Annotated in this window: 103 protein-coding genes, 30 tRNA genes, 3 rRNA genes, 3 pseudogenes and 1 riboswitch (1 of these 140 only partly in view); of the genes and pseudogenes, 118 read left to right on the forward strand and 21 right to left on the reverse strand. The window is 37.1% G+C overall.

Going from position 1 to position 115,343, the window contains the following annotated elements; translation table 11 throughout:
• Positions 1 to 39 precede the first annotated feature (39 nt).
• The 5 genes from OZX59_RS07920 (at position 40) to OZX59_RS07940 (ending at position 6,500) form a co-directional block, all read left to right on the forward strand.
• Entirely contained in the window at positions 40 to 834 is a 795-nt protein-coding gene (locus OZX59_RS07920) for a hypothetical protein (RefSeq protein WP_277125829.1), read from the forward strand.
• A gap of 153 nt (positions 835 to 987) precedes the next feature.
• A complete protein-coding gene (locus tag OZX59_RS07925; RefSeq protein WP_277125830.1) occupies positions 988 to 2,466 on the forward strand; it encodes a nicotinate phosphoribosyltransferase in 1,479 nt (492 codons plus the stop codon).
• Between the two features lie 243 nt (positions 2,467 to 2,709).
• Positions 2,710 to 4,479, forward strand: coding sequence for an oligopeptide ABC transporter substrate-binding protein (locus OZX59_RS07930; protein WP_277125831.1), 1,770 nt, complete (start codon positions 2,710 to 2,712; stop codon positions 4,477 to 4,479).
• 17 nt (positions 4,480 to 4,496) lie between these two features.
• Positions 4,497 to 5,411 carry a proline-specific peptidase family protein gene (locus tag OZX59_RS07935; RefSeq protein ID WP_277125832.1) on the forward strand — a complete coding sequence of 305 codons (915 nt, stop codon included), beginning with the start codon at positions 4,497 to 4,499 and terminating at the stop codon, positions 5,409 to 5,411.
• Between the two features lie 87 nt (positions 5,412 to 5,498).
• The gene (locus OZX59_RS07940) at positions 5,499 to 6,500 is read left to right on the forward strand and encodes an NAD(P)-dependent oxidoreductase (protein WP_277125833.1); all 1,002 of its coding nucleotides are present in this window, start codon (positions 5,499 to 5,501) and stop codon (positions 6,498 to 6,500) included.
• A 136-nt stretch (positions 6,501 to 6,636) separates the two neighbouring features.
• Here OZX59_RS07940 and OZX59_RS07945 read toward each other — a convergent pair whose 3' ends face one another.
• Complete coding sequence (locus OZX59_RS07945; protein WP_277125834.1) at positions 6,637 to 7,716, reverse strand: PTS sugar transporter subunit IIC; 1,080 nt, start codon at positions 7,714 to 7,716, stop codon at positions 6,637 to 6,639.
• A 106-nt stretch (positions 7,717 to 7,822) separates the two neighbouring features.
• A complete protein-coding gene (locus OZX59_RS07950) occupies positions 7,823 to 9,592 on the reverse strand; it encodes an oligopeptide ABC transporter substrate-binding protein (protein ID WP_277125835.1) in 1,770 nt (589 codons plus the stop codon).
• 222 nt (positions 9,593 to 9,814) lie between these two features.
• Between OZX59_RS07950 and OZX59_RS07955 the strand changes: the two genes are divergently transcribed.
• The 13 genes from OZX59_RS07955 (at position 9,815) to OZX59_RS08015 (ending at position 21,793) form a co-directional block, all read left to right on the forward strand.
• Positions 9,815 to 12,589 carry a TIM-barrel domain-containing protein gene (locus OZX59_RS07955; RefSeq protein WP_277125836.1) on the forward strand — a complete coding sequence of 925 codons (2,775 nt, stop codon included), beginning with the start codon at positions 9,815 to 9,817 and terminating at the stop codon, positions 12,587 to 12,589.
• Positions 12,590 to 12,764: 175 nt separating this feature from the next.
• Positions 12,765 to 13,520 (forward strand): DeoR/GlpR family DNA-binding transcription regulator, encoded by a 756-nt coding sequence (locus OZX59_RS07960; protein ID WP_277125837.1) that lies wholly within the window; start codon positions 12,765 to 12,767, stop codon positions 13,518 to 13,520.
• Positions 13,521 to 13,543: 23 nt separating this feature from the next.
• Positions 13,544 to 13,972: a galactose-6-phosphate isomerase subunit LacA gene (gene lacA / locus OZX59_RS07965; RefSeq protein ID WP_277125838.1), complete on the forward strand. Its 429-nt coding sequence runs from the start codon at positions 13,544 to 13,546 to the stop codon at positions 13,970 to 13,972.
• A gap of 11 nt (positions 13,973 to 13,983) precedes the next feature.
• The gene (gene lacB, locus OZX59_RS07970; protein ID WP_277125840.1) at positions 13,984 to 14,559 is read left to right on the forward strand and encodes a galactose-6-phosphate isomerase subunit LacB; all 576 of its coding nucleotides are present in this window, start codon (positions 13,984 to 13,986) and stop codon (positions 14,557 to 14,559) included.
• Positions 14,560 to 14,835: 276 nt separating this feature from the next.
• Positions 14,836 to 15,321, forward strand: coding sequence for a PTS sugar transporter subunit IIA (locus tag OZX59_RS07975; protein WP_277125841.1), 486 nt, complete (start codon positions 14,836 to 14,838; stop codon positions 15,319 to 15,321).
• Between the two features lie 12 nt (positions 15,322 to 15,333).
• Complete coding sequence (locus tag OZX59_RS07980) at positions 15,334 to 15,645, forward strand: PTS fructose transporter subunit IIB (protein ID WP_277125842.1); 312 nt, start codon at positions 15,334 to 15,336, stop codon at positions 15,643 to 15,645.
• Positions 15,646 to 15,669: 24 nt separating this feature from the next.
• On the forward strand, positions 15,670 to 17,088 hold the full coding sequence (locus tag OZX59_RS07985) for a PTS transporter subunit IIC (protein WP_277125843.1): 1,419 nt from the start codon (positions 15,670 to 15,672) through the stop codon (positions 17,086 to 17,088).
• A 26-nt stretch (positions 17,089 to 17,114) separates the two neighbouring features.
• Entirely contained in the window at positions 17,115 to 17,360 is a 246-nt protein-coding gene (locus tag OZX59_RS07990; protein ID WP_277125844.1) for a hypothetical protein, read from the forward strand.
• Positions 17,361 to 17,511: 151 nt separating this feature from the next.
• Positions 17,512 to 18,228 carry a GntR family transcriptional regulator gene (locus tag OZX59_RS07995; protein ID WP_277125845.1) on the forward strand — a complete coding sequence of 239 codons (717 nt, stop codon included), beginning with the start codon at positions 17,512 to 17,514 and terminating at the stop codon, positions 18,226 to 18,228.
• A 25-nt stretch (positions 18,229 to 18,253) separates the two neighbouring features.
• Positions 18,254 to 19,420 (forward strand): SIS domain-containing protein, encoded by a 1,167-nt coding sequence (locus OZX59_RS08000; RefSeq protein ID WP_277125846.1) that lies wholly within the window; start codon positions 18,254 to 18,256, stop codon positions 19,418 to 19,420.
• 149 nt (positions 19,421 to 19,569) lie between these two features.
• On the forward strand, positions 19,570 to 20,058 hold the full coding sequence (locus OZX59_RS08005) for a PTS sugar transporter subunit IIB (RefSeq protein ID WP_277125847.1): 489 nt from the start codon (positions 19,570 to 19,572) through the stop codon (positions 20,056 to 20,058).
• Positions 20,059 to 20,070: 12 nt separating this feature from the next.
• Positions 20,071 to 20,988: a PTS sugar transporter subunit IIC gene (locus OZX59_RS08010; RefSeq protein ID WP_277125848.1), complete on the forward strand. Its 918-nt coding sequence runs from the start codon at positions 20,071 to 20,073 to the stop codon at positions 20,986 to 20,988.
• On the forward strand, positions 20,975 to 21,793 hold the full coding sequence (locus tag OZX59_RS08015) for a PTS system mannose/fructose/sorbose family transporter subunit IID (protein WP_277125849.1): 819 nt from the start codon (positions 20,975 to 20,977) through the stop codon (positions 21,791 to 21,793). The genes OZX59_RS08010 and OZX59_RS08015 overlap by 14 nt, the downstream gene beginning before the upstream one ends.
• A gap of 142 nt (positions 21,794 to 21,935) precedes the next feature.
• On the opposite strand, the gene OZX59_RS08020 is transcribed toward OZX59_RS08015, so the two are convergent.
• On the reverse strand, positions 21,936 to 23,951 hold the full coding sequence (locus OZX59_RS08020; RefSeq protein ID WP_277125850.1) for a hypothetical protein: 2,016 nt from the start codon (positions 23,949 to 23,951) through the stop codon (positions 21,936 to 21,938).
• A gap of 222 nt (positions 23,952 to 24,173) precedes the next feature.
• On the opposite strand from OZX59_RS08020, the gene OZX59_RS08025 reads away from it, so the two are divergent.
• A complete protein-coding gene (locus OZX59_RS08025) occupies positions 24,174 to 25,169 on the forward strand; it encodes a tagatose 1,6-diphosphate aldolase (RefSeq protein ID WP_277125851.1) in 996 nt (331 codons plus the stop codon).
• A gap of 78 nt (positions 25,170 to 25,247) precedes the next feature.
• Here OZX59_RS08025 and OZX59_RS08030 read toward each other — a convergent pair whose 3' ends face one another.
• Positions 25,248 to 26,009: a MurR/RpiR family transcriptional regulator gene (locus tag OZX59_RS08030; RefSeq protein ID WP_277125852.1), complete on the reverse strand. Its 762-nt coding sequence runs from the start codon at positions 26,007 to 26,009 to the stop codon at positions 25,248 to 25,250.
• A 121-nt stretch (positions 26,010 to 26,130) separates the two neighbouring features.
• Here OZX59_RS08030 and pfkB point away from each other — a divergent pair, with 121 nt between their 5' ends.
• Both pfkB and OZX59_RS08040 read left to right on the forward strand, forming a co-directional pair.
• Positions 26,131 to 27,060: a 1-phosphofructokinase gene (gene pfkB, locus OZX59_RS08035; RefSeq protein WP_277125853.1), complete on the forward strand. Its 930-nt coding sequence runs from the start codon at positions 26,131 to 26,133 to the stop codon at positions 27,058 to 27,060.
• A gap of 1 nt (position 27,061) precedes the next feature.
• Positions 27,062 to 28,969: a fructose-specific PTS transporter subunit EIIC gene (locus tag OZX59_RS08040; protein WP_277125855.1), complete on the forward strand. Its 1,908-nt coding sequence runs from the start codon at positions 27,062 to 27,064 to the stop codon at positions 28,967 to 28,969.
• 42 nt (positions 28,970 to 29,011) lie between these two features.
• Here the strand turns inward: OZX59_RS08040 and OZX59_RS08045 are convergent, their stop codons facing one another.
• Positions 29,012 to 29,725 carry a GntR family transcriptional regulator gene (locus OZX59_RS08045; protein WP_277125856.1) on the reverse strand — a complete coding sequence of 238 codons (714 nt, stop codon included), beginning with the start codon at positions 29,723 to 29,725 and terminating at the stop codon, positions 29,012 to 29,014.
• Between the two features lie 340 nt (positions 29,726 to 30,065).
• Between OZX59_RS08045 and OZX59_RS08050 the strand changes: the two genes are divergently transcribed.
• The 6 genes from OZX59_RS08050 to OZX59_RS08075 all read left to right on the forward strand — a co-directional run bounded on the left by OZX59_RS08050 (position 30,066) and on the right by OZX59_RS08075 (position 34,304).
• Positions 30,066 to 30,473, forward strand: a complete 408-nt coding sequence (locus OZX59_RS08050; protein ID WP_277125857.1) for a PTS N-acetylglucosamine transporter subunit IIBC — start codon at positions 30,066 to 30,068, stop codon at positions 30,471 to 30,473.
• On the forward strand, positions 30,466 to 30,954 hold the full coding sequence (locus OZX59_RS08055; protein ID WP_277125858.1) for a PTS sugar transporter subunit IIB: 489 nt from the start codon (positions 30,466 to 30,468) through the stop codon (positions 30,952 to 30,954). Before OZX59_RS08050 ends, OZX59_RS08055 begins: the two co-directional genes overlap by 8 nt.
• A gap of 23 nt (positions 30,955 to 30,977) precedes the next feature.
• Complete coding sequence (locus OZX59_RS08060) at positions 30,978 to 31,727, forward strand: PTS sugar transporter subunit IIC (protein ID WP_277125859.1); 750 nt, start codon at positions 30,978 to 30,980, stop codon at positions 31,725 to 31,727.
• Positions 31,727 to 32,560 carry a PTS system mannose/fructose/sorbose family transporter subunit IID gene (locus tag OZX59_RS08065; RefSeq protein ID WP_277125860.1) on the forward strand — a complete coding sequence of 278 codons (834 nt, stop codon included), beginning with the start codon at positions 31,727 to 31,729 and terminating at the stop codon, positions 32,558 to 32,560. The genes OZX59_RS08060 and OZX59_RS08065 overlap by 1 nt, the downstream gene beginning before the upstream one ends.
• Before the next feature lie 192 nt (positions 32,561 to 32,752).
• Entirely contained in the window at positions 32,753 to 33,205 is a 453-nt protein-coding gene (locus OZX59_RS08070; RefSeq protein ID WP_277125861.1) for a hypothetical protein, read from the forward strand.
• Between the two features lies 1 nt (position 33,206).
• Entirely contained in the window at positions 33,207 to 34,304 is a 1,098-nt protein-coding gene (locus OZX59_RS08075; RefSeq protein WP_277125862.1) for an SIS domain-containing protein, read from the forward strand.
• 189 nt (positions 34,305 to 34,493) lie between these two features.
• Here the strand turns inward: OZX59_RS08075 and OZX59_RS08080 are convergent, their stop codons facing one another.
• Entirely contained in the window at positions 34,494 to 35,078 is a 585-nt protein-coding gene (locus OZX59_RS08080) for an NAD(P)H-dependent oxidoreductase (protein ID WP_277125863.1), read from the reverse strand.
• A gap of 634 nt (positions 35,079 to 35,712) precedes the next feature.
• Between OZX59_RS08080 and OZX59_RS08085 the strand changes: the two genes are divergently transcribed.
• A complete protein-coding gene (locus tag OZX59_RS08085; RefSeq protein ID WP_277125864.1) occupies positions 35,713 to 36,369 on the forward strand; it encodes an SLAP domain-containing protein in 657 nt (218 codons plus the stop codon).
• Between the two features lie 178 nt (positions 36,370 to 36,547).
• The gene (locus OZX59_RS08090; protein WP_277125865.1) at positions 36,548 to 37,603 is read left to right on the forward strand and encodes an SEC10/PgrA surface exclusion domain-containing protein; all 1,056 of its coding nucleotides are present in this window, start codon (positions 36,548 to 36,550) and stop codon (positions 37,601 to 37,603) included.
• Positions 37,604 to 37,652: 49 nt separating this feature from the next.
• On the opposite strand, the gene OZX59_RS08095 is transcribed toward OZX59_RS08090, so the two are convergent.
• Positions 37,653 to 38,462, reverse strand: coding sequence for a Cof-type HAD-IIB family hydrolase (locus OZX59_RS08095; protein WP_277125867.1), 810 nt, complete (start codon positions 38,460 to 38,462; stop codon positions 37,653 to 37,655).
• A 66-nt stretch (positions 38,463 to 38,528) separates the two neighbouring features.
• On the opposite strand from OZX59_RS08095, the gene OZX59_RS08100 reads away from it, so the two are divergent.
• The 13 genes from OZX59_RS08100 (at position 38,529) to OZX59_RS08160 (ending at position 52,105) form a co-directional block, all read left to right on the forward strand.
• Positions 38,529 to 39,044: a GNAT family N-acetyltransferase gene (locus OZX59_RS08100; protein WP_277125868.1), complete on the forward strand. Its 516-nt coding sequence runs from the start codon at positions 38,529 to 38,531 to the stop codon at positions 39,042 to 39,044.
• Positions 39,045 to 39,131: 87 nt separating this feature from the next.
• A tRNA-Gln gene (locus OZX59_RS08105) sits at positions 39,132 to 39,203 on the forward strand.
• A gap of 1,486 nt (positions 39,204 to 40,689) precedes the next feature.
• The gene (locus OZX59_RS08110) at positions 40,690 to 42,459 is read left to right on the forward strand and encodes an SLAP domain-containing protein (RefSeq protein ID WP_277125869.1); all 1,770 of its coding nucleotides are present in this window, start codon (positions 40,690 to 40,692) and stop codon (positions 42,457 to 42,459) included.
• Positions 42,460 to 42,800: 341 nt separating this feature from the next.
• Positions 42,801 to 44,453 carry a peptide ABC transporter substrate-binding protein gene (locus OZX59_RS08115; RefSeq protein WP_277125870.1) on the forward strand — a complete coding sequence of 551 codons (1,653 nt, stop codon included), beginning with the start codon at positions 42,801 to 42,803 and terminating at the stop codon, positions 44,451 to 44,453.
• 84 nt (positions 44,454 to 44,537) lie between these two features.
• The gene (gene opp3b / locus OZX59_RS08120; protein ID WP_277125871.1) at positions 44,538 to 45,470 is read left to right on the forward strand and encodes an oligopeptide ABC transporter permease; all 933 of its coding nucleotides are present in this window, start codon (positions 44,538 to 44,540) and stop codon (positions 45,468 to 45,470) included.
• A complete protein-coding gene (locus tag OZX59_RS08125; RefSeq protein ID WP_277125872.1) occupies positions 45,471 to 46,490 on the forward strand; it encodes an ABC transporter permease in 1,020 nt (339 codons plus the stop codon).
• Between the two features lie 15 nt (positions 46,491 to 46,505).
• Complete coding sequence (locus tag OZX59_RS08130; RefSeq protein WP_277125874.1) at positions 46,506 to 47,567, forward strand: ABC transporter ATP-binding protein; 1,062 nt, start codon at positions 46,506 to 46,508, stop codon at positions 47,565 to 47,567.
• Positions 47,564 to 48,505: an ATP-binding cassette domain-containing protein gene (locus OZX59_RS08135; RefSeq protein ID WP_277125875.1), complete on the forward strand. Its 942-nt coding sequence runs from the start codon at positions 47,564 to 47,566 to the stop codon at positions 48,503 to 48,505. Before OZX59_RS08130 ends, OZX59_RS08135 begins: the two co-directional genes overlap by 4 nt.
• A gap of 169 nt (positions 48,506 to 48,674) precedes the next feature.
• Positions 48,675 to 49,856, forward strand: coding sequence for an aminotransferase class I/II-fold pyridoxal phosphate-dependent enzyme (locus tag OZX59_RS08140; RefSeq protein ID WP_277125876.1), 1,182 nt, complete (start codon positions 48,675 to 48,677; stop codon positions 49,854 to 49,856).
• 60 nt (positions 49,857 to 49,916) lie between these two features.
• Positions 49,917 to 49,998: transfer RNA gene (locus tag OZX59_RS08145), tRNA-Tyr, on the forward strand.
• Positions 49,999 to 50,005: 7 nt separating this feature from the next.
• Positions 50,006 to 50,077, forward strand: a tRNA-Gln gene (locus OZX59_RS08150).
• A gap of 131 nt (positions 50,078 to 50,208) precedes the next feature.
• Positions 50,209 to 51,324, forward strand: a complete 1,116-nt coding sequence (locus OZX59_RS08155) for a hypothetical protein (protein WP_277125877.1) — start codon at positions 50,209 to 50,211, stop codon at positions 51,322 to 51,324.
• A gap of 82 nt (positions 51,325 to 51,406) precedes the next feature.
• Positions 51,407 to 52,105 carry a GntR family transcriptional regulator gene (locus OZX59_RS08160; protein WP_277125878.1) on the forward strand — a complete coding sequence of 233 codons (699 nt, stop codon included), beginning with the start codon at positions 51,407 to 51,409 and terminating at the stop codon, positions 52,103 to 52,105.
• A 41-nt stretch (positions 52,106 to 52,146) separates the two neighbouring features.
• Here OZX59_RS08160 and tagD read toward each other — a convergent pair whose 3' ends face one another.
• On the reverse strand, positions 52,147 to 52,533 hold the full coding sequence (gene tagD, locus OZX59_RS08165) for a glycerol-3-phosphate cytidylyltransferase (RefSeq protein ID WP_277125880.1): 387 nt from the start codon (positions 52,531 to 52,533) through the stop codon (positions 52,147 to 52,149).
• A 124-nt stretch (positions 52,534 to 52,657) separates the two neighbouring features.
• Between tagD and OZX59_RS08170 the strand changes: the two genes are divergently transcribed.
• The 10 genes from OZX59_RS08170 (at position 52,658) to trxA (ending at position 62,710) form a co-directional block, all read left to right on the forward strand.
• Positions 52,658 to 53,395, forward strand: a complete 738-nt coding sequence (locus OZX59_RS08170; RefSeq protein ID WP_277125881.1) for a WecB/TagA/CpsF family glycosyltransferase — start codon at positions 52,658 to 52,660, stop codon at positions 53,393 to 53,395.
• Positions 53,392 to 54,495: a glycosyltransferase gene (locus OZX59_RS08175; RefSeq protein ID WP_277125882.1), complete on the forward strand. Its 1,104-nt coding sequence runs from the start codon at positions 53,392 to 53,394 to the stop codon at positions 54,493 to 54,495. The genes OZX59_RS08170 and OZX59_RS08175 overlap by 4 nt, the downstream gene beginning before the upstream one ends.
• Positions 54,495 to 55,322: an ammonia-dependent NAD(+) synthetase gene (gene nadE / locus OZX59_RS08180; RefSeq protein WP_277125883.1), complete on the forward strand. Its 828-nt coding sequence runs from the start codon at positions 54,495 to 54,497 to the stop codon at positions 55,320 to 55,322. The genes OZX59_RS08175 and nadE overlap by 1 nt, the downstream gene beginning before the upstream one ends.
• Before the next feature lie 34 nt (positions 55,323 to 55,356).
• A complete protein-coding gene (locus OZX59_RS08185; protein ID WP_277125884.1) occupies positions 55,357 to 55,953 on the forward strand; it encodes a histidine phosphatase family protein in 597 nt (198 codons plus the stop codon).
• 275 nt (positions 55,954 to 56,228) lie between these two features.
• Positions 56,229 to 58,868 carry an alanine--tRNA ligase gene (gene alaS / locus OZX59_RS08190; protein WP_277125886.1) on the forward strand — a complete coding sequence of 880 codons (2,640 nt, stop codon included), beginning with the start codon at positions 56,229 to 56,231 and terminating at the stop codon, positions 58,866 to 58,868.
• A gap of 52 nt (positions 58,869 to 58,920) precedes the next feature.
• The gene (locus OZX59_RS08195; RefSeq protein WP_277125887.1) at positions 58,921 to 59,178 is read left to right on the forward strand and encodes an IreB family regulatory phosphoprotein; all 258 of its coding nucleotides are present in this window, start codon (positions 58,921 to 58,923) and stop codon (positions 59,176 to 59,178) included.
• Complete coding sequence (ruvX, locus tag OZX59_RS08200) at positions 59,178 to 59,606, forward strand: Holliday junction resolvase RuvX (RefSeq protein WP_277125888.1); 429 nt, start codon at positions 59,178 to 59,180, stop codon at positions 59,604 to 59,606. The genes OZX59_RS08195 and ruvX overlap by 1 nt, the downstream gene beginning before the upstream one ends.
• Position 59,607: 1 nt before the next feature.
• The gene (locus OZX59_RS08205) at positions 59,608 to 59,913 is read left to right on the forward strand and encodes a DUF1292 domain-containing protein (RefSeq protein ID WP_277125890.1); all 306 of its coding nucleotides are present in this window, start codon (positions 59,608 to 59,610) and stop codon (positions 59,911 to 59,913) included.
• A gap of 55 nt (positions 59,914 to 59,968) precedes the next feature.
• Entirely contained in the window at positions 59,969 to 62,320 is a 2,352-nt protein-coding gene (locus OZX59_RS08210) for an endonuclease MutS2 (RefSeq protein WP_277125891.1), read from the forward strand.
• A 78-nt stretch (positions 62,321 to 62,398) separates the two neighbouring features.
• Entirely contained in the window at positions 62,399 to 62,710 is a 312-nt protein-coding gene (trxA, locus tag OZX59_RS08215) for a thioredoxin (protein WP_277125892.1), read from the forward strand.
• 27 nt (positions 62,711 to 62,737) lie between these two features.
• On the opposite strand, the gene mscL is transcribed toward trxA, so the two are convergent.
• Together mscL and OZX59_RS08225 are read right to left on the reverse strand one after the other, a co-directional pair.
• Positions 62,738 to 63,118 carry a large-conductance mechanosensitive channel protein MscL gene (gene mscL, locus OZX59_RS08220; RefSeq protein WP_277125893.1) on the reverse strand — a complete coding sequence of 127 codons (381 nt, stop codon included), beginning with the start codon at positions 63,116 to 63,118 and terminating at the stop codon, positions 62,738 to 62,740.
• Between the two features lie 73 nt (positions 63,119 to 63,191).
• Positions 63,192 to 63,599, reverse strand: coding sequence for a YslB family protein (locus OZX59_RS08225; protein ID WP_277125894.1), 408 nt, complete (start codon positions 63,597 to 63,599; stop codon positions 63,192 to 63,194).
• Between the two features lie 78 nt (positions 63,600 to 63,677).
• On the opposite strand from OZX59_RS08225, the gene murI reads away from it, so the two are divergent.
• From murI to OZX59_RS08240, 3 genes are all read left to right on the forward strand, one after another.
• Positions 63,678 to 64,481, forward strand: a complete 804-nt coding sequence (gene murI / locus OZX59_RS08230) for a glutamate racemase (protein WP_277125895.1) — start codon at positions 63,678 to 63,680, stop codon at positions 64,479 to 64,481.
• A complete protein-coding gene (locus OZX59_RS08235; RefSeq protein ID WP_277125896.1) occupies positions 64,481 to 65,101 on the forward strand; it encodes an XTP/dITP diphosphatase in 621 nt (206 codons plus the stop codon). The genes murI and OZX59_RS08235 overlap by 1 nt, the downstream gene beginning before the upstream one ends.
• 104 nt (positions 65,102 to 65,205) lie before the next feature.
• Positions 65,206 to 67,011, forward strand: a complete 1,806-nt coding sequence (locus OZX59_RS08240; protein WP_277125897.1) for an FAD-binding protein — start codon at positions 65,206 to 65,208, stop codon at positions 67,009 to 67,011.
• Between the two features lie 225 nt (positions 67,012 to 67,236).
• On the opposite strand, the gene OZX59_RS08245 is transcribed toward OZX59_RS08240, so the two are convergent.
• Positions 67,237 to 68,052: a mechanosensitive ion channel family protein gene (locus OZX59_RS08245; RefSeq protein ID WP_277125899.1), complete on the reverse strand. Its 816-nt coding sequence runs from the start codon at positions 68,050 to 68,052 to the stop codon at positions 67,237 to 67,239.
• Positions 68,053 to 68,164: 112 nt separating this feature from the next.
• Between OZX59_RS08245 and OZX59_RS08250 the strand changes: the two genes are divergently transcribed.
• Both OZX59_RS08250 and OZX59_RS08255 read left to right on the forward strand, forming a co-directional pair.
• On the forward strand, positions 68,165 to 68,590 hold the full coding sequence (locus tag OZX59_RS08250) for a DUF948 domain-containing protein (protein WP_277125901.1): 426 nt from the start codon (positions 68,165 to 68,167) through the stop codon (positions 68,588 to 68,590).
• Positions 68,591 to 68,607: 17 nt separating this feature from the next.
• A complete protein-coding gene (locus OZX59_RS08255; protein WP_277125903.1) occupies positions 68,608 to 68,994 on the forward strand; it encodes a DUF1269 domain-containing family protein in 387 nt (128 codons plus the stop codon).
• A gap of 70 nt (positions 68,995 to 69,064) precedes the next feature.
• Here OZX59_RS08255 and OZX59_RS08260 read toward each other — a convergent pair whose 3' ends face one another.
• Entirely contained in the window at positions 69,065 to 70,171 is a 1,107-nt protein-coding gene (locus OZX59_RS08260; protein ID WP_277125904.1) for a Xaa-Pro peptidase family protein, read from the reverse strand.
• Positions 70,172 to 70,321: 150 nt separating this feature from the next.
• Here OZX59_RS08260 and OZX59_RS08265 point away from each other — a divergent pair, with 150 nt between their 5' ends.
• The gene (locus OZX59_RS08265; RefSeq protein WP_277125905.1) at positions 70,322 to 71,323 is read left to right on the forward strand and encodes a substrate-binding domain-containing protein; all 1,002 of its coding nucleotides are present in this window, start codon (positions 70,322 to 70,324) and stop codon (positions 71,321 to 71,323) included.
• A gap of 33 nt (positions 71,324 to 71,356) precedes the next feature.
• Here OZX59_RS08265 and OZX59_RS08270 read toward each other — a convergent pair whose 3' ends face one another.
• Entirely contained in the window at positions 71,357 to 72,727 is a 1,371-nt protein-coding gene (locus tag OZX59_RS08270) for a glycerophosphodiester phosphodiesterase (protein ID WP_277125906.1), read from the reverse strand.
• Positions 72,728 to 72,817: 90 nt separating this feature from the next.
• On the opposite strand from OZX59_RS08270, the gene OZX59_RS08275 reads away from it, so the two are divergent.
• Genes OZX59_RS08275 through OZX59_RS08295 form a run of 5 tightly spaced genes read left to right on the forward strand, consistent with a single transcriptional unit; the run spans position 72,818 to position 76,503 of the window.
• Positions 72,818 to 73,153, forward strand: a complete 336-nt coding sequence (locus tag OZX59_RS08275; RefSeq protein WP_277125907.1) for a hypothetical protein — start codon at positions 72,818 to 72,820, stop codon at positions 73,151 to 73,153.
• Positions 73,154 to 73,160: 7 nt separating this feature from the next.
• Positions 73,161 to 74,537 carry a bifunctional UDP-sugar hydrolase/5'-nucleotidase gene (locus tag OZX59_RS08280; protein ID WP_277125908.1) on the forward strand — a complete coding sequence of 459 codons (1,377 nt, stop codon included), beginning with the start codon at positions 73,161 to 73,163 and terminating at the stop codon, positions 74,535 to 74,537.
• Complete coding sequence (locus OZX59_RS08285) at positions 74,534 to 75,124, forward strand: YutD family protein (protein WP_277125909.1); 591 nt, start codon at positions 74,534 to 74,536, stop codon at positions 75,122 to 75,124. Before OZX59_RS08280 ends, OZX59_RS08285 begins: the two co-directional genes overlap by 4 nt.
• Positions 75,125 to 75,895 carry a TIGR01457 family HAD-type hydrolase gene (locus tag OZX59_RS08290; protein ID WP_277125910.1) on the forward strand — a complete coding sequence of 257 codons (771 nt, stop codon included), beginning with the start codon at positions 75,125 to 75,127 and terminating at the stop codon, positions 75,893 to 75,895.
• Positions 75,892 to 76,503 carry a TIGR01906 family membrane protein gene (locus OZX59_RS08295; protein ID WP_277125912.1) on the forward strand — a complete coding sequence of 204 codons (612 nt, stop codon included), beginning with the start codon at positions 75,892 to 75,894 and terminating at the stop codon, positions 76,501 to 76,503. The genes OZX59_RS08290 and OZX59_RS08295 overlap by 4 nt, the downstream gene beginning before the upstream one ends.
• Positions 76,504 to 76,549: 46 nt before the next feature.
• Here OZX59_RS08295 and OZX59_RS08300 read toward each other — a convergent pair whose 3' ends face one another.
• On the reverse strand, positions 76,550 to 77,185 hold the full coding sequence (locus OZX59_RS08300) for a VTT domain-containing protein (RefSeq protein ID WP_277125913.1): 636 nt from the start codon (positions 77,183 to 77,185) through the stop codon (positions 76,550 to 76,552).
• A 15-nt stretch (positions 77,186 to 77,200) separates the two neighbouring features.
• Positions 77,201 to 78,187, reverse strand: coding sequence for an NAD(P)/FAD-dependent oxidoreductase (locus OZX59_RS08305; RefSeq protein ID WP_277127012.1), 987 nt, complete (start codon positions 78,185 to 78,187; stop codon positions 77,201 to 77,203).
• Positions 78,188 to 78,541: 354 nt separating this feature from the next.
• Here OZX59_RS08305 and OZX59_RS08310 point away from each other — a divergent pair.
• The 19 genes from OZX59_RS08310 to OZX59_RS08400 all read left to right on the forward strand — a co-directional run bounded on the left by OZX59_RS08310 (position 78,542) and on the right by OZX59_RS08400 (position 84,844).
• Positions 78,542 to 80,109: ribosomal RNA gene (locus tag OZX59_RS08310) — 16S ribosomal RNA — on the forward strand.
• Between the two features lie 208 nt (positions 80,110 to 80,317).
• Positions 80,318 to 83,234, forward strand: a 23S ribosomal RNA gene (locus tag OZX59_RS08315).
• An 89-nt stretch (positions 83,235 to 83,323) separates the two neighbouring features.
• Positions 83,324 to 83,440: ribosomal RNA gene (rrf, locus tag OZX59_RS08320) — 5S ribosomal RNA — on the forward strand.
• Together the 16S, 23S and 5S rRNA genes with 16 tRNA genes alongside form the textbook arrangement of a ribosomal RNA operon.
• A 7-nt stretch (positions 83,441 to 83,447) precedes the next feature.
• Positions 83,448 to 83,520, forward strand: a tRNA-Val gene (locus OZX59_RS08325).
• Between the two features lie 6 nt (positions 83,521 to 83,526).
• A tRNA-Lys gene (locus OZX59_RS08330) sits at positions 83,527 to 83,599 on the forward strand.
• A gap of 11 nt (positions 83,600 to 83,610) precedes the next feature.
• Positions 83,611 to 83,692: transfer RNA gene (locus OZX59_RS08335), tRNA-Leu, on the forward strand.
• 31 nt (positions 83,693 to 83,723) lie between these two features.
• Positions 83,724 to 83,796, forward strand: a tRNA-Thr gene (locus tag OZX59_RS08340).
• A gap of 11 nt (positions 83,797 to 83,807) precedes the next feature.
• Positions 83,808 to 83,879 (forward strand) — tRNA-Gly (locus tag OZX59_RS08345).
• 10 nt (positions 83,880 to 83,889) lie between these two features.
• Positions 83,890 to 83,975: transfer RNA gene (locus OZX59_RS08350), tRNA-Leu, on the forward strand.
• 9 nt (positions 83,976 to 83,984) lie between these two features.
• Positions 83,985 to 84,058, forward strand: a tRNA-Arg gene (locus OZX59_RS08355).
• A gap of 7 nt (positions 84,059 to 84,065) precedes the next feature.
• Positions 84,066 to 84,139, forward strand: a tRNA-Pro gene (locus OZX59_RS08360).
• A 27-nt stretch (positions 84,140 to 84,166) separates the two neighbouring features.
• Positions 84,167 to 84,240 (forward strand) — tRNA-Met (locus tag OZX59_RS08365).
• A 12-nt stretch (positions 84,241 to 84,252) separates the two neighbouring features.
• Positions 84,253 to 84,326, forward strand: a tRNA-Ile gene (locus OZX59_RS08370).
• 32 nt (positions 84,327 to 84,358) lie between these two features.
• Positions 84,359 to 84,432 (forward strand) — tRNA-Met (locus OZX59_RS08375).
• Between the two features lie 3 nt (positions 84,433 to 84,435).
• Positions 84,436 to 84,509, forward strand: a tRNA-Asp gene (locus tag OZX59_RS08380).
• Between the two features lie 6 nt (positions 84,510 to 84,515).
• Positions 84,516 to 84,588: transfer RNA gene (locus OZX59_RS08385), tRNA-Phe, on the forward strand.
• A 14-nt stretch (positions 84,589 to 84,602) separates the two neighbouring features.
• Positions 84,603 to 84,673, forward strand: a tRNA-Gly gene (locus OZX59_RS08390).
• A 4-nt stretch (positions 84,674 to 84,677) separates the two neighbouring features.
• A tRNA-Ile gene (locus OZX59_RS08395) sits at positions 84,678 to 84,751 on the forward strand.
• Positions 84,752 to 84,754: 3 nt separating this feature from the next.
• Positions 84,755 to 84,844, forward strand: a tRNA-Ser gene (locus OZX59_RS08400).
• A 201-nt stretch (positions 84,845 to 85,045) separates the two neighbouring features.
• Here OZX59_RS08400 and OZX59_RS08405 read toward each other — a convergent pair.
• Both OZX59_RS08405 and OZX59_RS08410 read right to left on the reverse strand, forming a co-directional pair.
• A pseudogene (locus OZX59_RS08405) lies at positions 85,046 to 85,210 on the reverse strand (IS30 family transposase); the annotation flags it as partial.
• 132 nt (positions 85,211 to 85,342) lie between these two features.
• Positions 85,343 to 85,495: pseudogene (locus OZX59_RS08410) on the reverse strand (helix-turn-helix domain-containing protein); the annotation flags it as partial.
• Positions 85,496 to 86,048: 553 nt separating this feature from the next.
• Here OZX59_RS08410 and OZX59_RS08415 point away from each other — a divergent pair.
• The 21 genes from OZX59_RS08415 to OZX59_RS08515 all read left to right on the forward strand — a co-directional run bounded on the left by OZX59_RS08415 (position 86,049) and on the right by OZX59_RS08515 (position 98,973).
• Complete coding sequence (locus OZX59_RS08415) at positions 86,049 to 86,624, forward strand: sigma-70 family RNA polymerase sigma factor (protein ID WP_277125914.1); 576 nt, start codon at positions 86,049 to 86,051, stop codon at positions 86,622 to 86,624.
• A 204-nt stretch (positions 86,625 to 86,828) separates the two neighbouring features.
• Positions 86,829 to 86,900: transfer RNA gene (locus OZX59_RS08420), tRNA-Glu, on the forward strand.
• 32 nt (positions 86,901 to 86,932) lie between these two features.
• Positions 86,933 to 87,019: transfer RNA gene (locus OZX59_RS08425), tRNA-Ser, on the forward strand.
• A 10-nt stretch (positions 87,020 to 87,029) separates the two neighbouring features.
• Positions 87,030 to 87,103: transfer RNA gene (locus OZX59_RS08430), tRNA-Met, on the forward strand.
• Positions 87,104 to 87,106: 3 nt separating this feature from the next.
• Positions 87,107 to 87,180: transfer RNA gene (locus tag OZX59_RS08435), tRNA-Asp, on the forward strand.
• 6 nt (positions 87,181 to 87,186) lie between these two features.
• A tRNA-Phe gene (locus tag OZX59_RS08440) sits at positions 87,187 to 87,259 on the forward strand.
• A 7-nt stretch (positions 87,260 to 87,266) separates the two neighbouring features.
• Positions 87,267 to 87,348: transfer RNA gene (locus tag OZX59_RS08445), tRNA-Tyr, on the forward strand.
• A 4-nt stretch (positions 87,349 to 87,352) separates the two neighbouring features.
• Positions 87,353 to 87,423 (forward strand) — tRNA-Trp (locus OZX59_RS08450).
• Positions 87,424 to 87,436: 13 nt separating this feature from the next.
• Positions 87,437 to 87,509 (forward strand) — tRNA-His (locus tag OZX59_RS08455).
• Between the two features lie 7 nt (positions 87,510 to 87,516).
• Positions 87,517 to 87,588 (forward strand) — tRNA-Gln (locus OZX59_RS08460).
• Positions 87,589 to 87,609: 21 nt separating this feature from the next.
• Positions 87,610 to 87,680 (forward strand) — tRNA-Cys (locus OZX59_RS08465).
• 38 nt (positions 87,681 to 87,718) lie between these two features.
• A tRNA-Leu gene (locus OZX59_RS08470) sits at positions 87,719 to 87,803 on the forward strand.
• 114 nt (positions 87,804 to 87,917) lie between these two features.
• Positions 87,918 to 89,090: a glycosyltransferase family 4 protein gene (locus tag OZX59_RS08475; protein ID WP_277125915.1), complete on the forward strand. Its 1,173-nt coding sequence runs from the start codon at positions 87,918 to 87,920 to the stop codon at positions 89,088 to 89,090.
• Complete coding sequence (locus OZX59_RS08480; RefSeq protein ID WP_277125916.1) at positions 89,083 to 90,126, forward strand: glycosyltransferase family 4 protein; 1,044 nt, start codon at positions 89,083 to 89,085, stop codon at positions 90,124 to 90,126. The genes OZX59_RS08475 and OZX59_RS08480 overlap by 8 nt, the downstream gene beginning before the upstream one ends.
• Positions 90,126 to 91,151 (forward strand): lysylphosphatidylglycerol synthase transmembrane domain-containing protein, encoded by a 1,026-nt coding sequence (locus OZX59_RS08485; RefSeq protein WP_277125918.1) that lies wholly within the window; start codon positions 90,126 to 90,128, stop codon positions 91,149 to 91,151. The genes OZX59_RS08480 and OZX59_RS08485 overlap by 1 nt, the downstream gene beginning before the upstream one ends.
• A 69-nt stretch (positions 91,152 to 91,220) precedes the next feature.
• Positions 91,221 to 93,293 (forward strand): LTA synthase family protein, encoded by a 2,073-nt coding sequence (locus OZX59_RS08490; protein WP_277125919.1) that lies wholly within the window; start codon positions 91,221 to 91,223, stop codon positions 93,291 to 93,293.
• Between the two features lie 56 nt (positions 93,294 to 93,349).
• Positions 93,350 to 93,583: a preprotein translocase subunit SecG gene (secG, locus tag OZX59_RS08495; RefSeq protein ID WP_277125920.1), complete on the forward strand. Its 234-nt coding sequence runs from the start codon at positions 93,350 to 93,352 to the stop codon at positions 93,581 to 93,583.
• Positions 93,584 to 93,653: 70 nt separating this feature from the next.
• Positions 93,654 to 95,981: a ribonuclease R gene (rnr, locus tag OZX59_RS08500; protein WP_277125922.1), complete on the forward strand. Its 2,328-nt coding sequence runs from the start codon at positions 93,654 to 93,656 to the stop codon at positions 95,979 to 95,981.
• 12 nt (positions 95,982 to 95,993) lie between these two features.
• A complete protein-coding gene (gene smpB / locus OZX59_RS08505) occupies positions 95,994 to 96,449 on the forward strand; it encodes an SsrA-binding protein SmpB (RefSeq protein ID WP_277125923.1) in 456 nt (151 codons plus the stop codon).
• Positions 96,450 to 96,898: 449 nt separating this feature from the next.
• Positions 96,899 to 97,555 (forward strand): nitroreductase, encoded by a 657-nt coding sequence (locus tag OZX59_RS08510; RefSeq protein ID WP_277125924.1) that lies wholly within the window; start codon positions 96,899 to 96,901, stop codon positions 97,553 to 97,555.
• A 74-nt stretch (positions 97,556 to 97,629) separates the two neighbouring features.
• Complete coding sequence (locus tag OZX59_RS08515) at positions 97,630 to 98,973, forward strand: hemolysin family protein (RefSeq protein ID WP_277125926.1); 1,344 nt, start codon at positions 97,630 to 97,632, stop codon at positions 98,971 to 98,973.
• Positions 98,974 to 99,037: 64 nt separating this feature from the next.
• On the opposite strand, the gene hpt is transcribed toward OZX59_RS08515, so the two are convergent.
• On the reverse strand, positions 99,038 to 99,604 hold the full coding sequence (gene hpt / locus OZX59_RS08520; RefSeq protein ID WP_277125927.1) for a hypoxanthine phosphoribosyltransferase: 567 nt from the start codon (positions 99,602 to 99,604) through the stop codon (positions 99,038 to 99,040).
• Positions 99,605 to 99,810: 206 nt separating this feature from the next.
• Between hpt and OZX59_RS08525 the strand changes: the two genes are divergently transcribed.
• From OZX59_RS08525 to OZX59_RS08555, 7 genes are all read left to right on the forward strand, one after another.
• Positions 99,811 to 100,893 carry a M42 family peptidase gene (locus tag OZX59_RS08525; protein ID WP_277125929.1) on the forward strand — a complete coding sequence of 361 codons (1,083 nt, stop codon included), beginning with the start codon at positions 99,811 to 99,813 and terminating at the stop codon, positions 100,891 to 100,893.
• 92 nt (positions 100,894 to 100,985) lie between these two features.
• The gene (locus OZX59_RS08530; protein ID WP_277125930.1) at positions 100,986 to 102,218 is read left to right on the forward strand and encodes an MFS transporter; all 1,233 of its coding nucleotides are present in this window, start codon (positions 100,986 to 100,988) and stop codon (positions 102,216 to 102,218) included.
• 203 nt (positions 102,219 to 102,421) lie between these two features.
• A complete protein-coding gene (locus OZX59_RS08535) occupies positions 102,422 to 102,751 on the forward strand; it encodes a PTS lactose/cellobiose transporter subunit IIA (RefSeq protein ID WP_277125932.1) in 330 nt (109 codons plus the stop codon).
• Between the two features lie 28 nt (positions 102,752 to 102,779).
• Positions 102,780 to 104,069, forward strand: coding sequence for a PTS transporter subunit EIIC (locus OZX59_RS08540; RefSeq protein WP_277125933.1), 1,290 nt, complete (start codon positions 102,780 to 102,782; stop codon positions 104,067 to 104,069).
• A gap of 23 nt (positions 104,070 to 104,092) precedes the next feature.
• Positions 104,093 to 104,404, forward strand: coding sequence for a PTS fructose transporter subunit IIA (locus tag OZX59_RS08545; RefSeq protein WP_277125934.1), 312 nt, complete (start codon positions 104,093 to 104,095; stop codon positions 104,402 to 104,404).
• An 87-nt stretch (positions 104,405 to 104,491) separates the two neighbouring features.
• Positions 104,492 to 105,577 carry a MupG family TIM beta-alpha barrel fold protein gene (locus OZX59_RS08550; RefSeq protein ID WP_277125935.1) on the forward strand — a complete coding sequence of 362 codons (1,086 nt, stop codon included), beginning with the start codon at positions 104,492 to 104,494 and terminating at the stop codon, positions 105,575 to 105,577.
• A 16-nt stretch (positions 105,578 to 105,593) separates the two neighbouring features.
• Positions 105,594 to 105,890: a hypothetical protein gene (locus OZX59_RS08555; RefSeq protein WP_277125936.1), complete on the forward strand. Its 297-nt coding sequence runs from the start codon at positions 105,594 to 105,596 to the stop codon at positions 105,888 to 105,890.
• A 76-nt stretch (positions 105,891 to 105,966) separates the two neighbouring features.
• Here OZX59_RS08555 and OZX59_RS08560 read toward each other — a convergent pair.
• Together OZX59_RS08560 and OZX59_RS08565 are read right to left on the reverse strand one after the other, a co-directional pair.
• A pseudogene (locus OZX59_RS08560) lies at positions 105,967 to 107,316 on the reverse strand (transposase).
• Positions 107,317 to 107,525: 209 nt separating this feature from the next.
• Complete coding sequence (locus OZX59_RS08565; RefSeq protein ID WP_277125937.1) at positions 107,526 to 108,770, reverse strand: alpha-L-fucosidase; 1,245 nt, start codon at positions 108,768 to 108,770, stop codon at positions 107,526 to 107,528.
• Positions 108,771 to 108,825: 55 nt separating this feature from the next.
• Positions 108,826 to 108,915, forward strand: a riboswitch (TPP riboswitch).
• Positions 108,916 to 108,965: 50 nt separating this feature from the next.
• On the opposite strand from OZX59_RS08565, the gene OZX59_RS08570 reads away from it, so the two are divergent.
• A complete protein-coding gene (locus tag OZX59_RS08570) occupies positions 108,966 to 109,544 on the forward strand; it encodes an ECF transporter S component (protein WP_277125938.1) in 579 nt (192 codons plus the stop codon).
• A 53-nt stretch (positions 109,545 to 109,597) separates the two neighbouring features.
• Here OZX59_RS08570 and udk read toward each other — a convergent pair whose 3' ends face one another.
• Positions 109,598 to 110,233: a uridine kinase gene (udk, locus tag OZX59_RS08575; protein ID WP_277125940.1), complete on the reverse strand. Its 636-nt coding sequence runs from the start codon at positions 110,231 to 110,233 to the stop codon at positions 109,598 to 109,600.
• A 320-nt stretch (positions 110,234 to 110,553) separates the two neighbouring features.
• On the opposite strand from udk, the gene OZX59_RS08580 reads away from it, so the two are divergent.
• The 7 genes in view from OZX59_RS08580 to OZX59_RS08610 are tightly spaced (at most 50 nt apart) and all read left to right on the forward strand, a layout consistent with a single transcriptional unit that may run on beyond the window.
• Positions 110,554 to 111,249, forward strand: coding sequence for a GntR family transcriptional regulator (locus OZX59_RS08580; RefSeq protein WP_277127014.1), 696 nt, complete (start codon positions 110,554 to 110,556; stop codon positions 111,247 to 111,249).
• Between the two features lies 1 nt (position 111,250).
• The gene (locus OZX59_RS08585; protein WP_277125941.1) at positions 111,251 to 111,940 is read left to right on the forward strand and encodes a GntR family transcriptional regulator; all 690 of its coding nucleotides are present in this window, start codon (positions 111,251 to 111,253) and stop codon (positions 111,938 to 111,940) included.
• Positions 111,941 to 111,955: 15 nt separating this feature from the next.
• The gene (locus OZX59_RS08590) at positions 111,956 to 112,423 is read left to right on the forward strand and encodes a PTS sugar transporter subunit IIB (RefSeq protein WP_277125942.1); all 468 of its coding nucleotides are present in this window, start codon (positions 111,956 to 111,958) and stop codon (positions 112,421 to 112,423) included.
• Between the two features lie 15 nt (positions 112,424 to 112,438).
• A complete protein-coding gene (locus tag OZX59_RS08595) occupies positions 112,439 to 113,278 on the forward strand; it encodes a PTS sugar transporter subunit IIC (RefSeq protein ID WP_277125943.1) in 840 nt (279 codons plus the stop codon).
• Positions 113,265 to 114,083, forward strand: a complete 819-nt coding sequence (locus OZX59_RS08600) for a PTS system mannose/fructose/sorbose family transporter subunit IID (protein ID WP_277127015.1) — start codon at positions 113,265 to 113,267, stop codon at positions 114,081 to 114,083. The genes OZX59_RS08595 and OZX59_RS08600 overlap by 14 nt, the downstream gene beginning before the upstream one ends.
• Before the next feature lie 18 nt (positions 114,084 to 114,101).
• The gene (locus tag OZX59_RS08605; protein WP_277125945.1) at positions 114,102 to 115,172 is read left to right on the forward strand and encodes an SIS domain-containing protein; all 1,071 of its coding nucleotides are present in this window, start codon (positions 114,102 to 114,104) and stop codon (positions 115,170 to 115,172) included.
• A 50-nt stretch (positions 115,173 to 115,222) separates the two neighbouring features.
• Positions 115,223 to 115,343: the 5' end (the start) of an SIS domain-containing protein gene (locus OZX59_RS08610; protein ID WP_277125946.1), read on the forward strand. Its footprint extends 875 nt past the window's final position; 121 of the gene's 996 nt are visible here — the first part of the coding sequence; its start codon is at positions 115,223 to 115,225; its stop codon lies off the right edge, out of view.

Raw genomic sequence — 115,343 nt, forward strand, 5'->3', positions numbered from 1 at the left:
GTTAGCAAGTATAATGAAAGCAATTTAGGAGGTATTAAAATGAGTAATTTTAAAATCCAAACTTTTATTAATGATGAAGAGGTTAAGCCAGCAGTTTTAGAGCGGTTAAAATATGAGCGTTCACTGCATGTATTGCACGAATTAATGGACTTAGGAGTCAAAATTAAAGATAATTCTGGTAACGATCTAGATAAAGTTTCTGTTAATTGGCTGGAACCAGAAGTAGCAATTGCTACTGCGGTTAAGGCACATAGTGAATTGGGGTCACAAGGAACACTTGATCTGTATCATGATATTCTGTTAGATTCTGATAAACATTGGCATGAATATAATGAGGTACCAATTGAAGAGCAAGGTTGTCAAACGGCTACAACTCACTTGGTAGTTAGTGGGGTTGATATCCAAAGTTTTGGTCAAGGAATTAATAACGTTACTGGTGGTGATCTAGCTTTTAAAATTAATCCTGAGCATTATTATGTTAATGGTGAGTTATCCACTGGCAAGCAAGAGATTATGGAAACTTTTGGGATGTTTGGTGAGCCAACTTTGACATATGGTAAGCCTGCCAAAGAAATTCCAGATTATTATCCAGTTAAGCGTCTGGAAGATCACCCAATGTGTATGGCAGGTGAGACTTACCTAGTACACGATGATTTTAATTTGCACGTGGGTGCGGTGCATCAAATTAAGCCGCTACCAGATGGTATTGACATTGTTTCAACATTTGTTTGTCCAAATAATGCACCAAAAGCAATTGCACAGGGACACACAGTGCATTTTGCTTTGGAACTTGGCGGAATGTTAACTTTATTGCATGATTCCCAAGCTAAATAATTATTTTTTCTACAGAAAGTTTATGCTTAATCAAGTGTAAACTTTTTTGTTTTGCTTAAAAACCGAATAATTAACTATTTTAGGTTCTTAATTGAGCTATATGAGCTGTAATAGTATAATTAAGGACTAAAATGTTTGTAATAGGAGAAAATAATGTTTTATCAAGAATTGGATCAAGACGATTCGTTAGCCTTACATACTGATTTGTATGAAATAAATATGATGTACACATACTTTAAGAAGGGAATTGCTGATCGGCATGCAGTTTTTGAAGCATATTACCGCGAAGAGCCATTTGGCAACGGCTTCTCTATTTTTGCTGGTTTAGAGCACATAATTTTATATCTTAAGCAGCTACATTTTAGTGAAAGTGATTTGCGTTATCTTGAAGAAGAGGTCGGCTATGATGCTGATTTTATCGATTATTTGCGTAATTTCAAGTTGCAACTAACGGTGCGGTCAATGCGTGAGGGTGAGATTGTCTTTGCTAATGAACCGTTAGTACAAGTCGAAGGTCCACTAGCCCAATGCCAATTAGTTGAAACAGCAATTTTGAATATAATTAATTATCAAACCCTAGTGGCAACGAAAGCGGCGCGAGTCAAATTAGCCGTGCAAGGTGATGGTGTCATGGAATTTGGCAGTCGCCGTGCACAAGAAACGGACGCAGCCCTTTGGGGTACACGAGCAGCTTATATTAGTGGCTTTGATTCAACCAGTAATGTGCGTGCTGGCAAATTATTTGGGATTCCAGTATCTGGAACGCACGCTCATTCTTTGGTTGAAGCATTTGGTAGTGAATATGAAGCTTTCAAGGCTTATGCTCAAACCCATCATGATTGCGTCTTTTTGGTTGATACTTACGATACAGTTCGCAGCGGTGTGCCGAATGCTATTAAAGTAGCACGTGAAATGGGTGACCAGATTAATTTTCAAGGAGTCAGAATTGACTCTGGAGATATGGCCTATATTTCTAAACAAGTACGTAAACAACTTGATGCAGCGGGATTTACTGGTGCTAAGATCTATGCTTCCAATGACTTAGATGAAACTACGATTACCAGCTTGAAAATGCAAGGAGCTAAAATTGATGTTTGGGGCATCGGTACCAAGTTGATTACAGCTTATGATCAGCCAGCTCTTGGAGCGGTCTATAAATTAGTAGCGATTGCTGATGAGCACGGTCAACTGCAAGATACCTTAAAAATTTCTTCTAATGCTAGCAAGGTTTCGACGCCAGGCAAAAAGCAGGTATGGCGGATTAATGCTAATACTGCCAAGAAGAATGAGGGGGATTGGATCGCTCGCTTTGATGAAGATCCAAGACAAATGAAAGCATTATTTATGTTTCATCCTCAATACACTTATATTAATAAGACTGTAACGGATTTCACTGCAGAACCATTGTTGAAAGATATTTTTCAAGCAGGTAAGCTAGTATATAAGCAACCCAAATTGCAAGCAATCAGGCAGTTTTGTGCAGATAATTTGGATGGTCTCTGGGATGAATATAAACGCAGTTTAAATCCAGAAGCATACCCAGTTGATCTGTCGCAAAAACTATATGATAGCAAAGTTGCATTAATTAAAAAGCTTCGTCAGCAAATAGCGGATAATAACCGAAAAAATTAGGATACTAGATAAAATGAAAAGAGCCTTGGGGCTCTTTTTTGTAACTAGTCATAATTATTAAAATTAATTGAATTTTCATAACTTTTCGCTGTAATTTAATCTGATTGTACTTTGTAATGGCTATAATTGAGAAACTTTTTTAATTTCTATCTAAAATATTAAAAATATATATTTTTAATAGTGAAAACATGAAATAAATATGATATATTTAGATAATATTTAATTTAGAAATGGAGAAAATTAATGAAAAAGATGAGAAGGAGTATTTCTCTAGGGATATTGGGTTTGTCCGCAATCGTGCTAACTGCTTGTGGCAAAAGCGATAACGCTAACAAGGATGAAACGAAAACTGCTGCTAAATTTCCAACTCAAACGCCAAAAAAGGCGGCTAAACAAGGTGGAACCGTCAAAATTGGTCTAGGTACGGATACTCCATTTGCTGGGATTTTTTCACAAGAATTGTCATCTGATGACATTGACTCTCAGGTAGCTGCACCAGGAATGGAATCTTTATTTGATACAGATGATCAATATCAAATAAATGATAAAGGTCCTGCGACCATGAAGCTGGACTCTAAACGTAAAACAATTACGATTACAGTTAAAAAGGGAGTTAAATGGTCTGATGGCCAGCAGGTGAACGCTAAGGATGTGGAATTCGCTTATGAGATTTTAGCTAACAAGGCAACTAATTGTCCTAGATATGGTAGTCAGTTTGAAATTATTAACGGTCTTAAAGATTACCATGAAGGTAAAGCTAAAACAATTTCTGGAATTGAAATGCCTGATGGTGAACGTGGTCGTAAGGTAGTAATTCACTGCAAGGAACTTAATCCTAGCATGACTAACAATGGTAACCGGTATTTTTGGAATATGGCAGAACCATATCACTATTTAAAAGACGTGCCATTTAAAGAACTAAAGTCTTCAGATAAGATTAGGAAAAAGCCGCTATTTTATGGTGCTTTTAAAGTCTCTAAAGTTGTACGTGGTCAATCAGTAACCTGGGTACCGAATGAGTATTATTGGCGTGGTAAACCAAAATTAGACAAAATTGTAATTTCAGTAGTTTCGCCAAATTCAACCTCACAGGCAATTAAGAGTCACAAATTTGATGTTATGAAGGTTGTAAATACGCAATGGAATCAAGTTAAGGATACTAAGAAGGTTAACTTTGTCGCACAAATTCCTCTAAATTATCATTACTTGGCCTTTAAGGTCGGCAAGTGGGATAAAAAGCAAGGTAAGAATGTCGAAAATCCGCAAGCCAAGATGAATAATAAGTCTTTAAGGCAAGCGATTGGTTATGGCATGAATGTTGATGCAGTTAATAAGCGTTACACTAAAGGGTTGACCTTTAGAGTACCAACATTAATACCAGAACAGTTTGGTGATTACTTTGATAAAAAGGCTAAAGGCTACAACCATAATCTTAAAAAAGCTAATCAGTTATTGGATAAAGCTGGTTATAAGAAGAAGGGCAAATGGCGGGTTCAGCCTAATGGTAAGTCGTTAACAATTAATTTGGCCGCAATGAGTGGAGATTCGACTCAAGAGCCAATTATTGAAAATTATTTGCAACAATGGCACAAGTTGGGTTTAAACGTCAAGTTGACTGATGGTCGGCTAATCGAACATAATTCGTTTTATGATAAAGTTCAAAACGATGATCCGGCAGTAGATATGTTTATCGGTGGGTGGTCGATGCCGTCTGAGCCATCACCACAGACTTACTATGGCGAAGAAGCGCCGTTTAACATGTCACGCTTTGTTAGTGATAAGAATAATCAATTATTAGATGAAATAAATTCGCAAAAAGCATTTGATCATAAATATCGGGTTAAAAAATTCCATGAATGGCAAGAATATATGAATGACCAGGCCTATGTAATACCGATTGATAATTCTTATCAGATTATGGCTTTGAATGATAAATTAACAGGTTATTCTGTTAAGCCATCAAAGTCTAATAATTACCAGCCGTTATGGTATCAAGTTGGTTATGCAAAATAATTTATAAGGAGTTAAAGATGAAAACAGGTTCAAAAATTATTACTTTAGATAACGGCTATCACTTGTGGACAAGTACGCAAGGACAGGGCAATATTCACTTGCTAGCACTGCACGGTGGTCCTGGTGGCAATCATGAATATTGGGAGGATGCAGCTGATCAACTAGCTAAACAGGGACTAAATGTACAAGTAACCATGTATGATCAATTAGGGTCGCTATATTCCGATCAACCAGATTATTCCGATCCAAAGATTGCTGAAAAGTATTTGACTTATGAATATTTTCTTGATGAAGTTGATGAGGTGCGGGAAAAATTAGGACTGGAAAACTTTTATTTAATTGGTCAAAGTTGGGGCGGACTATTAGTCCAAGAATATGCGGTTAAATATGGTAAACACCTTAAGGGAGCAATTATTTCTTCAATGGTCGATGAAATTGATGATTATATTGATGCAATTAATCGACGTCGTCAAGAGGTTTTGCCACAAACAGAGATTGATTTTATGCGCGAATGTGAAGCAAACGACGATTATGAAAATGAGCGCTATCAAGAAGATGTCCAGATTTTGAATATTAATTTTTTAGATCGTAGACAGCCATGTAAGCTATATCATATTAAGCGCATAGGTGGGTTACCAGTCTATCATGCTTTTCAAGGTGATAATGAATTTGTAGTTACTGGTAAATTAAAAGACTGGCACTTTAGAAAATATCTCAAGCAGATTACTATGCCGACCTTACTAACTTTTGGTGAGAATGAAACCATGCCGCTTGATACGGCGAAAATTATGCAGCGAGAAATTCCTAATTCTCGCTTAGTTACCACGCCTAATGGTGGTCATCACCATATGGTTGATAATCCAGAAGTATATTATAAGCATTTGGCTGACTTTATTAGAGAAGTTGAAGCTAACAAGTTTCAGGGAGAATAAAAGATAAAGTGGGATTTTCGCAAAAGTTGACCAGAGTACCAAAACTGCTGATGAATAACATTGGGATTGATTAACTAGGAGTATATCATGTTTAAGATAGCGGTTTATGGCGTTAGGGAAAATGAAGTACCATATTTTAAAAAGCTGAATAAATATCATTATGATTTACAACTAGAGCCTGAGTTATTAACTCATGATAATATCAGCACAGCTAAAGGCAATGATGCAGTGTTATTGCGCGCAAATTGCCAAGCTGATGCAGTCAATTTAGCAAAAATGCATGATTGGGGTATCAAGTACGTTTTTACCAGAACTGTTGGTTATAATCACATCGATTTACAAGCAGCCGCAAAGTATCAGCAAAAGGTGGCTCGGGTTCCGGCTTACTCACCATATGCAGTAGCTGAGTTAGCTTTAACTTTAGGATTAATGCTCTACCGAAATGTGGTTACAGCAGTTGATAATACTCGTCAAGGCGATTTTAGAGTTTTGTCAGAATTATTTGCTAATGAGTTTCATACTTGTACAGTTGGCATTATTGGAACGGGTAAGATAGGTGCAACAGAAGCTAAGTTATACCATGGTATGGGGGTAAAAGTGCTAGGTTACGACCCATATCCCAGTAGTTCTGCGGCTAAATATGTTAATTTTGTGAGTCAAGATGAATTGCTCGCTAATTCCGACATTGTTTCAGTTCATGTGCCTTATTTTCCTGGTCAAAATGATCACTTGGTTGATCAAGCTTTAATTAGTAAAATGAAACAGGGAGCAGTTCTGATTAATACTGCCAGGGCGGAACTAGTTGACTATTCGGCAGTAATTGCAGCGATAAAGTCTGATAAATTAAGTGGTTTTGGGTCTGACGTTCTACCAAACGAATCTAGAATTATTGGACATAAATTTAATGGCAAACTTTCCGATAGCATTGTTCAAGAATTGCGTGAATTATATCCGAAAGTCTTACTTACACCACATATTGGTTCATACACTAGTCCTGCATTGTCCGATATGATTAGTGTTAGTTATGAGAATTTTCATCAAGCACTAACTACTGGTCATACGGATAATGATGTTAAGTTAGATAAATAGATAAGTAAAATCAGGTCTCAACTTAGATTGAGGCCTGATTTTTGGTTAGCAAATCTCTGAATAATTGATTAAATCGGTATATAAAAGCCGCATACTAACGATTAGCATGCAGCTTTTTTGATATTCTAATAAATAATCAATCACCTAAGTAGGCAAAAGCGACTTTTTCATCGTAAACATGTAGCCACTTATCAAATACGAAGCGGCAGGCTAAGGCAACTACTGCAGGGATGACGAACCAACTAAGTAGAGCTAGTAGAAGATTAATACTATTAGGACCACTCATTGATGCCAGAGGCCCAACAATTCCTACTAAGCCAAAACCGGCTGAAGCAGGAGTACCGCAAATGTTCCATAAAGCAACAGGTAAAGCCGAAGCGGCTGAAGTGATTAGAATTGGTAAGACGATAATCGGATAACGGAATAGGTTTGGAATCATCATTTTCATAGCACCTAATGCAACAGCGATTGTGACACCAGACTTATTAACTTTCCAAGAGTGGACTACTAAAACAATCGTAGTTGCCGCTACTCCCATTGCTGCAGCACCGGCGGCAATCCCATTTAGTTGAATAGCCATTCCGATGGCTACTGTTGAAACAGGTGTGACAATTAATAAGGCAAACATCCAGGCGATTAATACGCACATTAGAACAGGTTGTAACTTAGTAAATGAATTAATAATTGTGCCTAGTCCAGTTGTGATTTTGCTAATTAGCGGTAATAGCAGATAGCCAATATAAGAAGCTCCGCCACCGACTACGATAGGGTTAAGCACAATCTTAACTGATCCAAACAAGTTACCGATTACCAATGTCAAAAAGACGGCAATGGCAGCAGTAATCATCGTGTTAATTAAATCGCCAGTTCCAGATGAAATGAAGATCCCAGCTTGTTTGTTAGCTGGATTAACTGCTTGAGCATTAAACTGGGTAACGCCTGAACCCACATATGCACTAGCCGCTACTACAGCAATGTCCAATGGCGCAAACTCGAATTGGTAGGCAATCAAGGCACCAATTAATAATGGGGTTGCGATTTGGAAGACTAGCAACACGTGATTCATGCCAATTGTAATGGCGTTGTTGCCAAATAACTTCAAAACTGAACTCAAAACAGCATTAGGAATCAAGCCAACGATAATTCCTGTTGCGGTACCTGATAATACTTTATTAAAAAATTCTTTTGCGGAGATTGCATTTTTGGTTTGTTTCATTGAACATTGCTCCTTTAAACTAACTAAAATATTATTAGCAGTAATAATAGCAGCATAAAATTAGAAATGCAATATTTTTTTAATTTAATTTTAGTATTATTCGAATTTATTTGGCAAAACCAATATCATACCAAATTGGATGCTTATTAGCACATTTTTCAGGATCAAGTGAATAATTAGCTAATTTGGTATTTACTGCAGTAACTGTGTATTGGTTATCAAGTGGAACAACGTAAGCTTGCTCATTCATGTATTTTTGCCACTTGTGGAAAACCTTGACCCGATGGCCGTGATTAAATGATTCTGGTGCGTCCATTTCTTTAATTAGTTGGGTATTTTCCTTAGTAGCAAAGCGAGCATAATTTGAAGCAGAGTTTTCGCCATATGCATTAGCTTGTGAAGGCTCGGTTGACATCCCTATACCACCAATAAATGCATCAACTTTAGGATCATCTTTTGCCAGCTTGTCATAAAATGAGTTAGCTTCAATCAATCTACCGTTGTACAATTTGACGTTTAAACCAACTTTGTGCCATTGCTGCAAATAGTTTTGAATGATTGGCTCTTGAGTAGTATTACCGCTCATCGCCATAAAGTTAATCTTAAGTGGTTTGCCATTAGGCTGAGTGCGCCATTTACCTTTTTTCTTGTATCCTGCCTGATCTAAAATTTGATTAGCCTTTTTCAGATTGTAAGTGTAGCCTTTAGCATTTTTATCAAAATAATCACCAAACTGTTCAGGAATTAGAGTTGGGACTTTAAATTTGAGACCATGAGTATAACGTTTATCAACTTGCTCGACATTCATGGCATATGCCATGGCTTGTCTGAGCGGCTTGCTATTCATCTTGGAATTTTTACTCATGACATTTTTTTCTTGCTTTTTATCCCATTTGCCTACTTTAAAGCCTAAATAATAATATTGCATTGGCACTGACGCAACAAAATTATAATTTTTCGTGTTTTTAACTTGTTCCCATTGGGTATTTACCACGTCAATGACATCAAACTTATGACTCTTAATTGCTTGTGAAGCGCTACTAGTAGAAATTACTGAAATTGAGATTTTGTCTAGCTTTGGTTTACCACGCCAATAGTACTTATTTGGTACCCAAGTAACGGATTGTCCGCGTACAATTTTTTGAACCTTATAGGGACCAATGAACATAGGGTTCTTTCTAACTTGATCGCTAGCTTGCAACTTGGAAAATGGCACATCTTTTAGATAATGATAAGGTGCAGCAGTTTCGCTATAGCAATTACTGCCAGCATTGTACATTCCTGGAAACATTTGTTTAAAACGAATTTTAATTGAACGTCCATTTTCACTGTTAGGATAGGTAATCCCAGAAATCGTTTGTGCTTTTCCATCATGATATTCTCTTAAACCAACAATATTGGCCATTTGATCAGTATAGCGTTCACAATTGGTTGCTTTATTGGCAATAATTTCATAAGAGTACTCAAGATCTTTAGCCGTGACTTGTTTGCCATCAGACCATTTAACACCATTCTTTACTGTGACTACGATATTTTTGTTTTTTTGATCAACTTTAAGTGTAGCGGGTCCTTTTTTATTTATTCTATAGTTATTGTCATAATAAAAAAGGGTCTCGTCACCAAATTGAGAGGCTAGATAGTCAACTGAATTTTCTGAGATTTCGTCTAAAAAGATGCCTTGGAAAGGTGTATCTGTTTCTAAAGCAACCCTTAATGTGCCACCTTGTTTAACAGTTTTAGTTGGCACGGATGTTTTGAATTTGGGGGTACTGTCAACCGCATTGCTGGTTTTATCTTGGTTTTTACTGCAGGCTGTCAATGACAAAAAGACGGCTGCTAAGATAGCAATATAACTAATGATTTTTGACTTTTTCATTCTATCCCATCCTTATATATGTAAATTTATATAAAAAATATATTATTTTAAATAATAACAGTAACAATATGATAATTCAATATATTTTTAATTTATTTTTTATAATAAGTCGTAATAAGTAGTGCTATTGATTGGAATAATATGGTTAATTTTATCAAAATATGAAAAATCAACTAATAAACTGATATAATATTTAAATATTTAGGAGAAAAGGTGAATTAATTGAAAATAGCTGTTTACAAAAATATGATTATTAATGTCCAAGCTAAAGGTGGCTTTTATCAAATCGATTATGCTAATGGTCTGAAGGCCAGATTGTATTGGTTAGATTCTAGTATCTTTCGATATTACATTGATCCGGTAGAAAAGTATCAACAACCAGCACAGTCGCAGCCAGACTTACATGCTCAAATTTTGGCAGCTGATGTTCAAGAATATGGTGATGGTGATCAGTCTATCCAAGTGGAGCTTGAGCGGACTGAAACTGGTTGGTCTATTGCGACTAACTCGATTACCATTAATTTTGTCAAGAATGCAGGTACCATGAGTGTTACCAAGCAAGGTCAGACAGTCTTACAAGAAGTACAACCGATCTATCTTAATGATGAATACTGTGAACAAGTTTTAGCTAATGAGGCTGGAAATAACTACTTTGGGGCAGGTACGCAAAACGGTCGTTTTAATTTAACTAATCAGCAGATAGTTGTGGCTAATACGAATAATTGGGTGGACCAAGGGGTGGCTTCTCCAGCACCGTTTTATTGGTCAACTAGTGGTTATGGTGTTTTGCGTAATACTTTTACTTGTGGTAAATATGATTTTGCTAGTAGACAGGCTGATGCAATTGTTACTAGACATTATGAAAAGCGATTTGATGCAATTTATTTCTTTGCCAAAACGCCATATGAACTATTGCATATGTATCACCAATTAACTGGCTTGCCACAATTGATGCCATTGTATGGTTTTTATGAAGCACATCTAAATGCTTATAATCGTGATTTTTGGATTAAGGCTGATGCTCAAGATAAACAAGCGATTAAATATCCCGATGGTAATTATTATCGAGAATATCATCCTAAAGAACTTCCAGCAGATTTAGAAAGTAAAGCAATTCGTGAGACGCTGAACGGCGAAGCCGGAGGAGCTGCTTATTTATTAAGTGCGCGTGGCATGCTTGACCAATATCTCAATCAGGATATGCCTTTAGGCTGGTTTTTACCTAATGACGGTTATGGTGCTGGATATGGTCAAACGAATACCTTGGAAGGTAATTTACAAAATTTGGCTAAGTTTGTTACTTATGCTAATTCTAAAGGAATTGAAGTCGGCTTATGGACGCAACAAAATTTGTCTCCTAAGGATCCGCAACATCCCAAGCCAACAGATCGTGATTTTGAAAAAGAGTTAGAAGTTGGGGTAACTGCTCTAAAAACAGACATGGCTTGGGTAGGTGATGGATATTCCTTTGGTTTGAATGGTACGCAAACTGCGGCAAAAATGATTGAAAAGATTAAAGGTAAAGAATTGCGACCGTTTATTATTACCATGGACGGTTGGGCTGGAACACATAGCAGTGCAGCTGTTTGGACGGGTGACCAGAAAGGTGGACAATGGGAATATATTCGTTTTCAAATTCCGACTTATATTGGTGAAGGCTTATCAGGTCAACCCAATGTTGGTTCGGATATGGATGGTATTTATGCCGGCAGTAATGCAATTGTTAACACGCGTGACTACCAGTGGAAAGCTTTTACGCCAATTCAATTAAATATGGATGGTTGGGGAACTAATCCCAAGACTCCATTTGCGTTTTCAGATGCAATTACTGCAATTAATCGGGCTTATCTAAAGCAAAAGACACAGTTGCTACCTTATATCTACAGTATTGCTCATCAGGCCGTTGAAGATGCCAAACCAATGGTTCGCGCTATGTTTTTAGAATATCCAGACTTACCTGAGTGCTATACAGACATGGTCAAGTACCAATATTTGTGGGGCGATAGCTTTTTGGTTGCGCCAATCTATCAAAATACGGCAGCTGATGATCAAGGCAATGATCTTCGTAATGGTATTTATTTGCCAGATGGAAAGCAGATTTGGCTTGATTATTATACTGGAAAAGCTTATCAAGGCGGACAAGTACTGAATAATTTTGCTGCGCCTGTATGGAAACTGCCCCTATTTGTTAAAGCTGGTGCAATAATCCCTAAAGCACCTGCTACTAATACTCCCAAGGAATATCAGCTAGCTAAAAATGAGCGTCAATTTGAAATTTATCCTTTTACCGATCAACAATTTACTGTTTATGAGGATGATGGTATCAGTGCTAAATATCAAATGGGGGAATTTGCTCAAACGGATATTTCGACTGAATTAAGAAATGAAAATTTAATAGTTGATATTAAACCAACAACTGGAAATTATTCTGAAATGGAAAAAATACGTACGACAGAATTGGCTATAAAAGTGACCGAAATGCCAACAAATTGTGCGGTGTTGATTGCTGGTCAAAAATTAGCTTTACGATTAGTTCGAGACTTGACTGATTATGATCAGTCCGATAATGTTTGTTATCTTGATCATGAGTATTATAGTAATTCGTATTTGCAAGGAATCGGAACTGACATGAAGCAGACATTCTTCCGTATTAAGCTTGCTCCTGTAAATGTCAGCACAAGTGAGATTGTGGTTAAGCTTAGCGAGGTTCAACCTTTAGCTCTGTTAGCTAAATCTAAAGATAAGAAATTGAGTATTACAGATCCACTCAATTTTTCGCAGAGTCAGATAACTACTGTCACGCTATCGTGGCAACCAGCTGATGAAAAATATGGACGTGCAAAATATAACGTTAAAGTAGACGATTTGCTTTATACAGAAATTACCGAAACCAAATTAGTTATAGAAGGAATAGAACCTAACAAACAGCACAGTTTTCAAGTGCAAACCATAACGGAACAGGGAACTATTGATTGGAGTCCAGTAAAGTATTTTTGAGATTTGCTAAAGATCGTGAATGTTTTAAAATGGAAAGGATAATTAAAAAAATAGGTATTAAATAAGCAACTGTTCAATTTATTAAACATTAACAAACATTGACAAACAATAAAGAACATTTATAATATAGATGAACTAAGTTAGTTGCTTAATCTAGCTAAAAAGTAGGTAACCAATGCTAAAAAGTGAAAGATTAAAAACCATTTTGCAAGTAGTAAGTGCTCAAAAGTTTGTTACAGTAGATGAACTTGCTAAGGCGCTACAAGTTTCTGATATGACGATTAGACGAGATTTAAATGAATTGCATAAATCAGGTAAAATTCTGCGAATTCACGGTGGTGCTCAGCTTGTTTCTGATCAAAGTAAAACAGAAAAAAGTTATCGTCAAAAACGTGAAATTAACAGCAAAGAAAAGTTAGAAATCGCTAAACGTGCCTGTAATTTGGTTCATGAAAACGAATCTATTTATGTTGGACCTGGAACTACTCTGGAATTGATGGTTGCTAATCTTAAAGTTAAACATCTTAGGATTGTTACTAACTCTTTGCCTGTCTTTGAAGCTGCCAGAACGAATATGAATGACTATGATTTAATTATGATTGGTGGATCTTATCGGAGGATAAGTGGCGCGTTTTTAGGTGCTTTAGCCAATAATGAATTAGCAACCATGTCATTTTCTGTTGGTTTTGTTGGTGTCAATGGGATTAAGGATTATGCTATGACAACTGCTAGCTTAGAGGAAGGGCAAACAGAGGGGATAGGGTTAGATCACTCGCAGCTTAAGTTTGTAGTTGCTGATTATTCAAAACTGAATCATAGTGATTTTCATCAGTTTTATGACTTACGTGACGTTGATGGTTTAATTACTAACCATGAAATTGCCCCAAATGTTGAGCAAAATTACAGTCAATTTACAACTGTGTATAAGTAGTTTTGCTGGAAGGAGTTTTAACTATGAAAGTTGTTATTGGTAGTGACAAAGATGGCTTTGACTTGAAAGAAAAAGTCAAAGCTTATCTTAAAAGTCATGATTATGATGTTTTGGATGTTACGCCTGAGCCCGCAGCAGATTTTGTTGAGTCAAGTTTGCAAGTTACCCATGAAGTAATGGAAAATGGCTTCAAAAAGGCCATTATGTTTGACGAATACGGAGTTGGGTCAGCAATGGCTTCTAATAAGGTCAAAGGGATGGTTACGGCCAACGTGAATGAAGAAAGAACTGCTCATATGACTGCGATGCATAATGGTGCTAAGGCCATTGCTTTAGGTAGCGGCATTGTAGGTGAAAAATTAGCATATTCGATTATTCAACGCTATCTTGATACGGAATACGCTGGTGGTCGTCACCAAATTCGGTTAAATATGCTAGAAGAAATGATCTAAGGAGGATTGCAATGTTTGCTAATGATAGACCGCAACCGGAGTTTGTTGAACCAGAAATTGATAAACATCAGGTGATTGCGCTCGGAAATGATCATATTGTGACTCCAGTCAAAATGGCAATCTCTGATCATTTAAAAGAAGAAGGCTATCAAGTTATTGATGAAGGCACTCATGATAATAGTCGTACTCATTATCCAATGTATGGTAAGCGCGTAGCAGAAGATGTAGCGAGCGGCCGTGCAGATTTAGGTATCGTTCTTTGTGGTACAGGTATTGGTATTTCAACTGCCGCAGACAAGAACGAAGGAGTTCGTGCTGCTATGGTAGGGGATGCTACTCAAGCAGTTTATGCACGCCAAGAGCTAAATGCTAATGTACTTGGTTTTGGTGGAATTGTACTCGGGCGTGACTTTATTTTTGATATTGTTGACGCTTATCTTGATGCTCATTATGAACCTAATGAAAAGAATCAAGCATTAATTAATAAAATAGATAGTATAGCTGAGCCAAATCCAGCTCAAAAGAATAATGTCCATTTCTTTGATGAAGAAAATAAGAAATGGGCTGAAGGTGTATATCACGACTAGTAAGTTGAAATAAAATTAGAATTTAATCGCACAAAGAAAAACCATGATCAAGCTGATTATGGTTTTTCTTTGTGTTTGTTGTAAGGGTAGTTTAAGCCTTTGGTATGAATCTAAGTGCTAAGTAACTGAGATTATTTTTGATATTTTTGAAAGAATTTCTAAAAAGCGTTTGCATTTTTGAATAGGGTTACATATAATATCAATTAGGCAAGTGAACAAAAACTAACATAAACGAACTAAAACGAAAACTTGTCGAATCAGAAAGGAGACTGTGCAGTGAGTCAAAATAGTTTATTTTTGCCAGATGCGGTATTTGTTAGCAATGCTAAAGATTCAAAAGAGCTTTTTGAGGAAATATCAGCTAAGCTTTTAGCCAAAAAATATGTTAAAGAAGATTTTTTCGTGCAAATTACGAAACGTGAGAAGAATTATCCAACAGGGATTGATACTTCTCCAATTGCTAAGGAGTTACCTAATGTTGCAATGCCGCATACAGAAAGTGAGTATGTTAATGCGAGGCTAATAGTACCGATTGCACTTAGTGAGCCAGTTGTATTTTATAACATGATTGTCCCAGATGAACAGTTGCAAGTTAAGTTTTTATTTATGATTTTAAATAATGATCCAGAAGGACAAGCTAACATACTCGCACAAATAATGGACTTTCTTAGACTAACGCCAGTTTCAGAATTACAAAGGTTGTTTAATTTCACTAATCCTGAGCAAATTTATCAGTTTATGAGTGAGAATTTTAAAAAATAATAGGAGGTTATTATGAGTAGAGAAGTTAAGTTTATTGCAGCGTGTGGTGCAGGAGTAAATTCTTCACATCAAATTAAAGATGCAGTAGAAGAAGAAATGAGAAAGCGCGGTTATAACGTTAAAGTTGATGCGTATATGGTTAAAGATGTCAATGAAGACCTACTTTCGAAATATGATGGCTATTTGACAATTGCCAAAACTGATCTTTCTTTTAAACCTAAGATTCCATTGATTGATGCAGGGGCAATTTTATACCGGATTCCGACAATGGCTAAGCCAGTTTATGACAATGTGGAAAAAGTTGTTAAGGAAATTAATGCATAGCGTTCTTTTTGAAAGGAAATAAAAATGAATGGGATAATTGATTTTGCCAACTCACTTTTTAAACCACTAATTGATATGGGTGCTGCTACAATCATGTTAATAGTTTTAACTTTGATTGCCTTAATCTTTCGGGTTAAGTTTTCTAAGGCACTTGAGGGTGGATTGAAGTTAGCTATTGCAATTACTGCAATTGGCAACATTATGAATATGTTAACCAATGCTTTTCAAAAGCCGATGATGCAGTTCGTCAAGCATACGGGTATTCACATGGATATGCAGGATATGGGCTGGGCACCGTTAGCTACGATTACTTGGGGTTCGCCATATACCTTGTTTTACTTGCTAGTTTTAATTATTTTAAATGTGGTTTTATTAGTATTGAATAAGACAAATACTCTAGATGTTGATATCTTTGATGTTTGGCATTTAGCCTTTGTCGGCTTGTTCTGTGTTTCTGTTGGAGCACCATTATGGCTTTCAACATTATTGGTATTGTTCATTGGAACGATGAAGATTATTAATTCAGATTTGATGAAACCAACTTTTAATGATTTGCTGGATGCACCTGAAGGCAACCCAATGACAACAACTCATATGAATTACATGATGAATCCAATAATTATGTTGTTTGATAAGTTCTTCGATAAGTTTTTACCTTGGCTTGACAAGTTCGACTTTGACTCAACTAAATTAAATGAAAAAATTGGTTTTTGGGGCAGTCGCTTTGCAATCGGAGTGTATTTAGGAATCTTTGTATCGCTGTTAGCAGGTAATAATTTCGCTACTGAGCAGGGTTGGAAAGATATGTTTACACTAGCCTTTGTTGGTGGCTCATGTATTGAATTATTTTCAGTTATCGGTTCTTGGTTTATTGCTTCAGTTGAACCATTGTCTCAAGGGATTGCTGATTTTGCTACTAAGAAATTTTCTGGTCGGACATTTAATATCGGACTTGACTGGCCATTCTTAGCCGGACGCTCAGAAATTTGGGCAGCGGCTAACGTTTTAGCGCCAATTATGATGATTGAAGCGATGGTTTTACCAGGTAATAGATTAATGCCTTTGGGTGGCATTATTGCGATGGGTGTTACACCTGCTTTATTGGTTGTTACTCGCGGAAAAGTTATTCGGATGATTATCATTGGTACAATTGAATTACCAATTTTTCTCTGGGCAGGTACGATGGTTGGACCTTTTGTTACTAAAATGGCCCACTCGGTTGGAGCTGCAATCCCAGCACATACTTTAGTTTCTGATACTACGATGGAAGGTCCAGTTGAAAAATTTATTGCCTACTTAGTTGGTAATGCCTGGAAGCAACATGGTATGTTTATTGTTTATGCTGTACTTGCTTTAGCAGCGTACTTATTATTGTTTATATGGTATGCAAAGCAAATGAAGAAGCGCAATGCGGAGTATGCAGCTGCTAATGAAAAAGCTTAACTAATTATAGGAAATTTTGATAAGGGATGATTAGGTTGAAGAAAACAAGAATTTCAAAAGCAGAAAAAAAGAGAAGAGATCGAGTTTTATTTTGGGCAGTGTTTGTAATAATAATCAATTTGCTACAGTTACTCTTTAAAAATTGGCTGACTAATTTAATCGCGATGGTTGGAACTATTTATGCTTTGTATAAACTTGTTGTTTACGACAATCCTAAAAATCGTTTTAGTCAAAGATTCTATGATTGGAAGGGTAAGCGAATTAGTAAGTAAAAAAATTGGAATAGAGAATTTGAAACTGAGCCTTGTGGCTCAGTTTTTTTGCTCATAAGTGGATAGCTTTTTTATATAGTTAATTGCATTGAACCGCTTTCTTTGATAAACTCAATAGTGGTATCAACCAGTTGAAAAAGAGGTGAAGTCAATGGAGAAACCATTATATCGGCAAGTAATTTCGGATTTAGAAAAACGGATCAATCATTTAAAGCCTAACGATCGCTTGCCCAGTGAGCGCCAATTGTTAATTCAGTATAATGTTAGTCGTAATACAATTCGATTAGCGCTGCAAGATTTAGAAGAGAGAGGACTTATTTACCGACTTCATGGTAAAGGCACGTTTGTTTCTAGTCGGTATCTTGATCAGCCTAATATTGGAGAGATGTATTCCTTTTCTGAAGAGGTGAGACGCTCAGGTCAAAAACCCACAACATTGAACCAGTCTTTAAAGCTAGTTGAACCGAATCAAAAGATTGCTGAGCAATTGAACTTGCAGAATGCAGAAAAAGCTTATGAGCTAGTTCGTTTACGGCTGGCTAATGATCAACCATATATTTATAGTAAAACTTATTTACCAGAGAAGCTTTTTCCTAGTCTAACATTGGATGAATTACAAGGTGTTCCATTATATGATGTACTTAAAGATAAATATAAACAGTTAGGTGTAATGGCTTTTGAAGATGTTCAAGCAGTTAATTTAGATAAGCAAGAAAGTGAATACTTACAAGAAGAGGTGGGTTCAGCTAGTTTGAAAATTTACCGTAAAACTATTAATGAAAAAAATGTTCCGATTGAATTTACAATTTCGGTAGCACGTGGCGATAAGTTTATTTATCGTTCGAAGCAATACAATCACTTACTTTAACTTTTACAGAAAGATAGGTATAAAAATGTTTTCTGAAACAGATGCAGAGTTGGAAAAAATAGGTGCTAAAATCACTACGCGTGAAATTCAGCAACAACCAAAGTTATGGCAAGAAACTTGGAAAATTTATCAAACCCAAAAAACAAAAATTGATCATTTTTTAGCTAATATTGAGCAAAAATATCATAAAATCAGAGTTATTTTTGCAGGTGCAGGTACAAGTGCATATGTAGGGAATATGATTACTCCAAACTTGCAAAAACAAGGTGATCGCAATAGTTATAACTTTGAGGCAATAGATACGACTAAATTGGTTTCAACACCGGAAAATTATTTTGAAGCAGACACACCAACAATTTTAGTTTCTTTTGCGCGAAGTGGGAATTCACCAGAATCGGTAGCAGCTGTTGAATTAGCTAAGAAATTTGTTAATCATTTATATCAAATTGCGATTACTTGTGCGCCTAATGGACAATTAGCAAAAGATTTAGCTAATGACAAAACGGGACTAGTTTTGTTGATGCCAGAAAAATCGCTAGATCAAGGATTTGCGATGACAGGATCTTTTTCTTGTATGAGTTTAGCGGCTTTATTAATCTTTGATACAATCGATGATCAGAGAAAGTCAGTAATTATTGATCAAATTGTGCAAATGGGTAGTAGTGTAATCGATCGTGAACCAGAAATTCAGTCTTTAGTTGAAACTGATTTTGATCGGATTACCTATATTGGTAGTGGTAGCCTTAGCGGACTAGCTGAAGAAACTCGTTTAAAGATTCTGGAGTTAACAGCTGGAGAAGTTGCGGCTTTATTTGATACTTCAATGGGATTACGTCATGGCCCTAAGTCATTTTTGAATAATAGAACTATTGTCTTTGATTATGTTTCTAATGATTCATACACGAGAAAATATGATTTAGATATTTTGAATGAAATTAAAGATGATCAGATAGTTCCACTTGTTATGGCGGTCGGTCAAGCAAAAGCTGGTCAAGATTTCGATGGAAAATCGTTTATGTTTAGTGCGGATCAGCTACTTCCAGATGCATATTTAGCATTGCCAGATGTTATGTTTGGTCAAACTTTAGCACTATTGACATCTGTTAAATGTCATAATAAACCTGACACTCCTTCACCTACTGGAACCGTTAACCGTGTGGTAAAGGGAGTTACAATTCATCAGTTTAATTAATAAAGTCTCTAAATAGTTTTTAAGAAGAACAGTTCATGTTCTTCTTTTTTATTGTTCTCATGGTTGACAAAAATTGGTTGGTACCTTATCATATATATTATGAAAGCGCTTAAAAATATAACGATAATATTTAATAGGAGGGAAGTTATATGAACATTGTAGGAGCAAGGGTCGATGAACGTTTAGTTCATGGTCAGGTTGCTAATCTTTGGACACCTAAGTTGCAGGTTGAACGTATCATTGTACTTGATGATGTGGCTGCAAAAGATGATGTTCAAAAAAGTGGCTTGAGAATGGCAACACCAATGACGACTAGATTAAGTGTTTTGTCAATTGATGTGGCTGCTGATCATTTAAAAAAAGGGCGATATGGAAAGCAAAGATTATTTTTAGTTGCTAAAAAACCGCAAACGTTCCTAGATTTAATTAATTTGGGCATACCAATAGATACAATCAATGTAGGCAATATGTCTAAACAGGATGATACTATTGAATTAACTAAGCAAGTTAATATTACGAAGCAAGATGCTGATATTTTTAAGAAGATATCAGATAAGAATACTGATTTAATTGTGCAAGTAAATCCTAGTGTCGATGCACGCAATTTACTTAAACTAATTGATGATAATGTGAAGTAGGGGGAAAATATAATGACTTGGTGGCAAATAGTACTGCTTACTTTGTATGCTGGCTTAGAAATACTCGATGAACTACAAATTTATTCTGCATTGAATACCCCCGTAGGTGCTGGCTTAATAGCTGGTCTAATTATGGGAGATATGCAGACTGGTTTGATTATTGGGGCATCAATGCAGTTAATGGTACTTGGAGTCGGTACTTTTGGTGGAGCATCTAAAATTGATGCTACGACAGGTACAGTTTTGGCAACTGCCTTTTCAACTAGTGTTAAAGGCATGAGTCCTCAGACTGCTATTTCTTCAATTGCAGTTCCTGTTGCAGCGATTATGGTTGAGCTAGATGTTTTAGCAAGATTTACTAATACTTATTTTGCGCATCGAATTGATCACCTGATTGATCAAGAAAAGGTTAACTATAAAGCAGTTGAACGAAATGTTTTATACGGTGCAATTCCCTGGGCATTATCCCGCGCAGTTCCCGTGTTTATTGCTTTGGCATTTGGACGAGGGTTAGTACAAACGATTGCTAATGCTTTAAATGGTGATTTACAGTGGTTAGGAACCGGACTAACAGTTGCTGGGGCAACGCTACCAGCGGTTGGCTTTGCAATTTTGCTTCGGTATCTACCTGTTAAAAAACATGCGGCATATTTAATTCTTGGATTTACTATTACGACGTTATTCTCAGTATTATTTACTAATATTCAAACTTTGGGTGCCGGAATTGCCACAGTGAATAAAGAATTTAGTGCAATCTTTAATGGATTACCAATGCTAGCGATTGCTTTAATTGGTTTGGCTTTTGCTATTTTGCACTATAAGAGTATTCCAACTAACTCTGCAGCAACGTCAAGTCCAGCGCCTGAGAATAAAGCAGCTATTACTGATACTACAAATGATGAGGGAGAAATTACTGATGACGAACTCTAAGCCAAAATATAAGTTAACTAATAAAGACTTTAACCAAATTAATCGTAGATCGTTATTTGGTTTTCAACTAGGTTGGAATTATGAAAGAATGCAGAATAGTGGCTATTTGTATACGATTCTGCCACAGCTAAGAAAGATCTATGGTGATGATACCCCTGAATTAAAGGAAATGATGAAAACACATATGCAGTTTTTCAATAGTTCTAATTTCTTTAATACAATTATCACTGGGATTGACTTGGCGGTTGAAGAAAATGAAGGAATTGCAGGCAAAGACACTGTAACTAGTATGAAAGTTGGGTTGATGGGGCCATTTGCTGCAATTGGTGATTCAATCTTTGCTTCATTAGTACCAACAATTTTTGGCGCGTTGGCAGCTTCTATGGCAGCTCAAGGTAATCCAATTGGCGTTTTGATTTGGATTGTAGCAAGTTTATTAATTTGTGTCTTTCGTTGGAAACAACTAAACTTTGCCTATGATAAAGGTGTTTCGTTAGTGACAGATATGCGTGATCGCTTAAATGCTTTGACTGATTCAGCTACTGTACTGGGTGTATTTATGGTTGGTGCTTTAGTGGCCACGATGGTTAATATTAAATTTGCTTGGGTACCTAAAATTGGTAAAGTTTCAATGAATATTCAAAATAACCTAGATATGATTATTCCTAAATTATTGCCTGCTGCTGTGGTTGGCTTTGTTTATTGGCTACTGGGTAAAAAAGGTATGACTTCAACAAAAGCAATTTTAATCGTATTAGTTTTATGCATTATCTTAGGTGGTACAGGAATTATTGCTAAGGTGTAGCTGTCTAATTGTTTGTACTTTGAATAAATATAAATTTAGTAAGCGACTAGCATTAACTGGTTGCTTACTTTTTTGTTGTCAAAAAAGCTCTTAGTAATTTTTATGATTACTAAGAGTTTTTAACTAACAATTATTTTTATTTTTAGAAAATCAGCTGGATCGTTTCTAATGGCTTAAGTTCTGTATTAATTGTGGCAATGTCAGCTTTAATATATATTTTAACTTCTTTTTTAGTAACCATAGTACCATTTTGTCTAATAATCAGTGCCCTTGTCTTCGGTAATCTTGCTCCCAGATGCCAGTTAATTTGGTGGTAACCATCTGAGGAAAAGTTGGCTAACCATACCGTTTTTCCATTATCTGCAATATTTAATTTAACATTGGGCATATTAACTAAATAATCAGTTGGTTGAATACTGTCAAGCATTTGTTGAAGTAATCCTTGTTTGTAACTAGTGAATTGTGATTTCCAGTCACCATTGGGGTCTTGCTCTAATGGTAAGACAATAATATGGTGGTCAATGACTGTCATCACGTTTCCTAGCTCATCGTCAGTTGAGCTGTATGCCTTTGACCAAACCTTGACGTCAGCATTCTCTTCATAAGTTAATTTTAAATAATTTTCTTTTTGTAGCATAGTGATTCGCGGATTTTTAACTTCATTGACAGTGTGATTATCTGCTTGTTCAAAAGCCTGATAACCAGTACGCGATTGGTGCCAACTAGCTTTTTTGATATGCAGTAAGTGACTTAAATTGCGATCAAGTAAGACTTGAATGCTTTGTGCATCTAGCAAAACTACACTATTTTTAAGCAAGTCAGAGATTTCGTCATTGGGATAGTTACGCAGTAGTTGACCAGAAATAGCCAGTATTTGATTTTTAATTTTAGGATTTTGTTTTACTGGTAAAATGGTAGTCGCAAACCCAAACGAACTTAGAAGGCTAGCCCAACTAGTTTCTTGTGGTAGTAGTTCTTTAGTTTCCTTACCCGTTGCAGTTTGCAAGGTATAACTAGAATCTTGATTGACCAAAATTTTAATTCCATTCAAATGGTCCATTTGTAAGCGATGGTCTAACAGCTGGTTAACGAAAGGCTTGATTTCGGCTAACACTTCAGCATAGCTCCAGGTACTGTTAATTCCATTGCCCATCATGTCGAATAAATTTAGCATGATACCTTTGCTACCAATCAGAGCAGCAGTGATAATCTGAAACTTGGTAAAATTTAGTGATTTAACAAAGGGTGAATACATATAACTTTCAAGTTCCGGATAAAATTCGGTATCGCTACCCAAATAGGCTGCCGTAACTCGAGTATATTCTTCAAAAGTGCGACTATATTGTAAAGGTGCGACTTCATTATAAGCTGGTAGGTGAGGGCGAGCCACTTTTGGATGATTTAATCCCGCTTGTGCTGCAAATAAGTTATTCCAATCACGCCCTTCTAGAGCATGCCAATTGGGAGCAGAAGTCATTTGGGCTAGATCTGTTTCTGGGCTAACTTTATGAACGGCTTGCTCGATTAAATGTTCAGTTTCAATCATTTCTTTGCGAGCTTGATCAAGATAGATTTTACGCTCAGCAGTGGGTTTTCCCGGTTTAAGCATTTGCTTGACAAACTCGGAGCGTGATTCATTTTTTCCTAACTTTTCTTGATAAATTTGCATGTGATAATCACAAAAACACATTAGTTTCAATGGCGAATGGTTAAAATGTCGAAAGTCATCTTCAAGCCATAAGCGTCTGGGATGCAGACTAGCATATTGGGCATAGATGGTAGAAATATACTTACGCCAGCCTGGGTCGGCAGGACATGCCATGTCCTGAGATTTATGTCCGTCAAGATCGACAAAAGTATTAATGCCAAGTTCAGGATTGACCTCATAACCGCGATCAGAATGCATAATAGTGGTCCACGGATTTAAACTGGTTGTAACGCCGATTTTACTTAGTTTTTTTTGTAGAGGCTTAATTGCATCTAGCCAAAGCTGAGTTTCTTGTTCTGTTAAATGACTATGGTTTAGTTCTTCACCATTTATAAAAAAAGCAACGTCATCAATTTTTCCTTTTTTGACAAAGTCAAGCAATTTTTCGTCTTTTTCTGGTGTGTTAGTTCTGGGATCGAGCATATATCTAAGTGCGTATGTATAAGGCATAATAATCTCCTAAATCTGTGAATGGCAATAATTATTTGATTCCTATTTTATCATAAAAGCGCTTTTTTAATAATTCAATATCTATTAGATTGAGTAAAGTTTTACCATTTTTCAGGATAAAAGTGAAAAGCTTTACATAAAGCGTTGCAACGCTTCAAAAGGGAATTATAAGAGTATATAATAATGGTGTGCGATTAAAATGAACGTTAAAGGAGATAAATAATGAGAAAGATTTCTTCAGAAGTTGCTCAGCATATGGAAAATTTGTCAACTAATGATGGTATTATTACGGCTTTGGCTATTGATCAGCGTGGCTCACTTAAAACAATGTTAGCAGAAGCTGCTAATAAACCGGCAGATGAAACCACAATTGTTGATTTTAAAAAAGCGATTTCAAGTGAGTTAACTCCCTATGCTTCAGCGATTTTAACTGACCCAGAATATGGTTTGCCAGCTACTAAGCTAAGAGATAAGAACTGTGGGTTGCTGCTTTCTTATGAAAAGACTGGCTATGATACAACTGAACCAGGTAGAATGCCAGACTTAATTGCTGACCAATCAGGACTGAGAATTAAGAATGAAGATGGTGATGCGATTAAGTTCTTGCTTTACTATGATCCGGACGAAGGTGAAGCAATTAATGATAAGAAGAAGGCCTTTGTAGAACGGGTTGGTGCTGAAGCTAAGGCGAATGAATTGCCATTATTTTTGGAACTTTTGACTTATGATGCTAAGATTTCGGATGCTAAAGGTGAAGACTTTGCCAAGGTAAAAGCTGACAAAGTGATAAAGACCATGAAAGAATTCTCGGCTGAAAAATATGGTGTAACAGTTTTAAAGGTTGAAATTCCGTTTAATATTAAGTACGTTGCTGGCTTTAATGGTGATAATAATGTTGTTTATACACAAGAGCAAGCTAAGGACCTGTTAAAGAAGCAGTCTGAAGCAACTGATTTACCATATATTTTCTTATCAGCTGGTGTAACTTCAGAAGAGTTTATCGCTGAAATTAAAATGGCTGAAGAAGCTGGAGCAGATTTTAATGGAGTTCTTTGCGGACGAGCTACTTGGAAGCCATCAATTAAGCCATTTGCTGCTGAAGGAGAAGAAGTTGGTCGTGAGTGGTTAGCAACTAAGGGTAAAGCTAATATTGAAAATCTTAATGAGTTGCTAAAGGGAGCCAAATCTTGGCGTGATAAACTCACAGTTGAAAAATAAAGATTATTTGTTAGCTAAAAAGCTTTCTATCAGAAAAAGATAGAAGGCTTTTTGTTTGGAATTAAAAATTTTGAGTTGTTAATTACTTTTATAAAAATTAGCGCGAACAGAGTATGCATCACAAAAAATTCGCGTCATTATCTGTAGAGGCAAACGGGACCTAACTTCATATTCAGGAAAATAATTAGTTTTAGATTTATAACCGATAAAAGAAAGAGTCGAAAATGCAAGGATTTTTCCAGCTTTATTAGTTGTAAATGTTAAAACAGGAATATCGTTTTTACTCAATTTTTGAGCAGCAGCTACTAGTTCATCGGTTTCTCCATTAAGAGTAATGAAGATTGCTAGTGCATCTTTTTTAATTTTGCTAGCGATCGTTCTAATGATATTAGGATCAGAATGAAATTCGCAGTATTTACCCGTTAATTGCAACTTGACCATAATTTCTTCAGCAATTGATTCTGATAGACCGCGAGCAAAAATATATACTATTTTAGCTTGTTTAGTCATTGAAATGCTGTCTTCAATAGTGCTGTAACTGAGGTTGTGTAAAGTATTATTCATTTCAATTTCGTTTTTGGTAATGACGCTGCGAATTTTATCGTCAGCTTCATTTAATACATTGAAAGTTGAGTTGGAATTATTCCTAATTTTTAACGATTCACGATATGATGTATAGCCGCCGTAGCCCATTTTTTGCATTGTCCGAACAATGGTCGCGGTTGAAACATGAGCATACTGGCTTAATTTTACAATTGACATTTTAGCAATTTTTTCTGGATTATTTTCAACAATATTCCAAAGGTGTAATTCAGTTGGGCTGAGTTCTTTAGTTGGCATATGACGACCTCTTTTGTAACAAATTTTCAGTTTATTTTAGTAAACGCTATCAAATAAGAAAAACGTTACACCTAATTATCTTTATAATAATCTAAAAGGCAAGGAAAAGGAGAAAAAAGCGATGATTTATACCGTAACTTTAAATCCCGCAATCGATTTGGTAATTGTAACCCAAACACTAGAACCCAAAGTTGTTAATCGAACGGAAAAGTTTGAATTACAGCCTAATGGTAAGGGAGTTAATGTTTCATTTATTTTAAAAAAGTTGGGGATAGATAATATTGCAACAGGTATTGGTGGTGGTTTTACCTTAGATTACGTTACTGCAGGCTTAAAAGAACAAGGAATTAAGACAAATTTCTTAAAAGTTGCAGAACCAACTAGGGTAAATGTTTTTACAGATGTCTTAGATCAGCATACTGAATATAAAGAAGTTAACCCAGGTCCGTATATCGAACAGAAAGTTCAAGATGATTTTTTAGCCTACTTTGATGCTAACCTCGAATCTGGTGACACAGTTGTAGTTTCAGGTAGCTTTTCTGAAGGAATTGAACCAAACTTTTTAGTAAAAATGGCACAAGTCGTGCAAACTAAACAGGCAAAATTAGTGATAGATAGCAGTTATGCTGAAGTTATGGATACACTTAAGTTTCACCCGTTTTTGTTTAAACCTAATGATGAAGAATTAGCTGCTCTGTTCGACTTTAAGGGAATAATGACTGAGCAAATGACAATTGAATTTGCTGAAAAGTTAGTACAAGCCGGATGTCGCAATATTTTGGTTTCTTTAGGAGCCAATGGTGCGGCTTTAATTAATCAAGACCAGATTTTATTTGCAAATGCTCCCAAGATTGAAGTAGTTAACTCTGCTTGTGCTGGGGATACGATGCTAGGAACTTTCATTGCCTTATTAGAAAAAGGAAAGTCGAATGCAGAAGCTCTTAAAGTAGCAGTAGCTGCGGGAAGTGATACTGCTAGTAAGACTGGGTTAACCGACTTTGAATTAGCAAAGTTATTACCACAGATTGATGTTAAAGAAAGGAAAAATTAAAATGGCTAAATATGATTTGGTTGGTGCGACTGGCTGTGCAACAGGAGTTGCCCACACCTTTATGGCTGAAGAAGCCTTAGAAAAAGCTGCCCAAAAGTTAGGCTATACCATTAAAATTGAGACTCACGGTCAAACGGGAGTTGAAAATAATTTATCTGATGAGGAAATTGCAGCGGCTAAGGCAGTAGTTATCGCATCTGATATTGATGTTGGAACAGATCGTTTTGCGGGTAAGAAGTTATTGGTCGTACCGGTAGCACGCGGAGTTAAAGAACCTGAAAACTTAATTAAACAGGCTTTAGAAGCACCGATTTATAAAGATGGACAGACGGCTACAAGCTCAGGTGACAGTAGCGCTGCTAGTGCAAAATTAGGTAATAAAATTTATACCTCTTTAATGAATGGTGTTTCTCATATGTTGCCATTTGTAGTTGCTGGTGGGGTTTTAATGGCTATTTCCTTTTTCTGGGGAATTAATTCAGCCGATCCCAAAAGTAGCGAATATAATCAATTTGCTGCGATGCTAAACACTGTCGGTAGTACGACAATGAACCTAATGGCACCAGTATTAGGCGCCTATATTGCTGAAGCATTGGCACAAAGAACTGGATTTGTAGTTGGCTTAGCTGCTGGTTTCATTACTTTTAATGGCGGAGGCGGATTTTTAGGCGCAATTGTTGGTGGGTACTTAGCAGCAATTGTTGTTTTAGGATTACAAAAATTACTTAAACCTTTGCCTGATGACAAGTTTAGGGGACTAAAATCAATTTTCCTATTACCAGTATTAGGAGTATTTATTGCCGGTGCAATTATGTTCTGGTTGAATACACCAATTAAGGCTCTTAATGTTGGCTTAATGGCGTGGTTAAAGGGCTTTGAAAATACTAATCCAGCACTTTTAGGAATTATTGTTGGCTTTATGTGTGCAGCCGACTTTGGTGGCCCGATTAATAAGGCAGCCTATGTTACGGGTACTGTATTACTGGCACAAGGAAACTACTACTTCATGGCGGGTGTTTCAGCTGCTTGTATTGCACCACCACTAGCAACTGGTTTTGCGGTTTTGTTCAATCCTAAAGCATATTCTAATAGTGAAAGAGCAGCCGGTTATGTTAACTTTTTATTAGGGTCAACTCATATTACTGAAGGTGCGATTCCTTTTGCTACTAAGCACCCATTGTGGAATATTCCAGCTTTTATGGTTGGTTCAGCTGTAGCATCAGTTTTGACTTACATTACTAAAATTACGGTTCCTGCACCGCATGGTGGTTTTATTGTTTTACCATTAGTAAACAAGCCACTTCTATGGGTATTGTGGATTTTAATTGGTGCCGTGATTTCTGGAATTTTGTTAGCATTAATTGCTGGTAGATTTGCTAAAAAAGAAGCAGCATTATCTGAAAATTTAACTGTTGTTAACGATACCACTACTCAAGTTTTAAATGAAAATGAAGAGTCACATGATCCTAATAGTATTCTGAATGTTAAGAATATTAAAGTTGGTGTTGATGTTAATAGTCGTGACGAAGCATTAAAATATTTAGCAAATATGGCCGTGGAAAACAACCTGGCTACCGATAGCGAAAAAGTTTTTGACAGTTACATCACTAGAGAAAAAGAGGGTTCAACAGGGATGACTGACGGCTTTGCTATTCCTCACGCTCAATCTGCTGTAATTAATAAGTCAGCTATGCTTGTGTTGAAATTAGAGCATCCAATTGATTGGCGGTCTTTAGATGGCAAGCAAACTGAAATAGTAATTTCTTTTCTAATTCCTCAAGTTGATAGTAATGAACATCTAAAATATTTGTCTAACACTGCCAAGTTATTAACGCATGAAGACTTTATTGCAGAATTAAAATCAGCTAAAACACCAGAAGAAATAAAAGCATTATTTGCAACAGAATAGTTCAAGCAAAAAGGAGCACTTCATTTCGAAGCTTGCTCCTTTTTAAATGTTAAAACGATAAGTATACAAGTTAGGATTGTAATAAGATGTAAACACGCCTAATGCTACCCTTTCACCATTAGTCAGAATTGTATCAGTGTTTTCTAGAGTCTTTAGTAAAAAATCTTCTTTCAAATTAAGCAGCTCTTGCTGCTTTTTTGTTGCTTTAATGGCTTTTATTTCTACAAAATTTTGAATCACCGGTAATTTTAACTTTTTTAAATAAGCATATAAAGAGTTATTTAAAAGGTCAAATTCCACATGCTTAACAATTTCAGCATTTAGATAATCATCAGTAATTGCGATTGGTTTTTGATTTCCGGTTCGCAACCGTTTGAAATGATGTAATTTACTGTAATTTTGCTCAGAGTCAAAATCGTTACTATCTAGATAATTTGAAGTATCCTCAACAAGTTCATAGGATAACAAAGTTGATCCTGGAGTCATTTCTTGTCGTTTTATGAACTCGGTAAAACTGACATCGTCATTGATTACGCGTAAAACATTCTTTGACTTTACAAATGTGCCTCTACCAGCTATGCGGGTGACATAGCCCTCTTTTTCAAGATTCTTGAGTGCTTTGTTCACAGTCATCCTACTATAGCCGTATTTTTCGCCAATTTCGACTTCGGGCGGTAATTGATCGCCAATATTTAATTTTCCTTTATTAATCTGATCGATATAAAAACGTTCAACTTGTTTGTATTTTGGTTCCATTGCATTCTCTTATTTTATATACTTTGTCATTTTCTATTAGAAATCACCATTTTAGATAATTATACCTTAAGTCAAAAATAAATTCTGAGGGAATATAAATATTACTGATAAATGTATATACCACAAATATAAAAGGCAAAAGACACATTGCTTCATATCAATTGTCACCGATATATAAATAAAAATAGCAGATATTTTTATAAAAATCGTTGCAAAATGTATATACATAGAGTAAAATTTATTTAAATTTAATGTTCACGCTAACATTTTAAGGACGTGTAGAACAGAATAATTTTTAAATAACACGGAATTTTGACATTGATTTAAAGGAAGTGAGCAAATGAGCGAATACATTATAGCTACTCATAGTTATTTAGCGGAAGGTTATCATAAGTCAATCAGTTTTTTTAATGATGCACTCACCAATGTGCACTATATAAATGCTTATGTAGACGGACAAAAAACGTTTACCGACCAGCTAAAAGAAAAAATAATTGATTTAAAGGGTAACCAGATAATTATTTTGACTGATTTACCTGGAGGTAGCGTTAATAAAGAAGCACTAGCTTTAATTAAAAAGTTTGATTGTAAAGTTATTAGTGGTATTAATCTTTCTCTGGTTTTAGAACTAGTAATGTCGGGTAAGGAAAGCCTAACTGATAAAGAAATTAATGCTGCAGTTAAACAATCAAGACAGCAAATTGTCTATATTAACGATTTATTGAAAGAAGATGACTTAGATGATTAGTTTAGTAAGAGCAGATGATCGATTGGTTCATGGTTTGGTGGCTGTGTCTTGGACCAATCAGCTGCATCCTGACATTTTATTAGTTGCCAATGATCATGCAGCTAATGATGCCATGTCAAAGATGACGATGAAGTTGGCTAAACCAGCAGGTGTCACTTTAGGAATTAAGGATTTGAAATCAGCAATAGCGATTTTAAATAATTCAAAATATGCTAATAAGAAGATTTTTGTTGTTACAGAAAATGTTCGTGATGCATTGACTCTAAAGGAAAGAGTTGAAAGACTTAAAAATGTCAATGTAGGTACAGCCGGTATTCATTATCAAGATGCTGTTGCAGTATTACCACAGGTAAAAATGACTGAAGACGAATTTGCATGTGCACAAAAGCTAGATCAGCAAGGTGTTGAAGTTTTTGCTCAGGTGAATCCCACAACTGAAAAATTGAACTTTTCAGGAATTAAAAAAGCTTTTAATAAATAATTTAGATGAAAGGAGTAATGTAAATGTTACAAGGGATCTTAGTTGCGCTAATCGGTGGATTAGCCTATATGGAAAGTCGAATTGGTGGGCAGCACATGCTAGATCGACCAATAATTATTGGTCCATTGGTTGGATTAGTGATGGGCGACTTCAATACTGGACTGGTTCTAGGAGGACAATTGGAACTCGTTTGGATGGGCTTAGTCGGCATTGGCACGACTACGCCACCTGATGTGGTTGTTGGTTCTGCATTGGCTACAGCTTTAGCGATAAAAACTGGAGCTAATTGGCAAACAACGTTAACATTGGCAGTTCCAATTGCTTTAATTGCGCAGATTATTCAAATTGCTATTGGCAGTTTTAATACTGTATTTACTCATTATGCTGATAGGCAAATAGAAAAGAAAAATTGGAAAGGAATTGCAATAGGAGAATGGGGCGGAGTAGCCATGTTCTTTTTGGCCAAGTTCGTCCCAATATTAGTTGGCTTTTTAGTTGGTACGCCAGTAATTAAACTGATAGTGAAATCTATTCCAAAGGTAATCCAGGACGGTTTGGCCCAATCAGGGAACTTGTTACCTGCTTTAGGGATTGCCATGTTAATGCAGTTAACTTATGACAAAAAATATGCACCATTTTTATTTTTAGGTTTTGCATTAGTTGCATTCTTGAAAGTTCCAATGATTGGCATCGCCATGTTTGGCTTTATAATCGCATATGTTTACTATCAATTTAAGCCGCAAGCAAATAATGACGAAGGAGAGTTACTATAATGGATAATGCAGTATCGGAGCAAAAATCAAAGAAAAAGCTGACTAAAAAAGATTTGCGCAGTGTTATGTGGCGTCACTATCAATTGTTAGGCTCGTTTAATTATGAAAGACAGATGGCTTTAGGCTATGCTTGGTCAATGACCCCTGTTTTAAAACGCTTGTATGGTGATGATGAGGAACAATTACAAAAGGGTTACCAGCGTCATTTAGAGTTCTTTAACTGTTCAGCTTCTGTTTCACCGATGATTCTTGGAATTAGTTGTGCAATGGAAGAGCAAAATGCTAATTCTGAAGATTTTGATGCAAGTTCTATTAATTCGGTTAAATCTGCATTAATGGGTCCCTTAGCAGGTATCGGTGACTCCATGTTTTGGGGAACACTGCGAGTTATTGGTGTTGGTATTGGGGCCCCACTGGCTATTAAAGGCAGTATTCTAGGACCAATTTTATATTTCTTGATTAACGTGATTCCTAGTGAATTGCTGCGTTGGTTTGGCTTTAAATTGTCATATGAAGGTGGAAATAAATTTTTGGCTAAAGCCAGTGAAGACGGGACTCTAGAAAAGTTGACTGAAGCAGCTAAGATATTGGGCTTGGTGGTTATTGGTGCAATGATAGCGTCGATGGTGATTATCAAGGTGCCGATGGTACTGAAATTTGGTGGTACCAAAATCAAAGTTCAAGAGACACTGGATTCATTATTGCCTGATTTATTACCTCTATTGTTAACATTTGGTTGTTATGGCTTGTTGCAGAAAAAGGTGAACGGAACAGTTATTTTGATTGGTTTGATTATTTTAGGCATATTAGCTGTAGCTGTTGGTTTGTTATAGTTTATGCAACCAGTAATTATTGTAATTTTATTGTTCGGTGCAGTATTTTTAAGTTGGCTAGCGCAATCACAATTAAATAAAAAATTAACGACTAAACTGTTAAAGTACGAAAAAAGTGGAGATCAAAAATCATATTTTAATTTGCTTAAGTCGCCTATTACAACTATTTGTTTGTCAAAAAGAACCAGACTATTGCTAACTTTAGATTACTATTTGGCTTATGAGGATCGAAAAGGGATTAATAAAGTGGTACTGCAACTAGTTGATCAACCGGTAAATCTTGTTAAAGACAAAGATACTTTGATTTATTTAATGCGTTCATACCTATATTTTCTTGAAAATAAGGATCTGGCGATGGTAGAGCAATTAGAAGTTTTTATTTTAGATAATTGTGAATTGTCTGAAGTAAAGTCGGAAATTAATATACTGCATCAGGTATATTTAGCACCTAGTGAACAATTAATTACTCAATTAGAAGAACAGCTTAAGTCGACTGATCGGCCTGAACAAAAATTAATAATCTATCAACGTTTAAACTTGGTAGCTGAGCAATTGGGTAATGAACAACAAGCCGAAAAATATCTTACTAGAATGCAAGAACTAGCTAAAAATAACATAAAATTAGAAAAAATGGAGGATTTTTAAAATGACAAAACTTACAATGATGGGCCATGTTGAGGATACTGCAAGGGTGTTACAAAGAGCCTTTGATGAACGAAATGATTATGGTAAGGAATTTATTGATTTCTGGCTAAAGAATGATTTTAAGAAAGTGATCTTTACAGGTTCTGGAACATCTTATAATGCTATGCGGGTAGTTCGAAATATGTTTGTCAAATTGCTAAAAGTTGAAGGTGTGGCAATTGAACCTAATGTCTTCACTTATTCTGAAAGTATTAATCCAAGCAGTGTATTTAGGGATGACCAAATTTTAGTTGTTGGATTATCACAACATGGAGATAGTTATTCAACGTGTGATGCATTGAAGCATGCACAAGAATTAGGCTATGCTACTGTTGGAATTTCTGAACAACTGGGATCTGCTATTACTAAGATTGCTGATCACTATATCCATTTAGTTTGTGAAGAAGAACAAGTAGGCCCTGAAACTCGCGGTTATACAGAAACTTTATTGCAATTTTATTTGTTAGCAGTTGAAATTGCACATAAAGAAGATTTAATTGGTCAAAATAAATATCAAAAGTTGCTTGATGATGCACAAAAATTAGTTGAGGATTTCCCAACTGTAGTCAAGGAAAGTACAGCCTGGTTTGAAAAACATCAAGATGAACTAGTTAAAATGGATAAGTCTTCAATTGCAGGATTTGGGTATAATTATCCAACCGCTCAAGAAGCAAGGTTGAAGTTCTTTGAAACTTTTGGACGTCAAAGTTCAGCCTATGAACAAGAAGAACAACTGCATGGGCCATTACGTGCCTACGACAAGAATAACTATATCTTCTTGATTGGTGGTAACGCTGGTGCTGAGTTTGATAGAATGGTTGATGTTGCTGCATATTATCGTAGAGCATATGGTGAACATGTTTTTGTGATTTCTGCAGAAGATTTTCCTGTTACTGACAGAGATTTGAAGTTTAGTGTTAAGACTAGTGATATTTTATCGCCAATATTTTATGTGGTTCCGTTCCAAGTTTTATCGGCAAAATTATGTGAAAAAGTTGGAATTGATACAAGTGTTAGTCCTGTAACCGATAAATCGATTTCTGGGCATATGGAAGCTTAGCAATAAGAGGTTTATCTAATAAAAAGCTTTGTAATTATTTAGAATTGCAAAGCTTTTTTGTGTTATTATGTTTGTCGATCATCTGGCTTTTACTGTTTCTGTTGCAAAAATATGATTCTACCGATGCTAGTTGGAAAATTAGTTGCTAGTTTTAGTGTTGTTAATTGAACAAAAGAAAGTCTAGAATTTTTATTTAAACCGATAGCCTTCAATCTTATCTAAATACTGTTTACGTCTGGCGTAACTTGAATTAGTGATTTTGCCAAAGTGTAGCCAGTGACGCCCGCGCATCCCTAATTGGCGCAAAGTCTGATTGATGAATACTTTTTTAATGGCGTTTCCGGCAAAAAAACGTAAATAAAATTTTGGGGAGGTTGACGTTGTCAATACGTAAGCATGTTTGACGTTATTCAGTTTGCCATGAATTCCAGTAGAACTGACGGTATGTGAAAGTCCTTCTCCTTCTTTCATTACTTTATCGATAAAGCCCTTGAGCATAGCGGGGATACTGTTCCACCAAAGTGGTGTAATGAAAATTACAGTTGAAGCAGTTTGAATTAAGGTCAAATATTTTTTGACTAGTGGATCATGAGTACCACCTTCATGAAACAAGCGTAATTCTTCTTGATCATAAATCGGATTAAATCCTTCATTATATAAGTCAATTATTTGGTAGTTTCGTTTTTGGTTAGTTAAGGCAACCGTAACCTTAGTCAAGATTGCATGATTAAAACTTTTTTCATAAGGGTGACAATAGACGATTAGTGTATCCAATTTGGGGTACCTCTGTTATTAGTATTAATGAATTATCATTTTATCCTTTTTACCATAGTTATCTGCTTGGTGCAAATAAACTCTATAATAAAAAAACTGCCTTATCACTAAGACAGCTCAACTAGAAATTATTCTGCACATTTCTTGGCATCATTCATTGCTTGCATGATTGATGGATTTTTTGAATGACAATCTTTAATCATTTGAAGATCTGCTTCTTCCAAGGTAACGGTATATTTAGTCATAATTTGTTCCTTTCTTTAAAAAAATCTATGTTAACTATAGCACTTTTAACTTAAGCAAGAATAGTATTTTTGCATTTATGTTGCAAATAATCTTTTTAATACAACGGTTAAGCAGCTACGTAATGGCTTTCTTGCTAGTAGCAAGTACTAACTGAAGGATAATGCTTAAGCCATTTTCGCACTGACAAATGGCAGTTTGAAATATATTACAAATGTTACAGAAAACAGTTCTTAGGTAACCTTTTTTTAAAGGTTGAGTGATAGTTCTGTTATGCTTCTGACACGTTAGCACTGTACTATATAAACAATCAAATTAATTAGTATCGTTTTACAATAATTAATTTGAGAAAGGAATAGATATAGAATTTTTTTATTAAGGAGATAATTTTTTGAAGGTAAAATCCATCTTAGTTAAGTCGGCAGCAGTAGCGGCCTTGTCAATTTCAAGTGTAGCGTTAATGAACAGTACCAAAGCTGATACGGTTCAAGCTGCCACAGTTGAGAATGATGCTACAGTTGTAACCGTGAATTATGTTGATGGCAATTCAATAAATGTTTGGAATAGTTATGATAATCCTGTAGCTACTGGACAAGTTTTACCAAGTAATTCTTCTTGGAAAGTCATTAAAACCGCTTATGATGCTAATGGCGAAAAGTGGTATGACTTGGGTAAGAATCAATGGGTTAGAGCTAAGTTTGTTAATCCAGGTAATACACCTGCAGATTCGGCTCAATCAGAGCAAACAAGTACTGCAACTAGTGAAAATACAGTAGATACGACCTCGAATTCTACTACTCAAAGTTATGTAGCAACTACTACTGATTCGGATTCCAGCGCTAAGGCTTGGATTGCTAATCGGGAATCAGGTGGCTCATACAGTGCACAAAATGGCCAATACATTGGCAAATATCAACTTTCTGCTTCATACCTTAATGGTGATTATTCAGCTGCTAACCAAGAGCGCGTAGCTGATAATTATGTTTCAAGTCGCTATGGTTCATGGGCAGCTGCTAAAGCCTTTTGGCAAGCAAATGGTTGGTACTAAAACAAAACATTAAAATCAAATAAATATGTAATACCCCAAATAACAAGCGCTAGTTAAAAATAGTGCTTGTTTTTTAATTTAGTGAATGTTTGTAAATCACTTAATTGCAATTGGAGTCGGTGGGCTTTAAAATAACGAGTAAGCTTGTTGAATTAAGGCGCTATTCTTGAGGAAAATGATGAAGAAAAAGAAATTGGTAATTGCTGTAATTAGTGGATTCATGATGCTGGTGGGATTTGGTATTAAAGAAGCTAGTGAGCTGCTAGCTGTCCAAGCAGCAACGGTAAAGGGCTATATTAAGGTTAAGCATCATCAAAGAGTCAGGCTGTATCATTTATCGGGTAAACACTCCAATTACTATGCCTTAGCAAAATATCGTTATCCATATAGCAAGAAAGGTAAAATCGGTCGTAAAAAACTGGTTGCCTATAAAATTGGAAACAACTCGCATTGGATTTTGGCTAAAGATGTTAAGCTAAGCAAGCCAGCAGCTAAATATCAGCAAGCTAAACTAAAATTGCCCAAGGGTTATACTAAAAAGGCATTGTTACAAGCATATCAAGGAAAGCCAAGTAAGGCTTTCGTGACTGCTTCAATGCAGGGAATGCAAGATAATAACTTTAGTAGGGGTAAAAAAAGTGAGAATAAGCGAGATGAGCAGGAACAAGTTGACTTAACTAATGTGTCGCAAACTCAACTAACTGAGCTAACTTCATTTAGTTTACGGTTAATTAATAATGCGCGAAAAGATTTAGCTTTAAAGCCATGGGTGAATAGTTCAGGCACGCAAAAACTCGCGCAAGATATCGCTAAAGAATATAGCGATCATCGACAAACGATTGCTAATGGACATTATGTTGCTGGGATTGTAAGTGCTAGTCAGGCTAATGGGTTAAATCTTAACGATAATTATGTTGAAGATATGGCTGGCTTTTATCATCAGTCGTCAATAATGACAATGGCGCAATTGAAGCAAAATATCTATTTTGGATTGAAACAAATGATTTTTGGTTATGTTGGTAGCGGCGAAGCTGATCGGAATAATCGCAGCCTTTATCAAGAATGGCAACATGCGGGTGATCTCTTTAATATCCAAGGTAGCATCCATGATCGTGACTATAATTATTTTGGCTTCAGTATCTCGCAGACTGAAAATATTTGTTCTTTACATTACATAAGTGTTCCGACGTATATAGTTAAAAGTGAAAAGTACAATCAAGGGTTTAAGCCGTAAATTTAAACAACACAAAAAGGACAATCTTAGCTAGACTGTCCTTTTTTAATTAAAATACAAATTTGTCAAAAGCCTGACTAATACCATCATCATCATTGGTAGCAGTAATATAGTCTGCCGATTCTTTAGCTGCTTGACTGCCATTTCCCATACAGACGCTAGTTCCAGCAAAATCAAACATTGGAATATCGTTTCGTTCGTCGCCGATTGCCATTACTTCATCAGCTTTAATTCCTAGGGATTGGCTTAATTCGCTCAATCCATTGCCCTTGTTGACCTTAGGATTGAGGAGCTCGATAAAGTGGGGATCTGAACGGATAACATATAATTCGGAACTAAATGCCTGTTTGATTGCCTCTTCCCATTGGTCAAGTAGTTCAGGTGTTCCAACAAAACATCCTTTAGCTGCTTGAAAGTCTGCAGGTAACTCATCGGGTGTACGGACATACAACGGAGCAGTATTTTCATAAGCCTGCAGATAAACGACATAGTCAATGTTATGATCAGCAGTGATAATGTTAGAATTTTCATCAACTACATTAAACGGAAGTTGATTTGCTAAGCTAAATGCGGTTATTTTGCGATATAATTGGTTAGAAACTAGATCCTTGGTAATGATTTGTTTATTAGTAGTCATTGAGATTGCACCGTTTAGAGTAACAACATACTGGTCACTGCCAGTAATTCCTAGTTCAGTCAGATAGGGAGCTAGCCCTGCAATTGGTCGACCAGAACACAAGACTACTTTAATGTTTTGCTTAAGCGCACGCTCAACTGCAGCTTTAGTACTCGGCAAAATCTTACTATTTGACGTTAGCAAGGTGCCATCGGTGTCGAGTGCAATTAATTTAATTCCCATAGAGATTCTCCTTGTGATTTTTTGAATAGTCTTATTATAACAGAATAGGAGTTAGGAAACTTAAAAGTGTTAGTTTATATACGCAAAGCAGTTAAGGAAGATTTACCTGCTATTATAAAAATTATCGATAATGCAAAGCAGTTACTAAAAGAGGATGGCAGTCCGCAATGGCAAGATGGGCGGCCTAACCAGGCAATGTTTGAGCAGGACATTGCCTTAAAGCGGGCATATGTCTTAGTCGTCAAACAAAAGATTGCGGGAGTGGCTGTTTTGCAAACGACACCCGATTCTAGCTATGCCAAAATTACTGGAAAATGGCATAATAATCAATCTCCGTATGCCACAATCCATCGAATTGCAATTGATTCTGAGTTTCGCGGTCAGCATTTAGGTCAAACGTTCATTTCTAATCTGCTTTCATGTGCAATTGCGCTGGGGTTTAGTAATTTTCGGATAGATACGCATGCTTTAAATAAGCGTATGCAAGCATTAATTGAGTCGATGGGTTATCAATACTGTGGTATTGTTCAAGTTGATCAAACTGAAGATGGTGCTAGATATGCTTATGAGCTAAATCTTTAACAGTAAAAAGATTTAATTTATGCTTGACTTGGAAAACCTAATTCTCTATACTATTAATGTTGAGTGACAAGTAAAAGCTCAAATGTTTGGGTTATAGCCAAGCGGTAAGGCACTAGTTTTTGGTACTAGTATGCGCTGGTTCGAATCCAGCTAACCCAATTAAAGTAATCAGTCTTAATGTCAATTAGCGTCAGGCGTTGGTGTTAAGGCTTTTTTGTTAAATAGAATTAGATGAAATTAGCTGTAATTATATAAATCGGTGCAAAGTTTTTGCTTATAAGTGTCATTTTAAAAGTGTTTAATTCCGCCGGCGGATATTTATGGTGCATTTTTTGCATTTCACGGTTAGCAAAATCTTAATATCCGAAATTGTCTTAAAAAGATTTTCTCTTTTTAGGGGGTCGCATTTGTCGTATTTTCCATTTTTAGGGACTCGGATTTCTCGTAATTATAAAAGAAAAACTACTCTAAAGGTAGTAAGTTTTTTTGACTTGGGGTCGCGATTTACGACTCCATTAAGTTGGCCCTACCGAATAATTTAGTCGTATTTTGCGACGGTATTAAAAAATCCTCTGCGTAAACAGAGGATCGTTTTAATGACTGCCTAAAGTAACCAGCTTTAGGGCTTTTTGAGGTTCAGCCTCATTGATATCATTCACTATCATTCTACAATATTTTAAGTCATTGTCAATAAATAAAATTCTGGTAAAATGACTAATGGAATTATCTGAAACTTAACCACTCTCAATTATGGTAATTCTAGGAGATGAATGCCTCTATGGTATCATTCGTTTTGGGTCTAGTATCAGGTATACTAGCTAACTTAATTTCTTCATGGCTGTATGACCATTTCAAGAAATAGCCCGATGTTTAAAAGAGAGCGTGTGGACAATACCACTGCTCACTTTTTATTATAACAGGTTTAATTAGCTGAGGTACCAAAATTGTATTTCAGGGATGTTAACCATTACCCTGAATTAGAGGAGCGATTTTATCTAAGGTCGTGTTTGTGACAGTATTAAAAAATCCTCTGCGTAAACAGAGGATCATTTTAATGACTGCCTAAAGTAACCAACTTTAGGACTTTGGAGATTTACCCCAATGTCAACATTTATATTTATATTGTATGAGCAACTATCTGTATTGTCAATGTATAAAATTCTGGTAAAATGACAAATGGAATTATCTAAGACTTAACCAATCTTAATTATGATAATTCTAAGGAGATGAACTCCTGTGTTAACATTTATAATTGGTCTAGTATCTGGCATACTAGCCAATGTTATTGCTGACATGATTGTTGATTATATTAGACGTCATTATAAGCAATAATTTTTTAAAAGGGGAGCGTGTGGACAATACTACTGCTCTCTTTTTAATTATAGCATTTTTGTTATAAAAGCTAGTTTATTTGAATCATAAAACAAATACGAATTTAATTATGACTAGAAAGAACTCCGTTAAAATTATTTTATTTGACAGTGTTTTAGTATTCATCATGCTTACATGAGAATCAATCAGGTAGAATTTGTTATTCAACTTGTACTTAGCAAAAAACTTGATATAATTCATCGGGTCTTACTATTTTTAATATTCCTGGAGGTAAATAAAAATTAATTTTACTAAATACAGCAAGACCAACAAGATGTCGAAGATTACACGTCAAGCATTATTTGGCGTTGCAATGGTTAGCAGTGTGGCAAGTGTCGCTTTAATCAGTAGTGAGGTCAAAGCGACTTCTGTTTTAGCAAATAAAAATTCTGCTGTTCAAGATAAAGTAGTGCAGGATGGGCAGGCCACGTTAAGCTATGATGCCCAAAAGCAGACACTAACAATTAGTGCTACTGCCAAGGGTAACGAGCTTTCTGGCAATTCATTAAGTAAGCTTTTAGGGACTGAAATTGCTAAATCGATTCAAGAAATTGTGATTAAGGACAAAATTTCTTTAGTTGATCCTGAACAGACTTCAGTAAAAGGACGAGGTTTGCTAGACGATTTAATTGATCAAATTAATCAAAACAGTCCTCACAGTGCAGCCAAGATCAGCCAAGGTAAATTTGGTGGGTTGACCAGTCTCAGAACAATTAGTGGTACCGATCGGCTAGATACTAGTCAAATGACAGATATGAGTTATCTTTTTGCTGGTGCAACGAAACTGGAAAAGCTCGACTTAGCTAGTTTTAATACCAGTAATGTTACTGATATGAAATATATGTTCTATAATGATGCTAGTTTGAAATCACTTAATGTGGGAAGCTTTGATACTAGCAAGGTTACTAACTTTACCGCGATGTTTAGCGATAATAGTGGGTTGACTGACCTAGATATTAGTAATTTTGTAACTGATCAAGCACTAGGTAAGATGGATAGGATGCTTTGGGAAACGGGCAATAAAGGGCGATTTGTTCTAACTTTAGGTCGGACTAAATTTGATACCAATACTGGCATTGCAACGATGGCGACGGGGATTAAAGCCGTAGGTACTGGGACTCCAACCTTGCCAAGTGGCAGTTCGTATACAACTGATGAATTACAAGCTTTATATGGTGGTGATTTAGCTCAAGTTCCTGTTAAGGAGAGTTATATCATTACTCGTTTATTAGATAATGAGCGCTATCAAGCTTCAGGCAAAAGAATTACTGTTACAACTGGACAATCAAAGATAAATGAAGCTGTAGACGAGATTGTTGGCTTTGTTGATATAACGGATAATTCGCTCAAGACCACAGAGGAATTAAAAGGATTAGTCGACTATACTCATAATGGTAATAATACAATTGTTGAAGTGAGTTGGATTCCTAATAAAGCAATGACTAAAGACTACCAGTTAGTTGATGGCGGGGCTGTTGTGGATTTAGCAGGTAATCTAGATCCTGATATAAAAGAAGCTACTGCCGATCAGTTGGGCAATGCCGTTATTAAAATTAGCTACGGTGATGGCACTAAGAAGAACTTACCGATTATGATTGCTAAAACTGATCCGGTCCAAGTTCCTGTTCCAGAACCACCAACTCCAGCTGAACCAGAAACTCCTACTCCTGACAAGCCGCTTCCTGTTGCTACTGAGAAAAAACTGAAGCATAATGCCTACGTTTATAACCAACACGGAAAACGGATTGGTAAGAAGGTAATTAGGAAGAATCAATCTGTTATGGTTTTAGGTACTAAGACTATTAATGGAAAAAAATACTACACTTTAGGCAATGACCAGTATCTTCGAGTAAGTAATTTTGCTGGTATTGAAGCCAGGCTAACCCATAATGCTTATATTTATGACCAAAACGGTAAAAGGCTAGGTAAAAAAGTACTACGGAAAAAATCCCTAGTCAAAACTTATGGCACCAAGACCATTAAGAATAAAAAATATGGGATATTAAGCCATGGTGGTTATGTTAAATTAAGTAACTTTAAGTAAGTTATTTTGTTAATTAAATTAAGAAAAACCTCAAATTTAGGACAACTAAGTTTGTGGTTTTTTGTTTAAATTAAAAAATCAACTGTTATTTTTAATTGAAAATATTTTAGCTATTTAAAGTAGTATTGATAACGTGATTTTTAAGCCAAAAGCAAATAATTATTGATATTATAGTATTTTCACCACCGTATAATTTACAATGATATCCAAAAATAAACAATATTTTCAGAAAGTCCCTCTATAATTGTGTTACATTTTCATATAAAACATATTTACTTTTAATGTACAACAATGTAAACTATAACAAAAGTATTAGAATATAGATTGAGGGAGAGTTATAAATGAAAGTTAAAAAATTGCTTGCTCTGGGAGCAACAGCTTTACTGAGTACTTTTGTGTTAGCTGGTTGCGGCAATAAGAGCAGCGACTCGTCAAAATCAAAGGCACCGTCAAGTACGGTTAAGATCATGACCAAGGATGTCATTGCAACAATGGATTCATCTTTGAATACTGATGTAATTGGTTCACAGGCTGCGACTAATACCATGGAAGGATTATATCGTTATGAAGGTAAGACTGTTAAGCCGGGAATTGCTACTAAGGTAGTTAAGCCAACTAATAATGGTTTGACTTATACTTTTCCATTGCGTAATACCAAATGGAGCAACGGTGATCCAGTGACAGCTGACGATTTTGTTTTTGCATGGCGGCGCACGGTTGACCCTAAGACTAAGTCACAATATGCTTATATTTATGAAGGGATTGCTAATGCTAAAGACATTACTGCTGGTAAGAAGTCAGCTAAGACTTTAGGAGTTAAGGCAGTAGACAAGCATACTTTGCAAGTTACTTTAGAAAAGCCAATTCCATACTTCAATAAGTTAATGACCTGTGCCTTCTACTTCCCACAGAATCAAAAAGTAGTAGAAAAATGGGGTAAGAAATACGGTACTAATTCTAAGACCTTGGTCTTTAACGGACCTTACAAGTTAGTTAACTGGGATGGTCCAGATAATACTTGGAATGAAGTTAAGAACAAGGACTATTGGAATGCTAAGAACGTTAAAGTTAAGAAATTACAATATCAAGTTGTTAAAGATCCAACGACTGCTCTGAACTTATATCAATCTAACAAGTTAGATGATGTCATCATTACTGGTGATAATGCTAAGCAGATGCGTGGTTCAAAAGGTTACAATTCACGAAAAATGAATTCAACTTTCTATATCGCACCAAATTTGAAGAGACAACCACTCTTTAAGAATAAAAAGATCCGTCAGGCAATTTCGCTATCAATCAATCGTCCGCAAATGACTAAGAAGGTCTTAGGAGACGGTAGTCAACCTGCTGATTCGTTTATGCCAAGAAACATGGCGACTAATCCAACAGATAAGTCAAAAGACTTTGTTGATGAAACTAAGGCTAGTGCAGCTGAATATGCTAAATATGATCCTAAAGAAGCTAAAAAGCTATGGAAGCAAGGTTTAGCTGAAACTGGTAATACTGGCAAAAAATTTAATTTTGCTATGTTAGGTGATGATACAGATGCTGCTAAGAAGCTCGATGAGTTTTTGCAAAATCAATTAGAAGAACTACCAGGACTGAAGGTTACTCTTAATAATGTTCCATTTAAGACTCGTTTAAGTCGTTCAGACAGTGGCGACTTTGATATGGTAGTGACCGCTTGGAATGCTGACTTCCCAGATCCAATTAACTTCTTAACATTAATGACGTCAAAGGCTAGTTACAATTTTGGTAAATGGAAGAATTCTAAGTTTGATGATTTAGTTGACAAGAGCATGATGCAAGATGCTAATGATCCAAGTAAACGTTGGCAAGATATGAAGGAAGCTCAAGATGTTCTGAATAAGGAACAGGGTGTCGTACCACTTTATCAAGTAGGTGAAGCACATATGACCAAGTCAAAGGTTAAGAACATGACCTTATCACCAAATGGTAGTTATAACATGGTTTCAGTGCGAGTTAACAAATAAATAAAAAATGTTAAAACGAAAGCGGAGTTATCAGTTAATTCTGGACTTCGTTTTTGTTTTATTTGATAAGGAGTTGGCTAACAAATGTGGAAATATGTTTTAAAACGCCTCGGCTACATGATTTTAACTTTGTTTATTGTGGCAAGTGTCACTTTCTTTATGATGAAATTAATGCCAGGGACACCATTTTCTAATCAAGAAAAATTATCGGCAGCCCAATTAAAAATCATGAATGACCAGTACGGTTTAAATAAACCGGTTTGGGAACAATATTTAATCTACTTAGGTAATATGTTGCATGGAGATTTTGGGACTTCTTTCCAATTTAATAACCAACCGGTACTGCAATTAATTATTTCAAGATTAAAACCATCGCTGCTAATTGGGTCCCAGGCAATGATTCTGGGTTCAATCTTAGGAATTCTGTTAGGAGCAGTTGCGGCAATTAATAAAAATAATTGGATTGATACACTGGCAACCTTTGTCTCGATTGTGGGGATTTCTGTTCCCAGCTTTGTGTTAGGAGTTTTACTACAATTTTTCCTAGCTTTCAAATGGCATATGTTTCCGATTGCCCTTTGGAACGGTTGGGAATCCAGCATTTTACCATCACTTGCTCTGGCGGTATCGCCACTTGCTCAGACGGCGCGGTTTATGCGTACAGAAATGGTTGATGTGTTGAATAGCGATTATATTGAGTTGTCTAAGGCTAAGGGAAATACGCGTTGGCAGACTGTGGTCAAGCACACGCTACGCAATTCGTTAATCCCTGTAATTACGATTTTGGGACCACTAACTGCCAGTATTTTAACTGGTTCTATGGTAGTCGAAAATATCTTTTCGATCCCAGGAATCGGGGAACAGTTTGTTAAGTCGATCATGACCAACGATTATCCGACGATCATGGGGCTGACAATTTTCTATGCATTATTATTCATGATCATGCTGTTAATTACTGATATTTTATACGGCATTATTGATCCACGGATTAGATTGACTGATAAGGAGGATAATTAAATGGAAGATGTAAAGATTACAGCCGAAAGTTTTGAAAAAATTGCTGGTGATCAATCTGCTAATCAGGAAAAAATCAGCGCTCCATCTTTAACCTTCTTTCAAGATGCTGTTCGCCGCTTACGTAAAAATAAGGTGGCAGTAGTTTCATTTTTTGTCTTATTAATTATTGCAGTGGTGGCTTTTTGCTCACCAATTTTGGCTCCAAATGATCCTAATACTCAGAATGCAGATTACGCTAATTTGCCGCCGCGGATTGCTAATACTAATATTCCCGGTTTTCGCGGTGAAATTAAAAATGCGGCAGGAATCATAACGCATCCTTATGAGACTAATAATGTTCCTAAAAATCGGACTTATCTACTAGGAACAGACTATTTAGGTCGGGATCTGTTTTCGCGGGTATTATATGGAACTAGATTATCGCTAATTATTGCTTTTGTTGCAACATTGGTTGACTTACTAATTGGGCTGCCCTATGGAATCATTTCTGGCTGGAAAGGTGGAAAAGTTGACACCTTTATGCAGCGGATTATTGAAATCATTTCATCGGTACCCAACTTAATTGTGGTAATTTTATTGCTCTTGGTCTTAAAGCCTGGGTTATCATCAATTATTATCGCGATTGCATTTAGTAGCTGGGTAACAATGGCAAGGTTAATTCGAGCGCAAACGTTGCAACTCAAGGAACAAGAGTATGTTTTGGCTTCATTAACGCTTGGAGAGTCTTCATTTAAGATTGCGCTAAAGCATTTGATACCGAATCTTTCCTCAACTATTATTATTCAAACGATGTTTTCGATTCCTAACGCGATCTTTTTTGAAGCCTTCTTAAGCTTCATTGGGATCGGGATTCCTGCACCTAACGCGTCTTTAGGGACGTTATTATCTGATGGACAAAAGGCCTTTCGCTTTTTACCTTATCAAATGTGGTATCCAGCAATCGTGTTATGTGTCTTAATGATTGCGTTTAACCTCTTTGCTGATGGTTTGCGTGATGCATTTGATCCAAAATCTGAATAGGGAGGCGTTAGTTTAATGTCAAATAATATCTTAGAAATTAATCATCTAAAAATTAATTTCAAAACTTTTGCTGGAACAGTCCAAGCAATTCGCGATATTAGTTTCACTCTTAAAAAAGGTGAAACCCTGGCAATTGTGGGTGAATCTGGTTCAGGTAAATCGGTAACTACTCGGAGTATTATGGGTTTGCTGGCTGCAAATGCGGTAATTGAACAGGGTGAAATTTTATTTAAGGGCAAGGATTTGTTAAAAGAGTCTGACAGAGAAATGGACGATCATCGTGGAAACGATATTTCGATGATTTTTCAAGATCCAATGACTTCGCTTGATCCAACTATGAACATTGGTCGTCAAGTTGCCGAACCGTTAATGATTCATAATAAGATTTCCAAGGAAAAAGCGTTAAAACGTGCACAAGAAGTTTTAGAATTAGTTGGGATTCCTGATGCCCAGAAGCGAATGAAAGATTTTCCTCACCAATTTTCTGGTGGGCAGCGGCAAAGAATTGTGATCGCAATTGCAATTGTCAATAATCCAGAAATTCTGATTGCTGATGAGCCGACCACGGCGTTAGATGTTACGGTACAGGCACAGATTATTGATTTAATGCGTGATTTACAAAAGAGATTGGAAACGTCGATCATTTTTATCACTCACGATCTGGGGGTAGTGGCTGGAATTGCTGATCGAGTAGCTGTAATGTATGCTGGAAAAATCGTAGAGGTTGGTACAGTTGATGAAATTTTTTATCAACCTAAACATCCATATACTTGGGGATTATTGAGTTCAATGCCAACGCTAGATATTAAAGGTAGTAAATTATCTTCTATTCCCGGAACGCCACCAGACTTATTGGATCCACCTAAAGGAGATGCATTTGCACCGCGTAATCCGTATGCAATGCAGATCGATCTGGAAGCACAGCCACCATTTTTTAAAGTTAGTGATACCCATTTTGCAGCAACTTGGTTACTGCATCCAGATGCACCTAAAGTTGAGCCACCTAAGGCGATTCTTGAGCGTGCCAAAGAGTATGAACACTTAACTAAGACTGCTTCAGGAGGCTTACGCAAATGAATGAACGTAAAAAAATTTTACAAGTCCAGCATTTAAAACAATATTTTAATCATGGTAAACCTAATGAGGTACGTGCAGTTGATGATGTTAGCTTTGATATTTACGAAGGTGAGACTTTTGGCTTAGTAGGTGAATCTGGCTCGGGTAAGAGTACTACAGGCCGCAGTATTATTCGCTTATATAATCCGACTTCTGGTAAAATTATTTATGACGGTCAAGATATTAGTAAGATTAAAACACGTGGTCAAGAAATGCTACATTTTCGGCAAAATGTGCAAATGATTTTCCAAGACCCATATGCTTCACTAGATCCGCGGATGAAAGTTAAAGATATCATTGCGGAAGGACTTGATATTCACGGGTTAGTTAAAGATGCCGATGAACGTGATCAGCGAGTTGCAGAATTATTAAAAATTGTTGGACTGAATCCGGATCATTCAACCCGTTATCCACATGAATTTTCCGGTGGGCAGCGGCAAAGAATTGGAATCGCCCGTGCATTGGCAGTTGATCCTAAATTTATTATTGCGGATGAACCAATTTCGGCACTGGATGTGTCAATTCAGGCGCAAGTAGTTAATTTACTTAAGGATATCCAGGATCAACATAAGTTAACTTACTTATTTATCGCGCATGACTTATCAATGGTTAAATATATTAGCGACCGAATTGCCGTCATGCATCATGGACAATTGATGGAATTAGGCGATTCTGATACCGTGTATAATCATCCATTGCATCCATATACTAAAAGTCTATTATCGGCAGTTCCGTTGCCTGATCCAGAAGTTGAGCGTCAGCGTCAACGATTATCATATGATGCTAGTATTGAAAATCGCTCAACAGATCAACGCTTAAGAGAGGTGGTCCCGGGGCATTTTGTCTTTTGTGATGAAAGTGAGCTACCTAAGTATCAAAAACAAGCGCAAGCTGAATAATTATTAAAAAAAGCTTTAAGCAGTTAATTGCTTAAAGCTTTTTTGTTAGAACAATTTTTACTGATGCTGTTAAAGAAACTATTAGTTAAAAATTAAAAAATACTGGTAGAAAAATTACGTTATTAATTGTATAATTTACTAAACTAATAAAGAAAGTTCGGTGAATAAAATGGTTGAATTAATTAATTACATGAAAAAAGGCTTAGCTGATGCTCCTTCAAATCCAATTTTGAAATTTTCAGATTATGCCAGTAAAATTCCTGATGTAGTAAAGTTTACTTTGGGTGAACCAGACTTTAATACGCCAGATCACATTAAGGAAGCTGCTAAAAAAGGAATTGATGATAATCATTCTCATTATGCTCCTTCTAACGGGACAATGGGTCTGCGGACTGCTGCTAGTGAGTTTTTGGCTAAAAAATACGGTCAAAAGTATGACCCAGCAACCGAAGTATTGGTTACCACTGGCGTGACTGAATCGATTTTTGATACGGTAGTTGCCACGCTTAATCCTGGAGATGTGATGGTTGTGCCGACACCATTATTTTCAATGTATATGGGAGACTTGGGGATTCTTAATTCCGGAGCTGAAATTGTGGAGATTGATACCTCTACTGATAACTTCAAGTTGACGCCAGAAAAATTACAACAGGTATTGGAACAATATGGTGATCGAGTTCGATTACTGGTAATGAACTATCCAACTAATCCAACTGGGGTAATGTATAGCCAAGCAGAGCTTGATGCCTTGGCAGATGTGATTCGTGATAAACCGATCTTTGCTTTATGCGACGAGATTTATAGCGAACTTAATTATGATCAACCACATGCTTCAATGGAAAAATCACTACATGATCAAGTCATTTTAATGAATGGTGTGTCAAAAGCTTGGGCAATGACAGGTTATCGGATTGGAATAACTTGTGCTCCTAAAGAAATTTTGGAACAAATTGCTAAAGTCCATCAGGCAGTGGTAACAACTGAACCTACACCAATGCAAGATGCTGCTGAAGAGGCTTTTAAAAATGGCATGGATGATGCCCAACCGATGAAAGCTGAATTCCAGAAGCGCCGTGATATTTTGTATAATGGTCTAACTAAATTAGGATTTGACTGTGTTAAGCCTAATGGTGCCTTTTACATTTTTGCCAAAATTCCGGCTGGCTTAGAACAAGATGATAATAAATTTATTTATGATTTAGTTGATAAGGCTCATGTTGCCGTTACTGCAGGTTCTTGCTTTGACAAAGGTGGGGCAGGCTATGTTAGGTTCTCTTATGCAGTAGCTTTAGATCAGATTGAAGAAGGTCTAAAACGGTTAGAAAAGTACGTCAAAGAAAATAAAAAGTAGAATTGTAATTTTTACTTGCAATTGCGCACGTTTTTCTGTATTATAATTAACGTGCGTAACGGAGGAGTAGCGAAGTGGCTAAACGCGGCGGTCTGTAAAACCGCTCTCTCTGAGTTCGGCGGTTCGAATCCACCCTCCTCCATTATTAATGGGTTATAGCCAAGCGGTAAGGCACTAGTTTTTGGTACTAGTATGCGCTGGTTCGAATCCAGCTAACCCAATATAACTGTAGGAAAAGACAACGCGAGTTAGGTTGTCTTTTTCTTTTGCATTTATTAATCTTGATTAGATTTTTATTTCGAAGAATAATATAGTTTAAAGCTAGTTTATTTTCATTTTAGGAAGGAATTTTATGCCAAGACTAATTAGGGTAGGAGCTGGCAGTGGTGAAACTAGCTGGCATGAAGCACTTAAGGACTTGCGAGCAGATGATGTAGTCTTTTTAGAACCTGGTTTTTATGAATTGCCACAGGGCCTTACTTTGGCAGACGTTACCTTTAAGGGAACTGGAGGGCTGCCGGAAGATACTACTATCTTAGGTTATCTTAATGTGGCTAGTGATAGTCGATTTGTTAGTTTGGAGAATTTGTGTATTAATACTAATCAGGATAACAATAGTTTGTTTGTTCCTGCTGAAGCTAATACTTATTTAAGTCTGCGCAATTGTGTCATTAAGGGTTATGGTTCAGATACAGCCGCGATTGCTGCTAATGGCAAGATTACTCTGGAATTGTATTCTACTAGAATCTTAAATGGTTCAGTGTCACTATTTGCTGATGCAGATTTTCGGTTGGAAATGAACGATTCTAGTATTGAAAATGTGGCTGAGGAATTTGGTGTGTTAGCTCTTGAAGGTCGCGGAACTGCGATTATTAACAATTCCCGGATTCATGGCAGTATTGATACTTTTGTTAAAACTAATGCGGAATTAGATCTAAATAACTCCGTTGCAGATACTATTGTTTTGCAGGGGCAGACTTGGCTCAATATGCTAGGGAGTAAATTATTGTCTGATGATGATGCTTGCATCTATATCACTGATGAATCTTGGGTTAACATTATCGATAGCAACTTTGAGGGTGGAATATACTTAGATAAGCAGCCACATGTAATTATTCAAAATAGTCAATTCAATCGGCTGATTGCCGTTGATAAATCGCAAGTAACCATAATCAGTTCAGTAGTGCAAAACCACGCAGATTTTCAAGATAATGCTGAATGCCTTGCACAAAGAGTTACTTTTAATGGTGGTTTAGAATATCAATATTTTTTAGCACTAAGTGATCATGCTAAGTTGCAAGGACATGATGTGGTTTTTAATTCGAATGGGGCTGAGCTAGCTGTTCAAAATGAGGCGCAAATGCGACTCAACGTCGTGGCAAGTAGTGATGAATCGGTAACTGTGGAATGTAGTCCTAAGTCGCAAGTTAAAATTTTAGGATTGCCTTGGACCGCTAAGAAAAAATAGTGATTGAGAATTAAGTTAGTTTAACTCATGCAAGATAGACCAATTTGGCTTATAATAAAAGGACATATTCGGAGGTGGACTGATGGAAGAACCAATGTATATTAAAATCCATAATCAAATTAAACGTGACATTGAGAACCATGTTTATCAAGTAGGTAGCAAAATACCGTCTGAGCGACAGCTTTCGCTAAAATTTGGCGTGTCACGTATGACGCTACGCCAAGCGATTAAAACTCTGGAAGATGAAGGGATTTTAGAACGACGTTTGGGTAGTGGAACATATGTAGCCAGTCGCAAAGTGCAAGAAAAAATGTCGGGAATTATGTCTTTTACAGAGATTACTCATGCCAATGGTCAAGTTCCATCAAGTAAGCTAATCTCTTATCAAGTTGGTAAGCCATCATTGTCAGAAAAGGAACGCTTAAATTTAGCAGATGATGCGGAAATTTTGCGTATGGAGCGAATTCGTTACGCTGATGAAGTGCCAATTTGTTATGAAGTAGTAACCATTCCTCATAACTTAATTGCTAAGATGTCGAAAGCAGATATTTCGACGCATTTGTATCGCACGCTTGAACAAAATAATTATCAGATTGGTCGGGTAACTGAGCATATCTCAGCCGCCGTAGCAAATGAAAATACGGCTAGACTACTTAAAGCCAAAAAGGGTGAACCATTAATTACGCGTTTGCAGGTGACCGAACTGTCAACGGGAGTTCCGTTTGAATATACACGGGCCAGCTATGTAGCGGACCGGTTTGAATTTACTTTTTCTAAATAAAATAAAACTATGAACCAGTTTGAAGCTGATTCATAGTTTTTTTAGTGTAAATCTTTTTTAATTTTACTAGTTGAGATTCCAGGGGTTCTTGGTAGATAGACGACTTGGCAATATGGTTTTAAGAAGTCAAATTTACCTTGCCAATCATTCCCCATAACGAAAGTATCAATTTGATATTTTTTAATATCCGTTATCTTTTGATTCCAGTCTTTTTCAGGGATAACCTCATCAACATAGCGAATCGCCTCAAGAATACATTTACGTTCTTGATAACTATTATAAGATTCTTTATGCTTTTGAAATTCATTGAATTCATCTGTTGATAAACCGACGATTAAATAGTCACCCAATTCTTTTGCCCGTTTGAGCAAGCGAATGTGACCATAGTGAATCAGGTCAAAAGTTCCGTATGTAATAATTTTTTTCATTGTGCTGGCTCCTATTATTTGACGAATTAATAGTATCATATTTATAGTTGAAAATGTAAAACTTATCCCGTAATGTCTGATTATTTGCTAAAATAAAAGGGAGAGTTACATAGAGGAGTTGGCGATGGATAAAGTAGCAGTTCTAGGTGTTAATTTTGATAATAAAAATTTTGAACAATTTAAAAATGAATTAGTTAAACGGATAGATGCTCATCAGTCAACTTTGGTAGTAACCGCTAATCCAGAAATTGTCATGACAGCCAACGAAAATCCTGAGTTCATGAAAATCTTACACTCAGATGCGGATTACATTACTCCGGATGGTATTGGGATAGTTAAGGCTGCGCAAATATTAGGAACACCGCTTAAGCAGCGGGTAACTGGGTATGATCTGTTTGCTTGGTTGATGCAGCGAGCCAATCAGTGTAAATTACGGGTTTTTTTGATTGGAGCTAAGCCAGAGGTAATCCAAGCTGTTAAAGCGAAGGTTGCTCGTGATTATAAGCAGATTCAATTAGTTGGTGCCAGAGACGGTTATTTTAGTGAAGACTTAGAAGTCGTAGCTTATCAAATAGCAAAAACTAAACCAGATTTAGTTTTTGCAGCTTTGGGTTCGCCGCGTCAAGAACAGCTTCTGGCTTTACTCAGACGCCAGGATCTACCTGCATTAATGATGGGAGTTGGCGGTAGCTTCGATGTTTTTTCTGGCATGGTCAAGCGCGCACCAGAATTTTGGCAAAAAAATCATTTGGAATGGTTTTATCGCTTAGTTAAAAATCCGAGTCGCTTTAAACGAATGTTGGTTTTGCCTAAATTTGTTAGTAAAGTACGTCAATCTAAAAAGGAACGCAAAAAGTTATGAGAGTGCTACACGTAAATGCTGGTTTAGAATCGGGTGGTGGCTTAACACACATCATCAATTTATTAAGGCAGGCACAAAAGCAAGACCAAGATTTTACCCTGTTATGCTTAGCTGAAGGGCCGGTTGCGCAAGCAGCACGGCAGGCTAAGTTGAATGTACAAGTTTTGGGGATTAATAGTCGTTACGCACTAACTAGTTTGCGGCAACTAGTCAACTTTATTAATGAGGGCAATTATGATATCGTGCATACTCATGGCGCACGAGCAAATTTATTTTTGTCGCTAATTAAACGCAGAATCAGTGCTGTTTGGTGTGTAACCGTCCATTCAGACCCATATTTAGATTTTGCTGGTCGTGGAATTTTGGGCAAGCTGTTTACTAAGGTAAATCTGCATACTTTAAAAAAGGCAGATTGCATTTTTGCGGTAACGCAGAACTTTGCCCAGTTGTTAATAAAAAAGGCGCAGCTTCCTGCTGCCAAAATTCACGTAATTTATAACGGGATTTTTTTTCACAATGATGATGAAATTCCAGCTAAGTATGACCATGAACATTTTAATATCGTTAATGTAGCTCGTGCCGAAAAGGTTAAGGGTCAAGAATTATTACTTAAGGCTCTTAAGCAATTAGATAATGCGAATGTCCATTTGTACATTGCTGGGGATGGTTCTCAATTAGCTAGTTTAAAGGAACTAACGCAAAAGCTATCTTTGGGTCCACAAGTAACTTTTCAAGGCTTTATGACCCAGAAGCAATTGAAGAATTTATATCGGCGAATGAATTTAGCGGTTTTAACCTCATATTCTGAAAGTTTTCCGTTAGTTTTACTTGAAGCAAGTGATAATTTGTTGCCATTATTATCAACTAACGTTGGTGATATTGAAATGATGATTCCTGATCAAAAGCACGGGTTTGTTGCCCAAATTGGTGATGTTGCTTCAATTACGGCTGCTCTTAAGGCGGCAATAGCAACACCGCCCAAACAGCTTGTTCAGATAGCCCAAACTGAAAAGAAGTACGTTGCCAGTAATTTTTCATTAGAAAAACAATTAACTGCTATTATGCAGGTTTATCAAACATTGATTGAAAGGGATAGTTAATGAGACCACTACAAAAAGAGATTATTGCTTATGAACATGTTTTACCCAAAATTGATCCACAAGTAGAAATTCGGCGTTCAATTGACTTTTTAAAAGGCTATTTGTTAGCAAATCCTGGATTAAAAACTTACGTTTTGGGAATTTCTGGTGGCCAGGATTCTACTTTAGCTGGTAAGTTAACTCAAATGGCAATTGCAGAATTACGTGAAGAAACTGGTGATCAGACTTACCAATATATCGCAGTGCGTTTGCCATATGGTGAGCAGGCTGATGCCCAAGATGCAGCTGATGCTGTGGCTTTTCAAAGACCTGATCAAGACCTAATTGTGAATATTAAGCCAGGAGTTGATGCAGCTGTTGCTAGTCTTACTGCGGCCGGGCAAACAATTAATGACTTTAATAAGGGTAATCTTAAGGCGCGTGAACGGATGCTAGTACAATATGCTATTGCAGGCGCCAATCAAGGCGCAGTTGTTGGGACTGATCATGCAGCTGAAAATTTCAGTGGTTTTTATACCAAATATGGCGATGGTGCGGCTGATGTAACGCCGTTATTTCGCTTAGATAAGCGCCAAGGTAAGCAGCTGCTAAAAGAATTAGGGTGCCCTGAGCAGCTTTATTTAAAAGCGCCAACTGCTGATTTAGAAGAAAATCGTCCAGCCTTACCAGACGAACAGGCGCTGGGGGTTACCTATCAGGAGATTGATGACTATTTAGAAGGTAAGGAAGTAGCAGAACATACTGCGGAAAAGATAGAATCATTATGGCGTAAAAGTGAACACAAGCGTCATTTGCCGATTACGGTTTTTGATGATTTTTATAAGTAGCATAAATATGTATTTAGATTAAGAAGGGTTAAGAATGCAAGAACTTTATCTAATGCGCCATGGGGAAACAATCTTTAATAAGAGGCAGTTAGTGCAGGGAGCCGTGGATTCTCCCTTGACTAAAGACGGAATTGCTAAAGCCAAAAGAGTAGGGCAGTTTTTTCAAAAGCAAGGGGTAACTTTTGATCACGCCTACACGTCTACTCAAGAGCGAGCTAGCGATACCTTGGAACTAGTGACTAAGCAGCCTTATACCAGATTGAAAGGACTTAAAGAATGGGACTTTGGTTTATTTGAAGCTCAAGATGAGCGGTTATTACCAAAGTTTAATTTTAAAGATCCTGCTGAAGCAGATTTTTTTGTGGATTATGATGGCGAATCTGCTAAGCAGGTTATGGAGCGTGTCAATCAGACAATAAGTAAGATCATGGCTAAGCCAGATCATCAGCGAGTTTTAATTGTGAGTCATGGTGCTGCAATTCTAATGTTTTTAGCGGCTTGGCTGCCTTTTGAGGAAATTGCTAAGCAAATTACTGATATGCCTAATTGTTGTGTGCTGCGCTTTACTTATGATAATGATCGGTTTACCTATCAGGGATTATTTGATGTGGATCAAAGTGCCAATAATTAATGTTGAAAAGGTTTAATTATGTAGCTTTTAGCATTGACAAGGATGCTGTAAGTAGTAAAATAATTCTGATTAAGATATGTTTTTTAATGAAGTAGTTCAAAGAGAGGAACCTTAGGCTGAAAAAGTTCTACTACTAATTAAAAGATGCTCCTTAGCACTAATTAAGATAATCAAGAGGTAACAAGCACTGTTGCAATTGAGGTGGTACCGCGTGTCGTAGCGTCCTCAAATTTGCTTAACAGTGCTTTTTTATTTAACAAAAAAGGAGAAAAATAATGAAGAAACTAACTAGTTCTGAATTTAGACAATTGTTTTTAGACTTCTTTAAACAGCATGGACATACGATTTCACCGAGTCAATCGCTGATTCCACAAGATGATCCAACGCTGTTGTGGATAAATTCTGGTGTAGCGACAATGAAGAAGTATTTTGATGGTTCAGTTGTTCCTGAAAATCCACGTATTACTAGTTCGCAAAAGTCAATTCGGACTAATGATATTGAAAATGTTGGTAAAACTGCTCGTCATCAAACCTTATTTGAAATGCTAGGTAATTTTTCAGTTGGTGACTACTTTAAGGAAGATGCAATTGCATGGGCTTGGGAATTTTTAACTAGTCCGAAATGGCTTGATCTTGATCAGAGAAAGCTATACTGCACGGTTTATCCTAAAGATACAGAAACCCAAAAGATTTGGAAAAAAGTGGGGATGCCTGAAGACCATATTGTTAAATTGGAAGAAAATTTCTGGGATATTGGTGAAGGTCCTTGTGGCCCGGATTCAGAAATTTTTTATGATCGTGGTCAAGAAAATAACGATGTAGCCGAAGATGATCCAGAAAACTTCCCTGGTGGTGAAAATGCCCGTTATCTTGAAATTTGGAATATTGTTTTCTCTCAATTTAATCATTTAGCTAATGGTGAATATGTTGATCAACCGCATAAGAATATTGATACGGGAATGGGATTAGAACGAGTATTATCAATCTTGCAAGATGCGCCAACTAATTTTGAAACTGATTTGTTTTTGCCGATTATTCACGCCACCGAAAAAATGTCAGCAAACAAAAAATATGGTGAAAATAAAGCTGATACGACCTCGTTTAAGATTATTGCCGATCATGTGCGAACGGTTAGTTTTGCAATCGGAGATGGTGCGCTACCTTCAAATACTGGTCGTGGCTATGTTTTGCGGCGTTTGATTCGTCGGGCTGATGTAAATGGTCAGCATTTAGGCATTAAGGGAGCATTTCTTTATAAATTAGTACCAGTTGTTGGGCAAATTATGGCAAGTCATTATCCAGAAATTACCGAGCAACAGGATTTCATTGCCAAAGTAATTAAGAATGAAGAAGAAAGATTCCAAGAAACTTTGGAATCAGGGTTGGCATTGCTAGATGATTTAATTGAAAAGGCCAAAGCAAGTGACAACCAAACAATTACTGGTAAAGATGCCTTTAAATTGTTTGATACCTATGGTTTTCCTTATGAATTGACAGTTGAAACTGCTCAAGATGCTGGTCTAAAAGTTGATAAACAGGGCTTTGACACTGAGATGCAAGCCCAAAAAGATCGTGCTCGTGAAGCTCGCGGTAACTTGCAATCGATGGGCTCACAAAATGAGACTTTAATGGGGATTAAGGATAAGTCAGAATTTGAATATGGTGTTTATGAAGAAAAACATGCTAAATTAATTGATATTATTGCAAACGATCAATTAGTTGATGAAACGAGTGACGATAATGCCACCTTGATTTTTGATAAGACCCCGTTTTATGCAGAGCGCGGTGGTCAAGTGGCAGATAATGGTAATATTTATAATCAGGCAGGCGAACTGGTAGCCCAAGTAACCGATGTGCAACATGCTCCTAATGACCAAAATCTGCACTTTGTGCAAGTAATTCTTCCACTTAAAAAGAATGAGGAATACGTTTTAAAGATTGATCGTGATCGTAGAGAAGGCTTACGCCATTCACACTCGGCAACGCACTTATTGCATTCGGCATTGCGCAGTGTTCTAGGTGAACATACTCACCAAGCTGGTAGTTTAGTTGAGCCTGACTTTTTACGGTTCGACTTTACCGTGGTTGATCCGATGACCCCAAAAGAGGTATCGGCAGTTGAAAAACTGGTTAATGAGAAGATTTGGGCTGCTTTAAATGTTGAAACCACGATTACTGATCCCGAAGACGGCAAGGCAATGGGGGCTTTAGCACTATTTGATAATAAATACGGTGATAAAGTTCGAGTTGTTCAAATGGGAGATTTTTCAACTGAATTTTGTGGTGGTACACATGTTGATAATACCAGCCAAATCGGTATTTTTAAGATTACGGCAGAATATGCTAACGGTGCTGGAACTCGTCGTATAGAAGCTGTCACTTCCAAGAAGGCTTACGAATATTTGACTCATCGTTCAGAATTGCTTGATAATATTCAATCTGAAGTAAAATCTACTAAACCAGAAAATATCATTGATAAAGTTCAAAGTTTAGAAAAAGACTTGCATGATAGTCAGACCAAGATTGGCGCTTTGAATTTACAGATTAATCAAGCTAAAGCGGGTGAAATCTTTGATCACGTTGAACAAGCCGGTAATTTAACAGTAATTGCTCAAAAAGCTAATGTTAAAGGAATGAAAGATTTACGTGAATTGTCTGACAGTTGGAAGAAAGAGCCAAAATCAGATGTCCTAGTTTTGGCAGCTGCTAGCGATGGTAAGGCTAACATGATTATTAGCCTTGGACAAAAGGCTTTAGATCAAGGTCTGAAAGCAGGGGATTTAATTAAGCAAGCCGCACCATTATTTGGTGGTGGCGGCGGTGGTCGTCCGGATATGGCACAAGCTGGTGGTAAAAATCCAGCAGGCCTTGCTGAGGCAATTAAGACAGTAGTTGCAATAATTTCCAAAAATTAATTGATTGAGTTTATCTAGTTTTTAAAGTAAAATTATGCTAGGAGGAATGATTATGAGTTCACTAGACAAGACTATGCATTTTGACTTCAATAAAAATAAAGGCAAGAATGTTTATGACACTCTGCAAGATGTCTATAATGCACTTGAAGAAAAGGGATATAATCCGATTAACCAGATTGTTGGCTATTTGTTGTCTGGTGACCCAGCTTATATTCCACGGCATAATGATGCTCGCAATTTAATTTTGAAGCACGAACGTGATGAAATTATTGAAGAACTAGTTAAGGGCTATCTGGGTAAAGATAAGTAATGAGGTTGCTTGGTTTAGATGTTGGGTCAAAAACGATTGGCGTAGCTGTTAGCGATGAATTGGGGATAACTGCCCAAAAGGTAGAAACGATTCCAATTGATGAGTCAAAATATAACTTTGGGATGCGTCCTTTAAAAAAATTAGTACGCAAGTTTGAACCAACCGGTTTTGTATTAGGCTTGCCGCATAATATGGATGGCTCATCTGGAGTTTCTGCTCAGCGCAGTAAAGCTTATGGAAAACGTCTGCAAGACAAATTTGCTTTACCAGTTTATTATTCTGATGAACGCTTAACTACAATTGAGTCACAGCGTGTCTTAATTGAGGAAGCAGGAATACATGACCGGCATAAGCGTAAAGCGGTTGTTGACCAGATGGCAGCTGTTTTGATTTTACAAAATTATTTAGACTTACACCGAAAGGATTAATATGACACAAGAAGTGCACGGCGATGACCGGCAAATTACCTTAGTTGATGATAAGGGTAATGAAGAATTATTTGAAATATTATTTACATTTCATGCTGACGACTATGATAAGTCCTATATCTTGCTTTATCCAGCTGCAGTCGGCGATGATGAAGAAGTAGAAGTTCAAGCGTTTAGTTATGATGCAGATGATGCAGGTGACGTAACCAGTAACGATTTACATGAAATTGAATCGGATGAAGAATGGGACATGGTGCAGGGGGTACTTAACACCTTCTTGGATGATGACCGTTTAAGTGGTGAATAAAAATAAAGGACTGGCAATGCCAGTCCTTTTTACTTAAAAGAGAAAAAGTTAACGAATGAATACTAAAATACTAGAAACTCTAGAATTTGATAAAATTACAGAGCAACTTAAGCAATTAGCAATTACCTTGCCAGCTAAAAAGCGTGCTGGTCAATTAAAACCTAGCGGTGATTTTGCCCAAGTTGAGCTAACTTTGCGGCAAACTCTCGCAATGGTCAACTTATTGCGCATTAAAGGCCAATTACCACTAACAGATTTTGCGGCGGTAGAACCAAGCACCAAACGATTGCGTATTAAGGCTAATCTGAATGCAGAAGAATTAGGTAATATCTTATTAATTTTGGTTTTGGCCAATGATATTAATGGCTTTTTAGAAGATATTGATCCAGAGCAATTGGATTTAACAGCAATTGCTGATATTTTGGCAAAATTAGCTGTCCCGGTGGTTTTGCTAAATGAGTTAAAAAAATCACTTGATTATGATGGTACGGTACTTGATACAGCTTCAAGTAACTTAGCCCGTTTGCGTCATGCCCTAAAAAGCAATGATGCAGAGATTAAGGCCCGAATGGATGAGTACATTAAGGGCAATACTAGCAAATATTTATCTGAACAGATTGTAACTATTCGGGATGAACGTTATGTTATCCCAGTTAAACAGGAATATCGCAGTAAGTTTGGTGGGGTGGTGCATGACCAAAGTGCCAGCGGCCAAACTTTGTTTATTGAACCTGGTGCGGTTTTAAACTTAAATAATCGCCAGCAAAATTTATTAGCAGAACAAAGACAAGAAATTCAGCGCATTTTACGTAATTTGTCTGATTTAGCGCGTGAGGAAGTTGATGCAATTGACGAGATTGCGGATGGACTAACAGAACTTGACTTTTTGCAAGCAAAAGCACAACTAGCTAAACAAATGCAGGCAACGGAACCTAAACTCTCCACTGATCAGACGATTAATCTGTTGCAAGCTCGGCACCCATTAATTGATCAAGATAAGGTAGTTCCGAATGATATTCGGCTTGGTGGAGAATTTGATACTGTTTTAATTACTGGACCGAATACTGGTGGTAAAACGATTACGCTCAAAACAGTTGGAGTTTTGCAGCTTATGGCGCAAGCCGGTTTATTTATTCCAGCTCAAGAAGGCAGTGTAGTCGGGGTTTATCAGGAAATTGCCGCGGATATTGGTGATGAACAATCGATTGAGCAATCCTTAAGTACTTTTTCTTCACATATTAATGACATTATCCAAATTATGAAACACGTTGATGATCAGACTTTGGTGCTAATCGATGAAATTGGTGCCGGAACTGACCCCGAAGAAGGGGCCAGCCTGGCGATTAGTATCTTGGATTTTTTGCGTAAAAAACAAGCTAAGATTATGGTTACTACTCATTATCCAGAATTAAAACTCTATGGCTATAATCGTCCTAAAACTACCAATGCCTCAATGGAATTTGATTTGAAAACTTTGTCACCAACTTATCGTTTACAAATTGGGATTCCAGGACACAGTAATGCCTTTGCCATTGCCCGTCGCTTAGGAATGCGCGAGGATGTAGTTAAGGGTGCCGAAGGATTAATGTCCGAGGAAAATACAGAAATTAATACTATGATTGAACGGCTTAACCAGCAGACGCAACAAGCCACTGATGCTCGCAATCATTTGCAAACTAGCCTTGATCGCAGTCAAAAGCTTGAACAAAAGTTGCAGCAGGCTCTTGATTGGTATAATCAGCGAGTGCAAAAACAACTTGATTTTGCTCAAGAACGCGCTAGTGAAATTGTAGCTAAAAAGCGCAAAAAAGCTGATAAAATCATTGCCAAGCTTGAGCAACAGCAGGGTAATTTGAAAGAAAATGAAGTTATTTCTGCTAAAGGTGAGTTAAATCAACTTGCTAAACAGAACGAAAATTTAGCGCAAAACAAGGTCTTACAGCGCGAAAAAAGACGCCATCATGTTAATGTAGGTGATCGCGTTAAAGTTTTGTCGTATGGACAAGTCGGTACGATTTCTAAAAAATTATCTGAGCATCAATATGAGGTGCAATTGGGAATTATGAAGGTGAAAGTTAGCGATCAGGATGTTGAACGGATTGCTGCTACTAAGCCTAAAGCTAAACATATTGTTCGGGCAACTAGTAGTATGCGAAGAGCTAACGCTAGTTCAGAGCTAGATTTGCGCGGACAGCGTTATGAAGAGGCGATGACTAACTTGGATCGCTATTTTGACTCCGTATTATTAGCAGGATTAGATGTAGTAACAATTATTCACGGTATTGGTACAGGGGCGATCCGTAAGGGAGTTTGGCAATATCTAGCCAGCAATCAACATGTTGACAGTTATAATTATGCTCCGGCAAACGAAGGCGGCAATGGTGCAACAATCGTGCTCTTGAAGTAAACTACTTGTAAAAAGTAAGTAGGCTTGCTATACTGAAGATAACGATTGGAACTAAAGATTTGTTTGGAGGTAGACTTCATGGTTGATGAAATTACAGATCAAAATTTTGAAGATGAAACTAAAACTGGCGTGGTCTTAACTGACTTTTGGGCTACATGGTGTGGTCCTTGTAAAATGCAGTCACCAGTAATTGATGAATTGGCTGAGGAACGCCAAGACGTTAAGTTTACGAAGATGGATGTTGACCAAAATAAGGAAACACCAAGTTCTTTAGGAATTATGGCTATTCCAACATTAATCATTAAAAAAGATGGCGAAGTTGTTGATCGATTAACTGGTTATACACCTAAGGCCAAGCTTGATCAGATTTTGAATCAGTATACAGACTAAAAAACTTCCTGCATTGCAGGAAGTTTTTTAATTGTGTTTTTCTTGTAATAGATCACGAATTTGTTTCAAGTAATCTTCAGCAGTAGGTTCAGGTGGCTTTTGCTCACTTTGCTCTTTTTCACTATTGGTTATCTTATTAATTGCTTTAACTAGTAAGAAAACGATAAAAGCAATAATTAAAAAATTGATTATGGTGTTAATGAACTCACCGTATTTAAAAGTTGCTGCTCCAATTTTGAGGGTTAGATTAGAAAGATCGATTTTGCCGACAAATAATCCAAGCAATGGATTAATTAGATTTTTTACCAATGAATTAACAATGTCGGTAAAGGCACCACCAATAATTACCCCGACGGCTAAATCCATGACATTACCGCGTTTGATAAACTCTTTAAATTCTTTTAGCATTTGATTTGCCTCCTCAACTTACTTTAATAATATGGCAAGAGGGAGAAAAAATTCAACTAATTAACTTATTAAATTAATCAAAACTAGCAATTAGTTGTACTTGATGCTTTTTGTCATCAATGGTTAATTCACATTCGGTAGTGCGGCCAGTTTCTTTTTGAATTGCTTCAGCCAAGATACCAGCTTCTAGTGTAAATTCTTGATTGTCGCTAGTTATGCGGTCACTAACACTTTGACCAGAAAGCGTGAAAGTTATCGATGAACGACGTTCTTTAGTTTTATTAAGGGTACCAAATTCAGCTGTGGCAAAAAAGCTCTGAACGTCTTCAAATGAGGCTAAGTCATATTGGCGGGCAATTTTTTTGCCAGCCCAATAAAGAATTTCTGCAGTGTCTTCACCTAAAATAGTGGGTAAGATAAAGTCACGGTATAATTGATTGATAAAGTAAACATGTTCGTTTGATTGATTGTTATTTTGCATAAATATCCATTCCTTTTATTCTCTTATATTTTACCGTAAAATTGATTAAAGTAGAAAAAATTTGGGGGGAAAATTTATATGACAGATAATCGGCCAATTGGCTTACTAGATTCTGGTGTTGGCGGCTTAACAGTGGTTAAACAGGTAATTAAACAAATGCCTAATGAATCAACAATTTTTATTGGGGATAATGGTCACGTGCCATATGGTGATAAGACACAGGCGGAAATTGTGGCCTTGACTAGGCAAAGTGTCGATTTTTTAATAAGAAAAAATGCTAAAGTAATTATTTTTGCCTGTAATACGGCAACTGTTGCTGCACTGGACATCCTGCAAAAAGAAGTTGCAGTGTCACTTGTTGGTATCGTGCAAGCTGGTGCATTAGCAGCAGTTAGAGCAACTAAAAATCAAAAGGTAGCGGTAGTGGCAACGGATTATACGATTAAGCAAGATGCTTATTTAAAAGCAATTAAGGCTCGCGATGCTGGGATTGCGGTAACACAGTTAGCCACACCGACACTAGTACCGTTAATTGAACAAGCTGCTGAGCCGTCAGTAACTATGGCTGCAGTAAAGACTGCCATAAAGCCACTTAAGCAGCAGGAATTTGACACACTAGTGCTAGGTTGTACCCATTATCCAATTTTACAAGCGGAGTTTGCCCAAGTGCTAGGTCCTAAAATTACGTTGGTTGATCCAGCAGTTCAAGTAACAAAAGAGACTGCTGTTCAATTACGAAAAGCTGATTTGCTAGCAGCAAATGTCGATGCTAAACACAAATATTACACAACTGGAGATGTAGCAATGGTGGATAAGTTGGGGAAAAAGATTTTGGGAGATCCTGAATTTGCTGCAACTAAACTAACAGGAGGAGAAGAATAATGGTTAAAGAAATTTTATTTGCGACTACGAATCAAGGTAAGGCCAGAGAACTAAAGCAGGCGTTTCAAAAAGCTGGGTTAGCAATTATGGTTAAAACTAATCGCGATTTCGATAATCCACCAATTGTTGATGAATACGGTACTACATTTGAACAAAATGCGAAATTAAAAGCGCACGCTTTGGCAAATTTTAGTGGGATGATTACGCTGGCTGATGACTCTGGTCTAATGGTCGATGCACTTGACGGAGCGCCAGGTGTGCATTCAGCTCGTTATGCAGGCCAAGGACACAATGATGCGCAAAATAATGCCAAATTGTTAGCAGAATTAGGCGGAATTGTTCCTGAAAAGCGGACTGCTAAATTCACAACGACAATTGTAGCGTCTAAACCTGGAGAATTTGCTCAAGATTTAGTAGTAACTGGTGAGTGTCAAGGCCAGATTTTAGCAGCACCGCGAGGAGAAGACGGTTTTGGATATGATCCACTGTTCTTTGTGCCAGCAAAGAATAAATCTTTTGCCCAAATGACTATGCAGGAAAAAAATGAAATTTCGCATCGAGGTAAGGCAATTGTTAAGTTGCTTGAGGCTTGGCCTAAATGGCTTGAACGGGTTGAATAAAAAGCTTTATAATAATTTCACAAAAAATTGACATTAAAATTTGAAGTCCTATAATAAGCATATATTTTATGAAAGCGATATCTTTTTTGTGGAAGGATTTTTAAATGCTAGAACAACAATTAAAAAAATGGCAAGCAGTATATGATGTAATTGTAGTTGGGTTTGGTGGTGCAGGTGCTACAGCTGCCAGATTTGCGGCAGATAATGGTGCGAAGGTCTTATTAATTGATTCTGCTCAAGAAGGACATGAAGGTGGTAATACACGGTATTGTGGCCAGTTAATTATGTCAGGTTCTGAGCCAGATAAAATCAAGCAATATTTTGTTAATCTAACTAAGCCAATGAACTATGATGAAGAAATGGTTGACGTATATACGCGTGAATTGGCTCAGATGAAAGACTATCTAAAAAAATATTTGGACGTTGAACCTGTTAGTGTTCGTGAAATGATTGACAAACAGCCGCAAAAATTTGCCGGCTTGCAATCAATGACGCCAGAATATCCTGAACTAGCAGGTGCGGAAGACTTTGACTTTTTATTGGTACATGAAGGCTATAGTGATGCCGCTTTATGGAAAACATTACGTCAGCAAGTTGTTAAACGAACAGATAAGATTGATGTTTGGTTTGATGCTCCAGCATTACATTTAATTAAGGCCAATGATGATCGGACGATTGCTGGAGTTCAAATTGAAAGAGCTGGGCAAAAGGTTAATGTTAAAGCAAAGAGCGGTGTGGTTTTAACTTCGGGCGGTTTTGAAAACAATAAAGATAAAGTACAAAATTATGTTGGTGAGCCATTTATTGGCCCAGTTGGTACGATTTATAATAAGGGTATCGGAATTGATCTTGCGATTGAAGCAGGAGCTGATTTGTGGCATATGCAGGCTACTTCAGGTTCAATGACGCTTCTACATTTTGATGAAGGTCAAAGGGCACCATTATTTGCTGGACCAGCACTGAATAATGGTTCAATTTTGAGAATTGGTGATGATGGCACGCGTTACCATCGAGAAGACGAAGTTGCTAGACATGGTTATTGGTATAATCATGGCTTATGGCGCGCGCCGCAGACGCAAGAGCATCCGTATTTAGTCTTTGATCAAACGCAATTTAACGAACTAAACAAAGACGACTACTACCAAGCTGTTACTAATAGGGCAATTAAAGCCGCGAGCTTGGTAGACCTAGCAGATAAAATAACTGTTTCTAAAGAAAACTTGCAACAAACTATAACTCGTTTTAACGAAAGTGTTGCAGCCGGCAATGATCCAGAATTTCATCGTGATATTAAAACTATGCGTGCATTTGATGATGGCCCTTATTATGCAGTTCCTTTAAGTCAGGGAATGTTGAATACGCAAGGTGGCCCTAGAAGAAATGCGCGCGCTGAAGTTGTAGACCTAGCAGGTGAACCGATTCCTCACTTATATGCTGCTGGGGAATTAGGTTCAATTTGGAATGGGCAATATCAAGGTGGCGGTGACATTTCTGACTGTTTGATTTTTGGTAAAATTGCAGGCGAAAATGCTGCGCAAGTCAAGGAAGCGGTGATAAGTGAGCAGCAGACTAGCGAGGTGCCAGTTGATAGTTCAGCTTTGGGTCAATCTGATATGCAAGCTGCAGTTTACTCAACTAAGAAAAATCAATTTATCGGGAAGTCTACAATTGGTATGGGCGATGAATTAATCGTTCGCATAACTGTTGATGAACAACAAAATTTACAAGATATTGAAGTTTTAAAACAGGAAGAATCGGCTGATTATGGGCTTAAGGCACTTAAAGAATTGCCTAAAGAAATGATTAGACAAAATACTATTGAAGTAGATGCTGTTTCCGGTGCCTCTAATACTAGCCGGGCTTTAAAGGCTGCAGTTAAAGATGCTTTAAGTAAAATTACTAAAAGTTAGGACTTTTTGTTCATGAAAGTACTAAAAAGTGTCTGGGAAAAAACTCAGCACAAAAGGGAATGTTAGAATAAAAAGCTAACATTCCCTTTTTGATGCAATCTTTTGTTCATATTAAGCTCTGAAAAAGTTACAAAGCTTAAAAACATTTGCAATAATATTCGATTTTAACGGCCACTTTTAACCCTAATTTTTAAAAATCAGAGTTATTTCCCAGACACTTTTATTTTAGCCAGCAAGGGTTATTTGGTTAGCTTGGAGAATTTTTAAATATTCGGCCAAGTAGCGATTTTGCACAACTTGTTCTTGTCCAGGTTTAACTTGAAAATGCACAACATAACTAACCGTTTTGGCAGTTTGTTTGGTAATACCGACAATTTTTGGTCCTTGCACAAGGGTCTTTTTAGCTAATTTGATTTCCTGATTAGCTTGTTTAATTAGCATATAAACTTTAGCAAAATCATTGTCTGCATTAAGCTGTAGTTCTAGATCAAGTCCAATCCCGCCATGAGCAACGTTTTGCACAACCGAAATATTACGATTGGGAATGTAAATAATTGATCCATCAGTTCCTTTGAGTCTAGTGGTCCTTAAGCCGAGCTGGATGACTACCCCAGTTTGATTATTAATCTGCACCACATCGCCGACATCGAATTGATCTTCACTTAAGATGAAAAAACCATTGACTAGATCACTGACAAAACCTTGCGCGCCCATCCCAATTGCCAGCGAAAAAATTCCGGCACTTGCTAGTAGAGTCCCAACCGGAATTCCTAAAATTGAAAGTACTCCAAACAAATAAAAGAAAATTACGGTATATTGAAAGATACTGTTAATTAGTGCAGTAACTGTTCTAGTACGTTTAGTCTGTTTTCGCTTACTATGGTTTAAATAGTGGTTAATTATCTTCTTGCCGAAATGATCAATCAGATAAAAGACGATGGTTGATAAGACTAATTGCCAAACAATCGTGCCTAAATGCTCACCAACTTTGTCCCAATTAATTTTTAAAAAATTTTGATTGAAATTAAACGTGTTGTTCATTAATTTGCCTTTCATATTCTGTATTTTAACTATAACAAAATATTACATAAAGATTGAGATTGAAGCATTTTCATGCTAGACTTTTTTTAGATGCAAAATTGGAGGGTAAGAAATGGAAATTTCCTATGGTGCGCTGGCTGGATTAATTGCGGCAGTAGCGTTGTTGATTTTAGTGTTGTTCGCAATACCGGTACTAGTTCGGATGGCGAAGACGACTAAGCAAATAAATGAGACAATTGCTACCACTAATGATTCAATTCAACAGCTAACTAAAGATGTTAATGTTATACTTGATCAAACGAATGATTTGCTTGATAAGACCAATGTCTTACTAGCCGATGTTAACGTCAAGGTCAAGACCTTAGATCCAGTTTTTCAGGCAGTTGCAGATGTTGGGACGAGCGTGTCGGATGTTAATGCATCATCACGTAAGTTAGCAAAGAAGTTTAGTAATAATCACGCTAAGCGTAGCGGTGTGATATCTTCTGCTGTAACATCAATGTTTGCAAGACGCAAACGTCGTCAAGGTAGAGAATAAGTAAAGGAGCAACTTTTATGAAAAAGACTACAAGTGCTATTTTAGGAACAATTATTGGTTGTGCAGCAGGCTTTGTGGCCGGATCACTCTTAGTAAGTGATGATCGAGTAGAAGATTTGAAGCGTAAGGTTAAAGAAAACCCAACTGCAAATGACTTAAAGCAAAAATATGATAATGGTACAGAGATTGTCAAGAATCAATTAACTTCTTTTCCTAAAAAAGTTGAAGATGATTCTGAATTGAAAGATTTTGATGATATCGTTATCGATAGTTCTGATGCTGATGATTTAGCACAAGCAGACAGTGCAACTGATGCGGTCGCAGATATGTATCATGCCGAACCAACTGAACCAAAACCAGATTCTGACCCAGTTGTGCCAACCCCGCCAGCCTCAGAATCTTAAAAATAATTTTAATAAGCAAAAATGCACTAACAAGAACGATTCTTGTTGGTGCATTTTTTGTTGTTAGTTATTAATCATTGATTGGAATAGTTTTGAGTGCCTTGTCGGTGTGGGTAAAAGGCTCGAAACCATTTTTAGTAACTACACCACAATCTTCAATTCGGACGCCAGCAACTCCAGGAATGTAAATTCCTGGTTCAATCGAAAAGCACATACCTTCTTCAATCACTAAATCGTTATCTTGAACAATTGATGGATATTCATGGACATTTTTACCGATTCCATGACCTAAACGATGGATAAAGTACTCGCCATAGCCAGCTTTAGTAATCACATTGCGGGCAACACTGTCTAATTCGCCAGCAGTCATTCCCGGTTTAACGGCATCAATGGCTGCTTGTTGGGCTTCACGGTCAATCTCATAGATTTCTTTTTGTTTGGCTGTTGGCGTGCCATAGGCAACTGTTCGGCTGGCATCTGAAGCATAGCCATTGTGCATAGTACCTAAATCAAATAAAACTAATTCATTAGGCTGAACCTTAGCCATTGAAGGACCTAAATGAGGGTTGGCAGCATTAGCACCCGTTTGGACAATGGTTTCAAAACTTTGCTGCATTACTCCTTTTTGTAATTTTAATTGATATTCAATTTGACCAGCGATGTAGCGTTCGCTAACGCCAGTCTTGATGGTATCAAAACCAATCTGAAAAGCAAAATCGGCTTCTTGACCAGCTGCTTTTAATTGTTCGATTTCAGTAGGAGTTTTGTACAAACGAATTTGGTCGATGAAACTGGAGACATCACTTTCAAAGTTAGCATCAGGAAATTGTTCATGGATTAATTGGTAATGAGCAACGGACAAGTCGTTTTTTTCCAGTGCCCAGTTTTGGTAAGCTGTAGTGGTTTGCTTTACTCGATCGGCAATCATTGCCCACGGATTTTCTGAGTCAAGATAGCCATAAACATCACCATTCCATGCAGAATTTTTAGCTTCTTCAACATTTAGTGCTGGTACGAAAACGAAGGGATCTTGATCCTTGAAGACTAGCAAGGCAAATATGCGCTCATGTGGTTCCATTTCATAGCCAGTAAAATAGGCAATCGTTTTTGGATTGGAAATGTAGGCTAAGTCATTGTTTGTTTCTTGTAACCATTCCTGTAATTTAGTTAAATTCATTGTGTATTCCTTTCAAATTAACAGATAGTTAAACAAATTATAGCATGTTCTAGCCATGAAAAAATGAAAGAATAAGTGAAAACGTTTGCTAATGAGGAAAAATCGTGGTAATCTTTTATATTGAATATTTCAGAAATAGGGGATTTTAAAATGAGAAAACAAGAAGTTACAATTTATGATGTAGCTCGTGAAGCCAAGGTTTCAATGGCAACTGTTTCACGGGTGGTTAATGGTAATACGAATGTGCGTAAAGATACACACGATCGAGTAATGAAGGTTATCAATCGTTTGCACTACCAACCAAATGCAGTGGCTCAAGGACTTGCTTCTAAGAGAACAACAACGGTTGGATTAATCGTACCAGACCTAACCAACCTTTACTTTGCAGAATTGTCTAAAGGAATTGATGATATTGCCCTGCTTTATAAATACAATATCATTATTACTAGTATTGAGAATCGGTTAATGAAAGAGGATCAAGCAATTCAGAGTTTGCTTAATAAGCAAGTTGATGGTGTGATTTATATGTCTAACCGTTTACCTCAGGAAGCAGTTGATGCTTTTAAGAGAACCGATACGCCAGTGGTTTTGGCTGGTACTAAGGATAATCATACAGAATTTCCATCAGTAACAATTGATTATCAAAAGGCTGATACAGAAGCATTGAACTTGCTTTATAACGATGGTAAAAAGAACTTGGCGCTAGTAGTTGGCGATCCTAAAGCGGTAGTAAATGCTGATCACCGAATTCCGGCTTACCAAAAATTCATGGCTGATCATAACTTGGGTGAAGGACATGTTTACACTAACATTAAAGATCACGCAGATGGTTATAATTTGTATTCACAGTTGATGAAAGATGGCATTGATGGCGTAATTGTTACTCGCGATATTACTGCAGTAGGAATTTTGAATTCAGCAACAGATGCTGGTAAGAAAGTTCCGGATGAATTAGAAATTGTCACTGCTAGTGCAACTAAGATTGCTTCTGTTGTTAGACCCGCACTAACGGCAATTAAGCAACCTTTATATGATATGGGAGCTGTGGCAATGAGAATGCTGACTAAGCTAATGGCTAACGAGGAATTACCAGAAACTCAAATCGAATTGCCGTATGAGTTGCTTAAGAAGCAAAGTACGTTAAATCAATAATAAAAAGGATTCACAATTAAAGTGAATCCTTTTTTAGTTGGCGATTTTTTTAGTGACTTTTAGTAGCTTTAGATAAGGAACGACGGGATCGCTAGTACGTGGTAAGTAGGCAGTTAGAGCAATATTACGATACTGACTAATACGTGGTAATTGCCGATAATTGTGCCAGCTAGTTTGATCAAAAAAGCCATAGAAGAGAATTTGTTTAGCCTTGACCCAGCCTAGATTGGTGTAGAGCCACAAACTTTTTGGACTACCATTGAAATTTTGAATTTTAAATAATTGGTTTGCTGGTAGTTTTTGTTTAGTTTTGGCTTGGTTATCAGGATAACGGTAAATTGCGACTTGTTTTTGTGGTTTAGCAATAATTTGTTTATCTTGATAAGGTGCTAAGTCTTGCTCTTTTAAGTCGAGATTGACGAATTCTGCAGAGATAAAGCTTTGATTAGCTATTTGATAAAACAGTTGATTATGTGCCCTGACGCCATACATGACATTCAATTTTTGTTTAGGTTTAACATATTTACCCTGTTTAACACGGACATAGGGATTCATCATGATTGGCGTTTTTTGCTTACCAAAATAGATTCCTTTACGGTGAATATCGTATTTTTTAGTACCTTCTTTAGCTAACTTATATTTAAAACCGGTAGCTGGAAAATTAGTGACCACGCCATCAACGTTTTTATTGATTAGCCAATGCCACAAGTCGGGTGATTCATCCATTTCAGTCCAGACGTAAACCTGTTTATTCAGTGTATGAAGCCAATGGATTAGCCATGAATGATTTTGGATAACATCAGCTGCGACGTTAACTGCGTTGACTTGTGGTAAGTTGCTAAAGTTAATCCGTTTAAGACTGCCAACAATTAAGATTAAGTAGGCATCAGGCATTAGTTCACGCAGTTTAAACAGGCTGGCAGCGGAGAATGAATGAATCATGACCCGTTTTTCCATATGGTATTTTTTGATTGTCTGGGCAATTTGTTCTTCTAATTGGTAAGAATGATCAACACCATGATCAATTTTAGTTTCTAGAACGAATTTGGTTTCAGGGCGTTTACGATAATGGGCAAAAATCTGTGGTAAACTTTTGACCGTTTCGCCATTATCATATCTTAATTGGCTAAGGGCATCCCAATTATTTTGTGATACAATTGCATGTGAGTGGGTTACGCGGAAGAGATCGTCATCATGGCAAACTACTAAAACGCCGTCTGCTGATAAATGCAGATCGAGTTCGACGTAATCAGCGCCCGAATTGAACGCGGAGTCATCGCTTTGGATAGTTTCTTCAGGATACTTGGTAGGATCTCCTCTGTGCCCGACGACGGTAAAACCACTAGTTATTAAAAAAATTAAACTGAAAAAAAGCACCAATATTAGGTGGCTTTGATGTTTCATGTGTACACCTCTATTGCATTTTACCATAGCATGGTGACACTTTTTTACTATAAGTAACAATTTTTATTTCATTTTAGGTAGAACTTTATAATGGCAGATCAACAATACGAAGAATTAGATTTAATAGAAGAAATAACCCGTAATGATGGCAGCAGCTATTTTGAGATTGCTAATATTGACCAAAATGGAATTGCCGAACTAGCAGTAGATCATGGGGCAATAAAAGAGGTGCGGATTTTGCAATTAAATATTCCGCGGACTAAGGCATTGATTACTTATGAAAAATATATCAATGAAAATTATCAATTAGAAACCTTGACTAATGAAGCTGATTGGCAAAATCCTAGTTGGGTTGAGTGGGACAAACCAAAAGGTCCTGTTTTAGAAGCATATCAAACAATTTTAAAAGCAAATCAGATTGGATAGAAGGCACATGGAAAAAATTCGCATTTTACACACTAATGATTTACATTCGCATTTTGAGCATTTCCCTAAAATTGGCCGGTACTTGGCCCAGGCCCAACAAGATCAATCGGTTGATCAGGTGTTGACTTTTGATGCTGGTGATTTTATGGATCGCTCGCATCCCCTTACGGATGCGACTTTTGGGCAAGCTAATATTGAATTGATGAATTCATTTCACTATGATGCCGTAACCATTGGTAATAATGAGGGAATCTCAAATTCACATGAGGTGGTGGAACATTTATTTGATCATGCACAATTTCCAGTGGTATTGGCTAATTTACGTGAAGAAGACGAGACAATGCCGCACTGGGCATCGCAAGTTCAAATTTTAACTACCAAAAAAGGGACGCGAATTGCCCTCATTGGCTTGACAGCTGCTTATCCACTTTCTTATGAACCAAATCATTGGCATGTTAAACAATTAAAAGAAGCAATGGATACGGTATTACCTAAAATTGCTGGTAAATATGATGCCTTATTTTTATTGACCCATGTCGGATTAGACATGGATCGCTTTTTGGCACAGAATTATCCACAGATTGATTTGATTATTGGCGGTCACAGCCATAATTTACTCAAAAAAGGTGAAGAGGTTAACGGCGTTTGGATTACTCAAACTGGTAAATGGGGAAATTATGTTGGTAATGTTCAGGTTGAGCTTGATGATCAACACCATGTTCAGCAAATTACGCCATCGGTAGCGCCAACCAGTTTGATGAAGGAAGAACCCGAAGATGAAATTACTATTGCCGCTTATCGTAAGCGTGGGAAAGCAATTTTGAATCAAAAACGGGTAGCTAATTTGCCGGCTAAATTCGGGAATAATTTGGAAACCAGTATTAAGGTATCGCTAGACGCGATTGCTGATTTTGCTGATACCGACTTGGCTATTCTTAGCTCAGGTTTATTTTTGCAACCATTTAAGCAGGGAATTTTAACAGAATATGATTTGCAGAAGACGTTGCCACATTCAATGCATGTGGTTCGTTCTACTTTAAAAGGACGAGATTTGTGGCGGTTAGTAATGGAAATTGAAAAAAATCGCCATTATCTTGATCAATTTCATTTACAAGGAATGAGTTTTCGTGGGAAAATTTTTGGGCAAATGTACTATAAAGGGATTGAATTTGATGAAGCCAGTCAAACTGTTTATGTTAAGGGCAAGGCACTTGATCCCGATCAAGACTATCAACTTGCCTGTTTAGATCATTATGTTTTAGTGCCGTTTTTCCCTACTTTGGCAATAGTTGGCCAAAACCAATTTTTGTTTCCACAATTTTTGCGTGAGGTAGTTGGCAATTACTTAGCGCAGAAGTATCCACTGAAAGGAGCAAATGAATGAATGAGCGCCAAACTGTATCTAAGGATCAGGATACTAGTCATCGTGAAAATAAGTTTGCCAAAGAACAGCCACTGAGGCATCCACTAGCTGTTGTAATGCAAAATGAAGATCAATTGCAGATAAATCATCAGGTATATCGAGTTTTAGTTGACAAGCAAGCAGGATTAGATTTAGAAATGTTGCGTCAGAAATATGATCCCTATCTTGATCAGTATGATTTTATTGTTGGGGATGTTTCTAGTGGACATTTGCGCTTAAAGGGTTTTTACCAAGATAAGGTTCGCACCGCGCTGGATCGTAAGCAGCAGACAATTGCGGATTATTTGCTTGAATACTGTAATCCTGGTGGTAGTTACTTTATTTTGCAGTTACTAGATCCGGTTCACCATTATCATACCAATAATAAGAAAAATCACGCTCGCGGTCACCACAGAAATGGCCCTGCTAATACTAGGCACAGTTCATCTGCCAATTTTAGAAAGCGTCGAGTTCGCCAAACTCGTTTTAAAAAACAGACAGTTGCCATTAAAAGTGAACAAGGTAATCACCATGCATTTGTAATTAAAAAGAGAAAGAGTAGTAATTAAATGAAAGATTATGGCTTATTTTTAATTGATCTTGATGGTACTATTTATCGTGGCAAGGAAACAATTGCTGCAGGGGTTAGATTTGTTGCGCGTCTAGAGTCTGCTGGAAAAGACTATCTTTTTTTAACGAATAATACCACAAGGACACCACAAATGGTGGTGGACAAGTTAGCTACACACGGTATAAAAACAGACTTAAAGCATGTTTATACTCCAAGCATGGCAACAGTTAGCTATATTTTGGAACGAGAAACTAAAAATAAGATTGGGGTTTATTTAATTGGTGAGATTGGCTTAAAACGGGAGTTTTTGCAGCATCCAGAATTTGAGTTAGATGATCGTAATCCTGATTATGTGATAGTAGGCATGGACCGGGATTTAACTTACCATAAAGTACGTGTAGCTGCAGATGCAATTAGAAATGGTGCGACATTTATTGGTACTAATGCAGATTTGAATTTGCCTAGTGATGAAGGGCTAATGCCAGGCAATGGTTCGCAATGTATCATGATTGCTGCTGCAAGTGGTAAGCAGCCGCTTTATATTGGTAAACCGGCGCCAATTATAGTTGAAAAAGCGCTCAATCTATCACGCTATGCTAAGGAGCAGACCTTAATTGTTGGTGATAATTATGATACGGATATTAAGGCAGGTTTCAATAGTAAAGTTGATCAATTGCTAGTGACAACTGGAATTACCAAGAGCGAAGATATTAGTGACAAGCGTAAGCCAACGTATATTGTTAATAGTTTAGATGAGTTTAAATTATGAGTACCAAAAATAGCATTTTTACATTGATTTACCATTTTATTTTTGCGATAACTAGCAGTGTGGTTGGTGCGTTGATTGCTAGTTGGCCATTGTTAATAGTTTTTGTATTGGTGCAAAAGACTAGTCAAACAGTTAATTTAACGTTAGGGCAAATTATGCACAATTACAATCAGTTATTGTGGTATTTAATTTGGCCTTTGCAAACAAAATTAGCTATGACAGATTTTCCGACTTCTCCATTAGCTGCAGAACACTTTGCCGAAGTGAAACGACTATTTATTCTAGCGATAGTGGCTTTTTTATGCTGCCTAGTAATTTACTTATTACATAAGAAAAACAAGAATAATAAAGCACTTAAGCTTAATAAAGTTTGGGCCTTACTATTCTTGTTATTGCCGATTGCATTACTGCCATTTGCGTTAACTAATTTTGATAGTTTTTTTATAGCTTTTCATCATTTATTTTTTGCTGGGAGTAATACCTGGTTGTTTGATCCGGCAACAGATCCAATTATTAATGTCTTAACTGAAGGCTTTTTTGCCTCATGTTTTGCGGTAGCTGGGATTATTTATGAATTATATTTTGCCCAAAAGTTATTGGGACAATAAAAAAGAGCTTTGTAGTGATTAAGTCACTATGAAGCTCTTTTTTATTTTATTTAGTAAAATGCTTTTTCAATCCAACAATTGCAATTGGCACAACCGAGATAAGGATAATCGCCAAAATTAACATTGAAAAGTTGTTTTTAACAAACGGAATATTTCCAAAGAAGTAACCGAGGATGGTAAACAGTCCGCTCCAAATAATTCCGCCAACTAAATTATAAATGGCAAATTTGCCATAGTGCATTTTACTACCACCGGAAATAAATGGTACAAAGGTTCTAATAAACGGAATAAACCGTCCAATAACAATTGTAATAGGCCCATGTTTTTCAAAAAAATGTTCAGCACTAGCGCGATTTTTCTGATTAATTAATTTGTTGAACCAAGAATATTTTTCACCAGCATTGACAGATCGGGCACCTATTTCATAATTACAGGCGTCTCCGATGACGGCAGCAAGTAAAACTGCGAGGTATACTAACCAAATATTTAGATGATATTTAGGATTGACAGCCATTGAACTAGCCGCAAAAATTAGTGAATCACCTGGCAAAAATGGAAAGATAACTAGCCCAGTTTCAATAAAAATAATCCCAAAAAGGATTAGATAAGTATAGCCGCCAAATTGATTTACAATTTCGACTAGGTGCTGATCAATATTAAGAATAAAGTTGATAATCGCCATGGATATCTCCTAAATTTATCTACTAGTAGAATGAACCGTTAACGTTTTTTCAGGAAATAGTGAGCGCATGATTGAATTAACAGCAATCTGTGCTTCACCAAAACCAACGCCAATGATGGGAACGCGACCAGGATAAGTTGCAACATCACCAACCGCATAAATTCCAGCCAAATTGGTTTTCATTTCACTAGAAACAGTAATTTGGCTATTGTTTACGTTAACGCCCCAATTTTTTACTAAATTATTGTTGGCACGGAAACCATAAGCCACGACAATTTGGTCGAATAGGTGGTGTAAGATTTGATCCTCACCAACTTGTTTTAGACCAACATCTAGTTGATTATTCACTATTGAGATAGTTTTAGGAAGATAAGGAGTCAGAATTTCAACATTTTTTAAACTTTTTAGTTGCTCAATACTGGACTCTAAACCGCGAAAATCGTTTCGCCGATGAATTAGCTTAACAATAGTTTGCTTTTGCTGAGCTAGTTCAAGAGCGAAGTCGAGTGCGGAATCGCCTCCTCCAAAAACGCCTACTGTTTGATTGGCAAAATTTTGCGGTTGGTCAATGTAGTAATGGACAAGTGGCTTAGTTTGATCATTAAGCTTCAAAGGAAACTTTTTGGGAGTAAATGAGCCATTTCCGGTTGCAATAATGATGCTTTTAGCAAGATAGGTATTATCAATTAAAAATTCATCCGCAATTTTTTGAATATTAGTTACTCGATGATGTAGAACAAAATCAGCATGACTAGGTGCTTCTTTTTTCAAACGATCAATTAATTGCATTCCTGTGATTGAATCAAAGACAGGGATGTCAAAAATTTTTTTGAATGGATAAAGTAGTTTTGGCTGACCGCCAGCTTCTTTTAGTGAATCGAATATAATCGTTTTGAGCCCATGTAAGTGAGCATAATTGGCACTAAATAGTCCAATTGGGCCGGCTCCAACGATTGCTAAGTCAAATTTTTTAATTTTTATTTTCCTCCTATAAACCTTGATATAACAACTTTAACATGAATTATTAAGTTAGTCATTCAAAATAATTTAGCAAAAAGACTTGCAAAAGAGGAAAAGAGTTGCTAGTATTAATAACTGTCGTCGGGCAACAAACAAAGGGTTTGAAGCCAGAGGGCAAAAATAAAGAGCAGAAAGTTATTGACAAGATCAAAACGGTCTGCTAGAATAGAAAAGCGCTGCTATAAGCAGCAGGTAGTACTTTGAAAACTGAACAATGTTTTCGCAAAAGTGTGCGGGTGTAAAAGCCCAAAACAAGAGCGAAGTCAATTTCGCAAGCAAATAAATCCGAGATGCAAATCTTGGAGAACGAATGAGCAAACATTCAAACAAACAGATAAAAATGAGAGTTTGATCCTGGCTCAGGACGAACGCTGGCGGCGTGCCTAATACATGCAAGTCGAGCGAGCAATTTTAACAGAATACCTTCGGGTAGGAAGCTAAGAGCGCGAGCGGCGGATGGGTGAGTAACACGTGGGTAACCTACCCTATAGATTGGGATACCACTTGGAAACAGGTGCTAATACCAAATAAGAAGTAAGATCGCATGATCAAGCTATAAAAGGCGGCTTTCGAGCTGTCGCTAAAGGATGGACCCGCGGTGCATTAGCTAGTTGGTAGGGTAAAAAGTACTACCAAGGCAATGATGCATAGCCGAGTTGAGAGACTGAACGGCCACATTGGGACTGAGACACGGCCCAAACTCCTACGGGAGGCAGCAGTAGGGAATCTTCCACAATGGACGCAAGTCTGATGGAGCAACGCCGCGTGAGTGAAGAAGGTTTTCGGATCGTAAAGCTCTGTTGTTGGTGAAGAAGGATGTATAGAGTAACTGCTATATATTTGACGGTAATCAACCAGAAAGTCACGGCTAACTACGTGCCAGCAGCCGCGGTAATACGTAGGTGGCAAGCGTTGTCCGGATTTATTGGGCGTAAAGCGAACGCAGGCGGGAAGACAAGTCAGATGTGCAAGCCCTCAGCTTAACTGAGGAATTGCATCTGAAACTGTATTTCTTGAGTGCAGAAGAGGAGAGTGGAACTCCATGTGTAGCGGTGGAATGCGTAGATATATGGAAGAACACCAGTGGCGAAGGCGGCTCTCTGGTCTGTAACTGACGCTGAGGTTCGAAAGCATGGGTAGCGAACAGGATTAGATACCCTGGTAGTCCATGCCGTAAACGATGAGTGCTAAGTGTTGGGAGGTTTCCGCCTCTCAGTGCTGCAGCTAACGCATTAAGCACTCCGCCTGGGGAGTACGACCGCAAGGTTAAAACTCAAAGGAATTGACGGGGGCCCGCACAAGCGGTGGAGCATGTGGTTTAATTCGAAGCAACGCGAAGAACCTTACCAGGTCTTGACATCTAGTGCAAATCATAGAGATATGACGTTCTCTTCGGAGACACTAAGACAGGTGGTGCATGGCTGTCGTCAGCTCGTGTCGTGAGATGTTGGGTTAAGTCCCGCAACGAGCGCAACCCTTATTATTAGTTGCCAGCATTAAGTTGGGCACTCTAATGAGACTGCCGGTGACAAACCGGAGGAAGGTGGGGACGACGTCAAGTCATCATGCCCCTTATGACCTGGGCTACACACGTGCTACAATGGTTAGTACAACGAGGAGCGAACCTGTGAAGGCAAGCGAATCTCTTAAAGCTAATCTCAGTTCGGATTGCACTCTGCAACTCGAGTGCATGAAGCTGGAATCGCTAGTAATCGCGGATCAGCATGCCGCGGTGAATACGTTCCCGGGCCTTGTACACACCGCCCGTCACACCATGAGAGTCTGTAATACCCAAAGCCGGTAGGATAACCGTAAGGAGTCAGCCGTCTAAGGTAGGACAGATGATTAGGGTGAAGTCGTAACAAGGTAGCCGTAGGAGAACCTGCGGCTGGATCACCTCCTTTCTAAGGAAGAGCGAATAGGTGGAGAGTAGGAATACTAAAAGAAGCCTAGGAGCAAGGAAGCACACAGAAACGAAGACATTGTTTAGTTTTGAGGGTAGTACCTCAAGTTAGGACATTGAAAACTGAATATAATCTAGAAAAAACCGAGAAACAATCAAAGAGAAAAACAGATTGCACGAGCGACCGAGAGAGAAGATCTTAGAGGTAAGGTCAAGAAAAGAAGGGCGCACGGTGAATGCCTAGGCACAAGAAGGCGAAGAAGGACGCGACAAACAGCGAAATGCTTCGGGGAGCGGTAAGTACGCAGAGATCCGGAGATATCCGAATGGGGGAACCCAATACAAGAAATTGTATTACTTATTAGTGAATACATAGCTAATAAGGGCAAGACGCAGTGAACTGAAACATCTAAGTAGCTGCAGGAAGAGAAAGAAAAATCGATTTCCATAGTAGCGGCGAGCGAAACGGAAAGAGCCCAAACCAGATGATTTATCATTTGGGGTAGTAGGACTGCAATAAAGGTAGTGTAAGAGATAGCAGAATTATCTGGGAAGATAAGCCAGAGAAGGTGAGAGCCCCGTAAGCGAAATTTCAAGCACGCTGAGCAGTATCCTGAGTAGGTCGGAACACGAGGAATTCCGATTGAAGCAGCGAGGACCATCTCGTAAGGCTAAATACTCACTTGTGACCGATAGTGAACCAGTACCGTGAGGGAAAGGTGAAAAGAACCCCGGGAGGGGAGTGAAATAGAACCTGAAACCGTGTGCTTACAAGTAGTCAGAGCCCGTTAAAGGGTGATGGCGTGCCTTTTGTAGAATGAACCGGCGAGTTACGTTAAATAGCAAGGTTAAGTCATAAAAGGACGGAGCCGTAGCGAAAGCGAGTCTGAAAAGGGCGCAGGAGTTATTTGATGTAGACCCGAAACCAAGTGACCTACCCATGACCAGGTTGAAGGTGCGGTAAAACGCACTGGAGGACCGAACCCACGTAAGTTAAAAATTGCGGGGATGAGTTGTGGGTAGCGGTGAAATTCCAAACGAACTTGGAGATAGCTGGTTCTCTCCGAAATAGCTTTAGGGCTAGCCTGGTGCGAGAAAAGATAATGGAGGTAGAGCTCTGTTTGGACGAAGGGCCCGTCAAGGGTTACTGAATTCAGATAAACTGCGAATACCAGATATCTGCGCACTGGAGTCAGACTGCGAGTGATAAGATCCGTAGTCGAAAGGGAAACAGCCCAGATCACCAGTTAAGGTCCCAAAATCTATGCTAAGTGGAAAAGGATGTGGAGTTGCGTAGACAACTAGGATGTTGGCTTAGAAGCAGCCATCATTAAAAGAGTGCGTAATAGCTCACTAGTCGAGTGACGCTGCGCCGAAAATTTACCGGGGCTAAGCATAGTACCGAAACTGTGGATGCATTATGAAAGTAATGCGTGGTAGGAGAGCGTTCTAAGAGCGGAGAAGCTTAATCGAAAGGATAAGTGGAGCGCTTAGAAGTGAGAATGCCGGTATGAGTAGCGCAAGATAGGTGAGAATCCTATCCGCCGAAAGACTAAGGTTTCCTGGGGCAGGCTCGTCCGCCCAGGGTAAGTCGGGACCTAAGGTAAGGCCGAAAGGCGTAGCCGATGGACAACAGGTAGAGATTCCTGTACTGCATTAGATCGTTAATAACGATGGAGGGACGCAGAAGGTGAAGCACGCATGGCGCTGGAAGCCATGTTCAAGCGTTAAGTGAGAGAGTGAGTCAAATGCTTACTTTCGATAATCACAAGACGTGATGAGGAGCGAAATAAAAGTAGCGAAGGTGAAGTAGTCACACTGCCAAGAAAAGCTTCTAGTGAGAGCTAATGTACCCGTACCGCAAACCGACACAGGTAGTCGAGTGGAGAACACTAAGGTGAGCGAGAGAACTCTCGTTAAGGAACTCGGCAAAATAGCCCCGTAACTTCGGAAGAAGGGGTGCTGGTGTAAGAACCAGCCGCAGTGAATAGGCCCAAACAACTGTTTATCAAAAACACAGGTATCTGCAAAGTCGTAAGACGACGTATAGGTGCTGACACCTGCCCGGTGCTGGAAGGTTAAGGAGAGAGCTTAGCGCAAGCGAAGGTTCGAACTGAAGCCCCAGTAAACGGCGGCCGTAACTATAACGGTCCTAAGGTAGCGAAATTCCTTGTCGGGTAAGTTCCGACCTGCACGAAAGGTGAAATGATTTGGGCACTGTCTCAACGAGAGACTCGGTGAAATTATAATACCCGTGAAGATGCGGGTTACCCGCGACAGGACGGAAAGACCCCATGGAGCTTTACTGCAATTTGATATTGGGTAGCTGTTAAACATGTACAGGATAGGTAGGAGCCAGAGAAGATAGTACGCTAGTATTATCAGAGGCAATGTTGGGATACTACCCTTGTTTGATGGCTACTCTAACTAGGATCTCTAAGCGAGATTTAGGACAGTGTCAGACGGGCAGTTTGACTGGGGCGGTCGCCTCCTAAAGAGTAACGGAGGCGCCCAAAGGTTCCCTCAGAATGGTTGGAAATCATTCATAGAGTGTAAAGGTAAAAGGGAGCTTGACTGCGAGAGAGACAACTCGAGCAGGGACGAAAGTCGGGCTTAGTGATCTGGTGGTACCGCATGGAAGGGCCATCACTCAACGGATAAAAGCTACCCTGGGGATAACAGGCTTATCTCCCCCAAGAGTTCACATCGACGGGGAGGTTTGGCACCTCGATGTCGGCTCGTCGCATCCTGGGGCTGTAGTAGGTCCCAAGGGTTGGGCTGTTCGCCCATTAAAGCGGCACGCGAGCTGGGTTCAGAACGTCGTGAGACAGTTCGGTCCCTATCCGTCGTGGGCGTAGGAAATTTGAGAGGAGCTGTCCTTAGTACGAGAGGACCGGGATGGACATACCGCTGGTGTACCAGTTGTCTTGCCAAAGGCATAGCTGGGTAGCTAAGTATGGCAGGGATAAGCGCTGAAAGCATCTAAGTGCGAAGCCCCCCTCAAGATGAGATTTCCCATACGTAAAGTAGTAAGACACCTCAAAGACGATGAGGTAGATAGGCTAGGAGTGGAAGAGTAGTGATACTTGGAGCGGACTAGTACTAATCAGTCGAGGACTTGACCAAAAGCGAGTGCAATTTGGAAAGAGAGTGGAACGGTAAAAAGAGTAGATTATATTTAGTTTTGAGTGTAAAAACTCAAAGAGAATAAAAAGTACGGTGGCAAGAGCAAGAAGGAAACACCTGTAACCATGTCGAACACAGAAGTTAAGCTTCTTAACGCCGAGAGTAGTTGGTGGGAAACTGCCTGCGAGGGTAGGACGTTGCCGTGCTTTATATGGAGGATTAGCTCAGCTGGGAGAGCATCTGCCTTACAAGCAGGAGGTCACAGGTTCGAGCCCTGTATCCTCCATATACCGAGTCGTTAGCTCAGTCGGTAGAGCATCTGACTTTTAATCAGAGGGTCGACGGTTCAAGCCCGTCACGACTCATGGCCCCATATGCGGGTGTGGCGGAATTGGCAGACGCGCTAGATTTAGGTTCTAGTGTTCTCGGACGTGTGGGTTCAAGTCCCACCACCCGTATTTGCCATTATTGTTACCATATTTACATTATGCCGATTTAGCTCAGTTGGTAGAGCATCTGTCTTGTAAACAGGGGGTCGTACGTTCAAATCGTATAATCGGCATTATATATTACGCGGAAGTAGTTCAGTGGTAGAACATCACCTTGCCATGGTGGGGGTCGCGGGTTCGAATCCCGTCTTCCGCTTTCATTACTTGCCGGGGTGGCGGAATTGGCAGACGCACGGGACTTAAAATCCCGCGATTGGTTTCAATCGTACCGGTTCGACTCCGGTCCTCGGCATATAATGACGCGCCCTTAGCGCAACTGGATAGAGTGTCTGACTACGAATCAGAAGGTTGAAGGTTCAAATCCTTCAGGGCGCATTAAATACGGGAAGTGGCTCAGTTTGGTAGAGCACCTGGTTTGGGACCAGGGGGTCGCAGGTTCGAATCCTGTCTTCCCGATTTGTAATCTATGTGGTTACTATTTTTGGCGGTGTAGCTCAGCTGGCTAGAGCGTCCGGTTCATACCCGGGAGGTCGCGGGTTCGATCCCCCCCACCGCTATTGTAAGAGCTCGGACCTTTAGCTCAGTTGGTTAGAGCAGACGGCTCATAACCGTCCTGTCGTAGGTTCGAGTCCTACAAGGTCCATAATTGGATTTTGTATTTTAGTTTAATAACATCGCGGGATGGAGCAGTTAGGTAGCTCGTCGGGCTCATAACCCGAAGGTCGGTGGTTCAAATCCATCTCCCGCAATATGGTCCATTGGAGCAGTGGTTTATCTCGTCTCCCTGTCACGGAGAAGATCATCAGTTCAAATCTGATATGGACCGTAAGATGGCTCGGTAGCTCAGTCGGTAGAGCAAAGGATTGAAGCTCCTTGTGTCGGCGGTTCGATTCCGTCCCGCGCCATTTTTAGTTTATGTGCGGGTATGGTTTAGTGGTAAAACGAAAGCCTTCCAAGCTTTAGTCGCGAGTCCGATTCTCGTTACCCGCTTTATGGGCCTATAGCTCAGCTGGTTAGAGCGCACGCCTGATAAGCGTGAGGTCGGTGGTTCAAGTCCACTTAGGCCCATTTGGAGACTTACTCAAGTGGCTGAAGAGGCGCCCCTGCTAAGGGTGTAGATCGGGTTATTCCGGTGCGAGAGTTCGAATCCCTCAGTCTCCGTCATATATTATAAAAGAACGCTGATTTATCAGCGTTCTTTTACTTTGTTGGACTGAATTTTTAACTAAACAGGGGCAAGCAAGTCTGATACTTCTTCAATCGATCGTCTGATTTGGTTTTTAATAGCTCTTTGTCAAACCTTGTTGATGAAGATAAATAATGAATTAGACGTAAATTGCAATTTCAAGTTGACCACCCGCATTAATTAATTTGATAGGTGCGATCTAATCTGTGTTCAAATAATTCATCTGGAGTGTGATAAGCCAGAATCTTTCTGGGTAAGTTATTGCACCATTCTTCAATGGCATAGATTTGCTCTAGGCTATAGTCTTTGATGTACTTACCTTTGGGAATAAAGCGTCTAATGCGGCATTTAACCAGATAATCACACTTACGACCACAATTTAATCGTTGGTCTAGATATCTAGCTTGAGTAGTTTGCGCAGCATAACGAAAAAGCTTTGTATCATGACAAGCTTTTTGCTCACGTTCAAGCTCATTTTTAATCGTAGCAGGGGAACAATGAATTACCCTAGCTATCTGGCGTAAGGATTGACCTTGGCTATGTAAAACTTGAATGGTAACACGGTTCTCAAAGGAAAGATATTTGCCTTTAAGATGAGTGGATATGGTAGAATGTAAAGAGTTCATTGGTAACTTCTTTCTAGAAAGTTTTGTAGGTAATTACATTCTATCAAAGAAGTCCAATGGACTTTTTTTATTTTTTAATGAATTTAAGTGTTCAACTTCATTCTACAATCTTCCATAATGAATTAGATGCACTTTAAGCAAACATGCTTAAAGTGTTTTCTTTTAGTACGATATTTTTTGCTTCTAACATAATTCTAGCAGTCATGTTGGAAAAGTTACGATAACCATATGTAGTGTGCTGAATTTGCTTACTTCTTCAGCAAATCATAAGTAGGTGACTTGCAGCCAATCCTTCTTCCACCACGATTTATTTCTGGGATAAAATTGTTGATTGACGAGCTGAAATTGTTATCAATTTGTGCTGTGCTTGGCTAACTTATTTTCAAAATATTTTTTGTTTTTTTAAAGTAATTCAACACAATTGAACTATTGTGTCAAATTAATAGTTAATTTAGTCTTTTTGTTAATTTAGAACATTGTTTCGGTATTAGTTTTGATTTAAAAATAATATTATACTTATATAGCTAATAAAGCGTTTTATAGGGAATAGAATATGCAAAAATTTGAATTAACACCGGAAATTGAAGCAGAATTAATTAAGCAAATAAAGGCGGGAAGTGATGATGCACTTGAGAATTTATTTCACTATTATCAACCATTGGTTAATAACGTTAAATGTAAATATTATGTACGAGGCTATGATAGTCAGGATTGGCAGCAGGATGCGCTAATTGAGTGCTATCAGGCCGTAATGGCCTATGAAAGTAGCAAAGGGCGCTTCGGTAGTTACTTTAAGAAAAGGCTTGATAATCATGCTAAAACACTAATTAGAAGGGATCAAGCTTATCGCAGAAAAACTTTAACACAATCTATTACTTTTGAAACTGCTATAAAGAATGGTCTTACTCCCTTGAACCAGCAATTTTCGGCTGATAGCAAAATTCCAATGAGTGAATACTTTGCAGAATTGATCCCAAAGTTATCTGATTTAGAAAAGTTGAGCTTATTAATTAGTATTGGAACATTACAGCAGGAAGAAGTAATCAAGAAATTTCAGATTGAACAAATGACGATTATTCGGGCACGCTCACGCCTTATCCAAAAGATGCGCAAAACTTTATTTAAATAAAATAAGACTTGCGTTTAGCGTAAATAAAGTGTTCTAGAAAATACAATAAGGAATTTATTTAAAAAACTTGCAAGTCTGACATAAATAATGTATTATTAATAACGTTGTGATTTAGGTAAGCAATTATTTAAATCAAAAAACTTATTGACATCTCAATTGATATCAGGTATTATAATTAAGCGTCTTGTGTTGCAAGCTAAATCCGACCCGTTGGTCAAGTGGTTAAGACATCGCCCTTTCACGGCGGTAACATGGGTTCAAATCCCGTACGGGTCATTGTCAGCAATAATATTGACGTTTTAAGTTTTGGAGGATTACCCAAGTGGCTTAAGGGGACGGTTTTGAAAACCGTTAGACGGGTTTCTCGTGCGTGGGTTCAAATCCCACATCCTCCTTTAATAACATCGCGGGATGGAGCAGTTAGGTAGCTCGTCGGGCTCATAACCCGAAGGTCGGTGGTTCAAATCCATCTCCCGCAATATGGTCCATTGGAGCAGTGGTTTATCTCGTCTCCCTGTCACGGAGAAGATCATCAGTTCAAATCTGATATGGACCGTAAGATGGCTCGGTAGCTCAGTCGGTAGAGCAAAGGATTGAAGCTCCTTGTGTCGGCGGTTCGATTCCGTCCCGCGCCATCAGCCTGGAGGAGTAGCGAAGTGGCTAAACGCGGCGGTCTGTAAAACCGCTCTCTCTGAGTTCGGCGGTTCGAATCCACCCTCCTCCATAATAGGGATATCGTATAAAGGTAGTACATCGGTCTCCAAAACCGCTAGTGTGGGTTCAATTCCTACTATCCCTGTTAAAACTTCATGGCGGAATTGGTGAAGGGGTTAACACACCGGTTTGTGGATCCGGCATACATGGGTTCGAATCCCATATTCCGCCCTAGTATTGGGATATAGCCAAGCGGTAAGGCACTAGACTTTGACTCTATTATGCGCTGGTTCGAATCCAGCTATCCCAATCTATTAATAAAATAGCTAATGGCGGTGTAGCCAAGTGGTAAGGCAGAGGTCTGCAAAACCTTAATCGTCGGTTCAAATCCGACCTCCGCCTTATGTCTACCTTTGTTAGACTATTAATTTAATATAAATGGCGGTGTGGCGGAATTGGCAGACGCGTCAGACTCAAAATCTGGTGTCCCTATAGGACGTATCGGTTCGACCCCGATCACCGCTATATGTAACAGCTCCTGAATAGGGGCTGTTTTTTTATGAAAAAAATTAATTTATTTTATAAAAATTGCACAAGTAATGTGGAATCTTTATAATACCTGTATATGGAGGTATTCAAATGAATATTGGTATTTTTACCGATACATATTTTCCACAAATTAGTGGAGTTGCGACTTCAATTAAGACTTTAAAAGATTCATTGGAGAAGCAGGGACACAATGTGTTCATTTTTACTACAACTGATCCGCATGTATCTAAAGATACTGTTGAACCGAATGTCTTTCGCTTTAGTAGTGTACCGTTTATTTCTTTTACTGATCGCCGGGTGGCTTTTCGTGGCTTTTTTGAAGCTGCTAAAGTTGCGCGTGAAGTTAACCTTGATATTGTTCATACACAAACTGAATTTGCTTTGGGAATGATTGGCAAATACGTGGCCCATCAACTCAAAATTCCAGCAATTCATACTTATCACACTATGTACGAAGATTACTTACATTATGTTTTAAATGGTCATTTATTAAAGCCATATCATGTTAAGCAATTTACTAACGTTTATCTTAAAAATATGGCCGGCGTAATTGCTCCTAGCGAGCGTGTTAAAGCGTTACTTAAGCGATATGGCGTAACTATACCTATGAGAGTCATTCCAACCGGTGTCGACGTCAATACGATGTCAGAAGCGCCTAATCGTGATATTCGTGCTGAATTAGGAATTGCCAGTGACGCACCTGTGTTGTTAACTTTAAGTCGAATAGCTGGCGAAAAGAAAATTGATCGTATTTTGACGGCAATGCCAGACATTATTGATGAGTTTCCTAAAGTTCGCTTAGTAATTGCTGGTGATGGTCCAGATGTTGATGTTTTAGAAGATCAAGTAGAGCGTTTGACTTTGGAAGAATATGTTATATTTACTGGTAGTGTAGCCCACGAAGACGTGGGTGCATATTACAAGATGGCTGATGTTTTTGTTTCGGCTAGTGATACTGAAACTCAGGGACTAACTTACATTGAAGCCCTAGCTGCTGGTACTAGATGTGTTGTTTATGATACAGATTACACTGAACAGGTGTTTGATGATACTAGTTTGGGAAAAGTTTTTACTCAACCTAGTGAAATGACTACTGAGATTTTAGATTATCTGAGACAAGGTTCGTATGAAATACCTAAAGAAGAGTTAGCTAAAAAGTTGGAGCAAATCTCTGCTAAACGTTTTGGCAAAAGAGTATATCAATTTTATCAAGATGTGATTATAAATTACGCCCAGGATCTTAAAGAGGATACAAATGATTAGAATAAATATGTTTTCGCAAGCCGTTTCGGTTCAAGGACAGGGAGTTGGCTCTGCTTATCAGGAATTAATGGATTTGATGCGGACGCGTCTAGTTGATGAGTTCTACGTTACCAATAATAAATATGGAGTGAGTGATTTAACTCACTATCATACAATTAATCCTACTTATTTTGCTAACAGTTTTGCAAGTGCACGTGGACGTAAGATTGGGTATGTACATTTTTTACCGGAAACTTTAGAAGGCTCAATTAAGTTACCTAATCTTGCTAAAAAAGTTTTTTATCGCTATGTGATTGATTTTTATAAACGAATGGATCAAATTGTGGTGGTTAATCCAATTTTTATTGATAAATTGGTTAAGTATGGTATTAAACGAGATCGAGTGAAATATATTCCCAATTTTGTCTCAAAGGCAGAATTTTATCCTGAACGTCAGGAAAAGAAGAATGCGTTTCGCCATCAATTAGGTATTCCTTTGGATAAATTCGTTGTACTAGGTGATGGGCAAGTGCAAGCACGTAAGGGTGTAGATGACTTTGTTAAGCTGGCCAAGGCTAATCCAGAAATGCAGTTTATCTGGGCAGGTGGGTTTTCGTTTGGCAAAATCACTGATGGTTATGACCATTTTAAGAAGTTGGTTGACAACCCTCCTAAAAACCTCACCTTTACAGGAATAATTGAACGCTCAAAATTGGTTGACTATCTGAATATTGCGGACGTGTTCCTTTTACCATCATTTGATGAGTTATTTCCAATGTCAGTGCTTGAGGCTTTTAGTTGTGGAACACCAGTTTTGTTGCGGGACCTTGACTTATATCAAGCCATTATTGCTGGTTACTATTTAAGTGGTCAAGATTTTGATCAGATGAATGCACAATTACGTCAAATGGCCTCTGATCCAGCTTTGTTAAATAAGTATAGTAATTTAGCTAACGAGGCTAGTGTTAAATATTCAGAAGATAATTTGGCGCGAATTTGGAATGAGTTTTATCATGAACAATATGCGATTGGTAAAAAATTAGGACAGATTCGCTAATGAATAAAAAACACGTCTGGGGCATTTTAGTTGTCTTACTTATTAGTGGCACGGTTTTGTATGTGGATTTAAAATCAACACCAGTTACTCAATTGTTGCAAGCTGCAAATAACATAAATTACGTGGCACTAATTGCCGTTTTTTTGTTAATGTTGCTGTCTTATGGTTTTGAAGCGAGCACGTTGGCGGTTTTGGCTAGTCGCAAAAACGAACCTCATCGATCTAAGTGGTCATTTTTTCGGATACCATTAATTCAAGCCCTTTTTAATGCGATCACACCAATGTCTACTGGAGGTCAGCCATCACAATTGGCTGCAATGGTACAGATGGGGATTGAAGGTGGTCGGGCAACTTCGCTACTATTGATGAAGTTTATCATTTACCAAATCGTGGTCTTTTTTGCTTACATAACAACGATTATTTTTGGTTTTCATCTAGTAGCAACCAAGTTTGCTGGTTTAGCAATTTTTATTGCAATTGGCTTTTTGATTCATGTAGGATCGATTATTTTTTTGCTTGCGGCCCTGTTTGCTTACGATTGGACTAAAAAATTGGCTAATTGGCTGCTCGATTTACTTGCTAAATTTTTCAGTCCTAAGAAAATTGCGTCTTGGCGCAAAAATACTATGGCCAAAATTGATACTTTTTATCAAGAAAGTCAAAAATTAAAACAAGAAAAAAAGAAATTAGTCCTAAGTGTATTGTTTACAATTCTGCAGCTATTATGCTTTTATTCAATTCCATATCTTATTTTGGTAACTCTCAATGTGCCAGCAAACTGGGCTAGTGTAACACAAATGAATATTATGATTACCATGTTCATGGCAGTTGTTCCCATTCCTGGCGCTTCTGGAGGTGCCGAATATAGTTTTCAGACATTGTTTGCGACCTTTATTAGCAATAGTGGTACTTTAGTTTTAGGAATGTTTATTTGGCGCTTTGTAACTTATTTCTTTGGGATGATTTTGGGCATTTTTGGTTGGAGTTTTAAGCCAAAGAAAGTTATGGCAAACAAGAATAGTTAATATTTCCTAAAAGAACTTTGTTTTATTTAGCTTGCGAGTAAGATATTAAGTTAGTGAAAGGAGAATCGGATGGCACGAACCAAAGCTTTTTTTCAGTGGTTAACTGAAAACAAATTAGGATTTTTTACCATGATTTTGGTATCTTTTTGGCTTAAAACTTATGTGATCTATTTGACGAAGTTCAATTTAGGTGCTGTGGGAGCAATGCAAAATCTGCTCTTATTTTTTAATCCATTACCTGCTGGCTTATTGTTGCTCGGTGCAGGACTCTTTTTTAAGGGGCGCAAGTCCTATTGGATTATCATCACAATTGACTTAATCCTTAGTTTATGGCTGTTTGCCAATATTTTATATTATCGGGAGTTTTCAAATTTTTTATCGGTATCAATTATTAAGACTTCAGGATCAACTTCAGATAATTTAGGTAAAAGTATTGTTGGTATTATTCATGCGACAGATTTTTTATCCTTAAGTGATGTTGTAGTAATTGTTGGTTTATTAGCAAGTAAAATTATTAAGTATGACTTACGAACGTTAAAAATCAAATTTAATATCTTAATCGAATGTTTAGCTGTCGTTTTAATTGGACTTAATTTAAAAATGGCGCAAAAAGATCGTTCAGGCCTTTTAACTAGAACGTTTGATAATAACTATATTGTTAAATACTTAGGTATCAATGAGTACGCTGTGTATGATAGTTTTAAAACTGCCCAAACAAGTGCACAAATGGCTAAAGCAAATGTTTCAGATCTTAATTCGATTCAAAAATTTCTGCGTGCAAATTATGTTAAGCCTAATCCGCAATATACCGGAGTAGCTAAAGGTAAAAATGTATTGGTAATTCACCTTGAAAGTTTTCAGCAATTCTTAATTGGCTATAAGTGGAAAGGCAAGGCTGTAACACCAAACTTAAACAAGCTATATCATGCTAAAGATACGTTGAGTTTTAGCAACTTTTATAATCAGGTTGGGCAAGGAAAAACCTCTGATGCTGAGATGATGCTAGAGAATTCGTTATACGGTCTGCAATCGGGATCTGCAATGTCAAGTTATGGTACCTCGAATACTTTTGAAAGTGCACCAGCAATTCTCAATCAAAAAGCAGGATATACTACTGCTGTGATGCATGGTGGAGCCGGTTCATTTTGGAATCGGAACAACGCATATAAACAATTCGGGTATCAATATTTTATGCCTTTATCTTACTATGATAACAAGCCAGATTACTATTTGGGATATGGGATTAAGGATAAAATGTTTTTTGAGCAATCAATCAAATATATTGAGCGCTTGCCGCAGCCGTTTTATTTAAAAATGATTACTGTAACCAATCATTATCCATATGATCTGGATAAGAAGAACCAAACAATTACTAAGACTGATACCGGGGATGAAACGGTTGATGGTTATGTGCAGACTGCACACTATTTAGATCAGGCAATTGGCGAATTTATGAGTTGGCTAAAGAAAACTGGGCTAGATAAAAAAACGTTACTGGTTTTCTACGGTGATCATTATGGTATTTCAGGTAATCACCATAAGGCGAGTGCACAACTACTTAAGCAAGACGAATTCACTGACTTCGATAATTTGAAATTTCAGAGGGTACCGTTGATGTTTCATATGAAAGGTTTAAAGGGCGGTATTAAACCGACCTATGGTGGTGAAATAGATGTTTTGCCGACACTGCTTAATTTGTTAGGGATTAATAATAAGCAAACAATTCAATTTGGCCATGACTTATTGAGCAAGCAGAATCCGCAAATTGTCCCACAGCGAAATGGTGATTTTATTACACCGCAGTATACTAAGGTTAGTGGGAGTTATTATGATACTGAGACGGGGACTGAGTTAACTAAACCAACTAAAAGGGTGAAGACTAAGTTAACGGCAATTTCGAATAATGTGACAACGCAGTTGTCGCTTTCGGATCGAATAATTGATCAGAATCTGTTGCGTTTTTATAAACCCAAATGGTTCAAAAAAGTAAAGGTCAAAGATTATGATTACAATAAAGAAGTATCGTTAAAGAGGTTATATACGACTGACAAAACTTCTTTATGGTATCAAAATGGTAAAAAGACGACGCAGGATAAATTCCAAACAGATGCGCCTGAACTTAAGAATAAGGGCTCGAAATAAATTCTATTTTGTGCTAAAATTTAACAGTAATCGTATCTTTATATTGGAGGCAGCGCATGTATAATTTATTTATGACGCTACTAATTATCGTTTCAATCTTAATTGTTATTGCAACAATGATGCAGCCGCAAAAGCAACAGGATGCATTGAATGCTCTGTCAGGTGGCGCGGTTTTTAGTGGTCAAACAAAGAAACGTGGTTTTGAAGCATTTATGGAAAAAGTGACCGCAGTTTTGTTAGTGCTCTTTTTCGTTTTTGCTATTATTTTAGCTTATTTGTCTTCAAAATAGGCTTGGTTCCTCCCGATCAATGTTTTGGGAGGTTTTTTTGTATTTTTATTAATGAAATGGAGATTTGTGCATGGCACAAAATGAAAAAATTTTAGCTAATGTTTTGGAGATATTCCGTCACAATCCTAATAAACAATATCAAGTGGAGCAGATTGAGCGGCTTTTGCGCCGTGATCATTTGGGAAGTTTTTCTGATCTGGTTAAGGCACTGGCTTATCTGGAACAAGAAAAGAAAATTATTACCGATGGTAACGGCCGTTATCAGCTAGCTGTAGAAAACACAGTTGTTGAAGGAATTTTTAAGGCAAATGATAAAGGCTTTGGTTTTGTAAAGCTTGAGGATGATACTGTTGATGATATTTTCATTGCTAGTGATTACACAGCTTATGCAATTGATGGCGATCAAGTCAGAGTTAAAATAACAGCTGATGGTAATCCTTGGAATGGTAAAGGTCCTGAAGGCCAGGTAGAAACCATTATTGAGCGTAGCATGGATACGCTAGTTGGTGAATTTTATCCTTTGCCTGATGAACAAGTAAAGTTGAGTCATTTTGTTGGCTATGTTTTAAGTACTAATAAAAAATTACATCGGTATCGCGTCTATGTGGGTGAAGACGGTTTAAGACCACAGATGGGAGATATGGTTAAGGTTTCAATTGCCAATTATCCAAGTAAGGATAATCCAGATACCATGGCTGGTTTGGTAATTAATATTATTGGTAATAAGAATGATCCTGGCGTCGATATTATGTCGATTGTATCTGCTCATGAAGTCCGTACTCAATGGTCTGAAGATGCAATGAAGCAGGCCAATGAAATTCCCGACCATATTAGTGAGCAAGATCTGGTTGACAGAGAAGATATTCGCGATCAACCAGCAGTTACCATTGATGGTGACGATTCTAAAGATTTTGATGACGCTGTGGTTTTATGGAAATTGCCTAATGGAAATTATCATTTAGGAGTTCATATTGCTGATGTTGCGCATTATGTTACTGAAAATTCTCCACTTGACAAAGAAGCTTATACCCGTGGTAATAGTACTTATCTAGTTGATCGGGTAATCCCAATGTTACCGTTTCGTCTTTCTAATGGTATTTGTTCTCTAAATGAAGGCCAAGATCGCTTAGTTTTATCATGTGAAATGGAAATTACGCCAAGTGGTGAGAGAGTTAATTATCAAATTCATCCTAGTGTGATGCAATCGCATGGCAGATTAACTTATAAAAAAGTAAATCAAGCTTTAGATCCTAACAATACTGTTGAACTTGAGCCTAAATATGAACAATTACAACCAATGTTACAAGATATGGCACAATTGCATAATGCCTTGTATCAAAAGCGTCATCAACGTGGTGCAATTGATTTTGAGGAACCTGAAGCCAAGATTGTTGTGGATGATCAAGGTAAACCAACTGATATTGTGTTGCATGATCGTGGTGTTGCAGAAAAGATGATTGAATCTTTTATGTTAATAGCTAATGAAACGGTTGCAGAAGATTTCTATAAAAAACACGTACCGTTTTTGTATCGGGTTCACGAGACACCTGATGGCGAAAGAATTAAGAACTTCTTCGAATTTTGCAGTGCATTTGGTTTGGACGTTAAGGCAGATCCTAATCATATTAAGCCAATTGATTTACAAAAAGTCGTATCTAAAACCACTGGCACCCCTGAAGAAGCAGTAGTGCAAATGATGATGTTGCGTAGTTTAAAACAGGCGCATTATTCAGAAGAACCTCTAGGACATTTTGGTTTAGCAGCACAATTTTATACGCACTTTACTTCACCAATTAGACGTTATTCTGATCTAATGGTACATAGAATGATTCATGCTTATGCTGAAGAAGGTGTAGGAAAAGAAACGCAAACGCATTTTGCTAGTTATTTACCAGATGTTGCTGAACAAACTTCAACTCAGGAGCGGGTATCTATCGATACCGAGCGAGAAGTTAATGACTTGAAGATGACCGAATACATGGCTGATCAAGTTGGGCAACATTTTGATGCAGTTGTTGCTTCAGTGGTCAGTTTTGGGATGTTTATTCAATTGCCTAATACTGTTGAAGGGCTAATTCATATTTCGAATTTAACTGATGATTTTTATAGTTATAATGAGAAGAACATGACATTGACTGGTCGTGGTAATCATAAGCAGTATCGAGTTGGGATGCCAATCAAGGTAACTCTGATTAATGCTAATATTGAACAGCACCAACTCGATTTCGAGGTTTATGATCCGAATGCTCCAAAGACGCCACATTATGATCGTGGTAATAGAGCTGGCCGTGACCAGCGTGATTTTCATCATGATCGCGGTGGTAATCATAATGGTAAAAAGGGTGGAAATTATCACTCAAATGGCAATCATCCACACTTTAGTAGATATAAGCGTTAGGATAGTGAACTGATGAAAGGTAAAGATCAGAATTTAGTTGCGCAAAATAAAAAAGCTCATCATGATTATTTCATCAAGGATACGTTTGAAGCTGGAATATCATTAACGGGAACAGAGATTAAGTCAGTTCGCGCTCGTCGGATTAATTTGCGTGATGGCTATGTTCAAATTGTTAATGGTTCCGCCTTCTTAGAGAACGTTCATATCAGTGAATACAAACAGGGCAATCGTTACAATCATGAGCCTGTGCGTAGTCGCCGACTGCTGCTGCATAAAAAAGAGATTGTGCGCTTAGCTAAGCAACAAGCAGAGCGAGGAGTTACGATTGTACCACTAAAAGTATACTTAAAGCATGGCTTCGCTAAAGTATTAATCGGCGTTGGTCAAGGTAAAAAGCAGTATGATAAACGTGAAACGATCAAAAAACGCGATCAGGAACGAGAGCTGCGTCGCAAATATAAATTTTAATTTAGCAGTTTGATTAGAAAAGTCTAATTGAACTGTTTTTTAGTAAAATGTACTAATTTTTATGAATGATATTTAGTTATTCATTAATTATTTTAAAAAATGATATTAGGTTATAAAATAATAATTTGATATTAATATAGCTATAACTATCTAAAAATGTTACAAAAAATATCGTTATTAAATCCTGATAAAACGCGAATTATAAGTGTTATCTTTGTTTTTTATCTTTGCAAAGTTGTCCATTATTGATTAGTATTATTATGTGTGTGTGATTAATTTAATTAATTTTTAGCAAAAAAACTTGGATAAAATTATTCAAGTTTTATGTTAAAAACGGGAAGAGTATAGGTTATTGTTACTTATGTTTAAGTTTTTTGATAAATTTATTTATTGGAAAGAATAAGAGTGTATTAATATGCTTAATTTAAGATGTAAGGATTTGAATCGCAATGGAATTTAATGATGTATATGACCATGAGCGCGTAACTCGTAAGTTTACTAATAGAAAAGTTAACGAAAAAGTACTTGCTAGAATAGTTAAAAAAGCGCAAGAATCGCCGTCATTATTAAATTCGCAACCATGGCGAATTTATATGGTAACTGAAAATGCTCTCAGTAGCCTTAAAAGGGAGGTAAAACAACAACTTGATGAAAATGTAAAACCACATGAAGATTTTGCTACCACACTGTCGCTAAACTGGGATTCATATCCTAGTCAAAATATGGCAGCTGTTGGAGCAACTTTACCATACTTTTTTCATAACAAAATGGACTTATTTAAAGATGCAAATGATACGATGTTTAATGCGCAAGCTGTGGCTTATTTGACAATTCCGCGTTCATCGCCAGCTTGGTCTGTTTTTGACTTAGGAATTCTGGCACAAAGCATAATGTTGTTAGCAATCGATGAGGGCTTAGGCGTAATGCCCGCGCATTCTATGGTTGCTTATCCTGAAATTGTGCGTAAATATGGCCAAATTCCGGAAGATGAACTGGTCGGAATGGCAATTGGGTTAGGATATAAGGATAAATTAGCGGAAGTTAATGATCCCAAATTTTTCCCAGAACGATTGCCGTTTGAAAAAGTTTATAAACTTGTTAAATAATTCTGCTCTTTTTGTGAATAGACAAGTTATTAATGCTAAAATATAGGTTAGAATTTTAATTGAGGGGAATAATTTTGAATACAACCCAAATAATAACTAACTTAATTGCAACTTTAGTGATTTTCGTGTTTGCGGCTTTTTTTGTAGTTGCAGAATTTGCATTAGTCCAAACGCGTTCTAGTCAACTAGAAGATATGCTGGCTAACAAGTCTGGCAATACTGGTAAGGTTAAACGTGCTTTGCATATGGTGCATAATCTAAATGAATACTTATCAACAACGCAAGTCGGTACTACGCTGGTAGGAGTAGTTTTAGGTTGGTTTTCGGCCGATACCTTTGCAGTATTGTTTGCTAATTTGTTTAATTTGTTACAACTAAATCGATCGGTAGTCCGGTCTTTGAGTGCAGTTTTAGGTGTTATCTTTCTAACTTATTTAGAGGTTGTGGTAACTGAAATTGTGCCTAAGAATATTGCTATTGAAATGCCAGTAAAGATGTTATTGGCAATTGCGACTCCTTTGCAGTTTTTCCATACTTTAGTTTATCCTTTTGTTTGGTTACTCAATACCAGTTCTAATGGTTTACTAAAAATTTTAGGTTTTGATCCTGAAAAAGAAGAAGACGAGGTTTATTCACAATCTGAAATCATCAAGTTATCACGTAAAGCTGTTCATGGTGGGTCACTTGATAAAAACGACTTGACTTATATGAAACGGGCGTTTGAACTCAATGATAAAGTTGCTAAGGATATTATGACTGATCGTACGCGATTGGTAGTAATTAATTCAACGGATACAATTGAGCAGTCTTTGAAGCTTTATCTAAAGTCTGGTCAGAGCAGGTTGCCAGTTGTACGTGATAATAATAAGGATGACATGGTTGGTTATGTTTATTCTTTTGACATTGTTCAACAAAATCAAATCAATGCTCAGGTTCCAATAACTCGAATCATTCGAACAATGATAACTGTGCCAGAATCGATGCCAATTCAAGATGTTTTGCATTTAATGATTCAAAAACATACTCCCATTGTTTTGGTTGTGGATGAATATGGTGGTACTAGTGGAATTGTTACGGATAAAGATATTTATGAGGAATTGTTTGGCACTGTTAAAGATGAAATTGATGATGTTTCTGATGATTACATTATCAAGGATAAGACAGGGCAGATTCATGTTTCTGGTAAAACCACCTTGTATGATTTTGAACGATATTTCCGCAAGGATCTAGCTAGTTTTCAAAATAGTGATATTATCACTATTGGTGGCTACATGATGGAGCACTATCCAGATTTAAAAGAAGATGAAACGGTTGAATTTGAAGGTTTTGAGTTCAAATTAGAAAAAGTTGAACAGGGCTTTATGCGCTGGTTTGTTGTTAATGCTAAGCACCTTGATGATGTTCCAAACATAGGATAAAAATTGGTAAAACTTAAAAGGAGTTATTTGCTAAAATAACTCCTTTTCGATTGTCGTATTTTATTTATTCTGCAGTCTGGGCAATAACTTCTGGCTTTAACACACCAATGTAACGTAAGTTACGATAACAATTCTTAAAATCCAGGCCATACCCAACTACAAATTCATTGCCAACTTTTGAACCATAGTATTCGATCTCGACATCTGTTGCACGGTTGGCCTCTTTGTTAAGCAAAACGCAACACTTAACACTGTTAGCTCCACGCTGCAGTATCAACTCCTTCATGTACTGCAAAGTTAGACCAGTATCAACGATATCCTCAACAATTAACACATCGCGGCCCCTAACGTCTGTACTTAAATCAGAAATTAATCTGACATTACCAGTAGACTCGAAGGAATTCCCATAACTGGAAACATCCATAAAGTCAATTTCTTCTTCAACATCCATTTCTCTAACTAAATCAGTTAAAAAGAAGATTGCTCCTTTAAGGGCTCCAACAACTAATGGCTTTTTTCCAGCATAGTCTTCGGTTAATTGCTTACCTAAGCTGACACACATTTGCTGGATATCGTCCTCAGTAAATAGCTTATGATCAATAATTTTACTAATATTGTCGCGTTTCGACATTTATCTACCCTTCACTTCAACTAAATTGCTAAACTTAATAAGTTCGATTATATCATTTTTTCAAGTAAAAGTTGCACAAATTATCGTTTTGCCTGTAATGATAGCGATTTTTCTCTAAAATTAGTCGATTGGCTAGAAATCCAGTTGAAATTTGATCTTCTTTGCTATAATAGAGATAAGATGATGACAAGTGAGGAAGTTGCAAAATGAAAAAAGAACAAGAAATTCAAATGCTAAAAGATTTTTCAGATGCAAATTCGACTTCAGGCTTTGAGGAAGAGTTTGTTAAGCTATTTACCCAAACAGTTAAGGGTTTGGCAGATGTTAAAGTCGATGGTATGTTGAATGTTTATGCTGCCAAAAAAGAAAATAAACGTGATAAGCCGGTTATCCAGCTTGATGCTCATTCTGACGCTGTTGGGTTCATTACGCAGGCTGTACGACCAAACGGAATGATTAAGTTTGTTCCTCTTGGTGGCTGGGTTAAATATAATATTCCAGCTTTGCGCGTTAAAATTAAGAACCGTGATGGTGAATATGTTAGTGGAGTAGTGGCTACTAAACCACCGCACTTTATGACAGACGCTGAACGTAATAATGTTCCTGATGTTAGTGAGATGTCGATTGATGTAGGTTCGAGTTCACGTGATGAAACGATTAACGATTATAAGATTGATACTGGCTGTCCAATTTTTGTGGATGTAAAGTGTGAATATAACGAAAAAAATGGTCTATTTTTTGGTAAAGATTTTGATGACCGATTTGGCGCTGCGGCAATGGTAGACGTGTTGGATAACTTGAAAGGTGAGGAAACCAATTTAAACGTAGTTGCTGCTTTATCAAGTCAAGAAGAAGTTGGTTTACGTGGAGCCTATGTTACTGCTAGAGCTGTAAAACCTGATCTGGCAATTGTGCTTGAATCTTGTCCAGCAGATGATACTTTTACAGATAGTTGGTTGTCACAGACTGGGTTGAAACGTGGACCAATGTTGCGGGATATGGATACTTCTTTTCTGCCTAATCCTAAATTTCAGCAGTATGCTTGTGATTTGGCTGATAAAAATCATTTGCCTTATACTCGCTCAGTTAGAACTGGTGGTGGTCAAGATGGTGCCGCAATATATTATGAAAATGGCGCACCAACAATTGTGATTGGGATTCCTGTTCGGTATGAGCATTCACCATATTGTTTTAGCGCCTACCAAGACTTTAAAGCCGCGGTTGATTTGACAGTGGCAATTATTCGTGATTTAACTACAGAAAAACTGGCTAGTTTTAGTAAATTTTAAAAATATTGTTGTAAAAAAAGATAAACCGAGTAAAATGATCTTCCAAGGAAATAATTGAGCGACAGTGAGCGCTCATTTTGGAGGAATTAAATATGGAAATAGCTAATCGGCACAGACATGCACTAAGTAAGAATCAGAAATGGACGCTTGCGTCTACTTCATCGGGTTTTATGTTAGAAAACATGGATGTGCTATTTTTGTCGTTTGCAATGAGTTCAATGATTGCTGATTTACACCTTTCAGGACCTGCAGCAGGACTGATTTCATCGATTACTAATGTAGGAATGTTATTTGGTGGCATCATTTTTGGCATCTTGGGGGATAAGATTGGCCGTGTAAAAACTTTTAGCCATACCGTAATCATTTTTGCAGTTGCTACGGCTTGTATGGCGTTTACCAATAATCTTTATTTGATTTATGGTTTACGCTTTTTAGCAGGTGTCGGAGCTGGCGGAGAATATGGAGTGGGGATTTCGTTAATTGCTGAGGCTTTTCCTAAAAATGAAATTGGTAAGTTAACTTCAATTGCTGCTGTTGGTGGTCAAATTGGCGCAATCTTTGCAGCAATCATTGCGGCTTGGATTATTCCAACTGCTGGCTGGCATATGTTATTTTTGGTCGGAATTGTGCCAGTGGTGCTAACTATTTTTGTTAGAAAGCATTTGCATGAGAGTCAACAATTTTTAAATGCAAAAAGTGCAGAAAAAGATTCCTTATTAACAACGGTTGTCCGCAAAATGTTTGCTACTCCTCGTTTAGCGTGGCAAAGTTTGGGCTTAATGATCATGATGATTGTGCAGATAGCTGGTTATTTTGGCTTAATGAATTGGCTGCCAACGATTGTTCAAAAGCAATTGAATTTGAATGTTGCTAATTCAAGTTTATGGATGATTGCCACCATCGTTGGAATGAGTATTGGGATGATGACTTTTGGTTCAATTTTTGATCATTTTGGTCCTCGCCGAGCATTTTCCATTTTCTTAATTGGCTCGGCAATTATGGTTTATACCCTAAGTTTAGCCACTGACATGATTACACTACTGCTAATTGGCGCCATTGTTGGCTTTTTCTCTAATGGGATGTTTGGTGGGTATGGTGCTGTAATTAGTTGTCTGTATCCAACTGAAATTCGTTCGAGTGCGAATAATATTATTGTTAATGTTGGGCGAGCAATTGGTGGTTTTTCTTCAGTTATCATCGGGATGTTGATGGATCATTATAACTTAACGGTGGTGATGGGCTTTTTATCAAGTCTATATATTATTAGTTTGCTTATCATGGTTAGTTTACCTGGGCTAAGGGAAATTAATAAACAAACTAATTAAAAGTATTGTGGTGTGTTAAATATTTAAAAACCCTTGAAATTGAAATATCAATTTCAAGGGCTTTTTTTGATGTATTTTTTCAAAAAAAGATTGTAACAATTTTGAACTTATAATATAATTGGTATATGCAAGCGGTTACTATTAACGAATGGTGAAAACAGCTAGTATTCAGGATAATACTAATTGAAAGAAGGTGAAGTAAAATGGATGAAATCGAACAGGTTGCCTTTGATATGATAAGCAACACTGGTGAGGCACGGTCTTTATTAATGCAAATTATTGATGATGCAGAGCATGGTGAATTCGCTAATTATGATACTAATTTTAAGAAGGCTAATGAATGTTTAAAAACAGCACAAAATGTTCATTTGAAAATAATTAGTTCTGAGGCAGATCAGAAAAAACTACCGTTTAGTATTTTGCTGGTTCATGCAGAAGATCAAATGATGGCTGCAGAATTAATTCGTGATTTAACTCCCAATATTGTTAATACTAACAAGCAGTTGGTTGAATTAAAGGAAAAACAAAAATAATTTTATTTATCGTATAAAGGAGGCAGAAATGAAATTTAATTCAGAAAAAATTTCAAGCGTAATGGCTGCAATAGCTGGAAATAGGTATATGTCGGCTATCTCAAATGGGATGGCCGTAATTATTCCAGTTTCAATTGCCAGTTCTATTTTTACCTTGATTGCACAGATTCCGTTGCCGTTTATCAAACAAAATATTGCTGCTTTTCAATTACCGGTTACTTTTTCAATTGGTTTAATGGGATTGTATGCATGTTATTCAATTGCTTCGCACTTAGCTAAGTCATATAAGCTTGATCGTAATTCTAGTAGTACAATCGCTGTGATGGTGTATTTAATGTTGACTATTACTCCTGGTACTATTACACCTGAGATTGCTAAGAAGACTGGAATTGCTGCAGGGACAGTTTTTCCAGCCCAAAACTTTGGATCATATGGCTTATTTACAGCTATGTTTGCAGCAGCTGCTTCAGTTTGGGTAATTCACTTTTTTAAAGAGAAAAATTTAGTTATCAAAATGCCTGATGGTATGCCGCCAGCAGTTTCAAGTGCGTTTACTTCATTAATTCCAGCCTCTGTCTTAATTATTGCAGCGTGGCTAATTAAGGCTGGCTTACATTTTGATTTAAATCAGGCCTTACTTGATTTGTTGTCACCATTAGCACAGTTTGGTAAAGATAATTTGATTTCAGTGCTGGTACCGATCTTTTTTAATTCTTTATTTTGGTTATTTGGTGTGCATGGTGCAATCACTTCGACACCTGTTTATCCATTTTGGTATCAACATTTAAATGCTAATATGGCAGCCGTTACACACGGTGCAACGGCTGCAACAGTACCACACTTTATGACAGAACAATTATTACAATTCTTTGTTTACATTGGTGGTGCTGGGTCTATTTTGGCACTCTGTATCTTAATGGCGTTCTTTTCTAAATCTGAAATGGGCAAGGCCATGGGTAAAGTTGTTTTAATTCCAAGTATTTTCAACATTAGTGAACCAGTTATGTTTGGTATTCCAATTGTGCTTAATCCATATTTTGCGGCTCCATTTATTTTGGCACCAATGGCTGATGGATTGATTACTTGGGCAGCAACAGTAACAGGATTATTAAATAAAACTACGGCGATTGTTCCATGGGTTTTGCCAGGACCAATTGGAGCGTTCTTTGCGACTGGGTATGATTGGCGTGCAATTGTCGTCGGAATCATCAATATTTTGGTCTCGATGCTGATTTATTTGCCATTCTTTAAGATGTGGGACAGACATCAAATTAAGGTTGAAGCTGAAACTGAAGCCGAAGAAGTTGCAGCAGCTTAAATGAAATTTAGGAGGAATATATAATGAAAATTTTATTATCATGTAGTGGTGGAATGAGTTCTTCTCTGATTGCTCAGGGTTTGGAAAAAGAAGGAAAAAAACGCGGTCAGGAAGTTCAAGTTCACGCAACTGGTACAGAAAATGTTGCTGATGACTTGAATGCCAATGATTATGACGTTGTTCTGCTTGCTCCGCAATCAGTTTATCGTAAAAAAGTTGTTGAAGAAGAAGCAAATAATCATGATATTAATTTTGTGATGATTCCACGCAATATGTATAATCCTCTTGCTACTGGTAAATTACTTGATTTAGTCGAGGAAGAATTAAATAAATAGTTCTATTAAATACTAAAAACACTTCAACAAGTAATTTGGTGAAGTGTTTTTAACTTTAATGATTAAATTTTTTATAGGAGACAATCTATGACGATGAGAAATATCGGATTATCAATTTATCCGGATCACAGTAATGAACAAGAAGATGAGCAGTATCTTTTGTTAGGTGAAAAATATGGTTATACGCGAATTTTTATGAGTATGCTTGAAGCTAAAGATGTGGAAGCAACTAAGAAAAAGTTCCAACATATTATTAAGTTTGGTAATAAGCATGGTTTTAGTACTACACTTGATGTGTCGCCACGGATTTTTAAACAACTAGGTGCCTCATATACTGATCTTTCATTTTTTGAAGAATTAGGTGCTTCTGCCATCAGATTAGATGAGGGATTTGATGGGATGACTGAAGCCGCTTTGTCTTATAATCCTGAACATATGATTATAGAATTGAATATGAGTAATAACACCGGGTATTTAGATAATATTTTGAGTTACGAAGCAAACGAACCGTTTATTTACGGTTGTCATAACTTTTATCCACAAGTTGGTTGCGGTTTAGATGATGACTTCTTTATTGAATGTAGTAAAAACTTCAAAAAACATGGTATTCATACAGCAGCGTTTGTTTCTAGTCAATGCGGAACTCATGGTCCTTGGGATGTCAATGATGGTTTACCTACGCGGGAATCGGACCGGTATTTACCAGTTGAAGTTCAAGCTAAGTCCCTATTTATGAGTAATCTAATTGATGATGTCATCATTGGCAATTCGTATGCTAGTGAATCTGAATTGCGCAGTCTTAGTGAATTAGATAGATATAAACTAACTCTTGACGTAGAAATGGTTAAGGATATTAGTGAAGTAGAACAAAAAATTTTATTAACTGAGAATCATTTTCGTCGCGGCGATAGTAATTCCTTAGTTGCACGTTCAACTCAACCACGAGTTAAATATCATGATGATAATCCAGCTCACGATAATGATTGTGAATTTGAAGTAGGGGACATTCTAATTTGTAATGATGATTTTGGTGTCTATAAGAATGAACTACAAGTAGTTTTACAACCACATAGTGATAAAAGAAAGAATAAGGTTGGGGCGATTAAGGCTGATGAATTATCACTACTAAAATATTTACGTCCTTGGACAAAATTTAATTTTGAGTCTAAGTAATCAAAGGAAAAATTAAATGTGGCAAACATTTTTATTAATTATTGGCTTGTTAATTATCTTTTTGCTTGCCAATAAAGTGGTTAGCCAAGTTTATCTTGCTGGACATAAAATTTACAGTGTCTTAGTAGGATTACTTAGCATTTTGTTATTAGCATTTGGAATCATTTATTGTAAGAATTCTATTGGTTTAACTTTGATAGGGGCAGTGTTTGTTTTTGGATGTATTGTTTTTTTAAACTCATTTGATCGCAATATTAAAACCTTTATGCACCGCAAGGATAAACAAGGTACCACTAAGGAAGATAAAGTATAATTTAACTGAAACTTGAAAGCAGTAAAACTAGCCAGATTCCTTATTGAGTCTGGCTTTTTTGGTTCTTAATTATATTTTAGACGCTTCTCTGCAGCTGCTTTTGAATAAATCTTGGCAGTAATTTAATAAAATTATTTATTATCCGCTCGACTTCTGTGGTTATTTCTTCTTTAACTGCTTTTAGGGCACTTAGCAGGTAGACCAATGCTTCTTCAAACGCCAAATCCGGCAACGCATCATTCATCAAATAGAATAAATCCCCAATTGTTCGCTCATCAACTGCTTGTCTCTCTTGCCAAGCCAGCAAGTCATAAGTTAAGGCGGTAATTGCAAAATATCCGCACTGACCATCGTAACTTTGAATTTGTGATTTATCTAAAGCTAGGTATTGCTTAGCTGCTTTAAAGTAGGTTTCTATCTGCCATCTACGACCATAAAGCTGAATGACTTCTTTAGGTTGCAGCTGATATCTGGTGGTAGCCAAGACCAAGTACTTTCCCTTATTACCACGTTTAGTAACATATACTAGTCTGATAGGAAAACTATGTCCTTGATACTCTGCCTCGACTACACAACTATAAAGATAGTCATCTTTGGCTTTCAGCTTTGAGCCAGCTAAGCGTTCATACAAACTTTTTACATCATAAAGGCGACCACGATAGCGGTAGTATACCTTCTTGCTCAACTAAGCATCGAGACACTGTCTAATCCTAACTGCTTTAACTGCCAGAACATTTTTGGCGAGGCAAACCAGCTGTCAAACAGTACATAGTCTGCTGGTACTCCTTCATTGATAGCTTGCTTAAGCAATTCAACCGTGACATCATTCATTTGCCTTTGGGCTTGGGTTCTTCTTCTGCCTGCAATAGAACGATTATCGGTTGTAGTGGCTTTACTGCCAAGCAGATTTTGTTTTTTCTTGGTGGACATCAAAGCAAAATTAACTGGCAAAAAAGTATTGCCGTCACTCCAACCAACGGTCAAGCCACGAAAACCATTAATATATTTATGCTCATTATGATCGTAAACTTTGGCAAGTAATTCAGCTTTCTTAGAATAGGAACGTGCTAGCAAAGTATCATCTACAATCAAAGCTAGTCTTCTACGCTTGTCAATTACCGGTTTAAGTACTTTAATTAGTTTGGCAGCAGCTAAGCAAAGCAGTTTTTGCCAATTGATGCGTTTCATCATTAAGGATATTTCTGCCAGTCTTAGAGGTAAATTCAGCTGGTTGGTCAAAACGATACAGTGATTTACGGGCAAAACGTGATTGGATTAACCATTTGACTACCATGAGCAGGCTAACTAAAGAATGACGTTTAAAATTAACTTGTTTACTTAAGTCAGCTAGACCAATTAATTTTGTAAAAGATGAAATTAAGGAAGAAGTGTCCTTTTCTTGATTGAATTGCGGTATACTGTTCATAACGTAAGAACTCCTGTAACTTTAGTTTTGGTTATTTAAAGTATAACGCAGAGAGGGCTTGCGTTTTTATTTTTTAGGCAAAAAAGCTAGAAATCACGCTCTTTTGAGGTGATTTCTAGCTTTCAAGTTTCAGTAATTTAATATAAAAGAGCTCGCTAAATTTCTTTTTGAAATATTTAGCGAGCTTTTTAGTTGGTAAAGTTGAAGTATTATTTAAAGGTAACTTTTGCGATGCGAACACACCAATCGCTACCATAGACATAACCAGAAGCATTAATAGTTAATGTACCGTTTTTTGGTTCTTGCATAAATGATAGCTTTTCTCCGTTGTCTAACCAGCTGATAGCTTTTATTTCTTTGAAGAAACCTTCAAAAGACCGCAAAGTATTTCCTTCTCCGCCCAGTACCACGTTGTCGTTACCGACGATTTCTAAGTCATGAATAAACAGATACTTATTTTTGTCATTGCCAAGTACCAAATCTTTTTGATTACCATTTGCTTGGACCCTGGCCTCAGGTCGGGTTTTATAGATAGCTTCACTGGCCATCTCTGTCCAATTACCTATTTGTTGCATAATAGCATGATTTATTTCAGGAATTTTGCCACTACCAGTAAGTCCAATGTTGAGCAAAATATTGGCACCAATGCCGCGACAATGCACAATATTTTCTATTAATTCTTTACCGGACTTAAAATCTAAATCATTTTTGGCAAATCCCCAGTGTTTGTTCATAGTAATTGAAGCTTCACCAGCTACATACTTATCATCAAAGCCGTGATTGACTTGGCTGGGTGTTTCTCGTTCATAAGTTACAACATCAATCTCTGAATTACTAATTTGGCCACGTTCTTTAAGACCGGTATTATTAATAATGATAGCTTCAGGTTGATATTTGCGAATCATACCGTAAAGTCGTGAATGTTTCCAATTTGCGTCTTTTTTATCCCAATCACCATCAAACCAAAATCCGCCAATTGGTCCATAATTTTGACATAATATTTTGACTGAATTCAATAAGTAATCAAGGTAATCATTAAAGTTATTCTGATAAAGAGGCGAGTGCCAATCATAAGTTGCCATGTAGAAAAATGGTTTGATATCATATTTGTTACAGGCATTTACAAATTCTTTAATCAAATCACGGTGAGCTAAACTATGTATTGCGTCAAATGTTGATAAGCCTTTAGTGTCGTATAAGAAGAAGCCTTCATGATGCTTAGTAGTTAGGACAATGTATTTGGCGCCCATCTGTTTAGCAGCAAGGACAATTTTATCGGCATCGAAATTTTCTGCCGCAAAGGAAGCAATTAATTTTTCGTATTCTGCTTGATCATGTTGATGAATATATTCCGTCCATTCGCCTTTAGCAAGTTGTGAATATAGCCCCCAATGAATAAACAAACCAATACCCATGTCTTCGTAATTTTTAATTCTTGTTGGAATTTTGTTCATTTTTCCTTTTCCTTATCATAATAGCATTGCCTGTGGTATACTATACGAAAATATAGTATGTCACTAGGGGTGCTTAATAGCTGAGAAAAACCCTTGGAACCTGAACAGGATAATACCTGCGTTAGGGAAGTGTTTAATAATTAAGCATTATTGTACTCCTAGTTGACTTTTTTAAGAAGGGCTAGGAGTATTTTTATGTTTACCAGATCATCAAAATGGAATGTTAAATCAATAATTTTGATTGCCTTAATTGGTATTATTATGGGGGTAGTTTATACTTATGGCTTTAATTGGGCGTATAACCTGGTTAAAATGGCTTTACTGCCAACAGGTTTTGCCCCAGTGACAGATACAGTATTTGCTGGCCTATGGCTCATGGCGGCACCATTAGCAATGTATTTTGTCCCTACAAGTGGTTCCGGAACAATTGGTGAAACATTAGCTGCAGTTGTTGAGATGGCAATTGGGGGCCAGTGGGGAGCCATTACAGTTATTTCTGGAATAGTTCAAGGAGCAACTAATGAGATTGGTTTTTTTCCTAAAAAAGAACGTTATCAAAAATTTTCTTGGACTAGTGTCTTGATTGGCGCTTTCTTTGCCGGACTGGGGTCATTTGTCCCAACTTACTTTTTATATGGTTGGAACAAATACAGTATGACTTTACAAATTACAATGTTCATTACTAACATGATTTCGGCTTTGGTATTTGATGGCGTTCTAGTTAAATTAATTACCAATCTTTTCGATAAGGCGTTAAAGCCAAAGATAATTTAAATATTATGCAAAAATTCGTTAATAAAAAAGTTGAGCGTAAAAACTCAACTTTTTTATTTTCGATTTAAGACAGCGTGTACTTTGGTTGTCAGCATGTCGATGGCGACATCATTTTCCCCACCTTCAGGAATAATGATATTGGCATAGCGTTTAGTTGGTTCAATAAACTGATGATACATCGGCTTAACGGTCTGCAAATATTGTTCAATTACTGAGTCGATTGAGCGTCCACGTTCTTTAATATCGCGTTCTAATCGGCGAATAAAGCGAATATCATCGTCTGTATCGACATAAACCTTAATATCCATCAGATCGCGAATATCTGCGCTAGCTAAAACTAAAATTCCTTCAAGAATAATGATATCTGCAGGTTCAATGTGAATGGTTTCTTTGCTTCTAGTATGATCCTTAAAGTTGTAGATTGGCATTTCGATTGCCTGATAGTTAAGCAAATCGTTGATCTGTTTTTTTAGTAGTGGGATATCGAAGGCATCAGGATGATCATAGTTAATTTTCATGCGTTCAGCCATTGAAATATTAGTATTATCCTTGTAATACGAATCTTGAGCCATAATCAAGACGTGCTCATTTTCAGCCATTTGTTCAACTATTTTATGGGCAATAGTAGTTTTACCACTACCAGATCCACCAGTTATGCCAATCACGACAGGTTTTTCAATTTTAGACATCTAAGACGCTCCTTCTTTATCAATAATATTCTACTTTAGTTTGTATGATAGTTAAAGTAAAAATGTGCTGAAATCAAGATTAATCGGTAATTTAATTTATCAAAAATAGACTTTTTTATAAAAAAGCGTTGACATATTTTTTGAAAGCGATTACTATTATATCTGGTATTAAAAAAACAAAACTTATCTTTTGAAGTTTGTTTACATAGCTATTAAACTGTATAAATTTTTGAATATTCAATATTTTAAATATAAGTTTTATAAAAATAAGACCAAAGGAGTGAGGGAATATAACAGAATTTAGAGAGATATCTCCTAGTATACAAGTAGAAGAATATTTGCAGCATCTGGTTAGTTCCATTGATAAGCGAGAAGATTTACCAAGTCAAAGAGAAATTGCTGATAAGCTTGGAATTAGCAGAAGTGCTGTTCAACATGCTTTGCGTCACCTTCAAGACGAAGGTGTAGTGTCTGTTAAACAACGCTCAGGAATTGAAGTAAATAAAAAGATCGATATTAATATGCTGGGGATGCAGTCAATGACTGCCGAGTTAGGAAATCAAAATGTTAAGATAAAGCATTTGTCGACAAGCAGTGTTCAGGTCACCAAACAATTGCAAAACTTTTTTGGGTCAAAGACAAGTCAATTATTAAAGATAGAAAGAATTCACTGCAACAGGGATAAGCCTCTAAGTTATGAAATTACATACTTTAATAAAGCGGAATTTCCAACTTTGGAAAAGGTGGATTTTACTAACTTATCACTTTATCAGATTTTATGTGATGAATATAATGCTGTACCAACATATGGTAAAGAGGATATCACGTGTATTTTAGCAGATGATAGGTTGGCTAAGGCGTTGCAAGTTAAAGACGGTGAGCCTCTTTATCAAATTGAAAGTTTTAATTATCAAGCTGATGATCGTCCACTTGAATGTACCAGGCAATATTTAATTGGTAAACAGTTTAAATACTATTTCACTGCTAATAATATTTTTGATTATCAGGAGGATTAAGATGCTATTTAAAAATGTTTATTTTGATCTTAATTACAAAATTGCCAATGGTTTTTATTCTCCAGGAAATAGTTTACCTAATGAAAATGAACTACAACAAATTTATGGTGTAAGTCGCACAACTATTCGTAAAGCAATTGATCAGTTAGTAAGTGAACAAAAGGTAGTTCGTAAAAAAGGAAGTGGTTTATTTGTAAGGCCTACTATTTCAAAGCAAAATATTCTGAATATGACTGGTATCATCAGACCAACTTATCTTGAATCATCAGATAAAGTTAAATTTAAGGATACTTATTTACGGTTAGTTGGCCCTTATTATGCAGATATATTAGGAATCTCAGCTAATGAATTACTGTATTACGTATCATTTAAAACATTATCAAGCCATGGAAAATCCTTTGAAAAATTATTATTGCCATTGGATAATTTCCCAGGTTTTGATCCAGCTTGTCTGAAGGTGACGCCCATCATTGAGGTGGTAAATTCAGGTAAATTTAATCTTGAAAATGTATATCAAGATTTTCAGTTGATTGAGGCATCAGCTGAAAGTAGTAAGCAGTTGAACTTAAAAATTGGATCACCAATTTTTAAGATAACTAATCTTTTTTCAACAGCTGATAAGAAAAATGTTGCTATTGAATATCGAATGCAAGATGCATTAAATACTGAATATTCAATTGATTTTAATTAATGGAGGAAATATAACATGATTAAACTTGTAAGAGTGGACCACCGTTTAGTTCATGGCCAAGTTGCAGTTTCTTGGTTTTATAGTTTGGATGCCGATACCATCTTTGTTGTTAACGATAGTGTCGCCAAAGATGATTTTCGCAAATCAGCTATCCGTTTAGCTAAACCTGACAATGCCAAACTAGTAATGAAGAGTGTTGCCGAAAGTATTGAAGCAATTAACTCAGGAATTACTGATAAATATAAAATGTTGATTGTAGTTGAATCAGTAGCTGATGCAGCAAAGTTAATAAAAGGTACTCAGGGGAAAATCAAAGGTCTTAATTTAGGAGGTACCAAACCTCGTGAAGGAACCAAAAATTATTCTAAAACTATCAACTTGACTGATACTGAGGCTGAACAATTAGTCGATCTGCAAAACGATGGCGTTGATGTCTGGATTCAACAAGTTCCTAGCGAAGAAAAGCGAGAATTTCATAAATAAATTGAGAGGTAAATTATGAATAAATATTTAATCGCCTTGATCTTAGCCTTGATTGCAATGCTAGGAAATGGAGAATACTTTTTAGGTTCATCAATGTTATCAAGGCCACTAGTTACGTGTACATTAACAGGTTTAGTTTTGGGTAATTTGCACCAAGGAATCATCATGGGAGCAACTTTAGAATTAGCATTTGTTGGTTCATTTTCAATTGGTGCTTCAATTCCGCCGGAGATTATCTCGGGTAGTGTCTTAGGTACGGCTTTTGCGTTAAATGCAGGAAAAAGTACTGCTGTGGCTTTAACCTTGGGAATTCCAATCGCTTCTTTGGTTTTAGTAATTAAAAACCTTTGTTTTATCTTTATTTTGCCATTCTTTGTGCATAAGGCAGATAAATATGGAGATGAAGCAAATGGAAAAGGTATTGGCCGAATGAGTAATTGGGGTGGCTTTTTCTCAATTAACCTACCAATTGGTTTAGTTGTGGGAATTTCTTATTTGCTTGGTAGTCCAGTAATTAAGCAGGTTTTAGCTGTTATCCCTAAGTTTGTAATTGATGGTCTAGGAATCGCAACAGGTTTATTACCAGCTTATGGTTTTGCATTGTTATTGAAGATGATGGTCAATAAGAATAATGTTACTTTCTTTATCCTTGGCTTTGCACTGGCTGTTTATCTAAAAGTTCCAGTTACAGGAGTGGCAATTTTTGGTGCTTGTCTAGCATTAGTATTGACAGGCTATTCAGCATTTAAGGGTAAAGCACTTGTTAACACAGATCAAAGTGCCACGGCTGTAGCAGGTATAAATACAGAAGATTCAGATAATGGAGGTATCAATTATGAAGATGAAGAGTTCTAAAATTCTAACTAAAAAGGATTTGATGAAAACTTTTTGGCGTTCATTTACTGTGGAATGGTCCTGGAACTATGAACGGCAAATGAATATGGGTTATACCTATGCCATGGTACCAGCTCTAGAAAAAATTTATAAAAATAGCAAAGATAAGCTGAGTAGTGCGTATAAGCGTCATTTGGAATTTTTTAACGTTACACCGTGGTTGAGCACATTTCCATTAGGTATTTCGATTGCAATGGAAGAACAGAATGCAACTGATCCTGACTTTGATGAAAGTTCGATTAATAATATCAAAGTAGCCTTAATGGGACCGCTAAGTGGGATTGGAGATTCTTTCTTCTGGGGAACTCTGAGAGTTATTGCGACTGGTATTGGTACTTCTTTAGCTATGCAGGGTAACATACTTGGACCGATTTTATTTTTATTGATTTTCAATATTCCGGCAATCATTGCTAGATATTATGGTCTATTCATTGGCTATAATATTGGCTCTTCTTTTATTGATAAGGTTCAAAAAACTGGGTTAATGGATAAGCTAACTTATGGTGCTTCTGTATTGGGACTTGGTGTTGTCGGAGCTATGGTTGCCACGATGGTAACAGTTAACATGCCAATGAAAATTGGAACTGGTGCTGATGCAACGACTGTACAAAAGATTTTTGATGGAATTGTTCCTGGAATTATTCCATTACTGTTTACTGGTTTTATTTATTGGCTTGATAAAAAAGGCTGGAAGTCGCAGTATATTTTGCTTTTGATTGCTGCTATTGGCATTTTTGGTGCGTGGACAGGATTACTAGGACAATAATTTTTAGGAGTGTTGTAAGTGAAAAGTATAGAAGATTATGTTCAATTAGAACCGCAGTATTATCAAAGCGTTTTGGATAATTATCAAGCTTTATTTGTAAAAAAATTTGCCAATGTCGATACTGAAAAGATTGATAATGTAGTTATATATGCAACCGGATCAAGTTCTAACGCTGCTTATGGTGCTTTGCCATTTATGAGTAAGGTTTTGGCAATGCCAATTCAAATTGAAGAACCATCAATTTCAGAAAATTATTTATTACATGTAAATGACAATACTTTATGTATAGCAATTTCACAAGGTGGGCACAGTTATTCAGTTGTCAAGTTAATTGAGGGACTGCAACAAGCAGACCATACGGTTTTTGCGTTAACTAGCGAGGAGGATAGTCCTGTTGCTAAAGTAGCTAAGAACGTTTTAGATATGGGTATGCCAATAGAGGAAATGCCATATGTTAGTGCAGGCTATAGTATAGAAATTTTAGATTTAATTTTAATAGCATTAATAATAGCTAAACAAAACCATAAAATTTCGACAAATGAATTTGAACAATATGTTGTAAAAATCAAAGCTGTAATTAAGCAGGTCCCTGCTGTTATAACTGGTGCTAGTTCATGGGTAGACAAGAACTTAACAAAATTTAATATTGCTAAACGAATTACCTTTATTGGCTATGGGGCTGCTTATGGCGTTAGTCGTGAAGGTGAAACAAAAATAACTGAAGCAGTTAGAATTAGCGCATGGGGTAAAGAACTAGAAGAATATATGCATGGCCCATACTTGGGGTTAGAGAAAAATGATTTTATTGTTTGTTTAGAACCTAACGGAAAGTTGCAAGAGCGTGCAGATTTATTAAAGCAATTTTTAAATAAGCACGTTGATAATGTATATACGATTTATGCCAATGATAGCCAAAGTAAAAAAGATTATGATTTGAGTTTGAAAGTAAATACTGATGAATTACTTGCAGCGTTATTTATGACGATTCCAGTACATTTATTGGCATATCGGTTATCGCAAGAAAAAGATATAGATTTGCAACACTCGGCATATCCTGATTTTGATGAAATTACGGCTTCAAAAATTTAATTAAAAACATTGTAAAAATAAATAGTAAATAATAGAAAAGGAAAAATAAAATGCGTAAATTTAACAAGCAAGAATTAATTGATAGTATGAATGGTGCTTTAGAACTAAGAGGTCAAATTAATGATGTAATTGATCCATTATTTAAAAAAGGTATTTCTAATATTTGTTGGT

The organism is Lactobacillus sp. ESL0681, assembly GCF_029392835.1.
GTDB lineage: Bacteria > Bacillota > Bacilli > Lactobacillales > Lactobacillaceae > Lactobacillus.

What these genes read in the sequence shown, in the direction of transcription:
- OZX59_RS08015 (WP_277125849.1), top strand. Translation starts at nt 20,975, where the DNA reads ATGACGAACTCTAAGCCAAAATATAAGTTAACTAATAAAGACTTTAAC.
- OZX59_RS07980 (WP_277125842.1), top strand. Translation starts at nt 15,334, where the DNA reads ATGAGTAGAGAAGTTAAGTTTATTGCAGCGTGTGGTGCAGGAGTAAAT.
- OZX59_RS08290 (WP_277125910.1), top strand. Translation starts at nt 75,125, where the DNA reads ATGAAAGATTATGGCTTATTTTTAATTGATCTTGATGGTACTATTTAT.
- OZX59_RS07950 (WP_277125835.1), bottom strand. Translation starts at nt 9,592, where the DNA reads ATGAAAAAGTCAAAAATCATTAGTTATATTGCTATCTTAGCAGCCGTC.
- OZX59_RS08110 (WP_277125869.1), top strand. Translation starts at nt 40,690, where the DNA reads ATGTCGAAGATTACACGTCAAGCATTATTTGGCGTTGCAATGGTTAGC.
- lacB (WP_277125840.1), top strand. Translation starts at nt 13,984, where the DNA reads ATGTTTGCTAATGATAGACCGCAACCGGAGTTTGTTGAACCAGAAATT.
- OZX59_RS08060 (WP_277125859.1), top strand. Translation starts at nt 30,978, where the DNA reads ATGTTACAAGGGATCTTAGTTGCGCTAATCGGTGGATTAGCCTATATG.
- OZX59_RS08275 (WP_277125907.1), top strand. Translation starts at nt 72,818, where the DNA reads ATGGCAGATCAACAATACGAAGAATTAGATTTAATAGAAGAAATAACC.
- OZX59_RS08065 (WP_277125860.1), top strand. Translation starts at nt 31,727, where the DNA reads ATGGATAATGCAGTATCGGAGCAAAAATCAAAGAAAAAGCTGACTAAA.
- OZX59_RS08265 (WP_277125905.1), top strand. Translation starts at nt 70,322, where the DNA reads ATGAGAAAACAAGAAGTTACAATTTATGATGTAGCTCGTGAAGCCAAG.
- OZX59_RS08490 (WP_277125919.1), top strand. Translation starts at nt 91,221, where the DNA reads ATGGCACGAACCAAAGCTTTTTTTCAGTGGTTAACTGAAAACAAATTA.
- OZX59_RS07960 (WP_277125837.1), top strand. Translation starts at nt 12,765, where the DNA reads ATGCTAAAAAGTGAAAGATTAAAAACCATTTTGCAAGTAGTAAGTGCT.
- OZX59_RS08255 (WP_277125903.1), top strand. Translation starts at nt 68,608, where the DNA reads ATGAAAAAGACTACAAGTGCTATTTTAGGAACAATTATTGGTTGTGCA.
- OZX59_RS08600 (WP_277127015.1), top strand. Translation starts at nt 113,265, where the DNA reads ATGAAGAGTTCTAAAATTCTAACTAAAAAGGATTTGATGAAAACTTTT.
- OZX59_RS08235 (WP_277125896.1), top strand. Translation starts at nt 64,481, where the DNA reads ATGGTTAAAGAAATTTTATTTGCGACTACGAATCAAGGTAAGGCCAGA.
- OZX59_RS08050 (WP_277125857.1), top strand. Translation starts at nt 30,066, where the DNA reads ATGAGCGAATACATTATAGCTACTCATAGTTATTTAGCGGAAGGTTAT.
- tagD (WP_277125880.1), bottom strand. Translation starts at nt 52,533, where the DNA reads ATGAAAAAAATTATTACATACGGAACTTTTGACCTGATTCACTATGGT.
- OZX59_RS08540 (WP_277125933.1), top strand. Translation starts at nt 102,780, where the DNA reads ATGAAATTTAATTCAGAAAAAATTTCAAGCGTAATGGCTGCAATAGCT.
- OZX59_RS08020 (WP_277125850.1), bottom strand. Translation starts at nt 23,951, where the DNA reads ATGCCTTATACATACGCACTTAGATATATGCTCGATCCCAGAACTAAC.
- OZX59_RS08005 (WP_277125847.1), top strand. Translation starts at nt 19,570, where the DNA reads ATGAACATTGTAGGAGCAAGGGTCGATGAACGTTTAGTTCATGGTCAG.
- OZX59_RS07935 (WP_277125832.1), top strand. Translation starts at nt 4,497, where the DNA reads ATGAAAACAGGTTCAAAAATTATTACTTTAGATAACGGCTATCACTTG.
- OZX59_RS08485 (WP_277125918.1), top strand. Translation starts at nt 90,126, where the DNA reads ATGAATAAAAAACACGTCTGGGGCATTTTAGTTGTCTTACTTATTAGT.
- OZX59_RS08535 (WP_277125932.1), top strand. Translation starts at nt 102,422, where the DNA reads ATGGATGAAATCGAACAGGTTGCCTTTGATATGATAAGCAACACTGGT.
- OZX59_RS08480 (WP_277125916.1), top strand. Translation starts at nt 89,083, where the DNA reads ATGATTAGAATAAATATGTTTTCGCAAGCCGTTTCGGTTCAAGGACAG.
- OZX59_RS08030 (WP_277125852.1), bottom strand. Translation starts at nt 26,009, where the DNA reads ATGCCAACTAAAGAACTCAGCCCAACTGAATTACACCTTTGGAATATT.
- OZX59_RS08590 (WP_277125942.1), top strand. Translation starts at nt 111,956, where the DNA reads ATGATTAAACTTGTAAGAGTGGACCACCGTTTAGTTCATGGCCAAGTT.
- opp3b (WP_277125871.1), top strand. Translation starts at nt 44,538, where the DNA reads ATGTGGAAATATGTTTTAAAACGCCTCGGCTACATGATTTTAACTTTG.
- OZX59_RS08210 (WP_277125891.1), top strand. Translation starts at nt 59,969, where the DNA reads ATGAATACTAAAATACTAGAAACTCTAGAATTTGATAAAATTACAGAG.
- OZX59_RS07925 (WP_277125830.1), top strand. Translation starts at nt 988, where the DNA reads ATGTTTTATCAAGAATTGGATCAAGACGATTCGTTAGCCTTACATACT.
- OZX59_RS08160 (WP_277125878.1), top strand. Translation starts at nt 51,407, where the DNA reads ATGGAAGAACCAATGTATATTAAAATCCATAATCAAATTAAACGTGAC.
- lacA (WP_277125838.1), top strand. Translation starts at nt 13,544, where the DNA reads ATGAAAGTTGTTATTGGTAGTGACAAAGATGGCTTTGACTTGAAAGAA.
- pfkB (WP_277125853.1), top strand. Translation starts at nt 26,131, where the DNA reads ATGATTTATACCGTAACTTTAAATCCCGCAATCGATTTGGTAATTGTA.
- OZX59_RS08155 (WP_277125877.1), top strand. Translation starts at nt 50,209, where the DNA reads ATGCCAAGACTAATTAGGGTAGGAGCTGGCAGTGGTGAAACTAGCTGG.
- OZX59_RS08055 (WP_277125858.1), top strand. Translation starts at nt 30,466, where the DNA reads ATGATTAGTTTAGTAAGAGCAGATGATCGATTGGTTCATGGTTTGGTG.
- OZX59_RS08175 (WP_277125882.1), top strand. Translation starts at nt 53,392, where the DNA reads ATGAGAGTGCTACACGTAAATGCTGGTTTAGAATCGGGTGGTGGCTTA.
- OZX59_RS08555 (WP_277125936.1), top strand. Translation starts at nt 105,594, where the DNA reads ATGTGGCAAACATTTTTATTAATTATTGGCTTGTTAATTATCTTTTTG.
- OZX59_RS08130 (WP_277125874.1), top strand. Translation starts at nt 46,506, where the DNA reads ATGTCAAATAATATCTTAGAAATTAATCATCTAAAAATTAATTTCAAA.
- OZX59_RS08170 (WP_277125881.1), top strand. Translation starts at nt 52,658, where the DNA reads ATGGATAAAGTAGCAGTTCTAGGTGTTAATTTTGATAATAAAAATTTT.
- OZX59_RS08090 (WP_277125865.1), top strand. Translation starts at nt 36,548, where the DNA reads ATGAAGAAAAAGAAATTGGTAATTGCTGTAATTAGTGGATTCATGATG.
- murI (WP_277125895.1), top strand. Translation starts at nt 63,678, where the DNA reads ATGACAGATAATCGGCCAATTGGCTTACTAGATTCTGGTGTTGGCGGC.
- ruvX (WP_277125888.1), top strand. Translation starts at nt 59,178, where the DNA reads ATGAGGTTGCTTGGTTTAGATGTTGGGTCAAAAACGATTGGCGTAGCT.
- nadE (WP_277125883.1), top strand. Translation starts at nt 54,495, where the DNA reads ATGAGACCACTACAAAAAGAGATTATTGCTTATGAACATGTTTTACCC.
- OZX59_RS07985 (WP_277125843.1), top strand. Translation starts at nt 15,670, where the DNA reads ATGAATGGGATAATTGATTTTGCCAACTCACTTTTTAAACCACTAATT.
- OZX59_RS08545 (WP_277125934.1), top strand. Translation starts at nt 104,093, where the DNA reads ATGAAAATTTTATTATCATGTAGTGGTGGAATGAGTTCTTCTCTGATT.
- hpt (WP_277125927.1), bottom strand. Translation starts at nt 99,604, where the DNA reads ATGTCGAAACGCGACAATATTAGTAAAATTATTGATCATAAGCTATTT.
- OZX59_RS08075 (WP_277125862.1), top strand. Translation starts at nt 33,207, where the DNA reads ATGACAAAACTTACAATGATGGGCCATGTTGAGGATACTGCAAGGGTG.
- OZX59_RS08550 (WP_277125935.1), top strand. Translation starts at nt 104,492, where the DNA reads ATGACGATGAGAAATATCGGATTATCAATTTATCCGGATCACAGTAAT.
- OZX59_RS08280 (WP_277125908.1), top strand. Translation starts at nt 73,161, where the DNA reads ATGGAAAAAATTCGCATTTTACACACTAATGATTTACATTCGCATTTT.
- OZX59_RS08135 (WP_277125875.1), top strand. Translation starts at nt 47,564, where the DNA reads ATGAATGAACGTAAAAAAATTTTACAAGTCCAGCATTTAAAACAATAT.
- OZX59_RS07920 (WP_277125829.1), top strand. Translation starts at nt 40, where the DNA reads ATGAGTAATTTTAAAATCCAAACTTTTATTAATGATGAAGAGGTTAAG.
- OZX59_RS08475 (WP_277125915.1), top strand. Translation starts at nt 87,918, where the DNA reads ATGAATATTGGTATTTTTACCGATACATATTTTCCACAAATTAGTGGA.
- OZX59_RS08225 (WP_277125894.1), bottom strand. Translation starts at nt 63,599, where the DNA reads ATGCAAAATAACAATCAATCAAACGAACATGTTTACTTTATCAATCAA.
- OZX59_RS08245 (WP_277125899.1), bottom strand. Translation starts at nt 68,052, where the DNA reads ATGAACAACACGTTTAATTTCAATCAAAATTTTTTAAAAATTAATTGG.
- trxA (WP_277125892.1), top strand. Translation starts at nt 62,399, where the DNA reads ATGGTTGATGAAATTACAGATCAAAATTTTGAAGATGAAACTAAAACT.
- OZX59_RS08570 (WP_277125938.1), top strand. Translation starts at nt 108,966, where the DNA reads ATGTTTACCAGATCATCAAAATGGAATGTTAAATCAATAATTTTGATT.
- OZX59_RS08300 (WP_277125913.1), bottom strand. Translation starts at nt 77,185, where the DNA reads ATGGCGATTATCAACTTTATTCTTAATATTGATCAGCACCTAGTCGAA.
- OZX59_RS08530 (WP_277125930.1), top strand. Translation starts at nt 100,986, where the DNA reads ATGGAAATAGCTAATCGGCACAGACATGCACTAAGTAAGAATCAGAAA.
- OZX59_RS08250 (WP_277125901.1), top strand. Translation starts at nt 68,165, where the DNA reads ATGGAAATTTCCTATGGTGCGCTGGCTGGATTAATTGCGGCAGTAGCG.
- OZX59_RS08295 (WP_277125912.1), top strand. Translation starts at nt 75,892, where the DNA reads ATGAGTACCAAAAATAGCATTTTTACATTGATTTACCATTTTATTTTT.
- OZX59_RS08525 (WP_277125929.1), top strand. Translation starts at nt 99,811, where the DNA reads ATGAAAAAAGAACAAGAAATTCAAATGCTAAAAGATTTTTCAGATGCA.
- OZX59_RS08010 (WP_277125848.1), top strand. Translation starts at nt 20,071, where the DNA reads ATGACTTGGTGGCAAATAGTACTGCTTACTTTGTATGCTGGCTTAGAA.
- OZX59_RS08095 (WP_277125867.1), bottom strand. Translation starts at nt 38,462, where the DNA reads ATGGGAATTAAATTAATTGCACTCGACACCGATGGCACCTTGCTAACG.
- OZX59_RS08240 (WP_277125897.1), top strand. Translation starts at nt 65,206, where the DNA reads ATGCTAGAACAACAATTAAAAAAATGGCAAGCAGTATATGATGTAATT.
- OZX59_RS08185 (WP_277125884.1), top strand. Translation starts at nt 55,357, where the DNA reads ATGCAAGAACTTTATCTAATGCGCCATGGGGAAACAATCTTTAATAAG.
- OZX59_RS07990 (WP_277125844.1), top strand. Translation starts at nt 17,115, where the DNA reads ATGATTAGGTTGAAGAAAACAAGAATTTCAAAAGCAGAAAAAAAGAGA.
- OZX59_RS08025 (WP_277125851.1), top strand. Translation starts at nt 24,174, where the DNA reads ATGAGAAAGATTTCTTCAGAAGTTGCTCAGCATATGGAAAATTTGTCA.
- OZX59_RS08125 (WP_277125872.1), top strand. Translation starts at nt 45,471, where the DNA reads ATGGAAGATGTAAAGATTACAGCCGAAAGTTTTGAAAAAATTGCTGGT.
- mscL (WP_277125893.1), bottom strand. Translation starts at nt 63,118, where the DNA reads ATGCTAAAAGAATTTAAAGAGTTTATCAAACGCGGTAATGTCATGGAT.
- udk (WP_277125940.1), bottom strand. Translation starts at nt 110,233, where the DNA reads ATGTCTAAAATTGAAAAACCTGTCGTGATTGGCATAACTGGTGGATCT.
- OZX59_RS08195 (WP_277125887.1), top strand. Translation starts at nt 58,921, where the DNA reads ATGAGTTCACTAGACAAGACTATGCATTTTGACTTCAATAAAAATAAA.
- OZX59_RS07945 (WP_277125834.1), bottom strand. Translation starts at nt 7,716, where the DNA reads ATGAAACAAACCAAAAATGCAATCTCCGCAAAAGAATTTTTTAATAAA.
- OZX59_RS07940 (WP_277125833.1), top strand. Translation starts at nt 5,499, where the DNA reads ATGTTTAAGATAGCGGTTTATGGCGTTAGGGAAAATGAAGTACCATAT.
- smpB (WP_277125923.1), top strand. Translation starts at nt 95,994, where the DNA reads ATGAAAGGTAAAGATCAGAATTTAGTTGCGCAAAATAAAAAAGCTCAT.
- OZX59_RS08140 (WP_277125876.1), top strand. Translation starts at nt 48,675, where the DNA reads ATGGTTGAATTAATTAATTACATGAAAAAAGGCTTAGCTGATGCTCCT.
- OZX59_RS08510 (WP_277125924.1), top strand. Translation starts at nt 96,899, where the DNA reads ATGGAATTTAATGATGTATATGACCATGAGCGCGTAACTCGTAAGTTT.
- OZX59_RS08270 (WP_277125906.1), bottom strand. Translation starts at nt 72,727, where the DNA reads ATGAAACATCAAAGCCACCTAATATTGGTGCTTTTTTTCAGTTTAATT.
- OZX59_RS08040 (WP_277125855.1), top strand. Translation starts at nt 27,062, where the DNA reads ATGGCTAAATATGATTTGGTTGGTGCGACTGGCTGTGCAACAGGAGTT.
- OZX59_RS08045 (WP_277125856.1), bottom strand. Translation starts at nt 29,725, where the DNA reads ATGGAACCAAAATACAAACAAGTTGAACGTTTTTATATCGATCAGATT.
- OZX59_RS08595 (WP_277125943.1), top strand. Translation starts at nt 112,439, where the DNA reads ATGAATAAATATTTAATCGCCTTGATCTTAGCCTTGATTGCAATGCTA.
- secG (WP_277125920.1), top strand. Translation starts at nt 93,350, where the DNA reads ATGTATAATTTATTTATGACGCTACTAATTATCGTTTCAATCTTAATT.
- OZX59_RS07995 (WP_277125845.1), top strand. Translation starts at nt 17,512, where the DNA reads ATGGAGAAACCATTATATCGGCAAGTAATTTCGGATTTAGAAAAACGG.
- OZX59_RS08565 (WP_277125937.1), bottom strand. Translation starts at nt 108,770, where the DNA reads ATGAACAAAATTCCAACAAGAATTAAAAATTACGAAGACATGGGTATT.
- OZX59_RS07930 (WP_277125831.1), top strand. Translation starts at nt 2,710, where the DNA reads ATGAAAAAGATGAGAAGGAGTATTTCTCTAGGGATATTGGGTTTGTCC.
- OZX59_RS08205 (WP_277125890.1), top strand. Translation starts at nt 59,608, where the DNA reads ATGACACAAGAAGTGCACGGCGATGACCGGCAAATTACCTTAGTTGAT.
- OZX59_RS08285 (WP_277125909.1), top strand. Translation starts at nt 74,534, where the DNA reads ATGAATGAGCGCCAAACTGTATCTAAGGATCAGGATACTAGTCATCGT.
- OZX59_RS08260 (WP_277125904.1), bottom strand. Translation starts at nt 70,171, where the DNA reads ATGAATTTAACTAAATTACAGGAATGGTTACAAGAAACAAACAATGAC.
- rnr (WP_277125922.1), top strand. Translation starts at nt 93,654, where the DNA reads ATGGCACAAAATGAAAAAATTTTAGCTAATGTTTTGGAGATATTCCGT.
- OZX59_RS08000 (WP_277125846.1), top strand. Translation starts at nt 18,254, where the DNA reads ATGTTTTCTGAAACAGATGCAGAGTTGGAAAAAATAGGTGCTAAAATC.
- OZX59_RS08115 (WP_277125870.1), top strand. Translation starts at nt 42,801, where the DNA reads ATGAAAGTTAAAAAATTGCTTGCTCTGGGAGCAACAGCTTTACTGAGT.
- OZX59_RS08585 (WP_277125941.1), top strand. Translation starts at nt 111,251, where the DNA reads ATGCTATTTAAAAATGTTTATTTTGATCTTAATTACAAAATTGCCAAT.
- OZX59_RS08415 (WP_277125914.1), top strand. Translation starts at nt 86,049, where the DNA reads ATGCAAAAATTTGAATTAACACCGGAAATTGAAGCAGAATTAATTAAG.
- alaS (WP_277125886.1), top strand. Translation starts at nt 56,229, where the DNA reads ATGAAGAAACTAACTAGTTCTGAATTTAGACAATTGTTTTTAGACTTC.